General features: G+C 42.5%; 101 protein-coding genes, 2 pseudogenes and 1 riboswitch (1 of these 104 running past the window's edge). Of the genes and pseudogenes, 61 read left to right on the forward strand and 42 right to left on the reverse strand.

Annotated features, from left to right (window positions below; genetic code table 11):
• Positions 1-328: 328 nt before the first annotated feature.
• Entirely contained in the window at positions 329-1,054 is a 726-nt protein-coding gene (locus BLP92_RS12865; RefSeq protein ID WP_175444287.1) for a Crp/Fnr family transcriptional regulator, read from the forward strand.
• Between the two features lie 88 nt (positions 1,055-1,142).
• Here the strand turns inward: BLP92_RS12865 and BLP92_RS12870 are convergent, their stop codons facing one another.
• Positions 1,143-1,844 (reverse strand): Na-translocating system protein MpsC family protein, encoded by a 702-nt coding sequence (locus BLP92_RS12870; protein WP_175444288.1) that lies wholly within the window; start codon positions 1,842-1,844, stop codon positions 1,143-1,145.
• Positions 1,845-2,525: 681 nt separating this feature from the next.
• Here BLP92_RS12870 and BLP92_RS12875 point away from each other — a divergent pair.
• The 3 genes from BLP92_RS12875 to BLP92_RS12885 all read left to right on the forward strand — a co-directional run bounded on the left by BLP92_RS12875 (position 2,526) and on the right by BLP92_RS12885 (position 5,551).
• Positions 2,526-3,545 (forward strand): STAS domain-containing protein, encoded by a 1,020-nt coding sequence (locus BLP92_RS12875; protein ID WP_090843373.1) that lies wholly within the window; start codon positions 2,526-2,528, stop codon positions 3,543-3,545.
• Between the two features lie 224 nt (positions 3,546-3,769).
• Positions 3,770-4,402 carry a uracil-DNA glycosylase gene (locus BLP92_RS12880; RefSeq protein ID WP_090843374.1) on the forward strand — a complete coding sequence of 211 codons (633 nt, stop codon included), beginning with the start codon at positions 3,770-3,772 and terminating at the stop codon, positions 4,400-4,402.
• Between the two features lie 75 nt (positions 4,403-4,477).
• Entirely contained in the window at positions 4,478-5,551 is a 1,074-nt protein-coding gene (locus tag BLP92_RS12885) for an SDR family oxidoreductase (RefSeq protein ID WP_090843375.1), read from the forward strand.
• Between the two features lie 284 nt (positions 5,552-5,835).
• On the opposite strand, the gene BLP92_RS12890 is transcribed toward BLP92_RS12885, so the two are convergent.
• A complete protein-coding gene (locus tag BLP92_RS12890; protein WP_090843376.1) occupies positions 5,836-7,047 on the reverse strand; it encodes an NAD(P)/FAD-dependent oxidoreductase in 1,212 nt (403 codons plus the stop codon).
• Positions 7,048-7,923: 876 nt separating this feature from the next.
• A complete protein-coding gene (locus BLP92_RS12900; RefSeq protein WP_090843378.1) occupies positions 7,924-9,000 on the reverse strand; it encodes an acetamidase/formamidase family protein in 1,077 nt (358 codons plus the stop codon).
• A 442-nt stretch (positions 9,001-9,442) separates the two neighbouring features.
• Between BLP92_RS12900 and BLP92_RS12905 the strand changes: the two genes are divergently transcribed.
• From BLP92_RS12905 to BLP92_RS12940, 7 genes are all read left to right on the forward strand, one after another.
• A complete protein-coding gene (locus tag BLP92_RS12905) occupies positions 9,443-10,189 on the forward strand; it encodes a YusW family protein (RefSeq protein WP_090843379.1) in 747 nt (248 codons plus the stop codon).
• Between the two features lie 364 nt (positions 10,190-10,553).
• Complete coding sequence (locus BLP92_RS12910; protein ID WP_090843380.1) at positions 10,554-12,773, forward strand: EAL domain-containing protein; 2,220 nt, start codon at positions 10,554-10,556, stop codon at positions 12,771-12,773.
• A gap of 466 nt (positions 12,774-13,239) precedes the next feature.
• Positions 13,240-14,766: an NAD(P)H-hydrate dehydratase gene (locus BLP92_RS12915; protein ID WP_090843381.1), complete on the forward strand. Its 1,527-nt coding sequence runs from the start codon at positions 13,240-13,242 to the stop codon at positions 14,764-14,766.
• A gap of 49 nt (positions 14,767-14,815) precedes the next feature.
• Entirely contained in the window at positions 14,816-15,490 is a 675-nt protein-coding gene (locus tag BLP92_RS12920) for an SOS response-associated peptidase (protein WP_342028394.1), read from the forward strand.
• Positions 15,491-16,115: 625 nt separating this feature from the next.
• Entirely contained in the window at positions 16,116-16,631 is a 516-nt protein-coding gene (locus BLP92_RS12930) for a DinB family protein (RefSeq protein WP_090843383.1), read from the forward strand.
• Between the two features lie 73 nt (positions 16,632-16,704).
• On the forward strand, positions 16,705-17,661 hold the full coding sequence (locus tag BLP92_RS12935) for a dimethylarginine dimethylaminohydrolase family protein (RefSeq protein WP_244516846.1): 957 nt from the start codon (positions 16,705-16,707) through the stop codon (positions 17,659-17,661).
• A gap of 48 nt (positions 17,662-17,709) precedes the next feature.
• Positions 17,710-18,612 (forward strand): macrolide 2'-phosphotransferase, encoded by a 903-nt coding sequence (locus BLP92_RS12940; protein WP_090843384.1) that lies wholly within the window; start codon positions 17,710-17,712, stop codon positions 18,610-18,612.
• Between the two features lie 369 nt (positions 18,613-18,981).
• Here the strand turns inward: BLP92_RS12940 and BLP92_RS12945 are convergent, their stop codons facing one another.
• The 5 genes from BLP92_RS12945 to BLP92_RS12970 form a co-directional block, all read right to left on the reverse strand.
• Entirely contained in the window at positions 18,982-19,902 is a 921-nt protein-coding gene (locus BLP92_RS12945) for an ABC transporter ATP-binding protein (protein ID WP_090843385.1), read from the reverse strand.
• On the reverse strand, positions 19,902-20,585 hold the full coding sequence (locus tag BLP92_RS12950) for an ABC transporter permease (RefSeq protein ID WP_090843386.1): 684 nt from the start codon (positions 20,583-20,585) through the stop codon (positions 19,902-19,904). The genes BLP92_RS12945 and BLP92_RS12950 overlap by 1 nt, the downstream gene beginning before the upstream one ends.
• A 508-nt stretch (positions 20,586-21,093) precedes the next feature.
• Positions 21,094-21,630, reverse strand: a complete 537-nt coding sequence (locus BLP92_RS12960; RefSeq protein WP_090843388.1) for a flavin reductase family protein — start codon at positions 21,628-21,630, stop codon at positions 21,094-21,096.
• A 123-nt stretch (positions 21,631-21,753) separates the two neighbouring features.
• Positions 21,754-22,254, reverse strand: coding sequence for a YflT domain-containing protein (locus tag BLP92_RS12965; protein WP_175444289.1), 501 nt, complete (start codon positions 22,252-22,254; stop codon positions 21,754-21,756).
• A 122-nt stretch (positions 22,255-22,376) separates the two neighbouring features.
• Positions 22,377-22,775, reverse strand: coding sequence for a YflT domain-containing protein (locus BLP92_RS12970; protein WP_090843390.1), 399 nt, complete (start codon positions 22,773-22,775; stop codon positions 22,377-22,379).
• Positions 22,776-23,148: 373 nt separating this feature from the next.
• On the opposite strand from BLP92_RS12970, the gene BLP92_RS12975 reads away from it, so the two are divergent.
• Together BLP92_RS12975 and BLP92_RS12980 are read left to right on the forward strand one after the other, a co-directional pair.
• Positions 23,149-25,671 (forward strand): penicillin acylase family protein, encoded by a 2,523-nt coding sequence (locus BLP92_RS12975; protein ID WP_090843391.1) that lies wholly within the window; start codon positions 23,149-23,151, stop codon positions 25,669-25,671.
• Positions 25,672-26,337, forward strand: a complete 666-nt coding sequence (locus tag BLP92_RS12980; RefSeq protein WP_090843392.1) for a pyridoxamine 5'-phosphate oxidase family protein — start codon at positions 25,672-25,674, stop codon at positions 26,335-26,337.
• 138 nt (positions 26,338-26,475) lie between these two features.
• On the opposite strand, the gene BLP92_RS12985 is transcribed toward BLP92_RS12980, so the two are convergent.
• The gene (locus tag BLP92_RS12985) at positions 26,476-26,820 is read right to left on the reverse strand and encodes a YflT domain-containing protein (protein ID WP_090843393.1); all 345 of its coding nucleotides are present in this window, start codon (positions 26,818-26,820) and stop codon (positions 26,476-26,478) included.
• Positions 26,821-27,007: 187 nt separating this feature from the next.
• Here BLP92_RS12985 and BLP92_RS12990 point away from each other — a divergent pair, with 187 nt between their 5' ends.
• Positions 27,008-27,754, forward strand: a complete 747-nt coding sequence (locus BLP92_RS12990) for an SDR family oxidoreductase (protein ID WP_090843394.1) — start codon at positions 27,008-27,010, stop codon at positions 27,752-27,754.
• A 62-nt stretch (positions 27,755-27,816) separates the two neighbouring features.
• On the opposite strand, the gene hpt is transcribed toward BLP92_RS12990, so the two are convergent.
• Positions 27,817-28,353 (reverse strand): hypoxanthine phosphoribosyltransferase, encoded by a 537-nt coding sequence (hpt, locus tag BLP92_RS12995; protein ID WP_090843395.1) that lies wholly within the window; start codon positions 28,351-28,353, stop codon positions 27,817-27,819.
• Positions 28,354-28,481: 128 nt separating this feature from the next.
• Between hpt and BLP92_RS13000 the strand changes: the two genes are divergently transcribed.
• The 9 genes and pseudogenes from BLP92_RS13000 to BLP92_RS13035 all read left to right on the forward strand — a co-directional run.
• Positions 28,482-28,850 (forward strand): nuclear transport factor 2 family protein, encoded by a 369-nt coding sequence (locus BLP92_RS13000; RefSeq protein ID WP_090843396.1) that lies wholly within the window; start codon positions 28,482-28,484, stop codon positions 28,848-28,850.
• A gap of 135 nt (positions 28,851-28,985) precedes the next feature.
• Positions 28,986-29,294, forward strand: a complete 309-nt coding sequence (locus tag BLP92_RS13005) for an ArsR/SmtB family transcription factor (RefSeq protein WP_090843397.1) — start codon at positions 28,986-28,988, stop codon at positions 29,292-29,294.
• A 78-nt stretch (positions 29,295-29,372) separates the two neighbouring features.
• Entirely contained in the window at positions 29,373-30,248 is an 876-nt protein-coding gene (locus tag BLP92_RS13010) for a permease (protein WP_090843398.1), read from the forward strand.
• Between the two features lie 367 nt (positions 30,249-30,615).
• Positions 30,616-31,401 carry an SDR family oxidoreductase gene (locus BLP92_RS13020; protein ID WP_090843400.1) on the forward strand — a complete coding sequence of 262 codons (786 nt, stop codon included), beginning with the start codon at positions 30,616-30,618 and terminating at the stop codon, positions 31,399-31,401.
• 106 nt (positions 31,402-31,507) lie between these two features.
• Entirely contained in the window at positions 31,508-32,107 is a 600-nt protein-coding gene (locus BLP92_RS13025; protein WP_090843401.1) for an NUDIX hydrolase, read from the forward strand.
• Between the two features lie 25 nt (positions 32,108-32,132).
• Positions 32,133-32,261: a hypothetical protein gene (locus tag BLP92_RS18285; protein WP_280138094.1), complete on the forward strand. Its 129-nt coding sequence runs from the start codon at positions 32,133-32,135 to the stop codon at positions 32,259-32,261.
• A complete protein-coding gene (locus BLP92_RS13030) occupies positions 32,258-32,827 on the forward strand; it encodes a GNAT family N-acetyltransferase (protein ID WP_090843402.1) in 570 nt (189 codons plus the stop codon). Before BLP92_RS18285 ends, BLP92_RS13030 begins: the two co-directional genes overlap by 4 nt.
• Positions 32,828-32,980: 153 nt before the next feature.
• On the forward strand, positions 32,981-33,118 hold the full coding sequence (locus BLP92_RS18305; protein WP_342028395.1) for a hypothetical protein: 138 nt from the start codon (positions 32,981-32,983) through the stop codon (positions 33,116-33,118).
• Positions 33,119-33,130: 12 nt separating this feature from the next.
• Positions 33,131-33,487: pseudogene (locus tag BLP92_RS13035) on the forward strand (redoxin domain-containing protein); the annotation flags it as partial.
• 42 nt (positions 33,488-33,529) lie between these two features.
• Here the strand turns inward: BLP92_RS13035 and BLP92_RS13040 are convergent.
• Positions 33,530-34,663 carry a S8 family peptidase gene (locus tag BLP92_RS13040; protein ID WP_090843404.1) on the reverse strand — a complete coding sequence of 378 codons (1,134 nt, stop codon included), beginning with the start codon at positions 34,661-34,663 and terminating at the stop codon, positions 33,530-33,532.
• Between the two features lie 24 nt (positions 34,664-34,687).
• On the reverse strand, positions 34,688-34,834 hold the full coding sequence (locus BLP92_RS18055; protein WP_175444290.1) for a hypothetical protein: 147 nt from the start codon (positions 34,832-34,834) through the stop codon (positions 34,688-34,690).
• A 71-nt stretch (positions 34,835-34,905) separates the two neighbouring features.
• Here BLP92_RS18055 and BLP92_RS13045 point away from each other — a divergent pair, with 71 nt between their 5' ends.
• Positions 34,906-35,799, forward strand: coding sequence for a helix-turn-helix transcriptional regulator (locus BLP92_RS13045; RefSeq protein WP_090843405.1), 894 nt, complete (start codon positions 34,906-34,908; stop codon positions 35,797-35,799).
• Positions 35,800-35,943: 144 nt separating this feature from the next.
• Positions 35,944-36,783 (forward strand): aminoglycoside 6-adenylyltransferase, encoded by an 840-nt coding sequence (locus BLP92_RS13050; RefSeq protein WP_175444291.1) that lies wholly within the window; start codon positions 35,944-35,946, stop codon positions 36,781-36,783.
• A gap of 68 nt (positions 36,784-36,851) precedes the next feature.
• Here the strand turns inward: BLP92_RS13050 and BLP92_RS13055 are convergent, their stop codons facing one another.
• From BLP92_RS13055 to BLP92_RS13070, 4 genes are all read right to left on the reverse strand, one after another.
• Positions 36,852-37,862, reverse strand: coding sequence for a FecCD family ABC transporter permease (locus tag BLP92_RS13055; protein ID WP_090843407.1), 1,011 nt, complete (start codon positions 37,860-37,862; stop codon positions 36,852-36,854).
• A complete protein-coding gene (locus tag BLP92_RS13060; protein ID WP_090843408.1) occupies positions 37,859-38,866 on the reverse strand; it encodes a FecCD family ABC transporter permease in 1,008 nt (335 codons plus the stop codon). The genes BLP92_RS13055 and BLP92_RS13060 overlap by 4 nt, the downstream gene beginning before the upstream one ends.
• Before the next feature lie 111 nt (positions 38,867-38,977).
• Positions 38,978-39,994, reverse strand: coding sequence for an iron-hydroxamate ABC transporter substrate-binding protein (locus tag BLP92_RS13065; protein WP_244516848.1), 1,017 nt, complete (start codon positions 39,992-39,994; stop codon positions 38,978-38,980).
• A complete protein-coding gene (locus BLP92_RS13070) occupies positions 39,948-40,790 on the reverse strand; it encodes an ABC transporter ATP-binding protein (protein WP_090843409.1) in 843 nt (280 codons plus the stop codon). The genes BLP92_RS13065 and BLP92_RS13070 overlap by 47 nt, the downstream gene beginning before the upstream one ends.
• Before the next feature lie 217 nt (positions 40,791-41,007).
• On the opposite strand from BLP92_RS13070, the gene BLP92_RS13075 reads away from it, so the two are divergent.
• Positions 41,008-42,051 carry an NAD(P)/FAD-dependent oxidoreductase gene (locus BLP92_RS13075; RefSeq protein WP_090843410.1) on the forward strand — a complete coding sequence of 348 codons (1,044 nt, stop codon included), beginning with the start codon at positions 41,008-41,010 and terminating at the stop codon, positions 42,049-42,051.
• 6 nt (positions 42,052-42,057) lie between these two features.
• On the opposite strand, the gene BLP92_RS13080 is transcribed toward BLP92_RS13075, so the two are convergent.
• A complete protein-coding gene (locus BLP92_RS13080; RefSeq protein ID WP_090843411.1) occupies positions 42,058-43,251 on the reverse strand; it encodes a cation:proton antiporter in 1,194 nt (397 codons plus the stop codon).
• Between the two features lie 261 nt (positions 43,252-43,512).
• Here BLP92_RS13080 and BLP92_RS13085 point away from each other — a divergent pair, with 261 nt between their 5' ends.
• Positions 43,513-45,468, forward strand: a complete 1,956-nt coding sequence (locus tag BLP92_RS13085) for an aconitate hydratase (RefSeq protein ID WP_090843412.1) — start codon at positions 43,513-43,515, stop codon at positions 45,466-45,468.
• 695 nt (positions 45,469-46,163) lie between these two features.
• Here the strand turns inward: BLP92_RS13085 and BLP92_RS13090 are convergent.
• Complete coding sequence (locus BLP92_RS13090; RefSeq protein ID WP_090843413.1) at positions 46,164-47,570, reverse strand: sodium/glutamate symporter; 1,407 nt, start codon at positions 47,568-47,570, stop codon at positions 46,164-46,166.
• Positions 47,571-48,082: 512 nt separating this feature from the next.
• Between BLP92_RS13090 and BLP92_RS13095 the strand changes: the two genes are divergently transcribed.
• Positions 48,083-48,364: a hypothetical protein gene (locus BLP92_RS13095; RefSeq protein WP_090843414.1), complete on the forward strand. Its 282-nt coding sequence runs from the start codon at positions 48,083-48,085 to the stop codon at positions 48,362-48,364.
• Positions 48,365-48,644: 280 nt separating this feature from the next.
• Entirely contained in the window at positions 48,645-49,376 is a 732-nt protein-coding gene (locus tag BLP92_RS13100; protein ID WP_090843415.1) for a hypothetical protein, read from the forward strand.
• 86 nt (positions 49,377-49,462) lie between these two features.
• Here the strand turns inward: BLP92_RS13100 and BLP92_RS13105 are convergent, their stop codons facing one another.
• Complete coding sequence (locus BLP92_RS13105) at positions 49,463-49,858, reverse strand: thioredoxin domain-containing protein (protein ID WP_090843416.1); 396 nt, start codon at positions 49,856-49,858, stop codon at positions 49,463-49,465.
• A 246-nt stretch (positions 49,859-50,104) separates the two neighbouring features.
• On the opposite strand from BLP92_RS13105, the gene BLP92_RS13110 reads away from it, so the two are divergent.
• The 3 genes from BLP92_RS13110 to BLP92_RS13120 all read left to right on the forward strand — a co-directional run bounded on the left by BLP92_RS13110 (position 50,105) and on the right by BLP92_RS13120 (position 53,475).
• Positions 50,105-50,764: a lytic transglycosylase domain-containing protein gene (locus BLP92_RS13110; protein WP_090843417.1), complete on the forward strand. Its 660-nt coding sequence runs from the start codon at positions 50,105-50,107 to the stop codon at positions 50,762-50,764.
• Between the two features lie 188 nt (positions 50,765-50,952).
• Entirely contained in the window at positions 50,953-52,755 is a 1,803-nt protein-coding gene (gene pepF, locus BLP92_RS13115; RefSeq protein ID WP_090843418.1) for an oligoendopeptidase F, read from the forward strand.
• Between the two features lie 384 nt (positions 52,756-53,139).
• Positions 53,140-53,475: a hypothetical protein gene (locus BLP92_RS13120; protein WP_090843419.1), complete on the forward strand. Its 336-nt coding sequence runs from the start codon at positions 53,140-53,142 to the stop codon at positions 53,473-53,475.
• Between the two features lie 272 nt (positions 53,476-53,747).
• Here the strand turns inward: BLP92_RS13120 and BLP92_RS13125 are convergent, their stop codons facing one another.
• Genes BLP92_RS13125 through BLP92_RS13135 form a run of 3 tightly spaced genes read right to left on the reverse strand, consistent with a single transcriptional unit; the run spans position 53,748 to position 55,699 of the window.
• The gene (locus BLP92_RS13125) at positions 53,748-54,452 is read right to left on the reverse strand and encodes a hypothetical protein (RefSeq protein ID WP_090843420.1); all 705 of its coding nucleotides are present in this window, start codon (positions 54,450-54,452) and stop codon (positions 53,748-53,750) included.
• Positions 54,445-55,326 (reverse strand): ATP-binding cassette domain-containing protein, encoded by an 882-nt coding sequence (locus BLP92_RS13130; protein ID WP_090843421.1) that lies wholly within the window; start codon positions 55,324-55,326, stop codon positions 54,445-54,447. The genes BLP92_RS13125 and BLP92_RS13130 overlap by 8 nt, the downstream gene beginning before the upstream one ends.
• Positions 55,310-55,699, reverse strand: a complete 390-nt coding sequence (locus BLP92_RS13135; RefSeq protein WP_090843422.1) for a GntR family transcriptional regulator — start codon at positions 55,697-55,699, stop codon at positions 55,310-55,312. The genes BLP92_RS13130 and BLP92_RS13135 overlap by 17 nt, the downstream gene beginning before the upstream one ends.
• A gap of 229 nt (positions 55,700-55,928) precedes the next feature.
• Between BLP92_RS13135 and BLP92_RS13140 the strand changes: the two genes are divergently transcribed.
• Positions 55,929-57,410 carry a methyl-accepting chemotaxis protein gene (locus BLP92_RS13140; protein ID WP_139148956.1) on the forward strand — a complete coding sequence of 494 codons (1,482 nt, stop codon included), beginning with the start codon at positions 55,929-55,931 and terminating at the stop codon, positions 57,408-57,410.
• 301 nt (positions 57,411-57,711) lie between these two features.
• Positions 57,712-58,938 carry an arginine deiminase gene (arcA, locus tag BLP92_RS13145; protein ID WP_090843424.1) on the forward strand — a complete coding sequence of 409 codons (1,227 nt, stop codon included), beginning with the start codon at positions 57,712-57,714 and terminating at the stop codon, positions 58,936-58,938.
• 376 nt (positions 58,939-59,314) lie between these two features.
• Here arcA and BLP92_RS13150 read toward each other — a convergent pair whose 3' ends face one another.
• Positions 59,315-60,028: a 3-ketoacyl-ACP reductase gene (locus BLP92_RS13150; protein WP_090843425.1), complete on the reverse strand. Its 714-nt coding sequence runs from the start codon at positions 60,026-60,028 to the stop codon at positions 59,315-59,317.
• Between the two features lie 6 nt (positions 60,029-60,034).
• Entirely contained in the window at positions 60,035-61,303 is a 1,269-nt protein-coding gene (locus BLP92_RS13155) for a hemolysin family protein (protein ID WP_090843426.1), read from the reverse strand.
• Between the two features lie 770 nt (positions 61,304-62,073).
• Here BLP92_RS13155 and BLP92_RS13160 point away from each other — a divergent pair.
• Both BLP92_RS13160 and htpX read left to right on the forward strand, forming a co-directional pair.
• Positions 62,074-63,057, forward strand: coding sequence for a ring-cleaving dioxygenase (locus BLP92_RS13160; protein ID WP_090843427.1), 984 nt, complete (start codon positions 62,074-62,076; stop codon positions 63,055-63,057).
• A 188-nt stretch (positions 63,058-63,245) separates the two neighbouring features.
• A complete protein-coding gene (gene htpX, locus BLP92_RS13165; RefSeq protein ID WP_090843428.1) occupies positions 63,246-64,157 on the forward strand; it encodes a protease HtpX in 912 nt (303 codons plus the stop codon).
• A gap of 179 nt (positions 64,158-64,336) precedes the next feature.
• On the opposite strand, the gene BLP92_RS13170 is transcribed toward htpX, so the two are convergent.
• The 3 genes from BLP92_RS13170 to BLP92_RS13180 all read right to left on the reverse strand — a co-directional run bounded on the left by BLP92_RS13170 (position 64,337) and on the right by BLP92_RS13180 (position 68,686).
• Complete coding sequence (locus BLP92_RS13170; protein ID WP_244516850.1) at positions 64,337-64,738, reverse strand: carboxymuconolactone decarboxylase family protein; 402 nt, start codon at positions 64,736-64,738, stop codon at positions 64,337-64,339.
• Between the two features lie 68 nt (positions 64,739-64,806).
• Positions 64,807-66,426 (reverse strand): thiamine pyrophosphate-binding protein, encoded by a 1,620-nt coding sequence (locus tag BLP92_RS13175; protein WP_090843429.1) that lies wholly within the window; start codon positions 66,424-66,426, stop codon positions 64,807-64,809.
• 16 nt (positions 66,427-66,442) lie between these two features.
• Positions 66,443-68,686 carry an EAL domain-containing protein gene (locus BLP92_RS13180; protein ID WP_090843430.1) on the reverse strand — a complete coding sequence of 748 codons (2,244 nt, stop codon included), beginning with the start codon at positions 68,684-68,686 and terminating at the stop codon, positions 66,443-66,445.
• Positions 68,687-68,861: 175 nt separating this feature from the next.
• Between BLP92_RS13180 and BLP92_RS13185 the strand changes: the two genes are divergently transcribed.
• Positions 68,862-69,290 carry a hypothetical protein gene (locus BLP92_RS13185; protein ID WP_090843431.1) on the forward strand — a complete coding sequence of 143 codons (429 nt, stop codon included), beginning with the start codon at positions 68,862-68,864 and terminating at the stop codon, positions 69,288-69,290.
• Between the two features lie 86 nt (positions 69,291-69,376).
• Here the strand turns inward: BLP92_RS13185 and BLP92_RS13190 are convergent, their stop codons facing one another.
• On the reverse strand, positions 69,377-69,826 hold the full coding sequence (locus tag BLP92_RS13190) for a hypothetical protein (protein WP_090843432.1): 450 nt from the start codon (positions 69,824-69,826) through the stop codon (positions 69,377-69,379).
• Positions 69,827-70,794: 968 nt separating this feature from the next.
• On the opposite strand from BLP92_RS13190, the gene BLP92_RS13195 reads away from it, so the two are divergent.
• The 3 genes from BLP92_RS13195 (at position 70,795) to BLP92_RS13205 (ending at position 73,166) form a co-directional block, all read left to right on the forward strand.
• Positions 70,795-71,688: an ADP-ribosylglycohydrolase family protein gene (locus tag BLP92_RS13195; protein WP_090843433.1), complete on the forward strand. Its 894-nt coding sequence runs from the start codon at positions 70,795-70,797 to the stop codon at positions 71,686-71,688.
• A 55-nt stretch (positions 71,689-71,743) separates the two neighbouring features.
• On the forward strand, positions 71,744-72,397 hold the full coding sequence (locus BLP92_RS13200; protein WP_090843434.1) for a haloacid dehalogenase type II: 654 nt from the start codon (positions 71,744-71,746) through the stop codon (positions 72,395-72,397).
• A gap of 247 nt (positions 72,398-72,644) precedes the next feature.
• Positions 72,645-73,166, forward strand: coding sequence for a DoxX family membrane protein (locus BLP92_RS13205; protein ID WP_090843435.1), 522 nt, complete (start codon positions 72,645-72,647; stop codon positions 73,164-73,166).
• 757 nt (positions 73,167-73,923) lie between these two features.
• Here BLP92_RS13205 and BLP92_RS13210 read toward each other — a convergent pair.
• The 8 genes from BLP92_RS13210 to BLP92_RS13245 form a co-directional block, all read right to left on the reverse strand.
• The gene (locus tag BLP92_RS13210) at positions 73,924-74,571 is read right to left on the reverse strand and encodes a YesL family protein (RefSeq protein ID WP_090843436.1); all 648 of its coding nucleotides are present in this window, start codon (positions 74,569-74,571) and stop codon (positions 73,924-73,926) included.
• Positions 74,572-74,573: 2 nt separating this feature from the next.
• Complete coding sequence (locus BLP92_RS13215) at positions 74,574-76,157, reverse strand: glycoside hydrolase family 43 protein (RefSeq protein WP_090843437.1); 1,584 nt, start codon at positions 76,155-76,157, stop codon at positions 74,574-74,576.
• Positions 76,158-76,192: 35 nt separating this feature from the next.
• Entirely contained in the window at positions 76,193-77,074 is an 882-nt protein-coding gene (locus BLP92_RS13220) for a carbohydrate ABC transporter permease (protein ID WP_090843438.1), read from the reverse strand.
• A 15-nt stretch (positions 77,075-77,089) separates the two neighbouring features.
• A complete protein-coding gene (locus BLP92_RS13225; RefSeq protein WP_090843439.1) occupies positions 77,090-77,968 on the reverse strand; it encodes a carbohydrate ABC transporter permease in 879 nt (292 codons plus the stop codon).
• 90 nt (positions 77,969-78,058) lie between these two features.
• Positions 78,059-79,441, reverse strand: a complete 1,383-nt coding sequence (locus tag BLP92_RS13230; RefSeq protein ID WP_090843440.1) for an extracellular solute-binding protein — start codon at positions 79,439-79,441, stop codon at positions 78,059-78,061.
• Positions 79,442-80,120: 679 nt separating this feature from the next.
• A complete protein-coding gene (locus BLP92_RS13235) occupies positions 80,121-80,891 on the reverse strand; it encodes a response regulator transcription factor (RefSeq protein WP_090843441.1) in 771 nt (256 codons plus the stop codon).
• A complete protein-coding gene (locus BLP92_RS13240; RefSeq protein ID WP_090843442.1) occupies positions 80,860-82,641 on the reverse strand; it encodes a cache domain-containing sensor histidine kinase in 1,782 nt (593 codons plus the stop codon). The genes BLP92_RS13235 and BLP92_RS13240 overlap by 32 nt, the downstream gene beginning before the upstream one ends.
• 47 nt (positions 82,642-82,688) lie before the next feature.
• Positions 82,689-83,858, reverse strand: coding sequence for an ROK family transcriptional regulator (locus BLP92_RS13245; RefSeq protein ID WP_090843443.1), 1,170 nt, complete (start codon positions 83,856-83,858; stop codon positions 82,689-82,691).
• A gap of 417 nt (positions 83,859-84,275) precedes the next feature.
• On the opposite strand from BLP92_RS13245, the gene xylA reads away from it, so the two are divergent.
• From xylA to BLP92_RS13285, 8 genes and pseudogenes are all read left to right on the forward strand, one after another.
• Positions 84,276-85,613: a xylose isomerase gene (xylA, locus tag BLP92_RS13250; RefSeq protein WP_090843444.1), complete on the forward strand. Its 1,338-nt coding sequence runs from the start codon at positions 84,276-84,278 to the stop codon at positions 85,611-85,613.
• An 81-nt stretch (positions 85,614-85,694) separates the two neighbouring features.
• Positions 85,695-87,185, forward strand: a complete 1,491-nt coding sequence (xylB, locus tag BLP92_RS13255) for a xylulokinase (RefSeq protein WP_090843445.1) — start codon at positions 85,695-85,697, stop codon at positions 87,183-87,185.
• A 580-nt stretch (positions 87,186-87,765) separates the two neighbouring features.
• A complete protein-coding gene (locus BLP92_RS13260; RefSeq protein WP_175444292.1) occupies positions 87,766-89,517 on the forward strand; it encodes a DUF2334 domain-containing protein in 1,752 nt (583 codons plus the stop codon).
• Positions 89,517-90,770: pseudogene (locus BLP92_RS13265) on the forward strand (glycosyltransferase family 2 protein); the annotation flags it as partial. The gene BLP92_RS13260 and the pseudogene BLP92_RS13265, both read left to right, overlap by 1 nt.
• 119 nt (positions 90,771-90,889) lie before the next feature.
• Complete coding sequence (wecB, locus tag BLP92_RS13270) at positions 90,890-92,038, forward strand: non-hydrolyzing UDP-N-acetylglucosamine 2-epimerase (RefSeq protein ID WP_090843448.1); 1,149 nt, start codon at positions 90,890-90,892, stop codon at positions 92,036-92,038.
• A gap of 16 nt (positions 92,039-92,054) precedes the next feature.
• Positions 92,055-93,161: a glycosyl hydrolase family 8 gene (locus BLP92_RS13275; RefSeq protein WP_139148957.1), complete on the forward strand. Its 1,107-nt coding sequence runs from the start codon at positions 92,055-92,057 to the stop codon at positions 93,159-93,161.
• Positions 93,162-93,489: 328 nt separating this feature from the next.
• Positions 93,490-94,017 carry a GrpB family protein gene (locus BLP92_RS13280; protein ID WP_090843450.1) on the forward strand — a complete coding sequence of 176 codons (528 nt, stop codon included), beginning with the start codon at positions 93,490-93,492 and terminating at the stop codon, positions 94,015-94,017.
• Between the two features lie 19 nt (positions 94,018-94,036).
• Positions 94,037-94,681, forward strand: coding sequence for an SDR family oxidoreductase (locus tag BLP92_RS13285; RefSeq protein WP_090843451.1), 645 nt, complete (start codon positions 94,037-94,039; stop codon positions 94,679-94,681).
• A 22-nt stretch (positions 94,682-94,703) separates the two neighbouring features.
• Here the strand turns inward: BLP92_RS13285 and BLP92_RS13290 are convergent, their stop codons facing one another.
• Positions 94,704-96,011: a Na+/H+ antiporter NhaC family protein gene (locus tag BLP92_RS13290; protein WP_090843452.1), complete on the reverse strand. Its 1,308-nt coding sequence runs from the start codon at positions 96,009-96,011 to the stop codon at positions 94,704-94,706.
• 330 nt (positions 96,012-96,341) lie between these two features.
• On the opposite strand from BLP92_RS13290, the gene abc-f reads away from it, so the two are divergent.
• From abc-f to BLP92_RS13305, 3 genes are all read left to right on the forward strand, one after another.
• A complete protein-coding gene (abc-f, locus tag BLP92_RS13295; RefSeq protein ID WP_090843506.1) occupies positions 96,342-97,865 on the forward strand; it encodes a ribosomal protection-like ABC-F family protein in 1,524 nt (507 codons plus the stop codon).
• Between the two features lie 138 nt (positions 97,866-98,003).
• Positions 98,004-98,678 carry an AIM24 family protein gene (locus tag BLP92_RS13300; protein WP_090843453.1) on the forward strand — a complete coding sequence of 225 codons (675 nt, stop codon included), beginning with the start codon at positions 98,004-98,006 and terminating at the stop codon, positions 98,676-98,678.
• 131 nt (positions 98,679-98,809) lie between these two features.
• Complete coding sequence (locus tag BLP92_RS13305; RefSeq protein ID WP_139148958.1) at positions 98,810-99,121, forward strand: hypothetical protein; 312 nt, start codon at positions 98,810-98,812, stop codon at positions 99,119-99,121.
• An 86-nt stretch (positions 99,122-99,207) separates the two neighbouring features.
• On the opposite strand, the gene BLP92_RS13310 is transcribed toward BLP92_RS13305, so the two are convergent.
• Complete coding sequence (locus BLP92_RS13310; RefSeq protein ID WP_090843455.1) at positions 99,208-99,654, reverse strand: DUF4385 domain-containing protein; 447 nt, start codon at positions 99,652-99,654, stop codon at positions 99,208-99,210.
• Between the two features lie 139 nt (positions 99,655-99,793).
• Here BLP92_RS13310 and BLP92_RS13315 point away from each other — a divergent pair, with 139 nt between their 5' ends.
• The gene (locus tag BLP92_RS13315) at positions 99,794-100,624 is read left to right on the forward strand and encodes a methyltransferase domain-containing protein (RefSeq protein ID WP_090843456.1); all 831 of its coding nucleotides are present in this window, start codon (positions 99,794-99,796) and stop codon (positions 100,622-100,624) included.
• 626 nt (positions 100,625-101,250) lie between these two features.
• On the opposite strand, the gene BLP92_RS13320 is transcribed toward BLP92_RS13315, so the two are convergent.
• Together BLP92_RS13320 and hmpA are read right to left on the reverse strand one after the other, a co-directional pair.
• The gene (locus BLP92_RS13320) at positions 101,251-101,733 is read right to left on the reverse strand and encodes a glutathione peroxidase (protein ID WP_090843457.1); all 483 of its coding nucleotides are present in this window, start codon (positions 101,731-101,733) and stop codon (positions 101,251-101,253) included.
• 162 nt (positions 101,734-101,895) lie between these two features.
• Positions 101,896-103,071 carry an NO-inducible flavohemoprotein gene (gene hmpA / locus BLP92_RS13325; protein WP_090843458.1) on the reverse strand — a complete coding sequence of 392 codons (1,176 nt, stop codon included), beginning with the start codon at positions 103,069-103,071 and terminating at the stop codon, positions 101,896-101,898.
• Positions 103,072-103,224: 153 nt separating this feature from the next.
• On the opposite strand from hmpA, the gene BLP92_RS13330 reads away from it, so the two are divergent.
• The 5 genes from BLP92_RS13330 (at position 103,225) to cobT (ending at position 108,681) form a co-directional block, all read left to right on the forward strand.
• On the forward strand, positions 103,225-103,656 hold the full coding sequence (locus BLP92_RS13330) for an RrF2 family transcriptional regulator (protein WP_090843459.1): 432 nt from the start codon (positions 103,225-103,227) through the stop codon (positions 103,654-103,656).
• Between the two features lie 246 nt (positions 103,657-103,902).
• Positions 103,903-105,369 carry a potassium/proton antiporter gene (locus BLP92_RS13335; RefSeq protein ID WP_090843507.1) on the forward strand — a complete coding sequence of 489 codons (1,467 nt, stop codon included), beginning with the start codon at positions 103,903-103,905 and terminating at the stop codon, positions 105,367-105,369.
• 251 nt (positions 105,370-105,620) lie between these two features.
• Positions 105,621-106,160, forward strand: a complete 540-nt coding sequence (locus BLP92_RS13340) for a cob(I)yrinic acid a,c-diamide adenosyltransferase (RefSeq protein ID WP_090843460.1) — start codon at positions 105,621-105,623, stop codon at positions 106,158-106,160.
• Complete coding sequence (locus tag BLP92_RS13345; RefSeq protein WP_244516852.1) at positions 106,160-107,656, forward strand: cobyric acid synthase; 1,497 nt, start codon at positions 106,160-106,162, stop codon at positions 107,654-107,656. The genes BLP92_RS13340 and BLP92_RS13345 overlap by 1 nt, the downstream gene beginning before the upstream one ends.
• A complete protein-coding gene (gene cobT, locus BLP92_RS13350) occupies positions 107,656-108,681 on the forward strand; it encodes a nicotinate-nucleotide--dimethylbenzimidazole phosphoribosyltransferase (RefSeq protein WP_090843461.1) in 1,026 nt (341 codons plus the stop codon). Before BLP92_RS13345 ends, cobT begins: the two co-directional genes overlap by 1 nt.
• Positions 108,682-108,753: 72 nt before the next feature.
• On the opposite strand, the gene paiA is transcribed toward cobT, so the two are convergent.
• Both paiA and BLP92_RS13365 read right to left on the reverse strand, forming a co-directional pair.
• Positions 108,754-109,272 carry a spermidine/spermine N(1)-acetyltransferase gene (gene paiA / locus BLP92_RS13355; RefSeq protein ID WP_090843462.1) on the reverse strand — a complete coding sequence of 173 codons (519 nt, stop codon included), beginning with the start codon at positions 109,270-109,272 and terminating at the stop codon, positions 108,754-108,756.
• A gap of 621 nt (positions 109,273-109,893) precedes the next feature.
• Positions 109,894-110,346 carry a MarR family winged helix-turn-helix transcriptional regulator gene (locus BLP92_RS13365; RefSeq protein ID WP_090843464.1) on the reverse strand — a complete coding sequence of 151 codons (453 nt, stop codon included), beginning with the start codon at positions 110,344-110,346 and terminating at the stop codon, positions 109,894-109,896.
• Positions 110,347-110,595: 249 nt separating this feature from the next.
• Positions 110,596-110,789: riboswitch (cobalamin riboswitch) on the forward strand.
• A gap of 150 nt (positions 110,790-110,939) precedes the next feature.
• Between BLP92_RS13365 and BLP92_RS13370 the strand changes: the two genes are divergently transcribed.
• The 4 genes in view from BLP92_RS13370 to cbiB are tightly spaced (each overlapping or abutting the next) and all read left to right on the forward strand, a layout consistent with a single transcriptional unit that may run on beyond the window.
• Positions 110,940-112,049 carry an ABC transporter substrate-binding protein gene (locus BLP92_RS13370; RefSeq protein ID WP_090843465.1) on the forward strand — a complete coding sequence of 370 codons (1,110 nt, stop codon included), beginning with the start codon at positions 110,940-110,942 and terminating at the stop codon, positions 112,047-112,049.
• Positions 112,036-113,082 carry a FecCD family ABC transporter permease gene (locus tag BLP92_RS13375; RefSeq protein ID WP_090843466.1) on the forward strand — a complete coding sequence of 349 codons (1,047 nt, stop codon included), beginning with the start codon at positions 112,036-112,038 and terminating at the stop codon, positions 113,080-113,082. Before BLP92_RS13370 ends, BLP92_RS13375 begins: the two co-directional genes overlap by 14 nt.
• Entirely contained in the window at positions 113,079-114,551 is a 1,473-nt protein-coding gene (locus BLP92_RS13380) for an adenosylcobinamide amidohydrolase (protein WP_090843467.1), read from the forward strand. Before BLP92_RS13375 ends, BLP92_RS13380 begins: the two co-directional genes overlap by 4 nt.
• Positions 114,548-115,343, forward strand: the 5' portion of a protein-coding gene (cbiB, locus tag BLP92_RS13385) for an adenosylcobinamide-phosphate synthase CbiB (RefSeq protein ID WP_210184571.1). Its footprint extends 170 nt past the window's final position; 796 of the gene's 966 nt are visible here — the first part of the coding sequence; it begins with the start codon at positions 114,548-114,550; its stop codon lies beyond the right edge, outside the window. Before BLP92_RS13380 ends, cbiB begins: the two co-directional genes overlap by 4 nt.

Raw genomic sequence — 115,343 nt, forward strand, 5'->3', positions numbered from 1 at the left:
GCAAATGCTTCCGGCGGTGAACGTTCATACCGCCTGTGGAAGAAGGAGGTCGGAAGATCCCGGAAGACGTTAGTCTACCCGGAGATCTCCTCCACGGCAGGTCAGTTGCAGCGAATTCTTCTATTATTATCAACACTGAACATTAACAGAGCTAAATAAATAAAAGGTTTTCTGCAGGCGTTAAAAACCTTTCTATGTTTAGTAGGAAGCATCACGGTCTGCCATAAAGAACATTTCATATAATAATTTACTGCTGGTGATTTTTGTCACATCCAATAGATTCAGGATGAAATACAATAGGTGTAACATTAAGTACGGAGGGATTTTCATGGGAAAAGAAGCAATGCTTGAAGTGCCAAAAAAACCATGTCAGAATACATTTCATTTTTCAGGGGAAAGTATGCAGGAGCTGCATCAGCTGATGTCAATTCAAACTTTCACTGCAGGAGGTATGCTGTTTAACAGAGAAGATACCGCAGGCTATTTGTTTTATATTATGGATGGAGAAGTGAAAATTTATAAAGAAACAGCGGATGATAAAGAATATGTACTGAGCTTTATGAGTACGGGAGATATATTTGGAGAATTAAACAGCTTTACGCAGCACCGGTATCATTTTAATGCCGTTGCAGAAATTGAAAGTAAAATAGGCGTTATTTGCAATAAAAGACTGGAAGAGAGAATGGAACAAAATCCCAGGCTTTCCGGAGAATTTTTAAAATGGAGTTCTATGATGGAACAAATCGCGAGAGCAAAGCTGCAGGATTTAACGTTTTACGGAAAAAAAGGAGCTGTTTGTTCCACTTTAATCCGTTTAGTGAATTCCTATGGAAGACAGGAAGGATCTGTGGTGAAAATCAAAAAGAAACTAAAAAATGGAGAACTGGGAAGCTACATCGGTTCCTCCCGGGAAAACGTAAACAGAATACTCGCTTCCCTGAAAAAGGAAGGAGTTATTTCCCAGGAGGAAGGCTGTTTAGTAATCAATGATCTGGAATACTTAAAACAGGCATCTCACTGTGAAAACTGTCTTCCAAGTATCTGCAGAATGTAAAAGATACTGATGACGGCAGATTCATTACTGAGCGTAGTAACTCCTGAAAGTATAAGAAGCGTGCCTGGAATTCTCCAAGGCACGCTTCTTATACTTTGCTGCTTGACTGCAGGGCGAGAATAATAAAACCAATGTCATTTTTAAAGTCCCAGTCCATAAAAGTTTCTACAATCGGCTTGTTAATAATTTTCTCCAGTCCTGCCTGGTAGAGCAGTTTCTTTTCTAATGGTCTTTTCACCAGTTTCAATTCATCGGTAAAACCAGCTTTAATAAATTCCTTCTCAATCTGCACAAACACCCCGGATTTTCGTACTACGATAATTTGATCGTTAATCCAGTAGGATTTCGTGGAAGCAGGAGTTTTCTGTCCCCATTCACTCATTTCAATAATCGTTTGATTGAATTTTTTCTGATCAACAGAAGCGGGCCATGCAGGCTGAGTTATTTTATCTTCCGAGGATAAAATCCCTAAAATCATTCCGGTCTGCCGATGAATATTCCAGTCAAAATACATGTCCTGCAGATCAATATCTGCGATTGTTTGTAAGTTGTCGTGAATTTCAGGCATCAATTCCTGCATAAGAACATCTCTCGTTTCCTCTACGCGCTTCGTTTCCCGCTGCTTTACCAGTATTTTCTCCATAGGCGCCAGAAACCCTCGAAGGTGTATAACAAGAAAGGGTGAATAAAGGGCCACAAACACAGAAGTTGGTCCCTTGCCAAAATTATCACGAAGCATCTTTCCCATGTAGCTTGCAATTTCTGTTTGTATATTTTTTTTATCTATCATTTTCTTCTCCTTTAAATGAACATCGCTGCTGAAATGGATTTTCGATATTAATATTTCCCGGTATGGCGGGGGTTTAAACATCTCGAAAGCGAGATAATTTTTCAATTGTTTTTCCATATAAAAAAGCTGCAAAGAAATTTTCTTTGCAGCTTATCAATGAGCACTAACGTCTCTTGATTTCCACTTTGCTGTTCGCAGGGGATTATTATAATAATTGTAATTGTGTATGAATTATTTCTCTTATCCAATAACTTATTTCCAGCTCTATCGTCTGTAAATACCGCTGCGGATAAAAGCTCAGGCTGTATATTTTTCTAAGTATGCCAAACTAATATAATATACTCGTATTTTTTAGGTTAAACTCTTTTATCATAATTTGCTTAAATAGAACAGTGGATTTTACGGATACCTCAGGCTCTTACAAAAATCCTGTCCATTACCTGCAAGCTTTTAAAACAAGAATAATTCGCAGGGAGCAATTAATTGCACAATTAACTATATCGAAATTTAATATTTTTTGCAAGAGTCCTGCTGGGAATGCATAAAATATTTATTGATTAAAAAGAGGAGGATTGTTTATATAATAGTCGCTTTCCTTCCTGTATACTAGAAGTATCTGTAATATTGAATTTAATGTTCTATAAATTCCACAGACGATATTACGAAGAGGGAGCTTCCAACATGACAAAAAATGAAACTATTAATATAGACGGTCTGCAATTCGGCTGGGAAACTCAAGAAGGTTTGTTTACCTATGAAGGAGAAGATGCGGTACTTTTCTGGGTTACTACCGTAATGAGAGAATTTTTTGATGCTTTAGAAGAAGTGTCAGGGGAAGAAGCTGCAAGAGTTGTACTGGAAACCACGGGCTTTCGTCAAGGTGTGGTGGTCGGAGAATATTTTTCCAATATGAAAAATGTGAATGTAGAGGAAGCGGCAGCATTAATCACAGCAACTTATGCCTCTGCAGGCTGGGGGCTGGCTGAAATTCATAAGCTGGATATTGAAAATAAAACACTGGAAGTATATTTAAAAAACAGCTGGGAACATAAGGTTAACGTGGCACAAAAGAAAGAGCGGGGAGGAGATTTTCTGCCTGCCCATTATGCGGGTATTTTTACACAGATGTTCGGCCAGAATATTTGGTATGAAGTAATTCACTATCAGCTGGAAGGATATGATGAAACTGTTATCCACTATTTTCCTTCGGAGGAAAGTGTAGAAAAAAATATTCACAGACTTGTCCGGCAGAAAGAAGCAGAGCAGATTGAACGACTGGAAGCTCTGGTAAAAGAAAAAACTGAAGATTTAAACCAGCTTATTAAGGAAATTTCTTCTCCTATTATTCCTGTGTTAGAGGAAATAGTAGTTATACCTCTTCTTGGTACCTATGATGAAGACCGGACAGGAGAATTACTGGAAAAAACCCTGGAGCAGCTTCCAAAATACAGAGCTGAATACATGGTGCTGGATTTAACAGGCTTAAATGATAACTTCACAGAGCACGCTGCCAGTCTGATTGAAAAATTAGGTGCAGCAGCTTCTTTGATCGGAACTGAAACAATTATTGTGGGGATTTCCCCGCAAGTCAGCATGACGATACAGGAGAATGCAGTAGACCTGAAGAAATTCAATTGCTTTCATTCCCTGCAGCACGGAATTCATTATGCGCTTGCACAAAAAGGACGAAGCATCCTATAAATCTTAGAAGAGGAATAAGCAGAACTGTTTATAAAGCACCGGAGTCTGACAGGGTTTTACCTGCAGCTCTGGTGCTTTATTTTATCCTTTATTACATTAAAATATGAGTATTACAGAGAATGCCGGACTTTCCCCCATTTAAAACGGATCTACAAATAAAACGCAGGAATAATACTTTATGGAGGAGGGAAAAGAAAATTATTCAGGAGAAGGAGGGAATCATAATGAAAATTCCAGAATCACTTGCGAAAGAAGGAAGAAAAAAACTTGCTGATTATCCGGTGGAAGGGTTTGTATATGGAAGCGGCCCGCAAAATCCAGCGATGATGCTCGTAGGAGAAGCACCTGGAGAAACAGAAATACATAACGGCATTCCCTTCAGCGGAAGAGCAGGGAAAGAGCTGATGAAATTTTTAGAAAAGCTGGGGCTTCAAAGAGAAGAAGTGTACATTACCGCTTCTGTCCGAAGCCGTCCCTACCGATGGGGGGAAAAGAAAGAGAGGGACGGCACTACTACCAAGCGAAAGTACAACCGGCCGCCTACAGCGAAAGAAATCTATGCCCATGCGCCACTGCTTGATTATGAAATTGATCACGTAAATGCTCCAGTCATTGTGACGCTTGGAAATATCGGTTTACGACGCCTGAAAGGAAAAGATTATAAAATCACTGAAAGTCACGGGCAGTTGATTCAGGGACCCGTCCTTCGTGCTGACCCGGATGGATACAGCTGGACGGAAAAGGAATACCGGGTTTTCCCTACCTTTCATCCAGCTTCGGTTTTTTATAATCGGTCGCTGCAGGACAAAATAAATGAAGATGTTGAAACACTGAGAAACATACTGGCAGAAACGTGAACCTCTGCAGTGGAAGAAAAGTTATCACTTCTTATAGAGGGGGTAAAGAAAAGAAAAACTAAAGGAGCTGTAGAAATGGCACAAAATCAGCTGGCTGAATATCAGAGCAGACAGGAAAAAAGGCAGTCCCGCCATAAAAAAATCCCACTTAAAAAAGTTGCAAATCAGGTAATAGTTATTACCGGAGCTACAAGCGGGATTGGTTTGTCTACTGCCAGAATGGCGGCTGCCAAAGGGGCCGCTGTCGTACTTGCTGCAAGAAATGAAGAAGCGCTGCAGGAGATAACGAATGAGCTGAGGGAACAAGGTGCATCAGCAGTCTGGGTTAAGGCAGATGTAAGCAGGGAGGAAGAAGTAAAACAAATTCTCGCAACCGCACTGGAGCAGTTTGGCCGTGTAGATACATGGGTGAATAATGCAGGTATCGCAATGTTCGGAGAGGCAGATGAAGTCAGTATCGAAGACCTTCGCAGCTTATTTGAAACGAACTTCTGGGGAGCTGTGTATGGCTCCAGAACTGCTTTGCAATATTTTAAAGAGCAGAGAAGTGCAGGCGCGTTAATTAATATGGGGAGCGCCTATGGAGACATGGGTGTGGTGCTGCAATCCGGGTATTCCGCTGCAAAGCATGCCCTGCATGGCTGGACAAAAAGTCTGCGGACAGAAATGGAAGCGAAAGGTCTTCCTGTTTCAGTAACGTTAATTAATCCGGGAAAAATAGATACGCCGGTGAACGAACATGCCGCCAGCTATATGAAGCACCAGCCCGCACACCGAGAATTAACTTATCCGCCAAAAACAGCAGCCGAGGCAGTACTGCACGCAGCAGAGCATCCGAAAAAAATAATCTATGTTGGCTCTCAGGCGCGTCTGGTCGGGCTTTTGGAAAACGGAGCTCCAAACCTGTCTGATAAGCTGATCGCGTTGCTGATGTCCAGAACACAGCATGCAGATAAACCTTCACAGGCAAAAGAAAATAATGCTTTATACAGGGCAGGGACAGGACAGAAAGAGCATGGGGAGCATCCCGGCTTGAAAAGGTCCACCAGCTGGTATACGAAAGCTTCAAAGCACCCAGTACTTACTTACCTTGCTTTCGCAGGTGCAGTGTGCGGGGCACTATGGACATTTCTTTCAAAAAAGCGTTAAAAACAACTAAGCAGAATGCAAGCGCCCGCAGGAGAAAAAACACTTCTGCTGCGGGCGTTTTGTATATAAAGTTAAAAAACGGAAATTATTAGCGGAAATCCCGTTTGTTTTCACGGCTGCGTGCTGCTATTGCATAAAACAAAAGTGAAGTAAGCGTTAGCAGCAGTATAAGAAGTGTGTTCTTCATTTCTCATATCCTCCTATTCCTATAGTAACGATTAAAAATAATACTCAAAATGCTTTCCGGGTTTCGAGGTCAAAGATGGAGGGTAGTTTACTTCAGTTTAAAACATTGTGAACTTTCCCTTTTTAAGCACCAGCGCCGGCCCTCCGAGCATCAATAAATATCTGTTATCAATCACGTTTTTCATCGCACGGGCTGTTTTGCCATATAATTTTGTGTTTGAAAAGATAGTGCCGCAAGCGTCACCACCGCCAAGGGATACGACTACTCCCTTATCGGAAAAGTTAAACTCTTTCAGCCGTGTCTCGCCGCGGATAAGAAATTTTAAATTCTCAGCACAGGTTTCAGCTTCCTGTGTGGCAATCTGTGCAGTAGGTGGGTATGGTTTATTCAGCTCTTTGTTTGTAACCCAGGCACAGTCTCCCAATACAAATATATTTTCATCTTCTGGCATCCGCAGATCATCATTTACGTTTACTTTTCCTTTAAAAACATTGAAATTTGAAGCAGTCAGTACAGAACTTCCCTGGACGCCTCCTGTCCATACAATCGTCCCTGCTTTAATTTCCTGATTACCGGCAATTTTAATACCGTCAGAAGAACATTCTTCTATTTTTGTATTTGTTAAAAATTCGATTCCTCTTATTTTAAGGTTATTTTTTGTATAATCGATAAGCTCTTCGTCAAATCCTGGAAGAATTGTGGGAGCCATTTCTACATTGATTATTCTTACTTTTCTACGGTCTATGTCGAATTTTTTGCAAAGCTTGGGGATGGAATCTGCGAGTTCTCCAAGAAACTCGATTCCAGTAAAGCCGCTGCCTCCGACAATAATATTTAATTTGCCGCTGTTTTCGTTTTCGCTTCGGTAGGTAGCAAATTGATATTCAATATGATGATAAATCTCCCTGCTGGAGTCAATGGAGCTGATAGAAAAAGAATGCTCGTCAAGACCAGGGATTCCAAAGGTGGCTTTTTCAAAGCCGAGTGCAAATACTAGGTAATCGTATTCCAATACACCGTTATCTAAAATTACCTGTTTTTCTTCTTTATTTACTTTTTGAACGGTGTCATATACAAGACTTACACGCTTTTCACTAATAATATCACTTATCATTATTCGTGCCTGATTTTGGCTCATCGTTCCTGCCGCAACTTCATGCAGCCAAGTGGTAATATGATGATAATTATGTTTGTTTACAAGTGTGATTTCTGCTTCTTCCGGACCCAGTTTCTTCACGAGCCGCCTGGTTGTAATCATTCCTGCGTAACCAGCACCGAGTACAACTATTTTAGGTTTATGGTTTTGCAAAATTTACCCGCCTCTCTATAGTTTATTTTTTCCTCCCGTAACTTATTTCAGGTGAATTAAGTATGAGATTTGTTTCATATCACAAGGGAGATGTTCTATTTCTTTACCCTATAATAAGGAGAGTAGTACAAATTTCCGTGAGAAAATTTTACAAGCTTCAAATTCGTGAGACTTGAGTCATTTTCTAATGCAGATTACTACAACAAAGAACTAATCATGGAAGGATCCTCCATCACAGACGGCCTGCTCTCATTCCGCTGCAGCCGCCCTTTTTATTACCGCTGGTGAGACTAGGTGATGACTATGAAAAAGAGCCTCACTTTATGAAAAGTGAGGCTCTACAGAGTGTTTATAAAGTAAGGAAGCTTGTATTTTAATAATTTTTTATGCATAAGGTTCTCCACCGCTTACCTGCGGAACCTTGCCGACCGGTCTTCAGCTGTTTCTCCTGCCCTTGGGGCAGAAAAAAGGATCTTCAGACTGCGCTTCAATCCCGCTGTCACCACCGGACGCTATGGAGAATAAGTTTTTATAGAAAAAGCTGCGCTTGTACCGGAGACGCTCTATAAAATCTAATCCTCTTTTTTCTCAGCTGCAGTCGCAGAAGGTCGACTCCTGGAGGATTTATAACGATTCTTATATCTTCCCAGGCGTTTTTACTGGAAAGATATAGTAAGCATGCGCGAAACCAGCCAATGATCTTGAAATCACTGGAAAGAGCTCTTTCCAGTGATTTGGCTGCGTGAAGCCATGCTCCTCTTTTAAGAAGGCAGGTTCGCGGAGAGAGTTCCTTCCGGAAAGCGTACCTTCAAAGGCAAAGCATAAAATTGCATAATTATACAGAAAAAACACTTTTTCAACAGTCTGATAGCGAATTTAATCCGGAAGGAAAGCTTCCTTTGGAATAGTAACGTGTATTCCTTTATTTTCATTTACCACCTGCGTAATGTGAAAGTCTGCTGCCACTGCGAGAAAAGAATAAGCTTCTTCTTTCGACAAATAATAAAACTCACAAAGAAATTGAATGGCTTTGAAGGAAGCTATCCGCGCAGCTTCATCCAGGTCGGGGTCAAATGCGTGGATCATCCATTCTTCATTTGTTTCCAGTATCGGCAACGGAAAAGAAAAGTCTTTTCTTACTTTTATCCGCAGTAAGCAGTTTACGGAAGCTTCTACACCTGTTCCGTTTAATTCACTGTCCCCTTGTGCAAGATGAGCATCGCCAAGCGAAAGGAGTGCTCCCTGATTCTGCACAGGATAATACATAGTAGTGTCTGCACCAATTCTCCAATTATCAATATTCCCACCGAAGTTGGAGGGAGGAATTGTGCTGACTGGACCGTCCTCAGCCGGAGCAACGCCCATCGTTCCCATGTGAATTCTTGCAGGAACCTGCATCCCTTTTAATGTTTCCATACGCTCTACGTCATTCTTATGCAGAATTTTTCCATTCACATCATAAGGGCCGGGATAATCATAAGCGAAATGCGGCGTGAGCCACTGCCCTTTATCATCGATTTTATAAACTGTCACTCTCTCTTTATTATGGAATTCTTCTTCTTCAAATAGGAATCCCCAGGGAGCTGATAAATTAGATCCGTAGGGTAGACGAGGTTCCAGGTCTAAAATCTGCACTTCAAGCATATCACCAGGCGCTGCATCTTCTACATAGATAGGCCCTGTAAGAAGATGGGGGCCGGGCTTGCGGTCTTCTTCCGGAATTGCAGCATAAATCGCCTGAATTCCATCGTCCATCATCTTATCCGGGGCGTCCCCTGCATGATGGGTGACAGTTTCAGCGTAAACAAAGTCGCCTGACTTTATTTTCAGGGCAGGGGTAAGGGAGTTATCAAATTTTCCCCAGTGAACTGTGTCTTTAGTTGCTTCTAAATAATGTACCTTGGCTTCTTTCATCTTATGTGACAGGGAAGATTTCAACGGTGAAAAGCGCATCAAGCAGACCTCCTTGTAATTTTACGTAATATTATAGGTTTTCCCACAAAAAGGATCCTGAAAACACAGGTATCCAGTTGCGCAGTTATTTTTTTCTGAATATCAGCATTGAATAATTTAAAGAATCTTATAAAGCTACCAAGAAAGACAAAATTTTCTCACCACCGATGAAAGCTGATACTGCAGACATACGCGGGACATATCTCCGTGAAACAGCGTGGAATCGTACAGTATAAAATGTACCTGTACGCAAGCAGATTACCGTGGTTTATGCCTAGAGAAAAATTGTGCATAAAGAATTAGTAAGCGATCTCACAAAAAATAATATGTAAATCCTAAGTAATGAAAATAGACATAGGAGTTTAGTAAACGATAAATCGGGAAATCGTTAGAATAGTCAGCTTAAGACTTAACAAAATTTATTGAAAAGAGGGATGACATCATGAAGAAATTTGCTATGAGTATCGGAGCCTTGGCAGTTGTAGCTGCAGGGTGCGGAAATGATGGAGGAAACAATGAGACAGACACTGGAAACAATACAAACAACCAGAACGAAGAAGTAACAGAAGAGCCGGAAGCGAACCTGGCTGATAATGAAGAGAACAATGAAGGAAATAATATGAATAATGCGGAAGATAATACCGGATTAAATAATGAAAATAACGATGCCTTAAATGATGAAGGCAACATGGAAGATGAAGAAGAAGCGGAAGCAGTTATGGATCAGGATTTTAACAATTTTGAACTGAACGTAACGCTCGTAGATGATTCTCAGTGGGATTTCTCTTATACACCTGCTGAAGAAGAAGGTGAAGAGCCGGATGCAACAGTTTCCGGAGATGACCTTGAGCTGGAAGGCGAAAATGCAGTAGAGGAAATGGAAGCATATCTTTCCGAATTTAACGTAGATGCTGCAACGGACCAGGAAGATATTACTTCTGAAATTGCTGATACTTTTGACTTTAATGAGGATGACTTCCAGGAGTACAATCTGACAATCGACTTCGCTGAACAGGAAAACGAAACAGAGTGGAGCTGGAGTCAGGACGACGAAAACGGTGAAGATAATAACGCAGGAAATGCAGAAGAAACAAACAACACAGAAGATAATGCAGCAGACGATACAGAAACAAATGATACAAATGCAGGAAACGATAACTTAGGAAATGACAATGCAGCTAACAACTAATATTTTATGAAGCAGTTTTAAAGCCTGAAGCCTGAAGTTTATCAGCTTCAGGCTTTTTCTGTGGTTGAATTTTAGATAAAACGAAAAAAGTGCCAGTGGAAGAAAGCATTGAGCAGGTATTTATTGAATTTTCTCTATCAACTGCAGCGTGTGATACAAAATAAAGTAAATAGATTAATGCTTTTGTATTTCTTGGGGGATAGGACTATAGAAATAGAATGGTATAATATAGTAAACTATTTAAAAAGAAGCTTTTAATAAATATCCATAACATTGTATAGAAAAGGCAGACAATAAATTATAGAAATTAATTTATATTATGCAGCATGCTGCATAATATACGTTACAGGAGGTGGAGCAGACAATGCATACACAATTACAGGCGGATCCTCATTATTTGTTTCAATTTTTCTCCAGACTGTATAAAATGGTATTTTTAATGAAGGTGACGGAAAAAGGCTATACATATGAAAAAGTGAGTGAAGAAGCGGCGATTCTGGCTTCCCTCCCTGAAGATTCTTTCGGAAAAACAATGGACGAAATCTATCCGAAACATATTTCAGCACCGCTGATTCGCCAGTATGACAGGGCTTATCAGGAAAAAGAGCCTGTATTCTATGCGGATAAAATGAATAAAGCAAATAATGCTGCAGCCTATGCTTCTTCTATTTTACTCCCCATTCAGGATAATGAAGGAGAAGTCCGTTATATTATCAGTATGACTGCGGATTTAGCTGATCAGGCAGAAGCACAGTTAATTACCTCTATGGAAAATATAGATTATTTGACGAAGCTGCCGAACCTTGTAAGAGTAAAGTCGGAAATTAATGTATTATTGCACAAAGATACTCCACCGAAAATAGATGTTCTCTATTTAAATATTGATCGTTTTCGTCTTTTAAATGAACTGCTTGGGATTGAAGAAGGCAACTTTATGCTGCAGAAAGTTGCAGTAGAAGTAGGCGCTCTTCTGCCGGAAGATACAATTTTTGGCCGGGTGGATGGAGATGAGTTTGTCATTGTACTACTCGAACAAAATAAAGAAGATGTAATGAATATTGCATCCCAGGTACTGAATAAAATCAATTCTTTCAGCTATGTTGTAAAGGAAGTAGAGATACATTTATCTGCTTGCGTCGGAATCAGCTGTAACGCTGATAATGCCAATATGTTTATCTCAAACGCGTGTACTGCCATGCTTGAAGCAAAACAGGAAGGCAAGAATGAAATTAAGATTTTCAGAGAAAACGATGCCGGAAAAAAATATATGGATGAATTGCTGCTGGAAGTAGAACTGATGAAAGCGCTGGACAACAAAGAATTAACAGTGCACTATCAGCCGAAACTTCATATTGAAAGCGGAAAAGTAAACTATGAAGCTTTAGTAAGGTGGTTTTCTCCCCGGCTTGGCACGGTTTCACCAGGAGAATTTATTCCTATAGCAGAAAAGTCTCCACTTATTGAAAGAGTCACTGCTTATGTGATGGAAATTGTCTGCCACGATATTTCTTCCCAGCCGGAAATATTTGAAGAAACAAAAGTATCGGTGAATCTTTCCGCTAATTTATTTGATGAAGCAATAATCCAGCGGACTCTGCTGACTTCTATTAAAAAATGCAAGCTTTCTCCCAAATTATTTGAACTGGAAATTACCGAGCGGATGCTTGTAAAAAATCCAACGCAGGGGAAAGCAATTATAGATCATCTGCGGAACCTTGGATTCAGTGTGGTGATTGATGACTTTGGAGTAAGTTATTCTTCATTAAATTATCTGAAAATGTTTACCCTGGATGGAATTAAAATTGATCAGGCTTTCGTACAGGATATCGATGAAAATATCGAAAAGAAAGAGTACGAAATAGTAGCCTTTATTATGCAGCTTGCAAAAAAACTGGAATTGTTTGTAACAGCTGAAGGGGTGGAGACCCAGTCACAGTTGCATGTATTAAAGGATCTTGGCTGCGATGAAGTACAGGGGTATTATTTGAGCAGACCGCAGCCGATTGAAAAACTTTATGCCTCAAAAACTGAAGCTGTATTAAAAGTGAAAACTGAAGCTGCATTGCTTTATTCGGTGGAAGCTGCCGCAACATCAGATAAAGGAAGCACCAGGTCGATAGCTGAGGCGCTGAAAGAATTAAATATTTCAGCGGAAGAAAATGAAGCGGGGTATGACCGGATTACTAGAGCAGTGCGGGCATCTTTTCAAATGCCTATAAGTTTTATCTCTTTTCTAACGGAAGAAAGTCAATGGCTGAAATCTGTGTCGGGACTGCCTGCACAAGCTCTTGAAACACGGGAGTTTCCGCTGGAAATGGGAATATGCCAGGCTATTGTATCGTCTGAAGAGGCCCTGGTTGTGCCGGATGTGCATGAGGATGATCGTTTTAAAAATAATCAGCTTGCCCATCAGTATGGTATACGTTTCTACGCAGGAGTGCCGTTAAGAACAAAGAAAGGCCTTATAGGAACGCTTTGCTTGATGGATATGTATCCCCGTACTTTTACGGAAGAAGAAAAATCTCGGCTGAATGATTTCAGCCACTGGGTTATTGCAGAGATGGCACAAGGTGGAAATAAATAGGGAGTCTAGTCTGAAAATAGTTTCCTGGTATAAGCATACAATTCTATGCCCTATCTGCAACGGCATGGTGACAAGCATGGCAGATAAGCCAGGAAGGAAATACTCGAAAATTATTACATTATAAACTTTTTTGAAAAACCGCTGAGTTTTCCAGCGGTTTTTTCAGTGTGTTTATAAAGTAAGGAATTTTGTATATTTATGATTTGGTGTGTGTGGGTTCTCCTCCGCTTTCCGGTGAAAGCAGAGTATCTTACCGCATTTCAGATAAGAAGCTCCTTCATTCGTTTTTAACCAGGAAACAAGAGTGGCTATTTGGATGATATTGGTAAAAGGCAGAAACGCTCCTATATAAGTTAATTGCTGGGCCAGCAAATTAAGAAAACAACTGAAATGCAGAGGTATTTTTTGTTAGGTGTCGAAAATACTAGGGAATAGAAGAACTGTACTTTTAGAAAGGAGCTTCTTCATGTACGCAGTTACAAGAAAAGAAATGCGCAAAATGGATCAGTATGCCATAAAGCAAATTGGAATGCCAAGTATGGTACTGATGGAAAATGCGGGGAGAAATGCAGCGAAGGAGATTGCTTCTTTTGCTGGAGATAGACTGAAGAAATGGGCGGTGCTGATCGGAAAAGGAAATAACGGCGGAGATGGGATCGTGACTGCTAGGCACCTGCAGGAATGGGGGTTTGAGCCAACGCTGATTTATGCAGAAGATCCGTCAGCATGTAAAGGAGAGGCCGCGCAGCAGCGCGACATTGCTTCAGCGTTTAATCTTCCGTCGGTTATTTATAAAAAGGAGCAGATAGCCTGGGAAGCATTTGATGGAATTATAGATGCATTATTAGGTACGGGAAGCAGCGGGGCACCAAAAGAAGTTTATGCTTCACTGATTGAAGAAGCAAATACAAGTGAATTACCGATCGCAGCGATGGATATTCCGAGCGGACTGGACGCTGACACGGGAGCCGTACAAACACCATGTATACAAGCAGCTCTTACGACAACTTTTGCTTATACTAAACGTGGTCTCGAACAGTATCCTGGAAAAGAAGCAGCTGGAATAGTGAGCACTTGCCCGATTGGACTGCCTGCTGATTTTGCAGCAGCTTTTCAGGTGCAGACATTTCTTGCAGATGCAGAAAGTATTCAACAAAGATTTCACATGAATCTGCTTTCTCCAGTCAGGCCGGCAGATTCCAATAAAGGCACCTTCGGTCACGTACTCGTCGCGGCCGGAACCCGGCAGATGGCAGGCGCTGGATTAATGAGCGCGGCTGCAGCACTAAAAACAGGGGCAGGACTTGTCAGCTGGGCAATGCCTGAGCGAGTACTGGAAGCGATGCTAGGGAAACAGCCGGAAATAATGCTGCAGGGGGTAGCGGATAAAGATAAAGGGGACTGGTCCGCAACTTCTGCAAAAGATATAGCAGCACTGCTCGATGGAAAACAAGCAGGCGTAATCGGTCCAGGGATGGGTAGATGGAAAGGGGACACAGACTGGCTGAAGCATATATGGAGGCAGACAGCATGTGCGCTTATATTAGACGCTGATGCATTAAATATTCTTGCAGAAGCAGGCATCGAAAGCTTTCCGGAACGAGAAGGTCCAGTGCTGTTAACTCCTCATCCAGGCGAAATGGCGCGGCTTACAGGAAAATCAGTCAAAGAAGTCCAGGCAGACAGAATTGAAATTGCCAGAGAGTTTGCTGTGAAGCATGGAGTTACACTGGTGTTAAAAGGAGCCCGTACTCTTACAGCAGCTCCCAATGGAAATGTCACCATTAACACTACAGGAAATCCTAAGATGGCAACAGGAGGCACCGGCGACGTACTGGCAGGGGTGATCGGAAGTCTGACAGCGCAGGGGATGCATGCAGAGCAGGCAGCAGTATGCGGCGTGTATCTCCATGGAAGAGCAGGCGATACCGTTGCCGGGAAACGTCCGGAGTCCCGCTCGTTAACGGCCTGGGATATTATCGAAACTTTATAAATGAAAAACTTGCATCTTGCATAAGAGCAGAAAATTCTAAAGAAAGCAGGTGGACATTATCTGCGGAAGATTTACTTTTATAACCGATATTGAGACCCTTGGATTAAGGTATGATCTGGGCAATGCTGAAAAGATTGAAACGGCGCCAAGATACAATGTAGCTCCTACGCAGTCTATTGTAACTATTGTGCATGACGGAAAGCATCATAAAGCAGGGAAACTGAGATGGGGGTTAATACCAAGTTTTGCAAAAGACACAAAGATGAGCGCGAAAATGATCAATGCAAGAGCAGAGACACTTGATGAAAAACCTTCCTTCAAAAAACTTCTGTCCAGACGGCGCTGCGTTATCGTTGCAGACAGTTTCTATGAGTGGAAAAAGATAGAAGGTAAGAAGCAGCCCTACCGTATTCAAGTGAAAGACCAGCCGATTTTCGCGATGGCAGGACTGTGGGACCGCTGGCAATCGGAAAATGGAGAAGAAATAAACTCCTGTACGATTATTACAACTGAAGCAAATGATTTCATGCAGGACCTCCACCACCGGATGCCGGTCATTCTTTCGAAGGAAGCAGAAAGTATCTGGCTGGACCGCAGTGTAACAGAAGCGGAAAAGCTGAAGCCGCTGCTTCAGCCATTCGCAGGAGAGATGACTGCCTATGAAGTTCCTGTCACTGTAAACTCACCACAAAATGACGATCCTTCTGTTATTGAAGCTGTTTAAATTAAAGGCTGCCTTGAAAATAATAACTTTGTTTGAAAGAAGTAATACCGCTGCTGCACTTTCGGAGAGGCTTACCCAAGGGCTTGTTCTCGACTAATTTCTCTCACAGGGCACGGCTTCCATCGATCCACAGACAGCAGGGCAGAGACCGCCATGCTGTCTTGAAGAACCAGGATCGATTCCGCTCGTGCTTCGTGACCATGCCACTTGGATTCTCCAACTGCGCTCGTGCTTCCTCTCCTTCGTTACACAGCAGTATTAATTTTCATACTTCATGGTGCAGATTTTCTGCATGAAGGTTTCTGTTATTGTTCGTTCTTCCCTTTGTAAAACCGAAGCAGAGAAATGCTTCTATTTCAAATTCTTTAACAACAAAAGCGCAGGTAAGGCAGTTTTTCAAAACGCCTGCGGGAAAAGAAAGCGAGAAGGTCGATGGTTCGTCTCGAACTGTAAACGAACTCGGGAAGCAGGTGGGAAGGAAGCTGGGAAGGAAAGTCGGTCATTGTCTTTCTTGGATTGGCTGCGTGGAATCCTGCTTGTGGGGCAGCGGAAGGATTCCTCCGAGTCAGACATAGAGTCCCAGGCTTTAACAGAGCTAACTGTAAAGAGAAAAGGAGGCTGTGATATGGAATTTTCAATTAAACAGAAAAAAGGCTTTCCGGAAAAAATAGGAGAATTGGCAGCGATGATGGAGATAACAAGAGATCTGACATTGTTTGAGGTAGCAGAATTTACGGAAGCTGAACTGGATATGATAGACGATAAAGGGTCAAACTCTATAGGTGCGCTGTTAATGCATATTGCTGCAATAGAATTTGTTCATCAAGTGATTACTTTTGAAAACAGAGATTTAAATGAGGAAGAACAAAAGAAGTGGGGAGCTGCACTTGAATTAGGAGAAAGAGGAAGAAAAGCATACTATGGCCAGCCGCTTGATTACTATACAGATATCCTTGCAGAAGTGCGAAAAAACACGCTGCAGCAGATGAAAAAACAGCAGGATAGCTGGCTGTATGAAGAGGGTGAATGGGATAACGGGATAAAGCACAACAATTATTATCTATGGTTTCATGTAATAGAGGACGAAATCAGCCATCGTGGCCAGATTCGGATGATGAGAAGATTATTTGACCATGCATGAAATAAAAAGTGATGGAATAACGGAGGTAAAGGTCACAGTGAGGAAGCGCTGTAATACCGGGGAGGAAGAAAAAATGGAAAATAAGTCACTGAAGCAGGTGAAAGTACAGGGGGAGCGCTGGTTCCCAGCAGAAACAACATTCGCGGAAGAAATGAAAGAACTTTGGGGAGACTGGTACTGTGATTCAGAAGTAACAAAGCTTCGGTCTGTGCTGCTGCACAGACCTGGAAAAGAGTTAGAAGGAATTACTGAAGAGAATTTTTCGGAGTACCGGTTCAGGGGAGCGATAGATGCAGAAAAGGCGAGAAAAGAGCAGGACGCGCTTGCTGATATATACCGTGAGCACAATGTAGAAGTACATTATGTAAAAGGGCAGCGCGAAGACAAGCCTAACGCCATGTTTCTTCGTGATTTAGTTTTTATGACTCCGGAAGGAGCGATTATCTGCCGCCCGGCAATTCCTGCAAGGCGGGGAGAAGAGAAAGCAGTGGCACAGACGCTTGCATCTCTTGGTGTTCCTATCATAAAAACTATAAATGGAGAAGGTTTCTTTGAAGGAGCCTGTGCGATGTGGGTAAATCGGGAAACAGTGGTAATAGGAACGGGAAGCAGAGCAAATGAAGCCGGTGCTTCCCAGGTTGAGGCGGAGCTTCGCAACATTGGGGTAAAGAAAATTATTAAAACACAAATTCCCTATGGCTCCATTCATTTAGATGGATATATGAATATGGCTGATACAAACAAGCTGGCAGTCTTTCCATGGCATCTTGCCTATGACTGCGCAAAAGCTCTTATGGATGCAGGAATAGAACTGATAGAGGTTACGGATATCCAGGAACTTAAAGAAGGAATGGCGCTAAACTTTGTCACGCTGGAACCTGGGAAAGTAGTAATGCCGTCAGGAAATCCGAATACAAAAAAGCTACTGGAGGCTCATGGGATTGAAGTACTGGAAACAGAACTTGGAGAACTCATGAACGGCTGGGGCTCTATGCATTGTATGTCTTTATTTTTAAAGCGGGACGCCTGAGCTGTACTATTGAAAAACAAAACGATCATTAAAGAGAGGATTCACTTTATGAGACCGGAAGAAATAAAAGATTTAGCAAAAAAACATGGAATTGAGATAAAACTGGAGACGCTTCAAATCAATGATTCTGGACTTGATTTCATTGTGGGCTTAGGAACAGATACGATGGGGATGGCCTGGATATTAAGGGTTCCAAGAAGAAAAGATGCAGTCAAGGCTGCAGAAGTGGAAAAAAGACTTCTGGAAGCAGTAAAATCAGAGGTGCTAGCAGAAGTTCCGGTATGGATTATATTTCATGAAGAATTAATAGCTTACCCACAGCTGACAGGGAAACCTGCAGGAACAATTGATCCCAAAACACAGTCCTATCAGTGGGAGATAGATGTGGAAAATGTACCTGAGTCATTTCATCGTACGCTGGCACGTGCAATGGTATCACTGCATCAGATAAATGATTCAGCACGATGGAAAGAAGCTGGAATTACTGTGGAACAAGTCGTCGAGCTCAGCAGCAGTATGCGCAGGAGGATGGAAAAAGTGAAGCAGGAATATGAGATACACCCTGAACGATGGGACCGCTGGCAGCAATGGCTGAATACGGAAGAGATGTGGCCTCCTTTTACCGGCCTGGTGCATGGAGATCTTCATGCAGGACACATCATGGTCGATAAAGACGCCAATGTGACAGGGTTTATTGACTGGACAGAGGCAAAAATTACTGACACCAGCATCGATTTCACTGCTCACTATATGACATTTGGTGAAAGCGGCCTGGACAAGCTCCTCACCTGCTATGAAGAATTTGGCGGGAAAACTTGGACTCGCATGAAGGATCACATTCTCATGCGTGCGGATGCTTTTTCAATAGATGTAGCTGAATTTGCCGCCCGTTCAAGTTTAAAAGAATACAAAGAAATGGCAGAGAAAGAGTTGAAGTCCCCTCCTGCATAAATAAAAAACAGAAGAAGCCCCGGGCACAGATCAGGTTTGATATGCTCGGGGCTTCTTTTATTTTCGGTATTTTTCACGCGGAGGATCAGTACGCTTACTGCCAGCCTTAGCGATCAATAACTGGCCGACCGTAACAGCAAGTGCTAATAAAAGGATCAAATCAACAATCGTCTGTCCGGTGCCGCCAAAAGGTAAAGTTTCATGATATGCATCGCCTTTCTATTAGACATTTGTACTCGTCTGACAGATAGAGGATTGATGAACGAGCATGCTGATGCTATTATTCCATACCCATTTTAAGGGAATTTATGCAGAAGCTGAAATTTTTAAGTATAAAGTCTTAATTGTTAACATTCAGATGAAAATAAGTTAAATGTGGTCCGGCTCTTCTAAAAAGATTTCTTCTAAAGACGGCTGATCCACTTCTGCTTCATAAATATCTACTTCCAGCATCATAATTCTTTTCAGCAAAGAAGGGATAGCTTCTTCAGAAGAAACCTCGACAAATAAATAATTTTTATCCCAGGAGTGGGAAAGCTTTGCTTCATCCAGAGAACTTTTCAGCCTTTTTTTATCCACTTCTTCCAGCTCGGAGGAGGTTTTCAGCCGGACAGTAAAAGTCGCAGAAAATTTCCGCTGTAATTCATAAAGAGACCCCTGCAGGGAAATTTCTCCTTCTTTCATAATCGCAATCTGTGTGCAGATTTTTTCTACTTCATCCAGATTGTGCGAAGTCATAAAAATAGTTTTTCCCTGCTCATGCAGTTGAATAATCAATTTCTGCATGTGAATTACCGATTCTGCATCAAGTCCGGAAGTCGGCTCATCAAGAATCAGCAGTTCCGGATCGTGAATCAATGCCTGCGCTACACCCAGCTTTTTTTTCATCCCAAAAGAATAGGTGTGAAGTTTTTTCTTTCTATCTTCCCAGAGACCAACTGTTTCCAGTGTTTCTTCAATTTTTAATCTGCTGGCTTTATTTCCTGAAAGGCGGCTGAAATAAGAAAGGTGCTGTACAGCGGACATATCATCATAAAAGGAAGAATAATCCGGAAGAACCCCAATACGGTACTTATTTGCATCGATTCCTAAATTTTCTTCAAATAAATATACTTCTCCGGAAGTCGGCTTCATAATATCCGTCAGCATATTAATAAAAGTGGATTTTCCGGCTCCATTGCGTCCAAGAAACCCGAAAATTTCTCCCTGTGCTACTTCCAGGGTAATCTTATTTACGACAACTTCTCCTCTGAATGCTTTCGTTAAGTTTTCTGTGCGGATTACTCTCATTAGAAATCCCTCCCCTGAAATATTTTCGTTGAGAGAGCAAGCAATAATAAGCCGATTAGAAATGGAATTGCCATATAGATAAAATCAAACTGGAAGTAATAATATGGCGTAAAGAACTTGAACCAGTTAATGTATATATTTTCAGAGAGTACCGCCCAAACTGATAAAACAGGAATGGTAAAAGCTAAGATAATTCCGAGAAACATAGACAGACTGGAGCTTCTTATCACTACAGAGAGAAACAGCGTGAGAGAAATGCAGTAAAAAATAAATATAAGAAATTCAAGAAAAGCAGTAAAGAAAAACCTTTCTGAAAAATAGCTGATGATAAGAGTGGTTATTAACAGAAGAATAAACCAGTAGGCCAGAATGCCGAATAATTTTCCCATAATGATATCACCGCGGGAAGCCTTCGTAACAAGAAACCTGATCGTACTGGATTCTACTTCTTTATTTACCGAATTATGAGAAAGAGTTAATACAAAAAGCAGGCCGAATGACAAGATGGATGCAGAAAGTCCAGCTGCATAGGGTGCGTTTGTAGAAAGACCTTCAAACCCTTCAGGGATAAGTTCTGCTCCCTGTGCAATTAAATAAGCAGTAGCAGTAAGTACGGCAATCAGAAAGTAAGGGCGGACTCCTTTAAATAAATCCCTAAATTCTCTATAGCCAATCGTCCACATACATTTCCCTCCTTAAAGTTACTTGTGCTGGTATTACTTATGATGATAGCAGAACCTTGTGGATTTTGCTTCTTAAATAAGGGGCCGCCGGTTTACGCTTTGTTCTTACAGCTGTCAAACAAAAGAAAGTCTGCTTCTATCACGAACAGTGCTGTCAGAAAAGGCACGCAGGCGTACCTTTCTTATATTAACACCGGTCTTAAACCAAGCCTAAAAGAAAAAGTTTTTCCGCATTTTATTGAGGGAATGATTCAAACAGCAATGGTGCTTTACGGAATATGTTAGGAGGTTCAAAGAGCCGGGAAGTGGGAATAGATTATTAGAAATTGAAGAATAGGGAGGAAACGAAATGAAGTACACGAAAAACGAAATCTACCTAATGCTGGAACACCTTGATGAAGAAGAACTAAGACTTGTATACCGATTTATTAACGAACTAAAAGGCAGAGAAGAAAAATAACAATATAAAATAAGAATAACAGCGTCCCAATAAGAAGGGACGCTGTTATTACAGGTTAAATCCTTTAAAAGGCAGTGTAAGAGGACCGGTCATATAATCCTCTTCTCTTTCAGCAGATAAATATTCGACATTCAGATTTTTTTTGTCAGGATGAAGTGCCTTTGCATCGACAATATCACCAACTGCGATGACAAAATCTCCATTATCGATAAGAGAGTGAACCTTGCAGTCAAAGTAAGCGACAGCGTCTTTTAAAATAGGCGTACCCGTTTCTGCATAAATAAAATGTTCTTCCCCGATTTCTTGAATCGACTGATTGCCGGAAAAGAACTTATCATGAAATTCTTCCTGATCCGCTGCCGCCAGACTGAGGGCCCACCTTCCAGAATTTTTTACAATCTCTGTTCCTTCAAACTCTTTCGGAAAACAGGTCAGCATTCGCGGCGGGTGATGGGAGCACTGGGTAGTCCAGCAGCCAAAGTGGAAGTGGGCACGCTTGTCATCAGAAGTAGATACAAAAAAGACGCCCCGGGAGCGGAGCCCGTAAATCTGGCTGTATTTATCTCTGCTTTGATTAGAATCCATGTGTTACTCCTCCAGTAGCAGGCTTCTTGAAAATTCAGTAGAAGAGCCGCATATTTTTTATAAAAAAAACTCGTTCCTGCATTCAGGTTTTCTGCTGAAGGAACGAGAAAGATTTTATTTACGTCAGCGATCATTTTCTTTCGTGTCAGGATGATTGCTGTTCTTTTTTTCGTTCTCATCCTGGGAAAAGTTTTCTTCGGTGGAAGGAACGACTCTGCCGTCAGGAACTTCCACTCCCTTTGGAGTTTCTTCTGCGAGCACGACAATTTTGCCGCTGTTTACTTCAGCTTCGTACTGCTCTGCCTCTGTGTCTGTGAGTCCAAATGCTGTAAACACCTGCGGACCCGTAGCTTCTGCAGCTTCTTTTTCCCCTTTATTATCGGCCTCTCCTTTAAATGTTTTTTTCACTTTCTCCCAGAAGGAAGGATCTTCAGCGTCTTTTTCAGATCTGCCTTCGGTTGTTTCTACGTTGACATCCATATCTTCTTCCAGCCAGGAAGTGTGCTCGTTTTTATTGGCAATAATGTTGATTGTATGCGGCTGATGTCCATCGAACTTTAAGTCATTTACTGTTTTTAAAACTTCCTCTTTTGTTTGATATACGCCGACAACTCTTTTACCCACGTTCATACCTCCTTCATTTATTACGTGCCGATTCCTTAGCAGAAGAGCAGGAGAGATATCCGCTCCTGTAAATCTGCCGTGATAAAAAATTAACTATTAAATTAAAAATCTTTTACTTCTGCTTAAATGCGCGCAGAACCGGAAGAACTGTCAGGAACGAGCAGCAGAAATCTGCCATTGCTGACGTCTGCTTCATACTCCTGGGCAGCTGCTTCGTTTAATCCATACTTTGTTAAGTCCATTTCGCCGGCTTTCTGCCCCTCGCCGGAAAAATCCGTTTGTCCCTGAAATACAGCTTTTACCTTATCCCAGAAAGAAGTTTCCGGACCTTCAACTGCATCAGGTTTATTCTCCATCGTTTTTACGTCAGCGCCCGTTTTATCTTTCAGCCAGGAAATAGAAGCATTTTCATTAGCTACAAGAAAAAGTTCTTCTGGGGCGTACCCTTCCTGCTGAAGATCTTCGGCAGCTGCTTTCACTTCTGCTTCTGAATCATATACGCCAATTACTTTTCTGCTCATTCAAGACATCCTCCTTATACGCTTTTTAAATGATCGGTATATTTGTTGATATAGAAACTATTCCCATAACGAATCATCTGAAACTTCGTTCTATTATTTTCCCTGCTTGCCAGGCTGCAAAATAATATACACATTCAAAACATAAAGGATTTCAATCATGCAGGACCTTCAATTAACGGTGACGAATATAAAAGTAAAGTAATAAAGTCACAGTGTTACAATACATAGAGTTTTGCATTATAAGGTGCAGTTGAAAAGGAGAAAGAAGATAGTGATTCCAGATTTTTGTTGCTAAGAAGGGAGCTTTCCAGGGAGGGATTCAGCTAGTCATTGTAAAGATTCTTCAAAAAATAAAAAAGTCAGGGGGAGGCAAATGAGAAATGTATCTACATATAATCGAGAGTACAAATCTTTTTTTCAACGAAGATGGGTAAAGGCTCTGTTATGGATAGGGGCGGTAATAGCAGTATTGATCATTCTTGGGCTGTTTGCAGCAAACTGGTTTGTGGGGAAAAGCCACCCGGAACTGGACGGAGCAGTTTTGGAAGCTCCAGTTTCTTCAGAAGTAGAAGTAGTGCGTGATGACCGCGGCGTCGCGAAAATTATTTCTTCAGATATAGAAGATTTATTTTTTGCGCAGGGATATGTAATGGCGCAGGATCGATTATTTCAGATGGATATGACAAGGCGTCTGGCAGGGGGGAAACTCTCGGAGGTTGTAGGGGAAGCGGCACTGGAAAGTGACAAATACTTTCGTACATATGGGATGCACCGTGCAACTGAAGCATTAACTGAGGAATTTGACCAGGAAACAAGGGAGATAGTAGAGGCTTTTGCAGCTGGTGTCACTGCGTATATTGATACAGCTTTTGCAGAAGGAGAGCAGCCGCTGGAATTTCGTATCCTCGGTTACGAGCCTGAGCCATGGACGATAGAAGATACTGCAATTGCAGTGAAATATATGGGATATACTCTCACAGGGAACTTTGAAGATGAATTAAAGAATTATGAACTCCTGCGAATGCTCGGACCGGAAGCGGCGCAATTATTTCCTGACTATCACCGGCATGAAAATTTCCCTGTAATCGGCCAGGAAGCTGCTCCACATAATGATGAAAGCACAGAGATTGAATTCTTTGAAGAGAACGGATTCGCACAGGCGCTTTATTTAGAAGAGGTAGAAGAGCTGCTTAATTTTGTACCTGATACCTGGAATGGAAGTAATAATTGGGCAGTAAGCGGAGAATACACGGAGAGCGGGATGCCGATGCTCGGAGATGACCCGCACCTGGGGCTTGCCGTTCCAAGTGTTTGGTATCAGACACATCTGGAGCTGGAAGATGATTTTCATTCCATCGGGGTGACAGTGCCGGGTATACCGGGCGTCGTTTTGGGGCATAATGGCAAAGTCAGCTGGGGAGTAACATCTATGTCAGCTGATTATGAGGATGTTTTTCTGGAGCAGGTGAACCCGGAAGCACCGAATGAATTTTTATTTGATGGAGAATGGGAGGAAGCGGAATTAATTGATGAAGAAATCTATATAGAAGGAGAAGAGGAGCCCTATATTCACCGGGTGGAAATCACGAGAAACGGACCGGTCATGAATAAAATAATGGAAGAAGGACCATACCAGGCGTTTTCTCTCAGATGGAGCGGATTGGAAGCTGGAGAGGAGCTGAATGGAATTCTCCGTTTAAACCGTGCTGAAAACGCGGAGGAGTTCGCAGCCGGGCTGGAAGGATTCGTCACGCCGGGGCTGAGCTGGGTATTCGCTGATACAGAAGGAAATATCGGCTACCGCGGCCAGGCATTGCTGCCAGTGAGAAATGAGTCAGATGGAAGGCTGCCGGTCCCCGGCTGGGAGCCGGAATATCAGTGGGATGGTTTTGTCCCGGCAGAGGATCTTCCTGCGGTGATGAATCCGGACAGCGGCTATATTATGACAGCGAATCACAGCCCGATAGATGAAACTTACGAGTATGAAATCGGGCGCAGCTATTTTCCTTACCGAGGTCTGCGGTTAGAAGAAATGATAGCGGAGAAAATTACAGCAGAGAAGCCCTTTACGCTGGATACAATGAAAGAAATGCAGCTGGATGTAACCAATACACAGGCGCGTATGCTCGTGCCGCTGATGACAGAAGCTGTAGCAAGGTGGGACAGTGACACAGAAGAAGCGAGCAGTATGGACGGAGAGGAACTGGACGAACTGTCCGCACTGGAACAGGAAGCGCTCGATCTGTTGCAGGAGTGGGACTATACAGAGAATGCAGACAGTGCAGAAGCACTAATATGGCAGATCTGGTATGAAACACTGCCGGAAGCAATGTTTGAACGGTACCTGCATGTAGAAGTGACAAACCATTTATCACGGCATTTTGCACTGGAAGAAGCTGCGGATCATCCGGAAGGAATATTATTTGGATTTTTGGATGAAAGGTGGCACGTATCTTTCGCACAGGCAGCAAGGGAAACTTTTTATGAAGCAGTTACCCGGGCAGAGGAAATGCAGGGGGGAGATACGGACAGCTGGGCGTGGGGCGACTGGCATGCCGTGAAGATTGAACATCCTCTGGGAGCAGTCTGGCCTTTAAATCACCTGCTGAATGTGGAAGGAGAGGGAATCGGGGGAAGCGGCTTTACTCCTGGCGCAGCAAGCTATGATATAGAAACAGGTGCTGCAAACCACGGTGCAGGCTGGAGGTTTATTGCTGATCTTGCTTCTCCGGACACGCATTATGATGTGAACATTCCAGGACAGTCCGGGCAGTGGCGGTCTCCGTATTATGACGACCAGCTGGAAGATTGGACAGCAGGAGAATATGAACAAATGATTTATGATAAAGAAGAACAGGAAGATATGGACCGGGTAAGGTTCATTCCGTCAGAATAAATGCCAGAGAAAATAATCTCTGCAAAAGGAGAGTCATCTGTAGTGTGGAAAAATATTATACAATCAAAAGCAGAGCTGCGTGAATTGCTGGGAGAACCAAGTGAACTGGCGCAAAATAAGGTGATTGACCGCTTGGATGAGCACTGCAGAAACTTTATCGCGCAATCCCCGTTTGTTCTGCTGGGGACCTCCGGCATCAGCGGCAGAGGTGACGTGTCCCCGCGTGGTGACGCGCCGGGTTTTGTGAAGGTAGTAAATGAAAAGCACCTGGTGATTCCCGAACGTCCGGGAAATAAAAGGGTGGATTCACTGCAGAATATACTGGAAAACCCTCAGGTAGGGCTGCTGTTCTTTATACCGGGTCTGGGGGAAACACTTCGCATTAATGGAAAAGCAGTGATTCTTAAAGATCCTGAGTTGCTGGAGACTATGGCAGTGAATAAAAAAGTGCCACTTCTAGGAATAGGAGTAGAAGCAGAAGAATGCTTTATTCACTGTGCCAAAGCGTTTAAAAGATCGCAGCTTTGGGAGCCGGAAAGCTGGCCGGAGAAAGCAGCGCTTCCTTCTGCAGCCAGAATGATAAAAGCACATGCAGACCTGGAGAAAATGACGGAAGCAGAGTTAGAAGACCGGCTTCAGAAAGGTTATGAACAGAAGCTTTACTGACATTGAGTCATTTTCTCAAAGGCATCATCTTCCCATCACAAAATAAAAGGACACAGCCGGACACGCTGAAAAACCTTTCTCTAAAAAAGAGAAAGGTTTTTCAGGAGGGCCATAGAATATTTTTCCCGTGTGAAGCAATTAAAAGTCGACTTCATCCTGATTTGTAACAACGAGCAGCGTTTTTCCTTTATCAAGCTCTTCTTCAAGCTCGTCTGCTTTGTCGGAAGATAGACCAATTTCTTTCATCTTCGTACGAAGTTTGTCTCCTTTATTGCGGAAAACATTCTTCAGCGTTGTGCCTACACCGATTTCACTAACCCCGATTTTATTTGCATCAGTATTTTTACGGTTTCTGCGTTCATGACTGTTATCATGGCTCAGTATATAAATATCATCGTCAGAGACACCGCTTTCCCGTAAATTGTTAATAGATTCATTTAGTGTTTCGTCATTGTGAAACAGTTTCCATTTTGGACTGCTCATATTATTGCCTCCTTTAGTTAATTAAGTAAAGACTGGACAGGACTGCCACTACTATCTGCTTACCCTTTCCTGCGAAAAATAAATCTAAAGAAATTCTTAATGGCTCTTTTTCAGCAAGTTTCCTTTAGCGCAGAACTGGGTAGAAGAGAGACATGCAGGATAAACTTTTAAAGGTGGTTTTCATATAATGGACTGGAATAATAAAACGATAGTAATTACAGGAGCAAGCAGCGGTATTGGAGAGGCAACCGCAGCCCGTTTCGCGAAGGAAGGAGCAAATGTTGTACTGGCAGCCAGACGGGAAGAACGCTTGGAAGAAATAAAGCAGCGATTTATCGATTCTCCGGGAACGGTGGATTATAAACCGACAGATGTGACTTCCCAGCAGCAGATGGAAGAGCTGATATCATTTGCAATAGACAGATTCGGCCAGGTGGATGTCTTATTTAATAACGCGGGACTAATGCCTCTCAGCTTTTTGGAAAAGAAAAAAGTAGATGAGTGGGATAAAATGATCGATGTGAATATTAAGGGAGTATTATATGGAATCGGTGCAGTGCTGCCGCATATGAAAGAGCGGAACAGCGGACATATTCTTACTACTTCTTCTATTGCAGGGCACGAAGTAATGCCCGCAGGCGCAGTTTACTGCGGTACAAAATTTGCTGCACGAGTGATTATGGAGGGACTTGGCAAAGAATTAGCGAGTACTGATATTCGCACCACTTCCATTTCACCTGGAGTAGTGGATACAGAATTAATGGATTCCATCTCTGATGATGATGCACTTAACATGATGAAGGAAGGCCTTGCGAAAAGTGAAATGACTCCTCTTAAAGGAGAGGATATTGCAGAAGCAGTATTCTATACAGTAAATCAGCCTTCACATGTAGATGTAAATGAAATTATTATCCGGCCGACGAAGCAGGGATAATCAGTGAAGATAGAAAAAGAGCCCGTTCTCCGGCAAATAACTGGAGGCGGGCTTTTTTCAATTTATGCATCTTCCGTTTTTTTCACGCTTGCAATATAAGGAAGCTGGCGGTACTGCTGTGCGTAGTCGATTCCGTAACCGACAATAAATTCATCAGGAATAACAAAACCTACATAATCAATCGGAAGATCTACTTTACGGCGCTCCGGTTTATCAAGCAGTGTGCATATCGCCATTTTTTTCGGCTTGTGCATCTTCAAGTGATCCATCAGGAAATGGAGCGTTAATCCACTGTCGACTATATCTTCTACCACCACTACATTTTCACCGGTAATATTACTGTCAAGGTCTTTCAAAAGCCTAACTTTTCCTGTCGTGTGTGTTTGATTTCCGTAACTTGATACAGAAATAAAATCCACCTGTACATTATTTTTAAACTCACGCATCAAATCTGCAGCGAACACAAAAGATCCTTTTAATACAGCGATAATTACTACTGGTTCATTGTTAAAGTCTTTCTCAATTTCTGCAGCAAGTTCTTTTACACGCTGTTTAATCTGCTGCTCAGACAACATCGTATCGTTAATTTCGTAACCCATAGCTCGTACCCTCTTTCCTATGTAGAATCACTTAGTATTCTACTGCCTCCTGAGGAGAATGTAAAATTTTCTTTCAATAGATCCGGAAATTCGATAAGCTTGGATTATAAAGATGGAGGGATTAAATCATGAAAACGAAAAACCATATTTTTTTAGAGGAATTTAATGAGGCATTCGCAAAAAATGATATAGCGCACATATTGGAAAGCATTACAGATGATATTACCTGGAAAATGGCTGGAGATATCACGCTTCATGGCAAAGAAGAAGTAGAAAAAGCGCTGCGCGCTATGGAAAATCCTCCACAGGTGGAACTTGCACTGGATCGTTTATTTATTCATGGGAGAGATGCGGCAGCGAACGGTATTATTACGATGACCAAGGAGGATGGCACGGTAAAAAAATATGAATTTTGTGATGTCTATGCCTTTCATCAGTATAAAGGTGGCAAAATACGTAAACTGACTTCGTACGTGGTAGAAGCGAAAGAAGAATAGGAGTTTGAGAAAAGTGCTTCAGAGAATTGAAGCACTTTCTATATATCAAAAATATTTGATTTAATACTTGTATTTTTAAGTAAGGCAGTTTATATTTATATTAATCAAAAAAAATTGATGTAAGGAGAGCTGATTATGCGATTTGAAATTCCATTGCAGCAAACAGACTTTAAAGCCTATGAAAAGAAATTCAAAGCTTTGGCTGATGAAAAAAGACTGCATCTCTTGTCTATTCTCTGCCAGGAAGGTCCGGCCTGTGTATGCGATCTGACTGAAAAACTGGAACTGCCGCAGTCAAAACTGTCCTACCACTTAAAAATACTTATGGATGCAGAGATGCTTGTCCGGGAAAAGCGGGGGACTTGGAATTACTATTCTATTAACAGCGAAGTGATTGACCACCTCTTATCAGAGCAACTCTGCTGCGTTTTCCGCCCGGCTTAAGCCGGGTGCTTTCAAGGATTAAACATCAAAATAATTTGATGTAATCAATATATCAAAAATAATTGATGAAATGAGGTAATGGAAATGGAAGTACTGCAGAGCTTTTTTGCAATCATGGTGAAGTTAACAGTTTTATTCGTTGGAATTTCTTTTGTACTGCACTTGTTTCAAGTATTTATTCCTTATGAAAAAATGGAAAAGTGGCTGCGGCAATCGAACCCGGTAACGGGAGGAGTGGTTGCCCTGACTTTTGCTTTTTTCACACCTTTTTGTTCCTGCTCTACCATCCCTGTAATTGTCAATCTGCTGAAAAACAATGTACGGTTTGGAACAGTGATGGTATTTTTATTTGCGTCTCCGGTGCTGGATCCCACGATACTCACGATTATGGGTGTCATTATGGGATGGGAAACTGCTGTTATGTATACGATACTTACTTCTCTTATTGCTTTGACAATTGGACTGGTGCTGGAAGCTTTCGGCTTTGAAAAATCTCTGAAGCCGGTAGTAATGAGAGAACCAAACAGGAAGAAAACCAGCTTTTCCCCAAAACGGGCCTGGCTGGAAACTTGGAAAACGATGAAAACGGTCTATCCCTACTTGCTTATCGGTGCTGCAGTTGGAGCAGTTATCCACGGCGTCGTCCCTGCGGAATTTATCAGCACCTATTTCGGCGGAGATGCATGGTGGCTGATCCCGGTGGCAGCCGTGGCAGGAATTCCGCTTTACATCCGGCTTTCCAGTATGATTCCTATTTCGCAGGTGCTGATCGTGAACGGGATGGCGCTTGGTCCCGTCATGGCAATGATGATCAGTTCGGCCGGGGCAAGCCTGCCGGAATTAGTGCTCTTAAAGTCTATTTTTAAAAGGGAACTGATAGCTGTATTTGTAGTATCTGTAGTGGCAATGTCTACAATTTCAGGCTTTCTGTTTTATTGGACGCAGTGGCTGTAATTATCGTTTGGGAAATCCCCTTCTTTCTGCGTAAGAAACGCAGAGGAAGCAGACCTGCATCGGCGTGCCGGTTTCATCTTCGTATTTTTGCGTTTCATTTGATGGACGCTTACAAAAGTAACATGTCTTTTTCACGAAGACGCCCTGAATTTTTTGTTTTAATCTGGTGAAAGTACCCATCGGCAATATCTTCCTTTCAAATATGCTGAGCTCTATTTTATCATCTTTGAGGAAGCTCCTCTTTCTTTTTGCTTAGGCTCTCTTCAAGCTTAGTTGAAGGGAGAGCATTAGACGAGATGATGTTTATACGTAAATGTGAGGGGAATAAGACACTTATCACAATTACCGTAAACAGGAGGCATATAGCATGAGTAAAACAATATTTTTTACAGGTGCCGGAACAGGCCTGGCAAAAGGAGCAGCAATAGGGTTAGCCAAGGAAGGGCACAAAATCATTGCATCAGTTGAAAATCATCCGCAGATTACCTCTTTAAGAGAAGCGGCAGATAGAGAAGGCGTAGAAATGGAAATCTTTAAGATGGATATTACTAATCCAGCAGACCGAGCACGGATGGACCGCTATGATTACGATATTTTCGTAGCAAATGCAGCTGTGAACGAAGGCGGACCGCTGGGAGAAGTGCCGATGTCTGCATTCCGCAATTTGTTTGAAGTGAACGTGTTCAGTACGCTCGAGACTGCCAGGATCGCCGCAGCACATTTTGTGGAAAAACGCAGCGGTAAGATTATTTTTATGTCCTCGATGGCCGGACTGATGTCTTCTGGCTATGTTGGACTCTACGCAGCATCCAAACATGCGGTGGAAGCAATCGCCAAGGCCATGTACGATGAAATGCAGGAATTTAACGTACAGGTGGCGACCATCAATCCAGGGCCGTTTGCCACTGGATTTAATGACCGGGCAGTAGAAGAAAAATGGGAATGGTATGATGAAGATGTGCACTACTCGCCGAAAGATAAAATGAAAGAAAAGGATAAAGGCACCGAAAACCAGTTTGACCCGGAAGATATGATTGCAAAAATGGTAGAAATTATTCCTAAAGACTCTCATAAATTCCGTACTGCCTATCCAGAGGAAACAGCAGAATCAATGCGCGAAGAGGAAAAGGAAAACTGGGAAAAAGAAATCTAAAATCAAGTGGAAAATCCGGAGGTGTAACAGCCTGCGGATTTTTTACTGTGAAATGAGAGGCTGTGGTAAAATGAGGAAAATACTTTTGGAGAGGAAATTGTGAAACATGGAAACACTGCGTATTTTCAATGAAAACTATCAGCAAATTGGGGAAATGAGCAGAGAAGAAGTCCACTGGACCGGAACATGGCACGAGACATTTCATTTGTGGATTCTTACAGTCGAAGAAGACAAAGAATATATTCATTTTCAAGTGCGAAGCCAGTCAAAAAAAGATTTCCCTGGGCTGCTTGATATAACTTCGGCAGGTCATCTGCTTGCATCTGAAAAAAAGGAAGACGGTCTGAGAGAAGTAAGAGAAGAAATAGGACTCTTACTGGAACTGCAGGAACTGGATTACATAGGACTGCTGAATGATGAACTTTTACTGGAAGATTTTCAAGATAGAGAAATGTGTCATACATATTTTTATAGAGCTGCTGCAGAAATATGGGTTTCTTACCGATTTAATGAAGAGGTCCAGGGGATGGTTAAAATAGAAAAGAAAGCATTCCGTCAATTATGGCAAGGGGAGATAAATAAAATAGAAGGGACCAGCTTATCCCACAAAGGCGATGAGTCTGACGGTAAATCAGTCTCATTAACAAAAAGAGATTTCGTTCCACATTCGGATTCCTATATGAGAAGAGTTTTAAACGCAATATAATAACTTCAACAGATGATGGAAGGGAATGAATGAAATGGAATTTTTCATATTTTCACTTGCCGCAGCAGGATTTGCGCTGCCTGCCTTAACTTCTCACAAAGTAGAAAAACTGGAAAAACAAATCGAGCAGCTGGAAGAGAGGTACAGAAAATGAAACCGATTCTCTTTGATTTTCCAAACCAGTTTGAAACAGAAAATTTATTCATCAGACTGCCGCTTCCCGGCGATGGGGAAGCAGTATATGAAGCAAAAAAAGCATCAGCTGAACAATTGAATTTATGGCTGCCGTTTATCCCGACAGATGAAGAGCCGGAGAAAACCGAAGCGAATATCCGGGATGCTTATGCGAAATTTATGATGCGCGAAGATCTGCGGTTACATATATTTTTAAAACAGTCGCATCAATTTATTGGCTGTACAGGACTTCACCGCATTGACTGGAGCATTCCAAAATTCGAGATCGGATATTGGATGGATATACGCTGGAGCGGAAGAGGCTACATGACGGAAGCTGTCGAGGGAGTAACGAAGTTTGCAGCTGAAACCCTGCGGGCGAAACGCGTGGAGATCCGGTGCGATACACTTAATACGAAAAGCAAAGCGATCCCGGAAAGATTAGGATTTGAGCTGGAAGCTGTATTGAAAAACGATAAAAGAGATCCAGCGGGAGACCTGAGGGATACTTGTGTATTCGTTAAAATATGGGAGGATGAAAATTGACTGAATAAAGATTCTGTTATAGATAATGAAGGCATACCGTAAAACTGCATCCTGAGCGAATCATCGAAAGCCTTAATTTTCAGAAAGTAAACATCATTTCCCTTAAACAAGGGTAATATTAAATGAACTTACTTTTAAGAAAGAGGTGGTTTCATGTCAGAATTTAAGCTGGGACAGCAGGTGCCGGAAATTTCCCTGCCGGCAGCTTCCGGAGAAACCTATCACTTATCAGAAGATCAAAAGAAAAGAGAAGGCTGGAGATTTATTGTCTATTTCAGAGGCTCCTGGTGACCAGCATGCAAACAGGATCTGGAAGATCTTGCAGCGAACAAGAGTTACTTTGATAAACACAACATTCACTTCACAGCTGTTTCTACAGATTCAGAAGAAAATCTGAAACAGTGGCAGGAGGAAAATAACTTTCCATTCCCATTACTCGCTGACGAAAATTTTGCGCTGCTCCATGATTATGGAGTGTATCTGCACGATGATGAAGAAGCACCGTATAAGGATGAGGGAAAACATGGGGAACCAGCTGTGTTTCTGCTCGATGAAGAAGGGAAACTCCTTTATCAGCAGAAGCAGACGAGTCCTTTTGGAAGACCTGACGCAAAAGAATTACGGAAAATAGCAGCTTATATTAAGAAGAATTTAAAATAAAAATGTCCGGGTACCTCATAAAAAGAGATACCCGGACTTTGTTTAATTATTGACAGCATCCGCTGCCTGAATGAGGCCATTTCCGTAATCACGCGCGGAGCCTAATGGCAAGGCAGTACTATTAAGAAGCTCCCGAAGCTCTGAATTAGAAAGCTCAGGACGGGCCTGCCATACCTGTGCAGCGACACCTGCGACATGTGGAGCCGCCATAGAGGTGCCGTTGAAAGACTGATAGTTGTTTCCCGGCGTAGTGCTGCGTATGTCCACTCCAGGTGCAGATATTTCTACTGCAGGTCCGGCACTGGAGAAAGAAGCAGTATTGTTATTCGCATCTACTGCCGCAACAGCTATCGCTGAATCATACTGTGCAGGATATCCTACTGTATTAAAAAAGCCTAATCCTTTCCCGCTGTTTCCGGCAGCAGCGACTACAAGTGACCCTTCCTGATAGGCAAGATCAGTGAATTCTTCCAGGATGGAAGACCCTTGGGAACCACCGAGGCTCATATTAATAATGTCTATGTCATTTGCGATCGACCATTCAATTCCCTCTGCGATTCCAGCAAGAGAACCGCTGCCCTCGTTACTAAGTACTTTTACTGCATAAAGGTCAGCTTCCGGCGCTGCACCAAGGACGCCGATATCATTGTCCAACGCTGCAACAGTTCCGGCAACATGAGTTCCATGTCCGTTTTCGTCATAAAACGGATTTGAATTTGCGGAATCTGTAAATACAGAATAGCCTCCCTGAATGTTATCGTATAAGTCCTGATGATTGATATCGATTCCCGTGTCAAGGACAGCTACGCTCATTCCTTGCCCGCGAAAGCCAAGGCCCTGTACATCCAGAGACTGTACCTGCTCAATTCCATAAGGAATATCCTGCAGTGTGTGAACTTCGGCATTTTCATCTAATGCTGCTACATGTGGGTGTTTTTCCATTGCTTCTGCCTGTTCTTCTGTTAACTCCACCAGGTGCACCGGAAGGTAATTGTATTCATGCAGAATGTCTTCGTTATCTACACCGAAGGCATTAAGCAGGCCGGCTTCTGCCGGTCCGTCGAACTGGATTAAGTACTCCTCCTTATCATTTCCGTTGTCTTGGGGTGCAGCACTGACATGAAAAGGCGCAGCAACGAGAGCTGCAGTAAAAGTTCCGAGAATAAGCTTTTTCATCCAATCATCCTTTGCTGTAAGATATTAGTCTTCATATGGTAAATCCATTGGCTCAAAAACATCTTCGTACGGCAGATCGGCAGGCTCAATAACACTGTTTCCTGAGGCTGCATTTACGGTTCCTGCGCAAATAAAAGAAAATAATAAAGTGAAAATAAAAAATCGCTTCATGGTATTTCACCTCCTTTTAAAAGTAAGATATAGTAAAAGAAAAGTTCTTTTTAGAGAAATGGGTGGTACATATGAACAGTGAGGAGCTCGGCCGGACAATTGCGAAAGTGCGGAAGCAGAAATCAATGTCTCAAAAGCAGCTTGCCGAAGGAATCTGCACGCAGGGTGCAATTTCTCAAATTGAAAAAGGAACAATGGTGCCAAAAGTAGATACGCTTTATTTTCTGGCACTTCGTCTTGATGCACCGCTGAATTATTTTATTGAGGTGTTCATAGAACCTGATTATGAAGAAAGGGATAAGCTGGCAGGTGAAATCGAATCTGCCGCGAGAGAACGTCAGCATGAGCATATTTATCAGCGGATCACAGAGCTTTATCAGACACAGGACAAGTTTGAAATTTCTCTCTCTTATTATTTGCGCTGGTTTTATACAGTAAGTAAATTTCATACAAGTCGAATTTCCGCTGAAGAAGCGATTGAAAAACTTCGTCTCCTGCTGCAGGAAGGGGACGATACCAATATCCGCCGGCACCACCTTCACCTGAGAATTATGAATACACTTGCTTATCTCTATGCACTGGAAGGGAGTACAAAGCAGAGTTTGTACTACCAGGATAAAATCCTGCAGACCCAGGTGATAACTTCCTCCGCAGCAAATGAACTCGATTATGATGTTTTTCTCATCCGGGTCATGTACAATAAAGCAAAAATGCTGTATGACACGAATCAGATCAGTAAATCTCTGGAAGTTATTGAGCAGGGAGTCGCAAGCTCAATTGAAAAGGAAAATATGTCACTGCTCGGCCAGCTGTATTATTACCGGGGCCAATGTCTGGAAAAGGATGATGGAGACGAAGAAGAAATAAAAGAATCTTATCAAAGAGCACTGCTTTTCTTTGAAATTTTAAATAAAAGAGCTTACTCGAAACTTGTCTGGGAACATAAAGAAGCTTTTCTGGTCTAAATGAAATTTAGCTGGAAAGCTTTTTGTTATATTCAGAATAGTGCCAATAGGTAAAATAAACAATAATTGAAGCAGTATTAAATATTAGTTTACTAATAAATGAAAATTTTCATGAGCAGAAATGTGATGGAAAGGAGGATTTCTGTGCGTACAGAGAAGGAAATGATGGCAATAATTCTTGGAGCAGCGGAGCAGGAGGAAAAAATAAGAACAGCAGTATTGAATGGTTCACGGGTGAATAATTTGGCAAAGAAAGACCACTGGCAGGACTACGATATTGCTTATATCGTAACCGATATAGAAGATTTGCTGTTAAGGGAGAACTGGCTGGAGCAATTTGGAGAAATACTGATTATGCAGAGGGCGGATGATTTCTCACTCTCATCAACAGCAAAAAAGAAGAGTTATACTTTTCTTATGCAGTTCACAGATGGGAACAGAATTGATCTCACACTTGTTCCGCTTGAGGAAAAAGAAAGTTTTTTGAAAAGGGATTCCCTCACAAAAATCCTGCTGGAAAAAGATCAAGCGCATCCTCTCCCGCCCCCGGATGACAGCTTCTATTGGATAGAGCAGCCATCAATAAGCAAATACCGTGACTGCTGCAATGAATTCTGGTGGGTCTCTTTATATGTGATAAAAGGATTGGAGAGAGGAGAACTGCTGTATTCAATGGAACATTTGAATATTATGCGGGAAATGCTGCTGCAAATGCTTGATTGGAATATTGGAAGTAAATATGATTTTAAAGTCAGTACGGGAAAAAATCATAAATTCATACAGCAATTTTTGACACAGTCCCAATGGAAAAGCTTGCTGCAGACATACCCGCAGGCACTGCCGGATGCTCAGCTGAAAGCTTTTTGGAAGATGGTTCATTTATTCGAGGAAGCAGCCGACGAAGCAGCTGCACAATTCCAGTATCCCTATAATTCTGCAGAGGCAGAAAATATAAAGGATTTTATTCGGAAATCTTTCCTATGAACGAAGTTCCTCACTCTATTTTTCATAAAAAACCTGTCTTCCTCCATTACTCGGAGGAAGACAGGTTATTAAGAAGATTTCCGGAGCAGAAGGTAAATAAAATAAGGTGCTCCGAGAAGAGAAACGACAATACCTGCAGGAAGTCCATCCGGATCCACAATATTTCTTCCCACGGTATCAGCTAGAACTAATAACCACGCACCGACAATCATCGCCACAGGTATGAGCCTGCGGTGATCTGACCCAGTTAAAGAGCGTGCGATGTGAGGAGCCATAAGCCCGACAAAAGCAATGCCGCCGGTGACAGAGACAGCAGAGGCTGCAAGAGCGACAGCAGCAGCCAGCAGGCTGATCTGCGTCCGCTTCATTGAGACACCGGCTCCCGTAGCAACTGCGTTGCCGAGCCCAATAAGATTCAAGGCTCTTGCCTGGTAGAAGACAAACGGTATGAGCAGCAGCAGCCAGGGAAGCAGCGCAAGCACAAACGGCCAGTCCGTTCCCCAGATATTTCCCGCAAGCCATTTGGCAATGAATTCCACCTTTACTCTTTCAGCCCCGGAGATAAGCACAATCATTGCACCGGATAAGGCAAGAGAAAAACCTACCCCAATCAGAATAAATCTTGTAGGATGAAGTCCAATATTTTTTTCATATGCGAATAAGTAGATTAAGCCCGCTGTTAAAAAGGCGCCGAGAAAAGCAACTAACGGAAGTACATAAATAAATGAACCTGCTGATACGGGGAAAAACAAGAAAAATACAGCTACTGCCACTCCTGCACCTGCATTTATTCCTACGATCCCGGGATCAGCCAGGTCGTTTCTCGTAAGCCCCTGCAGAATCATCCCTGATAAAGCAAGTGCTGCCCCGGCAAGCAGAGTAATAAATATTCTCGGCAGACGCACGGAAAACAAAACAAAAGACTCTGCAAAAGTGCCGTCTCCAAGCAGTACTGGAAGTATTCGTGAATAAGGCAAAGTAGCATATCCAACCCCTGTACTTACAACCATCGTAAGGAGCAGGAGGGCAAATCCTCCGAAAAGTAAAATAGTAAAGGGAATTCTCTTTACACTGTTCATAGATTTTTTCCTCCTTTCTTCACAATCCAAAGAAAGAAAGGAAGGCCGAGAATAGCTACAAGCGCTGCTACCGGTGTTTCATATGGAGCATTGATTGTACGGCCGGCAGTATCAGCAAATAACAGGAATGCCGCGCCAACAATAGCAGACATCGGAATAATCATCCGGTAGTCAGTGCCGACGATGCTGCGTACAATGTGAGGGATCATCAGTCCGATAAATGCCATGTTTCCAACAAGTGCTACGGCTGTCCCGGCAAGCAGAATGACAAGAACGAACAGCAGCGCTTTAATAAGCTCCGTCCGCTGGCCGAGCCCGGTAGCTACATCTTCATTCAGGTTAAGTATCGTCAGCTGTCTGCTGAGAAGGATGGCTGCCAGCAGGCCGACAAGAATAATAGGAGAAATCAGCTGCAGCTGGCTCCAGCTTGTACCGATTAAGCCGCCGGCGGTCCACATTGATACGTCTTTTGAAATTCCAAAAAGAAGCCCCAGCCCTTCTGCCATTGCGTGAAAAAATGCAGTTACGGCAGCACCTGCAAGAACAATGCGAAAAGGGGAAACCGGACCGCGGGCTGCTTTATTCACGCCGAAAACGATCGCGGCCGCGATCGTTGCTCCTGCCATACATGCAAGCATTAATCCAAAGTAATTAGATCCCGGGAAAAATGCAAGCATGACGGCAAGCGCTAAATTTGCCCCTGCGGTAAGCCCGAGAAGTCCAGGCTCTGCAAGCGGATTTCTTGTCATGCCCTGCATAATTGCTCCCGAAACCGCAAGTGCTGCCCCGGTAACTGCTGCTCCAACCTCACGAGGAAGCCGTATATCACGGATAATTGCGTAAGTCTCTCCACTTTCCCTCGTAAAAACAGCCCTCCATACATCGGTTCTGCTGATATCTGCAGCTCCCAGAATAAGGGAAAGATAAAACATCACCAGAAGCAGCAGGACGGCTGCTGGAAAATAAATTGTCATTGAAGCAGTGCGGCGGGATAAACCAAACATTGGGAAGCTCCTTCGCATTTCTTTAAAAATAAGTAAGTATAAGTTGTCGAAAAGCTGTCCAGCTTCTCTGTCGAGGAGAAAGCAGACAGCTTTTCGTATTTAAAACAGAATTTATTTTAGGAATTCTTCTTCAAAAACATCCAGCTGATACTCAAGTGTCACAGGGTCATTGAAGTAAAAGGACATGGCATCTACTTCAATTACATTTCCTTCAGCTACCGCAGGAATATTTTGATATGTTTCTGTTTCCTGGAAAGAATTATCCGTATCTGCTACTTTACTGAACACCATGTAGTCTCCCGCAAATTCAGGAAGTACTTCTGCAGATAGTGCATAGTAACCTTCTTCCAAAGCCATTTCTTCTACCTTCTCCGGCATGCCAATTTCCATTTCCTGATAAAGAATTTCTGTGCCGCGTCCCCAGTTATCGCCGAAAACATACAGCTGCTTATCGAAGTTTTCAAATACAGAAATCGTTGCATCTTCGCCGATTTCCGCTTTAATTTCTTCACCTAAAGCAGACGCTTCTTCGCGGAAATCGTTTACCCAAGCAGAGGCTTCTTCTTCTTTGTTCAGGACTTTTCCTATTTCAATATGCTGCTCCAGATAATCAACGGCACCGTATTCAAAAGTAACTACCGGTGCAATTTCTTCCAGCTGTTCAACATTATTAATATTATTCAGGCCGAGAATAAGGTCGGGCTCAAGTTCGATTAATTTTTCAAGGCTTTCATCCGTTACTTCTTCTACACCTTCGAGCTGTTCTTCAAATTGCGGGTTATTCATGCTCCATGAGTCTACACCGACGAGTGGTACATCAAGCGCCATCACGTTCCCTGCAAAAGTTGATAATACAGCTACGCGCTGAGGATCAGCAGGAACTTCTACCGGGCCATTTTCAGATTCATAAACAATGGTATCAGAGCTGCTTTCATTTTCTTCGGCATTAGCATCTTCATTATTGGACGCAGCTTCTTCATTCGTATTTTCATCGGCTGCATTGTTTACGTTTACGCTGTTATTGTCTGCAGTTCCATTATTATCTGCAGCATTGCTGCCGGAATCGCCGCATGCTGTCATGCTAAGCGCGAGCAGCGATAGAGTAGTAACCATGATCGTACGTTTCATTTTCATTCTCCTCTTTAAGTAAGTGATATGTCATGCACATTGGGCACCCTGTGCGCGGGTCTTTTCCTATAAGTGCTTCTATATTAAAAACATGGCGCAGAACATCTGCTTCTATCACAGTGTCACTTGTTCCTGTTTTTACTACTTTTCCTTTTTTCATTGCGATCAGAAAATCTGAGAATCGTGCAGCCTGGTTTAGGTCGTGGAGCACCATAACAATCGTACGGTTTTCTTCTTTATTAAGTTTCTCCAGAAGTTCCAGTACTTCAAGCTGGTGAGCCATATCTAAGTAAGTAGTAGGTTCATCAAGAAAAATTAATTCTGTATCCTGTGCAAGCGCCATAGCAATCCATACACGCTGCCGCTGGCCTCCGGACAAGCCATCAACCAATTGGTCTTTAAATTCGCTCGTTCCAGTCACTTCCATGGCCCAGTCTATTCTTTCCCGGTCCAATCTGGAAAGACGCCCAAAAGCACGCTGATGCGGAAATCTGCCGTAGGAAACAAGCTCGTAAGCAGTTAACCCATTTGCCCCCTGCTGTGTTTGTGGAAGAATTGCCATCTGCCTGGCTAATTCTTTGGAAGGCATCTCATGGACAGCTCTGCCGTCAATTGTAATGCTTCCTTTATGAACGGGCAGAAGCCGGGTGCAGGCTTTCAGTAAAGTAGACTTGCCACAGCCATTCGGTCCGATGATGGTAGTGATCTGCCCATCTGGTATCTGTACAGAAAGATTTTCTATGATAGGGGTATCCCCGTAGCTTACGTCAATAGAAGCTGCTTGAATTCTGCTCATTTTCCTACCGCCTTTCAAATTAATTGAAAAAACAATTGATAATGATTCTCAGTTTCAGTTACAATGAATATCATAAGACGAATGAGAACGGTTGTCAACTGGATTTCGGGAAAAACATTCTTTTAAATATGAAGGAATTATACCTGACGAATTGAGAATTAACGGCACTGTCAAGAGTGTCCCAGTATAATCTGAAGCAATGAAGGGATGATTGGAAATGACAATAAAAGACGTAACCGTAATTGGTGGAGGCCCGGCTGGTCTATATGCTGCATTTTACAGCGGTGTAAGAGGGCTGCAGACAAGAATCGTTGAATCACAGGCAGAACTCGGCGGTAAAGTTCGTCTTTACCCTGAAAAGATGATATGGGATGTCGGAGGGGTGCCGCCGGTTACTGGAGAAGGATTCAGAAAAAATTTAATTGCCCAGGGCCTTACCTTCGATCCTGAAGTAATGCTTCAAACGACTGTGGAAGATATTAAAAAAAGAGAAGATGGCATATTTGAAGTGATTACGGCAGAAGGAGAAAGCCTGCTGTCACGCAGCGTGGTAATCGCAGCAGGGGGAGGAATTATTACTCCGCAGCGGCTGGAAGTGGAGGGAGCCGAACGTTTTGAAATTACGAACCTTCACTACACTGTGCAGTCTTTAAAGACATTTAAAGATAAAACAGTTCTTATCTCCGGTGGAGGGAACGCAGCAATCGACTGGGCAAACGAACTGGAAGGTATTGCGAAAAATGTTATTCTCAGCTGCCGGAATGAAACACTGAAGGCGCATGAATCTGAAGTGGAAAAATTAATGTGCTCCACGATAGACTGTCAATTTCTTACCTCTATTCAGAGACTGATTGCAGATGAGGAAGGAACGCTGATAAAGCAGGTAGAATTAAAGTGCGGAGAGGAAGCAGGCAAGATAATGGAAGTGGATCACGTACTCGTTAACCACGGATATGAACGGGAACTTGCATTTCTTAAGGAAAGTTCTCTCGGCCTGGAAATGTCGGAGCATCAGAGAATTACTGCCGATGCAAATGGTAAAACGAATATACCGGGTATTTTCACTGCGGGGGATGTGATGGACCATGAGGGTAAATTAAATCTGCTTGCCGGCGCGTTTCAGGATGCAGCAAACGCTGTAAATGCAGTGAAAACATATCTCGAACCGGATGCAAATGCAAAAGCTATGGTATCCTCTCATAATGAGATTTTTGCAGCGAGAAATAAGCAGCTGAAAAAGCAGGCTGCTCTCTCTCACTGAGAATAATCATTTTCTCTCCATATATTTTGCGACCGGATGGATGGCAAAACTTTGCACCAGGAGAGAAAGAATAATGATACTGAAACTGATTGCTACTATTACTTCACTTGCGGATCCGCCAGCTTCCTGTACTTTTAAGATGAGGTAGACGGAAATAGCTCCCTTCACACCGGAAATACTTATAAGAAATCGTTCTTTGCGGGAAGAGGAGTGCTTGGAAGGTGCAAGCATAAGGACTCCTTCTACAGTAGCCCACCGCAGCACCACCATATAGATAAACAGGATTCCTGCAAGTACCCAGTAGCTGTGAAGTAAAGACGGAGCAGCAAGAATACCGATAAAGAGAAAAAGAAGTGACAGAATCGACAGCTCCAGGATTTCCCAGAATCCATCCAGGGCCTCTCGAAAATGCGCTTCTTTTTTACTTTGATAAAAAGTGTGTGAAAGCACCAGGCCGGCTGTCACTACAGCCAGGACTCCTGAGACGTGCACAGCCTCCGCCAGGAGAAACACAGCATAGGCCAGGACAATGCTCAGCATAATTTGATAGCTCTGTTCATGGGTGAAATGAACTGCCTGGCTAAAAAGCCACCCGCCTATGAACCCGATTGCAACACCGCCGAGAGAGACGAAGAGCAGTTCCGTCCCTGCTTCGAGAAACCCGGGAGGCTGCTGCTGGGTATACCAGCTGAGAATAAGTGTAAAAGCAACGATGCTCGTCCCATCATTTATCATAGACTCCCCCTCTACCACAGAGGTGACGAGCTCATCATTTAAATCAGCGGAAAGAATATTCACTACAGAAACAGGGTCTGTGGGAGTAAGAATTGCCGCAATTAAAATGGCCGCCGCAAAACTTAGGGAAATAAAAAATCCTGCAGTGGCATAAATAGCGATGCCAGTCAGCAGTATTGCAGCTGCAATACCGAAAGTGCTGAGACAAATAATCATACTTTTATACCGATTCAGCATGGAAGTTGGAAATTGATAGGCACTTACAAATAATAATGCAGGCAGCATCACATGATATATAAATTCTTCAGAAATCGCGAGCTGAGAAAATACCGGTATCACCGATAAAGCCAGGCCAATAAGTACGAGAACTGGAGGAGCAGGAAATGCTTCTTTTTTTTGATCGAGTGTATAAACTAAGTAGCCGATGAATAATAAAATGAGATATGGATATACTTCCTGCAGCATAGAAATCCTCCTTTGAAAAGATATCACTTACATAGTAATACCTTTTATAGAAAAAAATAAAGCAAGAGAAATTTCCCTGGATCATGCACGCTGAATTTTCAAGTTTATTATAATTTACCAGCTGCAGCTGATGAAACCTGTTTTGTCACTGCTTATCTGAACGGATCTTTATAAAGAAGAAACAGACTTAATTTCGCATGTTTTGACTTTACTTTTCTAAGGAATAGTAAAAGACAATAACTTTTGAAGGAGGCCGAAAAGATGGGATTAAACGTAACACAAAAAATTATTAAAGATCATCTGGTCACTGGCGAAATGAATCCTGGAGAAGAAATCGGGCTAAAGATTGATCAAACACTGACGCAGGATGCTACTGGGACGATGGTAATGCTTGAACTGGAAGCGATGGGTGTCGAACGTGCGCAGACAGAGGCATCCGCACAGTATGTGGATCATAATATGATCCAGGCAGACAGCAGAAACCCGGACGATCACTTGTTTCTGGAGAGCGCGGCGAAGAAATTCGGGCTGCACTTCAGTGCTGCCGGCAACGGCGTCAGTCATCCTGTTCATATGCAGCGCCTGGCTAAGCCCGGGCAGACATTATTAGGTTCAGACAGCCATACATGTGCAAATGGATGTATGGGCATGCTTGCGATGGGAGCAGGAGGCATTGATGTAGCACAGGCGATTGCAGGGGAACCCTTTAATGTAAAGATGCCGAAAGTATGGGGGATTTACTTAACTGGAAATTTACCTGACTGGGTAAGTGCAAAAGATGTCATCCTGGAACTGCTGCGCCGGCATGATGTTAAAGGCGGTGTAGGAACGGTAATGGAATACTATGGTCCAGGCCTTGAAAATCTCAGTGCAATGGACCGGCACGTGATCGCAAATATGGGAGCAGAGCTTGGTGCTACAGGAACCGTTTTTCCATCTGATGAAGAAATTAAACGGTTTCTGAAAAGTCAAAAGCGCGAAGAAGACTGGATTGAACTGAAAGCGGATGAAGATGCAGTTTATGATTTCGAAGAAACTGTGAATCTCTCTGAATTGGAGCCTTTAATCGCAAAACCTTCCAGTCCCGGCAACGTAGTGCCTGTGACAGAAGTGGAAGGAGAGGAAATATATCAATCTTATATTGGTTCCTCAGCGAATCCGGGGTATCGTGACTTTGCAGTAGCAGCAGAAATTGTAAAAGGGAAAGCAATTGCTGCCGGTACTTCATTTGATATTAACCCAACCTCAAGACAGATGCTTGCAGATCTAGTGGCAGATGGACATGTAGCCAGTCTGCTCGCTGCTGGAGGAAGACTGCACCAGGCAGGCTGTAACGGCTGTATTGGTATGGGGCAGGCGCCTGCTACCGGAAGGAACAGCCTTCGTACGACGCCGCGTAACTTTCCCGGCAGGTCCGGAACGAAAGAAGACAGTGTTTTCCTGTGCAGTCCTGAAACTGCAGCAGCTTCTGCGTTAACAGGAAAAATTACAGATCCGCGTACTTTGGAAATGCCTTATCCGAAAGTGAAAGATCCTGATGAGCCAAAGCTGGACTTTAAGCTTCTTACAGATCCTCTGCCACTCGAAGAAGCTAAAAAGATAGAACTGCAGCGCGGACCAAATATTGCAGCGATTCCAGAAATGGAAAAGCTGCCTGATGAATTAAAAGTTCCGGTAATCTTAAAGCTGGGAGATAATGTGTCTACTGATGACATTCTTGCCGGCGGATCCCGTGTACTTCCTTTCCGCAGTAATCTGCCGGAAATCAGTAAGTTTTCTTTTGAAATGCTGGATGAAACATATTATGACCGGACAAAAGAAATGGAATATGAGCAGGGGCATGCAATTATCGGCGGGGTAAACTATGGCCAGGGTTCCAGCCGGGAACATGCAGCACTTGCTCCGAGGTTTCTGGGGCTGCGTATAGTCATCGTTAAGGACTTCGCAAGGATTCATTGGCAGAACCTTGTAAACTTTGGTGTTTTACCTCTTACTTTTAAAAATGAAGCAGACTACGATGATTTACAGCTGGGTGATGTTATCGAAGTAACAGATATCAGAAATTCACTCGAAAAAGGAAATGATATTCCAGCTTATATTGCAAAGAAAGATAAAAAGATGGAACTGGAACACGCTTTATCGAAACGCCAGGTGGAAGTTCTCGTTGAAGGGGGACTCATCAACTGGATTAAAGAAGGAAAGAAAAAATTACAGTAAATAGTCTATTGAATAAAGAAAGCAGAGAGCAAAAGGCTCTCTGCTTTTCAGGCTGTGGAATAAGTTTTTTTCTGTATAAATATGTGCTGCTATGCTTTTGTCTCCGAAGGTTCGCTTTCCGAAGGGAACCCTCTCCGCGAACCTGCCTTCTTAAAAGAGGAGTATGGCTTCACGCAGCCAAATTACTGAAAAGCAAAGAGCTCTTTCCAGTAATATCAAGATCATTGGCTGGTTTCGCGCATGCTTACTATATCTTCCTAGTAAGAAGACCTGGGAAGATATAAGAATCGTTCAAATCCTCCAGGTATCGACTCTTCTGCCACTGCAGTATGATTAAGGGAGGCAATGGTTTTATACGAAACCGCAGAGCTACGAACACTTTTTCTTCGGAAATAACTTTTCTCCATAGCGCCCGGCGGTGACGCCAGTGGGATTAAGCGCAGTCTGAAGATCCTTTGTAATGCCGGCAGGCATTGCAAATAGCTGAAGACTAGCCCCACGGCAAGCTTCCGCCGGAAAGCGGAGGAGAACCTATACACAGCAAATCATAAAAATACAAAAGTTCTTACTTTATAAACACGCTGGAAAGCAGAGAGCAAGAGGCTCTCTGCTTTTTGTCTACTTTTATTTTAATGATATGGCCCTGCCTATTATCCGGGCAGGAGCTTTAAACAAAACAGCGCACAGCAGCTTGTTTACTTTTTCCCGAAATAGAAGATACCGAAGATCAGCCAGAAAAGCGTCATCAGTACAGATCCAATTAAGAAAGGTACCGCACCAAACTGAAAGATTAAGGGCATTGCCGCAGCTGTAACCAGGCCACCGCCCACGAAAGGCTCAAACAAAATTTGTTTATATCCGAAACCTTCCATCGCTGGAGATTCGTTGTTCGGGTCTGCTACTTTCATCAGCAATAAACCGGTTGCCGCAATACCTGTTGCCTGCCCAAAGTCACCTAAGCCCCTTTCAAACCAATAGGTGGGTATCATTTTGGGAGCCAGGATAAGAAAAGCAAAAACGTTCCATACAATACCTACCGCTGCCAGCAGTAAGAATGCAGCCAGATTATCTCCGATAACTGCAATGGAAATGGTAGCCAGCGCACTGACAATCAAAATATCCAGCGATAAGCCGCCAATACGGTTAATAGTTTTCCGGTCAATTACTTTAAACCGGTCATACCGGTCAGAAAACAGCTGCACGATAATCCCCCCGATCATAGCAAGCGGAAACAGCGGAACATATTCGAATAGATAAACATCGGTTGCTGCACCGTAGGTTACTTCTTCCAGCCATACGAGCGCTTCCAGCAGCAAGAAACCTATCCCTATCGCAAGTCCAACGTAAGCCAGATGGAGAGAAAATGGATCTACAGACTCCGGCCGGGTAGTCATATCAGCACTCGCATCTCTGTTATGCAGCTCAACAATACCGCTTCTCCCCTGATCAGATAAAGAAGCTTTACCCCCGACGAATTTTGCAGTGCCCCTGCGTGCCCCTATGTTAATTAAAATAATACCGATAATAACACCGCTTAAAATACCAATCGTAGCAAGCCCCACGGAAAGATCATAGCCTTCTGCAAAACCGAGATCATTAAAAGTGTCTCCTAATCCGGCTGCAGTACCGTGTCCCCCGACAAAACTTATTTCAATAAGCGCCCCTGCCAATGGATTAGTACCGAAAAAGGGAGTAAGTATGAGAATAACAAGCAGCAGCCCAAAGACATACTGCCCAAAGGAAACCATCTGCCCCATAGCAAGCTGCGGTCCTCCAATAATCCACACTTTTTTTAAGCTGGGAAGAGTAGTTCCCAGAAATAAAGAAGCGAATACGATATTAATAAATAATCCAGGGAGAGCTGCCCATACCTCTATAATAAAATCAGGCAGCAGCCCCTGTGCCAATGGATGATCTGGTGCAAAAGCAGCAACAATACTGCCAAGTACTTCCGGTCCTACCAATAAAGCAATCATTCCTGCAATAATTGAAGAAGGTAAAAATAATTTCTGCAGCAATCTGGAGTAAACACGAATCCATTTTCCGATGATGATAAATACACCTAAAATAACAAATGCCAGGCCTACTTCATTAGGGCTCATAAGATTGTTTCTCCTCTCTTAGAAAGTAAATACTGTTAATATCAACCAAATACCCTTTCCTTCAAGAAATTCTCCCAAAATATACTATAATAATGTGTAAAAAATTAGTGGGGTTGAGGCAATTTCATAATAAAAAATCAGATAATTTAAAACGAACAATAGAGGGTCCCTTCGTTATAGACGGATGCTTTCCCGAGGGCTTGTCTTCAGCTAAATAGGACGATAAAAACCTTCGTCCTATTGGATCTTCAGACAGCGCTGATCCTCCGGGAGTCACCGTCTGTTACTACGGAATACCTATTAAAAACGAACATTAAATGTTTATTGTCAATGAACGTTCGTCAATTCTCCTTGAAAATGTAATTATGAAATTGGCTCGGGTTATATAAACAAAGTCCTCCTGCCAATTGCGCCGCAAAATAAAGTCTGGCAGAGGAAGCAAGGCTGTTAAAAAAGTGATTAGCACTCGGCAGAGTCGAAGCCTTAACTGATGCCACGATGAAGTACAATCAATGACGAACGCTGCTGCAGAAGCACACTCACGTGTGATAGAAGTAAAGAAGGGGAACATACTTAAGAAAAGCGCAGAAATTATAGACGGGGGGATTTCGAAAATGAATTATTTCCGCTGGCTTTGGATGATATCAGGAGTGCTGACACTTGGAGCAGGAATAGCCGCTGTGATAAATGAGGATGCTTTTTTTGGCACTCTCGTAGTAATTGGAGTTTTATGCACAGCAATTTCCTTTTATTTAGATCGGAGTATTACTAAAGGAAAAGAAACAAATAAATGATTATTCAACTTTGAAAGTGGGCTGCAGGAATTTATCAAGCTGTCTACAAAGAGGGATGTACAGCGACATACAGTAAGATAATGGGAATAAAATTATTTTAGAAACAGTAGGAATTCTCATAGATTTTCAGCAAAAATTTATATGGAATTAACAAACCTTAGTAACTGTATATATTGCATTTCATACTTTTTTACATTTTTTTAGATTTTAAATGGATTTTTTCACCCAATTTTATGTCTATAATTATAGTGGAAAAATAATTCAGAAAAGGGTGTATTAAATGAAAAAATCAGCTTTAACAATTGCAGCACTGGCTGTCGTGCCAATGGCGCTGGCAGCCTGCTCTCCCGAAAATGAAGAAAATAACAATACCGGAGAAAACGTCAACGAGCAGAACGAAAACGCTGCTGAAGAAAATGCAGCTAACACAGAAGATACGAACGCTGAGAATGAGAACAGCAATGAGGAAGAAGCGGGGGGAGAAGCAGAAGACCTGGCTGCTGAATACGATCTTGAACTCACAACCGAAGAGGGAGATGGAAGTGCTCCGGAAATTTCCCAGGAAGAATTGGAAGAAGTATTCATGATGATATCCAATCTGCAGGAAGGGGCAGTCCTCCCGTTTGAAGAATCTCCACAGGCAGGTGAAATTGAAGAATCAGGGGAAGCAGAGGGGCATTATCTTATTCCCGGAACAGAAGAAAGCAGTGCTGATCCAAGGATGACGGTAAGTTTCTCTTATGAAATGGGAGGAGATCTGGAAGACGAATCCCGTGTACCGTCCTTTGAAGGAGTAGACAATGCAGAAACGAATTTTGAAGGTCCGGACTATCTGACCTGGAATGAATCCAGTGTAGAAACTGAAATCACACGAGCAGACACAGCAGTTGAATTTACTGCAGCAGGTGAATGGATGCTGGAAGCAGAATATGAAGGTGAAACTATCACACTGAATGAGCCGAGCGAATGGATCGCTGAGTACGGAGCAAGCACACTTGCCGGGATAGAATAAATGATAATAAGGAGAGTCAGAAGATAATTCTTCTGTCTCTCCTTATTTTTTGGGGGAAGCTCTGTATATGAAGTCTTTAGGCGCAGTTATACACCGGTATCGCTCGCCTGACGGGTGAACCTCATTAAATTCCCCTGCAGCATTTGCAGCAGTTCGCTGGTATCATTGACATCATCAATATGCATCACTACTTCTCCAGCTTCAAATAAAATAAGGCATGGGAGTGACTCAGCTTCAAAATGTAACGGGACCTCCGGATGGTCTGAAGCTGCAACTACATGCGTTTTCAGCAGCTTGGAGGAGCTGATATCAATAAGCGCATTGAAATATGGATGGTTGTTTTCGTCTTCAGTTTCTTCTATAAGTACAATAGCATGAAGTGAATCTTCATTTGTAAGTTCTGGAATAATTTCATATATATCTGCTGACTTACAGCCGAAGGAAACAGCTGCTAAAAAAATTAGAAGTATTAAAATTCTCATGTGTCTCAACCTTTCCACGTTCTCTCTAATGTCTATCATAAGATGAAAAAGATAAAAATATGCAAAAGTTACCTAATAATAATATAATTGTCATATTTCTGATAAATACAAAGATTTCTTTCATCAGTATGTAACATGATAACCGTCTTTAACGTATAAGTTATCGTACAGCAATTCATTTGTTAATATGGAAAAGAACTATAAATCCAACACTTTAAAAATAAGCAGACAAAAAGAGGGGAATTAATGAAAAAGTTAATATACATGAGCAGTGGCGTAACCTTCGTACTTGCAATCGCAGCAATTTTTTTCGTGCTGCTGTATGCAATGTCCGTATACACTTCTGATAATGAAGTAGAAGAAGAGCTCCCTGTAGAGGAGGAAAGAGAAATATATATTGCACAGGAGGAGGTGCCGCAGGAATTTATTGATGTATACCAGGAAGCGGAAGCAGAATATGATGTTCCCTGGGAGCTCCTTGCTGCCCTTCACCGGGTGGAAACAATATTTTCTACCATGGATCCCCTTATAAGTCCGGCAGGTGCGGAGGGACATCTCCAGTTTATGCCCTGCACCTGGACTGGATGGGGGCATCCGACCTGTGGAGAGTTAGGATTGGGAGACATTCCGGAAGAAGAAAAAACAGACCCGGAAGCAATTGAGCGATACGGCGGATACGGTGTGGATGCTTCGGGAAGCGGAGAAGCAGATCCTTTTGATATAGAAGATGCTGTTTTCAGTGCGGCAAATTATCTTGCACTTGCCGGTGCAGCTGATGGAGATCTCGAAGGGGCTGTCTATGATTACAATCGAGCAGACTGGTATGTGGAAGATGTGCTCGCTTATATGAGAGCTTACGAAGCTGGGTATGAATTATTTGATCTGGAAGAAAGACAGGAAGGATAAAAGATAGCTCAGCCTGCCTAAAGAAATTCTTTCGGGAAAGACCATAAATTATTAAAATAAAGGCTCTGTTAACGATCCGTGTTAATAGGTGGAGCCTTCGCTTTTCATGAGTACAAAATTGCTTTATACTGATAAATAGTTTCGTAAGTCGAAATATTCGAAATTATTTTAAAGGAGGAAGGCAGCACATGGTAAAAGAAACCTTACATCGGAATCAAATTCCTGAAGAAGAAACCTGGAACTTAAAGGATTTATTTGAAAGTGAGGCAATATGGAAAAGTGAAGTGGAAGCAGTGCCGAAAGCACTTGAAAAAGTCACTGTTTATAAGAATAGAGTGGGTGAAAGTGCAACTGACCTGCTGAACTGCCTGGAAGCATGGGATTCTCTTTATACACAGCTTGTACGTGTAGCAACCTATGCAAGCTTAAAAGAATCATCCGATGGCGGAGATCCGGAAAATCAGTCCAATTCATCAAAAATAAACAGTCTGGCTGCCGAGGTAAAAGCGAAAACCTCCTTTATAAAATCAGAAATTTTAGCATTAGATGAAAGCACCCTCCAATCCTTCCTGAACGAAGAACCTGCATTGGAAGATTTTCATAAAACACTGGCAGATTTGTTTGAACAAAAGCCGTATCAACTTTCTGCAGAGGCGGAAAATATTCTTGCTTCGTTCAGTGAAATTCATGAGGCCCCATTTATGATCTATGAACGCAGTAAAACTTCGGATATGCGTTTTCCTTCCTTTACTACCAGTGACGGAAAAACACATCCGCTGACGTTTAACACTTTTGATAAATATGAGGGAGATACAAGCGCAGAGGTTCGCCGCGAAGCATATAAAACTTTCACGGAGACTCTTCGTTCCTACCAAAGTACATATGCTGCAACTTATGCGACAGAAGTAAGAAAGCAGGTAATCGAGTCACGTCTGAGAGGTTACGGTTCTGTCACCGAAATGCTGCTGCTTGAGCAGCAGGTTTCAGAAGATATGTATCACCGCCAGCTTGACACTATCCAGGAAGAGCTTGCCCCTCATATGCGTCGCTTTGCTGCGCTGAAGCAGCGGGTATTAGGTCTGGAGCAGATGACGTATGCAGATTTAAAAGCACCGTTAGATCCTGATTTTGATCCGGAAATGACTTACGAAGAAGCAGGAGAGCTTGTACTGGAGTCCCTGCAGGTAATGGGACCGGAATATATGGATTTTATGAAAAAAGCACTTGATGAACGCTGGGTGGACCGTGCAAACAATCATGGGAAACGCTCGGGAGCTTTTTGTTCAAGCCCTTACGGTGTGCATCCCTACATTCTGCTTACCTGGAATAATTCCATGCGGGATGCGTTTACCCTCGCGCATGAATTAGGACATGCCGGCCACTTTAGCCTTGCAGGACGCTATCAGCGCATTTCCAATACACGCCCTTCACTGTACTTTATTGAAGCGCCGTCAACGATGAATGAAATGCTCCTCAGCCAGCATATTCTAAAAAAATCGAATGATGTTCGTATGAGGCGCTGGGTTATTTTACAGTCCCTCGGCACTTATTATCACAATTTTGTCACCCACATACTCGAAGGGGAACTCCAGCGTCGTGTGTATAAGCATGCGGATCAGGATACACCGATCACAGCCAGCTTATTGAATAAGGAGAAGCATGATGTAATTTCATCGTTCTGGGGAGATGCGGTAGAAGTAGATGAAGGTGCAGGACTTACCTGGATGAAGCAGCCGCATTATTATATGGGATTATACCCTTATACTTATTCTGCAGGTCTTACAGCTTCCACAGCAGCCGCCCAGATTTTTCAGGAAAAAGGACAGCCTGCAGTGGAGAATTGGATCGCCGCATTAAAAGCGGGAGGTACGAAAAAACCGCTTGAGTTAATGCAGCTGGCAGGGGTCGATATGACAACGAAAGAACCAATACAGAAAGCAGTCGCATATGTGGGATCTTTAGTTGACGAACTAGAAAAAAGCTTCCGCTGAAAATAAAATTACTGCCCCTTCATGAGATGAAAATTTATTGGAGGGGCTTTTTATAATTTAAGGCTGCCTTGAAAACAGCTTTTTATTAGAAGGTATGTCAAGATGCTCCCCTCCCGGCAAGCCCTTGGGGAAGCCTCTCCGAAAGTGAAGCAGTATTATTACTTCTTTTCAGCAAAATTTTATTTTCAAGGCAGCCATTAAAGAAAAAGTACCATAGAATTATTTTTTTATGGGAATTCACAGGCGAAACCAGGGAAAATAGGAGGAAAATGGATCTTTGAAATAGAAGGAAGTAATGAGCTCTGCAGGCAGAAGAAGTGCTTGCACCAGGAGAAATGCGTTTGGATGAATTAAAAACAGACATTTAAACTAGGAGGAAATATAATGAATAAGATATTGGGAGCCGTGGGCGCAGGTGCAGCAATTATTGGCATTATTGGAGCTGCAGCTTACTATTTGAACAGTATGGAAGTATTCGTGATTACAAGCTTAATAGTAATTGCTCTTCTTTTTATCCCCTTGTTAGTTCAATTGATGAAAATAAAAGGAGGAAGTAAACCTACACTGTTCGGAGCCTCAAAACCGGGTTCTTTCTCTACGATAAGCCATGCTCAGGAAAAGGGAGAAACAAGAGTGCCGGAAAAAGTTTATATTGCAGCTATCGCCGGACTTGCGGCGCTTCTTATCTTCCTGCTCGCAGCAGCCATACAGCTCCTTTAAAGAAAGGGTGATTCTTTGGCATCTCTAAAAAAGAAAAAATACCAGACTTAGTCAAGGAAACTTTTGCTCTTGCTGCTTACATTATTTTATACTGCAGTCTGCACTTTTCTTTATAAAGAAATTACCGCAGAGGAGAAAGAGAAGAACAAATGGCAGGGCAGGAGTAATTTCCGGCTGGAAGTATACCTGTGAAAAGCGCTAATATTAATATCTTTTAATACCTGAAAGAACTGTTCTGGTAAGCAATCAGAACAGTTCTTTTTAGTGGGCTATTATTTTAATTTCACAGGTGTCTTTTTAATTATCTGGAGTACAGCCGCACTCGTCAGAGCAGTAAGGCCGAGAGTGAGAAGTAAAGCCAGGGGAATTGGTACATCAAATTGATGTAAACCGGTGCCGAAAAAAGCAAATTCCGTCTCCCAGATAATGCTCTCCAGCAGGAGAATAAATAAACCTGCTGCTACAAAACCAAGTCCTCTCAGCCAGCCAAAACGATAAAACCCTGAAGTAATTATCATGCCGAGAGCATAGTAGAGCATGAGCGTGAAAGAGTAAGTGAAAAAAGCGGAAATACTGTAAGTCAGCATGGTTGTTTCATTGATCGCTGAAACGGCAGGGAGACCCGGGCGAATCAGATGTTCCAGGCCGCTGATAAGAAAAACAAGTACTGTAAGAGTAAGAGCTACAAGAACAAACGCTGTGATAGAAGATTGAAAAAACAATTTTCTCGTCTTTCCGTATTCTATAAACATTCCGAGAAACACATATACAGACATAAGACCAGCCACAAGCATGAAAATTTTATTGGATTGATAAGCAAATTCAACAAATGAAGTAAGAGGGGTTTCTGTCTCTGGAAAATAAATTTCTATAAAGTACATGCCGATCCGAATCAGTGCTATTATCCCGACAAACCAGTACAGCCATTTCAGCTGCTGAAAATATAAGTTGCCGGTGTTTCTTTTTATTTCATTCATCTGATTCCGCTCCTTTCGTTAAATTCGTAAATACATCCTGTACAGTCACATTGCCAATTTTGAGCCCCTCATTTTCTATTTCCTGTATTAATGCGTCGTTAAGTTCTTCAAAAACAATAACTGATTTGGTCCCTCCAAGCTGCTGTTCTTTTAATACCTTCATATTGGCTGAGAGACGATCTACTCTTGATGCTTCGCCGGTGATGGAAGCTCCTTGTGACAGTAGCTCTTCATAGCCTTTATGAAGCAGGAGTTTTCCTTTGTGTAAGATAATAACTTCATCAAACAAATGCTCCATCTCTGAAATTAAATGTGTGGACAACAGAATGATGCGCGGATCCTTCAGTTGCTCCTCAAGAATTATTTCATAGAAAAGCTCCCTTGCAGGGGCGTCCATCCCGGTATAGGCTTCATCGAAAATAGTAATGGGAGCTTTCGTGGCCATTCCTTTAATCACCTGAAAAATCGAAGCCATCCCTGTGGAATGTTTATGCATCGGTTTCTTCAGGTCAAGCTGGAATCGATCAGCTAAAGAGAAGGCGAAATCAAGATCAAAGTTCGGCATAAACTTCGACGCCTCATTTAATATATCTTTTCCTTTCTCATATTCATCTTCAAATTTTCTCTGGAAAGTAAAGTGCACGTGCTGTGTCTGCTGCACATTTTCAAATAATGTTTCATCATTCAGCGTAAGTGAACCGCTCGTTGGCATTTTATAGTTAGCGAGGAGCGAAAGGAGAGAAGTTTTTCCCGCCCCATTTCTGCCGAGTAATCCATAAATTCCCGGCTGATGAATACTGAAAGAAATATCAGTTAAAGCCGTCTGCCTGCCGTAAATAAGATTTACATGGTCCAGCTCAATTTTCATAGTCATTGTAAAGTCTCCCTTTCTTTTCACGGATTAAAGAAATTAACTCTTCCTCAGATATATGAAGCTTCTCTGCTTCTCTTAAAAACTCAGTAATGTGCTCTTCTGCAAACACTCTGCGGCGTTTAGCAATAAGTTTTTCTTTTGCTTTTTCCGATACAAACATACCGACACCTCTTTTTTTAAATAATATTTCTTCCTCTACGAGTTCGGTAACGCCTTTCGCGATGGTAAGGTGATTAACTTTATAAAAAGCTACGAGCTCATTTGTGGAAGGGGCTTTATCCCCTTCCTGCAGCCGATCATCCAGTATCTGGTCTTCAATTTCTTCTTTGATCTGTTTAAAAATAGGCTTTTTAGAATGAAAATCTCTGCTCATTCAATATCACCACCTTTAGTTATAAGGTTATATAGTTATGTATATAAGTATATATCAAAATAAAATTATGTCAATTATTTCATTCTATATTTGAAATAACTATTCAATACGAGATGAAAAATTAATTCAAATAATTTAAAAAACTCTTTTCATTTATACATTTATTTCATATGATAAGAAGAGTATCATTTATCATAATTCAAATTACCTAATAGGGGGCGTGTTTTTGGTGAGAAGTGTATCAGAATTGAAGTTGATTGATTTGAAGACGAAAAATTTAATTGCGGTCTGCCTTTTTAGCCTGGCTCTTGTAGCAGGGTCTTTACTTAATTTATTTACACAGCAGTGGGTCACAATGGTTATTTACCTGGGGTTATTGTTCACTATCGTCATCATTTACTGTCTTTTTACCTATTTACTGCATAAGCCTTCCTATTTTCCTATATTTCTAGTAATTATTGCTTATAGTTTTGCAACAGCAGCGATTTTTATTATGGGTGGCGGCTTCGGCGTAGGAACAATTTATTTTGCGCTGCTTTTCTTGTCGACGGTTCATTTATACCGCTATGTATTTTTCATTGGCTTTATTGCAGGAGCTGCGGGACATATTATTAATGCTTATTTCAGTACAGTGAACGCTGCTGAACTGCAGGCAAACCTTCCGACAATTTTTATCTCTTATATGCTTGCCGGAATACTTGCCTATGCGATTCTCAGTCTTAGTCTGAAACAAACAAAACAGCTTGATCTTTATTTGCAGCAAAGTGAAAAAGACGCAGCTGAGAAAGAAGCAGAACGCCATGAATTGCAGGAACAGGTGAATCATCTTGTAAATGAAATCTCAGAAATGAGCAGCAGAATTCAGGATAATATATCTGCACAGTCAGAAATGGCGATTGCAGTAAATGAAATCGCTGTAGGGACGACTTCGCAGAGTGAGCAGATCCAGTCAATTTCCACAGACTCATCTAATATGACTGACAGTATGCAGCACATTCGTTCAGAAGCTGACAAGCTTGCAGCAGTATCTATCTCTGCAGAAAAAGGTACGAAAGAAGCAGTAGAGCGTTCCAGAGAATTAAATCAGGAAATGGAAGCCTATGAAAAAGAACTGTATGAATTAAATTCGAATTTCCAGCGGCTTACCGAAAAAATTCAGGAAACAAATCTTTTATCTGAGGATATTATTCAAGTGAGCGTGCAAACGAATTTACTCGCTTTAAATGCTTCTATAGAGGCAGCAAGAGCAGGAGAAGCAGGGAAGGGATTTGCTGTGGTGGCGGACGAAATCCGTAAGCTTGCAGAAACCTCCAACACTGCAGCAGAAAAAATCACTGCAAATCTGCGGGAAGTTAACAGTACGAATGAAGAAGCCCTTGTGCAAATGAAGAAAAGCAGCCAGACAGTTACTTCTCAAAAAGAACGAACCACTTCCGTGGGAACGGCACTGCAGGAGCTGGAAAGTGTGATGAGTGAGATCCAGCAGACATTAAAATTCTTTAGCCAGCGGGCTGCTTCTACAGAAGAAACCTCAAAGAAAATTGATGCTACTACTTCAGATTTTGCTTCTGTCATAGAAGAAGCTTCTGCTGGAGCAGAAGAGGTAAGTGCAACAATTGAAAATTTAAATGAGCAGAATTCATGGATCGGCGCACAGATGAAAGAAACAGAAGCAAGAGTGAAAAGTCTGGCGCGTACGGAAACAAATTAAATGCTGTATTTGCAGAAAATATTATAATTAGTGCTGAACAGCCGTGCCTGAAAAGTAAAAGGGCACGGCTGTTTTTTATGTCTTTATAAAAAGTGCATGGTAAATTTCGTGAAATATATCGAAAGGAAAGAGTTTTTAACAGTAGAAGAAAGGGAAAATACAAAGATATTCTGTTTTGTATGCTTATTCTTTTAGGTTCTTTTATCAGAAGCATAGAATAAGAAAGATAACCTGACAGAAGAATGTAATTAATCTCGTATAAAAGATAAGCTGTAAGAAATGAGTATCAGGAGGAGACCGTATGAAACAGCCAATTCAAATTAACTCTGAAATAGGAAAACTGACTTCTGTTCTGCTGCACCGACCGGGAAAAGAAATTGAAAACTTAACACCCGACTCGATGGAGCAGCTTTTATTTGATGATATTCCTTATCTTCCCGCAATGCAGAAAGAGCATGATTTTTTTGCAGATGCATTGCGGCAGAGAGATATTGAAGTTCTTTATATTGACCAATTAATGATCGACACTTTTGAGACAGAAGAAGTAAAAAGATTGTTTGTAGACCGAATGCTGCAGGAATCCCGTTTAACAGCGAATGGATCATCTGAAGCACTGAAAAATTATTTGCTGGAAATGGATTCAAAGCAGCTGATTGACAGTATGATCGCAGGTGTATTAAAAGAGGACCTGAAGGAACAAAAGAAACAGCATTTATATGAAATGATGTCCCGTCACTATCCATTTTATCTGGATCCTATGCCGAATCTTTACTTTACCAGGGATCCCGCTGCAGGAATCGGTTCCGGCATTTCCATTAATCCGATGAGCCAGCATGCAAGGCAGCGTGAATCTCTGTTTGTAGAGCATATCATTCATCATCACCCTCGTTTTGCTTCTGCGGACACTCCTGTCTGGATGGATCGAAACTTTGACTTTCCTATTGAAGGGGGAGATGAACTCGTATTGAGTGAATCGGTCCTGGCAATTGGGGTGAGTGAAAGAACTTCCGCAAGAGCTGTAGAGCATATTGCGAAAAACCTGTTCAATGGAAACAGCAAAGTGGAAAAAGTTGTAGCAGTGGAAATTCCTAAAAAACGCGCTTCTATGCACTTAGACACTGTATTTACAATGGTTGATTATGATCAGTTTACTACGCACGCCCAGGTGGTGGATAAGGATGGACATATGAATATCTTTATTCTGGAAAGAGGGGACCCGCTGCGCATTTCAAAAAGAACCAATTTAAAAGAAACGCTGAAGGAAGTATTAAAGCTTTCAGAAGTGAATTTAATTCCTTGCGGGGGAGAAGATAAAATAGCCTCTGCGAGAGAGCAGTGGAACGATGGCTCCAACACACTCGCAATAGCTCCAGGAAGCGTAGTAACTTACGAAAGAAATTACGTCTCTAACGATCTGTTAAGGGAAAACGGAATAGAGGTAATCGAAGTGCAGAGTTCTGAACTTGTACGAGGAAGAGGAGGACCGCGCTGTATGAGCATGCCGCTTACAAGAGAGCCTTTAAAATAAATGAGTGAATAACATATAAAAAAGAAGCCTGGGGAAGGCTTCTTTTTTGTGAACTGCAGAGTATTCCCAGAACTTTTTCAAAGGTAAGAAGGTAGCCGGCGGGGCAGGGCCGGTCAATTTATTCTCTAAACAAGCCGGGCTGGGCAGTTTAGAGTTTCATGGCGTTTTCCTTCGATAATTTACTAAGGGGAAAAGAGTGTCCTGTAATATTTCTGCAGTTCCAACCAAAATGAGATTTGATATAAGCGTAACGCTAAAAAAAGAGAGATTCAAGAATCACTAGAAATATAAATATTAGTTTACTAATATTTAAACGGAGAAAAGAGAAAAACTTCCACATTCTCTTTCCATAGCAGCTTTTTTTCAGAGAAACATATTAAAAAGGATTCGTCCCCCACATTGCAGCGGTTTTAATGAAGGTACGCTGTTCCAATTTCAACTGGGAGACCATGTATTCTGCTAAGTCTTCGGCCTGCATGAACTTATCAGGATTTCTTTCCCCATCCCCTCTGGTTAAGTCTGTTTCTACCAGGCTGGGTGTTAAAGCGCTGACTCGTATGTTATAGTGGCGCACTTCCTGCATTAAAGATTCACTGAGACCAAGAACAGCGAATTTTGAAGCACTGTAGGCGCTGGATCCTTTTGTTCCTTTTAACCCGGACATGGAAGAGATATTAATAATGTCCCCTTTATTTTTTTTCATCATACCCGGCAGCGCAGCTTTCGTAATATGCACCGTTCCCATTACATTTACCTGAAATACTTTTTCCCACTCTTCTGTGGAAATATCCAAAAAATCACCTTTTGTTCCGATACCGGCATTATTAATAATGATATCAAAAGCGCCAAGCTCATCTTCCAGCTGCTTAACGGCTTGTTGTACTTCTTCCTCTTTTGAAATATCTACTCCTGCAGAAGCAAAACTGATATCCGCATCTGAGAGCTCTTCTATGATTTCCTGGAGACTTTTTTGAGAGGTAGCGATCAGTCCAAGATGAACACCTTCTTTTGCCAGCGCTCTCGCTGCAGCCTTTCCAATTCCTCTGCTTGCGCCAGTGATAAGTGCGGTTTTTCCTTTTAATGACTGCATTTTTTATTATTCTCCTTCCGGAATATCTTCCTTTGTAACTTTTGAGACCTGGACCCGGTAAACTCTCCGGTCATCAGATTCCAAAATTTTAAATTTGGTGTCCTGATAATACAAAGTCTCTTCTGTTTCTGGAATACGTTCATACTGTTCAGATATCCATCCGCCAAGGGAATGGTAACTGGAATCCGGAACTTCTGAATTCAACAAATCCATTGTTTCATCCAGTGGATAATCACCATGGACGCTGTATGAATTTATTCCGGTTTTCACTACCAGAGGTTCTGCAGCATCGTGTTCATCGTAAATTTCTCCCACGAGCTCCTCCAGAATATCTTCCAGTGTAATTAAACCTGCAGTACCGCCGTATTCATCAATTACAATTGCAATGTGAGATTTTTCCCGCTGCAGTTTCGGCAGAAGTTTGTGTATTTTCATCGATTCTACCACAAGAATAGGAGGCTTAATCAACGATCTTATATCCACAGAACCTTCAATAAAAGCCGTGAAAAACTCTCGTTCATATAAAATTCCTACAATATTATCTATACTTTCTTCATATACAGGGATACGGGAAAAGCGCTGCTCGATAAATATATTTTTTATCTCTTCTGCGTTCTCATTTATGTCAATCGTAATCATATCTGTCCGAGGACGAAACACTTCAGAAATTGTTATCTCGTTAAAATCGAATGAACGATGTACAAGTTCCCTTTCTGTATGATCAATTACGCCTTCTTCTTCACTGATGTTCACCATCATTTTAAGTTCTTCTTCCGTAACAGAAGGGTCTGTCCGCTGACTTCCAATCAACTTGTATACAAATTGTTTTAAGAGCAGTAACAGCTTGTTAAAAGGAGCAGCCAGAATCATTAAGAACAAGATAATAGGTGCAATCTTCGCAGAGAAAGTTTCTGCATATTCTTTCGCAAGAGATTTCGGCATAATTTCTCCAAAGATTAAAACGAGAAGCGTTACAACAAACGTACTGATAAAAACACCAAGGTTCGGTCCGAAAAGCATTGTGGAAACCTGCGCAGAGATTGTAGCAGCAGCAATGTTCACAAGATTATTTCCTATCAATATAGTAGAAAGAGCTTCGTCGAAAGAATTAATAATTTTTAATGCTTTGTCTGCTCCTTTACTTCCATTGTCCACCATAGACTGTAAACGAATTTTATTCGCGCTCGAAAGTGCCGTCTCCGAGGACGAAAAGAAAGCGGATAAAAAAAGCAGAGAAAAAAACAAAACAATTAACGGTATTGGAACATCTTCCAACGATAGTCACTCCCAGTACAAAATTTGGTTTTAAAGCTACCTTTATATTACAACACTTCTAAATAATAAGCAGATAAAATAATCAATTTTACAAATTTATACTTAAGAACATGTGAACGAACTTTCAGAATTCCAATGTACAAATAATTAACGAAGATGTATGCAGATAAATATTTCAGTTAATATACAGTTCTGTTAATGCTAATTGTTGGCATAAGAAAACTTTGCTGCCACTGGCCTGCCGTGGATGAGCGCCTCCAGTTCCTCGTTTGACTGCGGGATCTTCCCAGCTCGTTCTTCCACAGGCTGTGTGCACTTTCACCGCGCACTGGCGCAACCGGCCAAATGATCTTAAAGTCATCTTCACACTCTTAGTGAAGATGGCTGCTGCGGATAAATCCTTCAGCTGGCCGCCTCTTTCATCCCCAGAATTTATTGTATGAAACTGGCATCAGTAAATAAACTTAAAAGTGACAATTACAGCTGCCAGACTTAGGTTCATAATGTAAAATCGTCTTAGTTGACAGAGGGAAACGAGTAAGATATATTATAAATATCTCGAATTCGAGATAAATTTCTATTTTTTTGGCTTTACTAAAATTCAGTTTTGTTTTTATATGGTTCCGCAGGTGGTTTCATCTGTATAGAGCTGTTAGGAAATAAAGCCATGAAAAGTTATCAAATCCCTGCATTGCTATTTAAAAGTAATTTACTCAGGGAAAAGGATAGATATAAATACAATTTACTTTCACTTACAGGAGGCTACAATAATGAAAGGATTAAAAGGACTTCACCATGTGACGGCAATTACAAGCAGCGCGGAAAAAAATTATGAGTTTTTCACATATGTGCTGGGCATGAGGCTTGTAAAGAAAACAGTAAACCAGGATGACATTCAGACGTATCATTTATTTTTTGCGGATGACAAAGGCAGTGCGGGAACTGACATGACATTTTTTGATTTTCCAGGCATCCCCAAAGGAAGCCATGGCACAAATGAATTGTATAAAACCGGATTCCGGGTTCCGAATGATGCCGCGCTGGATTATTGGGAGAAGAGATTTGACCGCCTTAATATTAAGCACCGCGGCATAAAAAAATTATTCGGCAAACAGACATTATCATTCAGTGACTTCGATGATCAGCAGTATATGCTTATATCGGACGAAAATAATTCCGGTGTTGCAGCGGGGGTTCCATGGAAGGAAGGACCAGTCCCTGCAGAATATGCTATTACCGGGCTCGGCCCGATGCATATACGCATCGAACCATTTGAAGGATTTAAAGAAGTGCTTGAAAAAGCATTTGAATTTAAAGAAATCGACAGCGATGGATCTCTGCATTTATTTGAAGTGGGTGAAGGCGGGAATGGGGCTTCACTGATTGTAGAAAAAAACGTAGTGCTTCCCGCTGCACAGCAGGGATACGGGACTGTTCATCACATTGCCTTCCGTGTCGCTGACAGTGATGTCCTTCACCAGTGGATTGACCGGCTCCATGGCTTCGGGTTTCAAACATCCGGCTACGTAGACAGGTTCTATTTTGAATCGTTATATACAAGAGTAGCACCGCAGATCTTATTTGAACTGGCAACAGACGGCCCTGGATTCATGGATGATGAACCTTATGAGACATTAGGTGAAAAACTTGCGCTGCCTCCAAAATTAGAGCCGAAAAGAGAAGAAATCGAAAATTATGTCCGGCATATTGATACAGTGCGCAGCACAAAAACATTTGAAAAAGAATATGAATAAAGACGGCCTGAGCAGAAAAAACAGCCTCTGCACAGGCTGTTTTTTCTGTTTTCAGCTTTCTTGTTCTTCTTCGGTAAATGATTTAACAAAATCGACACAAATTTATTTTGATTAATGAAACTTTCTAGAAGGTGGAGCGTAGATCATGTATAATACGTAAAGATAGATTGTTTAGGGGAGGCAGTATAATGGGCAAGAGAGTCATGCTATTTATTTTAACAAACATACTCGTTTTAACGACGATTGTGATTGTCTGGTCTTTAATTGTTTCTTTCACTGATATTAGTGGAAACATTACAGGCGCAGGCGGAGAAATTGATTTAATTTCTATTGGTATCTTTAGTTTACTTATAGGTTTCGCGGGTTCCTTCATCTCGCTCGCCATGTCGAGATGGGTAGCCAAGAAAATGATGAAAGTGAAAGTGCTCGATCCTGATGGAAATCTCACACGCCAGGAAAGAGATGTTGTAGATAAAGTACACAAATTTTCGCGTGCGGCAGGCTTAATGCATATGCCGGAAGTTGGGATATATCAATCACCGGAAGTAAATGCTTTTGCTACAGGTCCTTCAAAAAAACGTTCACTGGTCGCTGTATCCCAGGGGCTGCTGCAGTCTATGGATGACGACGCAGTAGAAGGTGTTATCGCGCACGAAGTAGCACACGTAGCTAACGGAGATATGGTAACAATGACGCTGCTTCAAGGGGTAGTAAATACATTTGTAGTATTCTTTTCCCGTATTGCCGCAATTCTTGTTTCCCGTCTTGTACGTGCTGAAATGCAGTTTATTGTACGGTTTGCAGCGATTATTATTTTCCAGATTCTCTTTTCGATTCTTGGAAGCATGGTCGTTATGGCATTCTCCAGGTATCGTGAATTCCACGCTGACCGCGGAGGTGCGGATCTTGCAGGCAAAGACAAGATGGCACACGCACTTCGTTCTTTGAAAGCACATGTAGAGCGAGCACAAATTAAAAACGACCGCACTGACGATTCTGCAATTCAAACAATGAAAATCAACGGCAGAGGCGGCATTTCCAAATTGTTTTCTTCCCACCCGGATCTTGATGAGCGAATTGCACGTCTTGAACAGCGTTAAGTAATAGAGTTAAACGATCTTTAAAAGGGCTGCAGACATAACTTGTCTGCAGCCCTTTTTCAATTATTCATAGTTTCCTTTGGCTTTCGGCAGGCAAAGCAGCTTCCTGTATGCATCCGCCTGCTGCGGCAAAGAAGCAAAAGAAGCGGACTTTAGCTAGTCAGCTTCTTTTTAAACAACTATTCTGCTGCCTGATCCACTTCTATTCCAAGCTCTTCAAAAATTTCTTTTGTAATCCGCATGGCAGAAGCTGCTTTTGGGAAACCTGCATAAGCTGCGCAGTGAAGAATAATATGAATAATTTCTTCAGGCCTAAGACCAACGCGCAGTCCCGCACGGACGTGGAAAGGAAGCTGCTCAAAAGCTCCCTGTGAGATTAGCGAAGTAATCGTAATCATCGTATGCTGTTTTAGTTCAAGCACCTTCATTGAATACACTTCTCCGAAACCAAAAGAAACCATCATATCAACAAATTCAGGAGAAATATCATTATAGCCTTTAATCATTTCTACTCCTTTTTCATCTGTTAACTGGTGCAGGACGTGCATTCCGTGTTCGTAGTTTTCTTTCTTGCTGTTCAATAGTAATGCCTCCCAGTCGTAACTTATTAATGTGAATCAAATTTAATTAAAGAATAATAGCAGCTCCCTCAGCCTCTTCTCATTGTCGGCGGTATTTCATCCGGGTCTACGAGCATTTCTACCACAAGCGGCTTTGTTAAAGGAAATATATCCTGAAGTGCGTTTTGCAGCTCCTCGAGAGTGCTGACAGTTAGAGCATCTGCTCCCAGCGACGCTGCAAATGCAGCTGCTTGAAGCGGCACATTATATTTTGTGCCGACTGCTCTGCCGATATTCACCTTCATCCCTTTATCCACCATATCCAGTGCCTGATTATTTAAAACAAGAAACAGTACGGCGGCTCCCGCTTCTACTGCAGTAGCGACTTCGCTTCCATGCATAAACATACACCCATCACCAGTCAAGCATACGATAGTTTCCTCGGGAGAGGCAAGTTTAGCTCCGACGGCATAACCAATTCCATGCCCCATCGCACCAAATACGTCATCAAAATAAAATCCGCCGTACCTTTTCGTCTGATAATATTTTATTGCATAAAATGTGTGACTTCCATCATCACCAAATAAAATAGTTTCCGGGGGAAGGGAAGTATTTATCACTTTCATTGCAGCAGCCGCAGACATATATTTTGAATTTGCAGCCGCAGGCTTTTCAAAAAGATCAATGGAGATTTCTTTTCTTTCTTTTTCAGATCCGCCCATTTTCAATAATTCCCGTAAATTCGCCCTTAAATCTCCAAGAACCGGAAGTACTGGTACATTCATCGATTTCCCGATAAAAGTAATGTCGGCATCGAAATGAATAATTTGTTCCGGAAAATGCTCCGGTTTCCATCCGGCAGTACTCATATCACTCAGCTTTGAGCCGAATACAATTAACGTATCTACTCCTTCTTCCACATATGTATGAGCTGTATCTGTGCCGCCTAATCCGTATGCACCGAGAGAGAGAGGATGGCTCGACATGAAGGTGCCCTTTCCTCCGGGAGTTGTAGCTGCTGGTATATTCCAGATTTCGGCAAAGGCTGTTATTTCTTCATAAGCATGGGCAGAGTGAACACCTTTTCCTAACAGAAGCATGGGGCGCCGTGCCTCTTTGAGAAGAGAATACACTTTTTTCAGATTCGGAGAAAGAAGGGCTTCCACTTCAGGAAGCGCAAGCTGAAAAGGCCGTGCTTCCTCCATAAGAACATCTGCAGGAATAGACAAGTGTACAGGACCCTTTACATCTGAAAAAGCGGTGCGTACAGCGTGGGCTAATATACTTTCTACATTGTCAGCACGATCTATACGGGTGCTGAACTTTGTGACGCTGGAAAACATGGCCGCCGTATCTGTGCCAAAGGAGGTGGAATCTTGTCCTAATGGCTTTCCCAGGGCTGTGATGGACGGATGTCCAGTGATAAAAAGAACAGGCAGATGGGAAGCTTTTGCCTGGGCGGCAGCGGTCAGCAGATTCGTCGCTCCGGGTCCTGAGGTGCCGACAGCTACACTGATGTTTCTCGAAAGCATTGCATAACCAGCTGCTTCATAGCCAGCCCCGCCTTCATGTTTGCTTAATACAAACGAGATCCCCTGATCTTCTGCCGCAAGAATAAGAGGTACGACCGGCTTGCCGGGAATTCCAAAAATATGGTTTACACCCCAATGCGAAAGCTGTTTAGCTAAAAGTACTGCTATTTTTTCCATGAAAAAATCTCCTTTTTTATCTTTTAGCGGCAAATTCTGTTTTCAGGGTGTTAAAGTTCTCAGTGATGTAGTCTGCCGGTACTGCTTTTGAAAAATAATATCCTTGTATCAACTGACAGCCGAGAGACTGAAGCTCCTGCAGCTGTGCTTTCGTTTCCACTCCTTCAGCAACTACTTTCAGCTGCATAGCGTCTGCCATAGCAATAATGGTGCTTACTAAGACAGATCCATAAGTTCCTTCCAGCAGATCATCTACAAAATACTTGTCAATTTTCAAAGTATCAATATTCAACTGCTTTAAATAAAGGAGGGAGCTGTATCCGGTTCCAAAATCATCCATACTTATCTGCACTCCCAGAGATTTGAGTTCTTCCAACACTTTTAAAGCATAGGAAAAGTCCATTGCCATAGATTCTGTGATTTCAAACTCAAGATACGCAGGATTCATAGAATACGTGCTCATAATTTCTTCTACATTTTTGGTGAAATCCTGCTTCAGGAACTGATGCGCAGATAAGTTCACACTTATTTTAAGAGGCGCCAGCCCTGCCTTCATCCATGAGCTGTGCTGACGGCAAGCTGTATGAATTACCCATTGCCCGATCGGGAGAATTAATCCAGTTTTTTCTGCAAGCGGAATAAATTTGTCAGGAGACAACAAGCCATGAACAGGATGATTCCAGCGGATCAATGCTTCAAATCCAGCGATTTCCCCTGAAAAGGCATCTACCTGCGGCTGGTAATGAAGCAGAAGCTCTTCTTTCTTGATAGCTTCGCGAAGATCATTTTCAAGAAGTAGTTCTTCACTTGAATTTATATACATCTCCGGAGAAAACATGCGGTAATCATTCTTCCCCTGAGATTTCGCTTTATACATAGCTGCATCCACATGCACCATGTATTCTTCGAGGCTCGGCGGGGTATTATGATAAATAGCAGCCCCGATACTGGCAGTAGTATAAAAGGTACGATTTTCTATTAAAAATGGCCGCTGGAACTGGCACAGGAGCTGCTGTGCGATAAGGTGGAGTTCAGCTTCTTCTTCAAGTGCAGGAATCAGCACCATAAATTCATCTCCGCTGATCCTTGCAAGCAGCCCTTTCGTTTGGATGCTCTGCTGCAGTCTTTCTGCTACAGACTGGAGCAGTTTATCTCCATTACTGTGACCGAATGTATCGTTAATGTTTTTAAATCCATCTAAATCTATGAGAAGCAGAGCAGTGGATTTTTTTTCCTCAAGAAACAGCTGTTCCAGTTCTTTCTGAAAATATCTGCGATTCGGAAGTTTTGTTAGTTCATCATGATAGGCAAGATAATTGTATTCTTTTTGAAGGTGATACCTTTCGGTAATATCTCTCAGCTGTGCAAAGGCCCCGATCATTTTCGAATTTTTAGTATCGTAAATAGGCTGGGCATCAAAAAGGCATATTTTCTCCTCATTATTGTTGTTCATAAACTTCATTTCCACATTCGTAAAACTCCGCTCTTCGTGAAGCACCTGATAAAAATAATCACCGGTAATCGCAGATTTAAATATGTCACGGCCGATAATATCTTCAGAAGTAAATCCTGATAAAATTTCCGCAAAATCATTATATTGAGTAACAGTACCTTCCTGATTGGTTACGATAATAGCGTTCTGCGTCCGGCGCAGCATTATTTGATTTAATACGTCGAGCTCTCTATTCTGCCTGCGGAGAAGCAGTTCCCGTTCAATAGAGTCAACAACATTCGCCAGCATATTTAAAAAAAGGCTGTTTTGAAGCTGCACCGATGTCATTATGGAGATGCTTCCTAAGAGATTACCTACATCACTATAATGAAAGGGAGCGCTGTAACAGGCAGTATCATGCAAAAAGTGAAAAAAGTGATCATCCCCGATAAGAGCGACCGGACAAGATTCCTGCAATGCGAGGGAAATTACGTTAGTTCCTAAATCTTCTTGTGTAAAGCGGACGCCGGGCTCAATCCCTAGCTGCTGAATCGTACTTCGAATCGTCTCATCTCCATCCATTTCAAGAAGGTAGCCCTTTTCATCAGAAATAACGACCAGAATCGGAGTGCCGGCTAAAGATTCAAGTACTTTCCGCGAAAAAAAACTGACTACCTGTAAAATTTCGTCGTAGTCTTTACGCTTGGAAATCAGTTCTTTTTCCGACATCCTTTCCGCAGGCCTGCGAATTTCAAAAGGATCCATTCCAGCTTCCACACACTGGATTCTCGATTTAACAATAAAGTGATCATCTTCGTATTCTTTCATCCGACAGCCTCCTTTCCTATTATTATAGCTTGTTCAAGACGGATATAGAAATGGTATACTGTTATAAATATACGGGAAAAAAAGTAATTGGTGAATAGTCACATATTTTGATTATGCCGAAACTGCAAAAGAGGTATATACGTATGTACTACAGCAGGAAAGGAGTGGGTCGATAGTGTTCTGGATCTTTATGATGCTCGGTGCTACTTTTACATTTATCATTGCTATTACAGCAATAAATGCAGATGCTAAACAGAAAATGAATAAGTCAGAGCTGGGAAAAGAAGCCGCGAAGAAAAATGGGGTGAAAACAAAGCACGGGAAGTATGATATTAAAATTTGGAAAGTGTCTAATCCGTATCCGGATCTTTGTTTCCGCACAGAGTTTTCCCAGAAAGGAAAGCTGGTGCATAAAGATATTGCCTACTTTGATAATGAAGAAAGTTATACAGACGTGATGAAGTATTTTGTAAAAGAGTTTGATAAGAAGAAAAAAGAAGAATCAAGTATGGAGGACCGGGCATCTTTAAACCAGTTTGAGCTGGAGGCATGGGATGGCGATGTCTATGAAGAAGATACTGTGGAGCTTCCAAAGCAGAAATAATAATGAGAAACCTTAAAACGAGCCTGCAGAGATCTGCGGGCTCGTTTTTTGCTTCCAGTAAAATGCAGGGATGAAATATAAAACATCTATGCTTGCTTTTCTTCCTCCAGCTGCTGGTATTTCTTTTCATTCTGTTTTACCACAGAGCTTCCCATGTATCCTGAAAGCAGTATCAGCACTGCCGTGTAGAGAAGAAGATCCCCTATTTGTGCTTCTCTTATAAGCATCGCCGGGGGGGTTCCGTTTGCGAACAGCCTGCCTAACAGGAGCATAGTAGTAATGAAAAATAAATATAACACTACAGACCGGGCAAGCTGATAATGATGCGGCCAGTTTCTTATTTTGCTCCACCGGTAATAAAACCGCTCTTCCAGTTTTTTATGAAAGACAGCTTCCCCAAGCAGCCATATTGTAATAACTGCGACTGCAGAAACATAAATGGGAAGATAATAAATATGGGTGAAAAACGGAATAGCACATAGGAGAAGAACAGCAATACATCCCGCTGCATATTTTTTCTTTTGACGAATTGGCATGACAAATACTCCTTTCCACGCATAATTTTACAAGAAGAAAGTCGAATTGCCTACTAATAAATGATAAAGTAGCCCCTTTTCTTATAGAATGATGGAGTATAGGTTGATAGATATATATGTATGTTAGAATGAAACTATATTAATGAACGGATACCAGAGTTAATAGCAGACGCTTCAGAAAATTCACAGCGATACAGTAGCCTCAGCCTTATTATCGGCACAGTTTTATAATGCAGGACATAAAAGCTTATAAAACTTTATATGAAATGATGCTATAAACTTTCGTAAATTACAAGAATAACTGAAAAGAAGGCGCTCGAAGGGGGCAGCGCAGTCTGAAGAACCAAGCGGCTTTCTGGAAGGCCGTGAAGCACGAGCGGAATCGATAAAGGCTTTTAAAGACAGCACGGCTATCTTTTTCCTGCCATCTGCAGGGGCGGTGGAAGTTGTGCAAAGCTTCAGAGAAATAAGCCCGCCAGTAAAACTTTACTAGGAGCGGAACGGCAAATAGAACAATCATTTTTCACAGAGCAACTATTATTTTGATGGAAGTTGTCCAAGCAAAATGAATTGCTGCTCCATTGAAAAACTTTACTTTACTGCTGAGAAACACAGGCGAGGACGTGCGGAGGATCAATGCAATTTGGGAATACATAAAATGAAGCTGAGCTCCATTCCTATTAGTCGAGCATAAGCTCTCCGGGAAATCTTCGCTGCAAGTGAAGCCCTATTACATTCAAAGAAAGAATTTTGTTTTCACTGGCAGACCTTGCATGAGAACTCCTTTGAAATGTATCAGGAAAACTTGTAATATTCATTCACTCGTAATGTAAAACAGCGGCTGCAGAAAAATTCAAGTTGAAAAAAGCGACCCTTTAGAAATCAAATGTATAAGAAGGATGACCTTCTATTATATAAAATTTTTCAGTAGGAAGCATAAACATTGAAGAAGAGAAAGGGATGGACACATGACACTTGATCGGATTAAGGGAGCATTGTTTGGCCATGCAATTGGGGATGCATTGGGCGGCACAACAGAATTTATGACAGAAAAAGAAGTACAGGAAAAATTCGGCAGGGTAAGTACTTTTTTAGGAGGCGGAAAATGGCGCCTGAAACCTGGAGAAACAACGGATGATACGGCTATGACGCTGGCGTTGGCAAGAGGGATTATTTCTAATCCGGAGGATCCTGTACAGGAAATTGCTGATCAGTTTATCAACTGGCTGAATTCAGAACCGAAAGATATAGGGATGAGGATACATTATGCATTGTCTTACTTAAAAAATGGAGAAAAAATAGAAAATGCTGCAGAATTTGCACAGCATGATCTAGGAGGAAGCGGTGAAGGAAACGGATCTTTAATGCGGTGTCTGCCCATATCTTTATATTGTATTGAAGAAGAGAAAGTAGCAGCTATTTCCGAGGCGCAGTCACAGATTACCCATGCAAGCGATGTCGCGTCAGAAGCGTGTGTACTTTACAATCTGGTGGGTTACGACATAATGTGTAAAGGCATCCCGCTGAAGGAAGCGCTTACTGAAAGGATTACAGGAACCCGCTATGAGCAGTCCCTGTATAAAGTTCCTGATGTATATCCTACAAAAAACGTTGTGCATACATTTTCCTGGGTTATTTACGTACTAATGCAATCGGATAGTTATTTAGAAGTTGTGCAGACTTTAGCCAATAAAGGGAATGATGCAGATACTACGGCAGCGATAGCAGGTGGACTAAGCGGACTTGATGCTGGATATCGAAAACTTCCTCAATCGATGGCAGAGCAGCTGCTTAAGCGGGAAGAAATTAATATAATAGCAGGAGAACTGCTTAAAATAAGAACAGCTTCTGAAACAGCTTAAGAGAAGCATCAGGAAAATAAAACACAAATTTTTCTTTTAGCCAGGAGGAGAATCCATGAGCAAAATAATTATATATGATGCCTATGGTACATTATTTGATGTGACGTCTGTTGATAAAGCTATTGCTGAATATTACCCGGAGCAGGCGAAAAGCATAGGGGCCCTATGGAGAAAAAAGCAGATTGAGTATGCTTTTATCAAGCAGATGACCGGCAATTACGAGCCTTTTTCAGAAGTGACAAGACAAGCACTCCGCTATGCGTTATCGATAGAGACAGGGGCAGAAGTGAAAGACGTAGTGGACCGGTGTATGCAGGCTTATGAGAAGCTGGATTTATTTCCCGAGTCACTCGAAGTGCTGAAACAACAGCAGGGGGTTACTAACGTTATTTTATCCAACGGATCGCGTGACATGCTGGAGCCGCTGATTGAGAATTCAAGTATCAGCGGATATATTGATAAAGTGATCAGTATCGATGACATAAAGCAATATAAACCTTCTCAGGCAGCCTATCAATATGGACTTCGGCAATTTGATACTTCACGTGACAAAATTTTATTTATCTCTTCGAACACATGGGACATTGTTGGTGCGAAAACTTTTGGATACAAAACTTTTTGGATTAATCGGGGAGACACTGATTTTGAAAAAGGGCGCATTCAGCCTGATGAAGAAGCAGCGGATTTAAAAGGAATACTGAATAACTAAAGCTGGGGAAGAAATTCCTTCAGCTTTTTCTATCGAGCCAATAACTTAATATAAATCGAAGGCACTATAAAAACTATTTGTGAAATATTTCACAAATAGTTCACATGTTATATGCTCATCAATTCACAAACGATGATATAGTAAAACTATAGAAAAGTTGCTCATGCAATTTAAAACCTTAAGAAATCATAAGACACAAAACATGAGCAGCGTTCATCCAAAAAATATATTTAGGGAGGAACTACTCATGTTTATGAATTTCTTGAGAAACAACAAAATTGCGGCTGGAATACTTACTTTTATTCGTCTTTATGTAGGGTATGCCTGGTTAACAGCCGGATGGGGAAAAGTAATGGGGGGCTTTGATGCAGGTGGTTACCTCCAGGGCGTAGTCGCTAATGAAGCAGTAATGACACAGTACCCAACGTATCATGCATTTATTGAAAATGTTGCAGTTCCGAATGCAGGCTTGTTCAGTTTCATGGTAGCCTGGGGAGAACTGCTCGTAGGACTCGGTTTGATTCTAGGTGTCTTTACTACCGCAGCCGCATTTTTCGGGATCATGATGAATTTCGCGTTTATGTTCGCCGGAACCATCAGCAGCAATCCCTGGCTCGTATTGTTCACAATTTTCCTTCTCGCTGCAGGAGCAAATGCCGGCAGATTCGGCGGAGACCGCTGGGTGATTCCTTATCTTCGCACAAACATATTAGGCCGGGACTGGTTGCAGAAGCGTATCCCGCAAGGGCGTCGCCCGAAAGCTGCGTAACAATTAAATCTCATTAAAAAGCCCATGCTGATTATTACAGCATGGGCTTCTCAAAGTGTTTATAAAGTAAGAAATTTTATATATTTATGATTTGCTGTGTATAGGTTCTCCTCCGCTTTCCGGCGGAAGCTTGCCGTGGGGCTAGTCTTCAGCTATTTGCAATGCCTGCCGGATAGAACAAAATAAGAAGAGCATGGGTCCGCGCAGCCACATCCATCTCGGAAAAAGCATACGAGATGGATGTAAAACCCTGGCTGGCTTCCCTCATGCTTGGAGAAAATGTCCAAAAAAATCGTTTGGACATTCTCTCACAGACTGCGCTTTAATCCCACTGGCGTCACCGCCGGGCGCTATGGAGAAAAGTTATTTCCGAAGAAAAAGTGTTCGTAGCTCTGCGGTTTCGTATAAAAACCATTGCCTCCCTTAATTATGCTGCAGTCGCAAAAGAGTCGATACCTGGAGGATTTGAACGATTCTTATATCTTCCTAGGCGTTCTTACTGGGAAGATATAGTAAGCATGTGCGAAACCAGCCAATGATCTTTAAATCACTGGAAAGAGCTCTTTACTTTCCAGTGATTTGGCTGCGTGAAGCCATGCTCCTCTTTTAAGAAGGCAGGTTAGCGGAGAGAGTTCCCTCCGGAAAGCGACCCTTCGGAGACAAAAGCATAAAATCGTATACTTATACAAAAAAAGTACTTTTTCAACAGCCTGAGAAGCCCATGCTGATTATTACAGCATGGGCTTCTATAAAATATTTACGAAGAGAAGGCTTCCTGATTAGTAAGCACTGCCGAATTTTTTGTTTCCAGCCTTTTCTGTACTACGTACATAAAGAGCACAGCAAAGGCAGATACTCCCCAAAAGCTCAGGAGTATAGGGAAGAAGTAAAAAGCGGCAAGTAATGCAGTGAAGCCGAGCAGGCTGACAGCTGCAGTTTTCAGATGGCTGAAAGGTAAGAATACAGCAACTAAAAATATTTTCGCGAATGGCATCTCCGGCATTGTTACATAAGCCGGGAAAAAGAATGCTAAAGTGATGCTGAATAAAAACATCGTGAAAATGAGTCCTGACATCATCGCAATCAGCATAGTCCCTTCAAACTGCGGCAGAAGCCATGTATTTAAAGCAATCAGGCTTCCTCCTGTCCAGAAGAAGATACCAAATTTATTCGCCTTGAGAAACTCCTGTTTATAGGTCGTTGCATAAAGTGCAAAAATTTCATTCAGTGTATCTCCGCGGACAAGCTTCCTGAGTATAGTGTATAAGGCGACGGTGGAAGGGAAGATCCCTAAAACTATCCCGCCGGCAAGTGTAAAGATGACCCATAAAAAATTTGCATAAGCCAGTTTCACAAACCAATCGCTGACGACGTATAAGGGGTTTGACATCCACCGTACCATCATAACTATCTCTCCTTCGTTTCGTAAATAAAGTAATCAAAATCAGCAGGCTTTTTCGTGCCGCTGTAATCCTGCGTTGCCATACCGATAAAAGTACCGGTAAAGCGGACGTCAGGAGCTGAGTCATCTGACATGTGCGTAGTATCAAGCACCGGGCCTATCTTTTTCCAGTCCTGCATCTCCTCATCCTGATAAAACAGCTGGAGCTTATCTTCGTTGATTTCTCCACGAAGTTTCACGCTGCCCGTCTGCGCAATTCTTACGGGAGGGAGAAGAACTTCTTCATACTCACCGCTTACCGTGCGCAGAATCTGCAGTACACGTCCTTTGTCTTCCTGGTGGGTGATATGAAGATATACATGATCTTCAGTATCGTAATAAACAACCAGCCCTGCTTTATGCTGGTAATATTCCGGATCATAATCAAGCTTTGTCTCAAACGTGCTGTAGAAAGATGTCTGTCTGCGGGCTACCAGACTCTGGTGATGGACCGACGAAAGTGATTCGCGGCCAAAGAGACGCAGATAGCCAGGACGTTCTTTTAAAGAAACCCAGGAGTCATCCATCGGCACACGCAGAGAATTCCAGGCACCGTTTAATTCTTCAGTATCAAAGTCATCTTTTGGATCTTCCGGTTCAAATGGATGCTCGGGAAGATCGGGTGCTTCTGTCTCTGTGCGCGGGAAATGATCACCATGTGCCAGGCGAACCCAGCCATCTTCCGTCCATTCAACTTTCTGGATAGAAGTTTCTCTGCCGAGCGTACAGTATTTTTCTTTTAATGGACGTCCGCAGAGATGAACAAAGTACCATTCACCGTTTGGTGTATCTACAAGGCTGCCGTGTCCAGCTTTCTGGATTTCCAGCTCAGGATTTCCTCTGGAGCTGATAAGCGGATAATTCGGGTCTGTTTCATAAGGGCCGTCAATCGATTTCGAACGTGCTACCGTTTCCGCATGTTCATATTCTGTGCCGCCTTCTGCAACAAACAGGTAATACCAGCCGTCCTTTTTATAGATATGCGGCCCTTCTGTCAGCTTTATGTCTGTCCCAGTATAAATGGTTTTAATTGGACCGACCAGCTTTTCTTCTTTTTCGGAATATTCCTGAAGAATAATGCCGGCAAATGGGTGATTTCCGGAGCGGTAATCCCAGATCATATTTACATACCACTTGCGGCCGTCATCGTCATGATATAAGGAAGGATCGAATCCGCTGCTGTTCAGGTAAATTGGTTCTGACCAGGGGCCTTCAATAGAATCAGCGGTTACGAGATAGTTGTGCGCATCCTTATATGCACCGTGCCATTGTTTAACATCTGTATAAATTAAATAAAATTTTCCATCGTGATGGGAAAGGCATGGCGCCCAGACGCCGCCGGAATTCATATTGCCTTTCATATCAAGCTGGGACTTCCGCGTAAGAGGGCTTCCTGCAAAGCGCCAGTTCTTTAAGTCTTTGGAGTGGTGTATTCGTACGCCCGGGAACCATTCAAATGTAGATGTAGCAATATAAAAGTCATCGCCAACCCTTAATATAGAAGGGTCGGCATGGAATCCTGGTAAAATTGGGTTCTGAATTTTTGACATAAAACAGTACAACTCCTTGGATAAAGTAATAAAATTTAACCTTTTACAGAACCGGCAGTCATTCCTTCTACGATACGGTTACTTAGGATAAAGAAGGCAATGAGGATCGGAAGCATACTGATTACAAGCGTTGCACCGATCGCACCCCAGTCAGTAGAATACTGTCCGATAAAGTTTTGAATACCGACTGTCAGTGTTTTTAAGCTGTCAGAGCTGATAAAAGTGTTTACAAAAACGAATTCATTCCAGTTGTAGATCATGTTGATGATTGCTGTTGTTGCTACTACTGGAGCAGTAATCGGCAGAATGATTCTGAAGAACATCCGATGCACCGAGCATCCGTCCATAATAGCTGCTTCCTCCAGTTCCCTTGGCAGCGTGTAGTAGAAACCGAGAAGAATCATCATTGTCAGCGGCAGGTTAAACGCTGTATAAGTCAGGATAATGGAAAGGTGATGGTCCATTAATCCTACGTTCATAAAGAAACTGAAGAGCGGGATCAGGGTGGAGTGTACAGGAATCATTAATCCTACCATAAATAAGCCGAGTACAAGTTTATTTAATTTCCACTGCATTCTTGTAATAGCGAATGTTACAAAGCTTGCCAGTAAAATTGTGAGAATTACTGAAGATCCTGTAACAATTACACTGTTAAAGAAATAGAGCCCGATATTTCCATCTGTCCATACTCTGGCATAGTTGCCCCATTGAGGATCTGATGGAAGCGCAAATGGTGCCAGATTAAATACTTCCTGATTATCTTTTAAAGAGAAGAGCAGAAGCCAGACCAGCGGTAAGAGCTGTACCAGCGCTACAATTCCTAAAATAACATAGAGAAGGAGGTGGGTGATTTTCAAACGAAAAGACCCGATTTTCACCCCTTCTGATGATTCTACTGCTGTTGAATTTGAAGACATGAGCTTTCCCTCCTTTTAATACTGTACTTCATCTTTCGTTGCTGTTGCTCTACGGATAAGATAAGTAACAATTAAAATCATTACAAGCATGAAGAAACCTATTGCACTCCCGTAACCGAAATCATTGGTACGGAAAGCAAGTTTGTACATATAAGAAGCCATTACTTCACTGGCGCCGTTCGGGCCGCCGTCAGTCATTACGTATATCAAATCAAAATATTTTAAGGACCCGATCACTGCAAGTACAATGGTAACTTTAATAATACCGGAAATGAGCGGAAGCTTAATTTTGTAAGCGATCTGGAAAGGACTTGCTCCATCAATTTTTGCTGCTTCTTCCAGTTCTTTTGGAATATTTTTCAAAGCTGCATAATAAATGATGATATAGAATCCGGCATACTGCCAGATAATCGGAATAAAGATCGCGAATAATACGATACTTGTATCAGAAAGCCATAATGGCGGGTTTTCAATTCCAATAGAGGTTAAAAAGCGGTTCATAACACCGTTGGTAGGGTGATAGACACGCATCCAAAGCTGGGCAATAGCTACGCTGGAAAGCAGCATAGGGATTAAGTAAATTTTCCTGAAAAGGTCTGCACCTTTAACATTTCCAGCAAGCACAAGGGAAACTCCTAAGTATAAAACAAGACTCCCCACAGAAAATAAAGCAAGCAGAAATGAATGCCAGGCACTGCTCCAGAAAGCACCGTCTGTCATAACAGCAGCATAGTTTTCCAAACCAATAAACGTCATAGCGCCGATACCATCCCAATCCATAAGACCATAATATCCGGTCATAACAATCGGAACATAAATTAATGTAAGAATAAGCAGTAGAGCAGGCAGTGTATACATGGCAATGATCCGCTTATCCGACATGATTTTATTCATGACAAGTGTCTCCTTTCGATAACAATTCATTTAAAAATAAAACTCGTCCCATATCTCCTTGAGGAAATTATGGGACGAGTAGAGAGGAGCTTATTCGTCTTCCTGTAATGCTTCCTCATGTGTTTCTGCAAATTCTTCAGGTGTTGTTTCGCCACCGAATAGTGACTGAATCATGTTCAAGTGTGTTTCAGCAACGCTGGAGCTCATCTGTACATCAGCAAAGAGTGTAATATCATTTGCATTGTTCAGGTCGTCAAGTACATCGACAAACAGGTCAGGAAGGTCTACTTCCTCAGTGTTTACCTGTGTACCAGGGATTACACCAGCTTCTTCTACAGAACGCTTGCCCCACTCCTGTGCGAAGTGCTTAACAAATGCTTTTGACTCTTCCTGCACATCAGACTCTTCAGATACGAACAGTCCAACACCTGGTCCACCTACCCAGTTGTCTACATTACCGTCGCCGCCGTCAACTTCCGGGAACTTAAAGAAGTCAATGCTGTCACGGAATTCCTGTGGAACTTCTTCGTTTGTAGTGTAGTTAGGAAGATCCCATGAACCGATAAGGTACATTGCTGCACTTCCGTTCATGAATTCTGCTTTTGCTTCCTGGTCGGAAAGACCGTTAAATCCAGAGATAAATGCATCGTGATCTACCATTTCCTGAATCTTTTCAGCAGCTTCTACAAGGCGCTCGTCTTCGAAAGAACCACTTCGGTCAATCGCGGAGTTTAAAGCCTCAGATCCGCCGATACGGTCAGCAAGATACATATACCAGAGAGAGCCAGTCCAGCGGTCACGGTTACCAAGAGCAATCGGTGGCATTCCTGCTTCTGCAAGAGTATCAATTACTTCAAGGAACTCATCGTAAGTTTCAGGTACTTCTACACCGTGCTCTTCAAAAATTGCTTTGTTATAGAAAACAGGTGCAATGTTCAGCTCAAGTGGAAGGGCATAAGATTCGCCGTCAACTTCATAAGCTTCGAGAGTACCAGCTACGAACTCATCACGCAGTCCGTCTTCTTCAAGGATGTCATCAAGCGGAGTAAACATGTCACCGTTTACATAAGGCTCAAGGAATCCAGCAGGCCAAGTCATACCTACGTCAGGAAGCTGGTTGGAGGAAGATACAACCTGAAGCTTGTTTTTATACTGCTCGTTCTCCAATACTTCCAGCTCCACTGTTACGTGTGGATGCTCTGCTTCAAAGTCTGCAATAATATCAGAAACGATTCTGTGATGGTCAGGAGAACTTCCCTGTGGCCATAGGTGCATAAAATCGATTGTTACTTCTTCCTGATCTTCCGCTGCGTTATTTGCAGCTTCGTTATTAGCATTAGCGTTTGTATTGTTACTGTTGTTCTCGTCAGCGCTTGCAGTTTCATTCGCGTCGTTTCCTCCGCCTCCGCAGGCAGCTAACATTAAAGCAGCAGTGGTAAGTGTCATGAATGGGACAAAAGCTTTCTTTTTCATTATTTTGTTTCCCCCTTATTAATTTGGTGTAAGCTCAGTATAACAGCGCTGAAAGCGCTTTATAAGGTAACGTTGATTAGCTAAAATACCAATATAATTCGTTGGTTAAACTAAGTATTTTAGTACTTTTTATATAAAATATCTTTCTGCAGAAATGTAAAAAGGCTTATTAAGCGAGGTTTCTATCCAGATAATATTTTTAAACCGAGTTAAAAAATTCTATTATTTTCAGATTTTTATTCTTTCTGATTTCTTTTTATTAGGCTGCTTTAAAAATATAAACTGCGTTAATTAAGAAGTAATAAGGATGCTGCACTTTCGGAGAGGGGCATGTGCCAGAAAAAATTGAGCAGACAAGGCGGTATTCAAGACGCCCATGGAAAAAGAAAGATTTGCTTCAGCTGGGTTTAACGGAGAGAATGAATTCGGCTGGACGCTTTTCGCAATATATTGGCTTCCTTTTCCTATGAGGCTGTATTATAGAGCGCTTGTTCACCATCGGCAGTTTTCTTTTCGAACGACTTAAGTGGAAAGGGTGGCGGTTATCATTCACAATAGAAAATCAAGAAAAATCCCCGATGAAAAAAACTCCATCGGGGATTTCTGCTTGCAGTTATTATAGTAGAAAGTAGAAATCTGTTTGAGAAATCAGAAGGCAGGCAGCTTTTTATTCGTATTTTTAATCCTCTCTGGCTTCTTTACGGTATTTACTTGGTGTTTTTCCTTCGTATTCTTTAAAGATCTGGATAAAATACTTGGCTGTCTGATATCCTGTTCTTTCCGCAATTTCTCCCACAGGAAGGTCGCTTGTAAGCAAAATCCGCTTTGCCTGCTGCAGCCGTTTTCGCGTAAGGAACTCGCTGAACGTAATGCCCATCTGTTCTTTGAAAAGCACGCTGAAATAACTGGGATTCAAGTGGACGTGTGCAGCTACATCTTTTAAGCTGAATTTTTCTCCTAAGTGCTCCTCAATAAACTGAGCAGCTTCCTGCAGCGGCTCAGGAAGACTTTCAATCTGCTCGAGTGCAGGATCTTCCATCGCTTTCTCTACCATTGCATAACGATCTTTTTTCTCTCTTGCGGCTAAAGCGGAACTCACTGCTTCAATAAAGGCTTCTTTTTTCACAGGCTTCAGTAAATAGTTTACTACTCCCATTTTCAGGGCACGCTGTGCATATTCAAATTCGGAATACGCAGAAATGACGATAAACACTGGTTCCTGATTTAACTTTTTTGTTTTTTCAATGAGTTCGAGTCCAGTCATTTCAGGCATGCGAATATCGGTAATAAGAAGATCCACTTCGTGTTCCTGCATAAATTCCAGTGCTTCAAAAGCAGTACCGGCAGTATGAATATCTGCCAGCTGCTCATTCCATGCATCCAGTCGACGCTTCAGCCCCTGTCGGGATTTTGGTTCATCATCTACGATCAAAATGAGAGGATTGCGCATCTTTTTGCTCTCCTTTCATAGGAAGTATAAAGGTTATTTCCGTGCCGGCTTCTGGTTCGCTTTCAATATATAATCCTGCATGATTGTAGTCCTGATAGGCTAATTCAATGCGCTGATATAAATTCTTCATCGCAATACCGGTCCCCCTTGACTCAGGCACCAGCTTTGTGTCCATCGAATTACGTATTTTCTGCAGGACAGCCGGAGTCATTCCACGGCCGTTATCTTTTACGGTTATTTCTAAATAAGAAGGTATTTTTGCTTTTTTAATAAAAATTTCTACCAGTCCATCAGAAGATTTTTCACCGATCCCATGAATTAAGGCATTTTCTATGACTGGCTGTACCAGGAGCTTTGGCAGTTCATAACTACTGAGTTCGTCATCCATGTGAACTTCCCACTGCAGCCTTTCCCCGAAGCGCAGTTTCATAATGTGAAGGTAGCGCTCTACCTGCATCAGTTCTTCACAGATGGTTACCCAATCATCCTCCTGGACGTCAGAAATTGTGTATCGAAACAAATCAGATAGAGAAATAATCATTTCCGCCATTTCTTCATCGTGTTCATCCAGCGTCCAATAAATTGCCTCCAGCGTATTAAATAAAAAATGAGGATTTATCTGTGCCTGCAGCGCCTTGAGTTCAGCTTGCGTTTTCAATAATTCTTTTTCATAAACAGCTTTAATCAGATGGTTCGTAGTTTCCACCATTTTATTATAGGTATCATTTAACTCAGTAATTTCTCTGGTAGAGGAGATACGCTGACTTTTTCGCAGTGCTCCGAGCGTACCAAATCTCATGGCGTGGGTCAGCTGGCGTATTGGTCTGGAAAGATAATTTGAAACAATCCAGGAAGCAATAATAAAAATGATCAGTCCTACGCCTCCTGCAATTAAAATTGCTGTTCCTATTCCTTCGATCCCTTCGAGGAGACTGCTTACCGGAGTGAAAATTATTAACGTCCAGCCGGTATAGTCGGAAGTTGTTTCCACCCGGACGAATTCTTCTCCATTAACATCCACGACTTCCTCTTGTGAAAATAAAGTATTGGAAGAAAGATCGGCAGGGAGATTTCCGGTAACCTCCTGATTATTCTGGTCTAAAACAACTGCGTACTCATTTTGGATGTCCAATGTGTCTGCAGCCCCGGAAAAATTAAAATATCCTTCGTTTACTTTCGTTACTAAATAACCGCCCCGTTGAAAATCTTCATCTATGAGATTAATCTGCTTTATTGCAACAAATGAATTTGCATCCAGCGGATCTCTTCCAGCCCAGACAAGCTGTCCGCGGGCTTCCTGTGCTGCGCTGAACCAGACAGGATGAATCCGGGAAGTCAACGGAAGTTCATTCAGAGGGAAGAGACGGCGCTGATCCAGGAAATATAGTTCCAGTGAGGTGAGCCCTGTAGTATAGGACTGATAGCTGTTAATTATTTCGTTCATTGACTGACGTTCAGCAAAGGTAGTCTGAACTCCATATAATTCGCGCTGGAGCAGTTCCTGAACAGCCGGATCTGTTGCCACCTGACTTGTGATCATTTCGATAGTTTCAAACTGGGTATCTACTCTTCCTAGAGCCTGATCCGCTGTCTGCTCAATCTGGCCTTCTGCATTTCCCTTAATAATTTCGGAAACAAGATTGTAAGTTAAAATTCCTACAAAAGTTAATACCAGGATCATTACAAAAGCAAAGATCGATAATATCTGATTTCTCAACGTATTTTTCGGACGGACGATAGAGAGCAGCATGCGGTGTCCTCCCTTATGATGAAATTAATTTATCTGACACGGGAAGTTTACACGCTTACCTGCTCATCTGATTGAAACTGCTTGCTTAAAAATGTCTCTATACTGAATGCAGCAAGCCCTAATACTGTTGAATACTGATAGTTCTGGCTGAAGCTTATTTCAGTTTCATGAAGTAAAACAGGGAGCGTTTTTTCTTCTATTACTTGCGTAGCTTTGGAAAGTAAATACTTCTGTGCCTTAGCGAGACGGTTTCCAATTACAATTTTCTGCGGGTTGAAGGTATGAATTATATTTGTTAATCCGACTCCAAGGTAATAGCCAATTTCATCGAAAACCTGACGGACTGCTTCTTCTTTGTCCGCTCTCTCCAACAGTAATTCCATATCCAATGGCTCCCCGTTTTCACTGAATGCAGTAAGCAGCGCCATTTCTGAAGCGTACATCTCCCAGCATCCCCGGTTCCCGCATCGGCAGGAAAGACCGCCATCTACAATTGTAGTGTGACCCATTTCTCCCATAAATCCATGAGCGCCGCGCATCAGGTTTCCATCGAGAACAATTCCTACTCCAATACCAATGCCGGCACTCACGTAAATAAAGTCATTTTTATATTGTGCCGCACCGAACATTTTTTCCCCGTAGGCACCTGCGTTTGCTTCATTTTCAATAATTACAGGCACCTGATACTGATCCTGAAAAATTTCTTTTATATTCGACTGCACCCAGTCCAGGTTAGGGGTACTCAGAATTTTTCCTTCCTTATTAACAAGTCCGGGAACACCAAAACCTATTCCTACTACAGCGAACGGGGAGGAATTTGTTTCTTTTATGCAGTCATCTATCATGGATTTTACTTCCATTACCGTTCTCGTAAAATCATTTGTATTAAAAGGACGGTATAATTCATGCAGAATAGAACCTCTTAAATCAGTCAGAACCACTAAAATATAATTTACGCCGATATCACAGCTGATTGTATAGCCTGCTTTTTCATTAAACTGCAGCATTAAAGGACGCCGGCCCCCGCTCGATTTACCGAGCCCGGTCTGATAACAATATTCTTCATTAATTAACTCCTCTACAAGAGAAGAAACAGTTGCTTTGGTTAATCCCAGCTTTTGTGAAAGTTCAGCTCTTGAAATAGGTTCCTCTTCTCTGATTGCCTGCAGTACGACAGATTTATTAGATAACTTTACTGCTTTTTGATAATTCGCCATGTCCTTCGCTCCTTCAGTGTGGATAATGTAAAGAAATAAAAAATAATACTCATTTTATAAGGTATAGAAAAAAACTTAGTTTAATCAAAATTAATTTTACTAATTAACTGCATTAGCACTATCATACACGAAGGTATTATAAAGAAGCGAATAGAAAATTAATAAAAGGCTGGGTGACATTAATGTGCGTATTAATTAAATTATTCTTCTGTACAAACTGTCGTTTTTACCAGCAGCCATAGCTGTCTTCACTAAAAGGCTGAAACGGGAAGAGAATCAGCATACCTCCTTTAATGAAATAATTGTCACCTAAAAAAAGTTCTATAAATTTATTAGTTAATTCAATGGACAAACTAAGTTTACCCTGCTACAATAAATTTATCAAGTATTCTTTACACCATATGGAGGGATTTTAGAATGGCTAATAACTCAAATTCTTATTTTAACCAGGTTCCACAGATTCAATTCGAAGGTTCTGCTTCAACGAACCCTTACGCTTTTAAATATTATAATCCGGAAGAAAAAATAGGCGGAAAGACGATGGAAGAGCAGCTTCGCTTTTCTGTAGCTTACTGGCATACATTAACGCAGGATGCATCTGACCCATTCGGTGCAGGAACTGCACAGCGTCCCTGGGATCACTTCAGCGGCATGGACTTAGCGAAAGCACGTGTAGAAGCAGCATTTGAATTTATTGAAAAAGTACAATCTCCATTCTTCTGCTTCCATGATATCGACATAGCGCCGGAAGGAAGCAATTTAAAAGAAACAAACCAAAACATTGATACGATTGTAGCAATGATCAAAGATTACATGAAAACTTCTGACGTGAAACTACTTTGGAATACAGCAAATATGTTTACGCATCAGCGTTTCGTTTCTGGAGCAGGTACTTCCAGCAACGCGCACACTTATGCGCATGCAGCAGCAAAAGTAAAGAAAGGCCTCGAAGTAGGTAAAGAACTCGGCGCAGAAAACTATGTGTTCTGGGGCGGGCGTGAAGGCTATGAGTCTTTATTAAACACGGATATGAAGCTTGAATTTGATAACCTTGGCCGTTTTTATCATATGGCACTTGATTATGCAAAAGAAATTAACTTTGATACGCAGTTCCTGATTGAGCCAAAGCCGAAAGAGCCAACTACGCATCAGTATGACTTTGACGTAGCTACAGCAACTTCTTTCTTATATCAATATGGACTGCAGGATCACTTCAAGTTTAATATTGAAGCGAACCACGCAACACTTGCAGGGCATACGTTTGAGCACGAACTCCGTACAGCAAGAATCAGCGGTATGCTTGGTTCTGTAGATGCTAACCAGGGTGACCCGCTGCTTGGTTGGGACACGGATGAATTCCCGACAGACCTTTATTCGGCAACACTTGCAATGTACGAAATTCTGAAAAACGGCGGACTGGGACGAGGCGGACTGAACTTCGATGCGAAAATCCGCAGAGGTTCTTTCAAGCCGGAAGATCTGTTCCACGCGCATATTGCAGGAATGGACAGCTTTGCAGTAGGATTGAAAGTAGCAAACAAAATGATCGAAGACAAGTTCTTTGAGAATATTGTGGAAGAACGCTACAAAACATTCAATGACGAAATCGGCAAAAAGATCGTAGAGGGTACTACAAACTTCCACGAGCTTGAAAAGCATGCGATGGAGCACGGAGAAATCGATCACGCTTCAGGTCACCTGGAGAAAATCAAAGCAGGCATTAACCAGTACCTGCTGCGTGTGAACGAACTGTAATTTAAACACTTTAAAAATAAGCCCGTTAGCGTAAGAGAGCTGACGGGCTTTATTAAAAGAAAAATAGAAAGGATGAAGAAAATGAGCTACGTATTAGGTGTAGATTTAGGAACAAGTGCAGTGAAAGTCCTATTAGTTGATAAAAAAGGAACTGTACACCAGTCTGTCAGCAGAGATTATCCTCTGTACCATGAAAAAGCAGGATGGAGCGAACAGGACCCGGAGGACTGGGTAAAGGCAACAATTGAAGCCGTGAAAGAAATTGCAGAAAGTGTTGAAAGCGCTTCAGACATCGAGGGCATGAGCTTTTCCGGACAGATGCATGGACTTGTGCTGCTGGATAAAGACAATGCTCCTCTCAGAAGAGCAATTTTGTGGAATGATACGAGAACGACAGCGCAGTGCCGTGAAATAGAAGAAAAGCTTGGTCTTGAAAAACTGCACCGCATCACAAAAAATCCTGCACTTGAAGGCTTTACGCTGCCAAAAATTTTGTGGGTAAAAGAAAATGAACCGGAATTGTTTAACCAGGCAGAAACTTTTGTTCTGCCGAAAGATTACGTAAGGTATGCGCTTACCGGCAATGTACATATGGATTATTCCGACGCTGCAGGAACATTGTTGTTAGACGTAGCAGAACAGGAGTGGAGTGAGGAAGTCTGCACAGCAGTGGGGATCTCTCCAAGCCTGTGTCCTCCGCTGACAGCTTCCCATGCTGATACAGGAGCTTTAAAAGAAGAAATAAAACAGCAGACCGGCTTAAACGATGTCCGCGTGTTCGCGGGCGGCGCAGATAATGCCTGCGGCGCGATTGGTACGGGAATTCTGGAAGAAGGAGCAGTGCTCAGCAGTACCGGAACTTCCGGAGTTGTGCTTGCATACGAAAATGAGGGAACGAAAGATTTTGGAGGAAAGGTGCATTACTTTAATCACGGAGAAGAAAATTCCTTTTATACAATGGGTGTGACGCTGGCTGCAGGCCATAGTTTTACCTGGTTTAAAGAAACTTTTGCTCCTGAAAAATCTTTTGAAGAGCTGCTGGAGCTCGCAGCAAAATCTCCAGCAGGCGCGCAAGGCCTATTATTTACTCCGTACATTTCTGGAGAACGGACCCCTCATCCTGATGCTGAAGTGAGAGGAAGCTTTATTGGAATGCATGCTTCCCACACGCTCGGCGACTTTACACGAGCAGTAATTGAAGGAATTACGTTTTCTCTGCAGGAAACAATGGTTATGTTTAAGGAGCAGGGAAAAACAATTGACAGAGTAGTTGCTACAGGAGGCGGAGCAAAAAGTGATCTATGGCTGCAGATTCAGGCAGACATTTACAATGCACCAATTGTAAAACTGAAAAGTGAACAGGGTCCTGGCCTGGGAGCAGCGATGCTTGCAGCTTATGGCTCAGGCTGGTTCGGTTCCCTGAAAGAAGCCGCCGATATTTTTGTAGAAGAAAAAGAACGTTTTCAGCCTGATACGAAACAGGTCGAAATTTATAAAAAACTGTTTCCTCTATATCAGCAGATTTACAGCGCTACAAGCAGCTTGAGTGCTGAGCTGAAAGATTACAGATAATCTATATTGCTTTTGTGCTGCTGAACATATTTTGTGTTTAGTAGCACGAGGCTGTTGAAAAAATACTTCTCCTGTATAATTATACGCTTTTGTGCTTTGTCTTTGAAAGACACCCAGTGATGAGGATCCAATACATAGATAGGCATAAATATACAATTTCTTTCACTTTATAAACACTCTGAAAACCATTGAAGATTAATTTCTTCAATGGTTTTTTAGTCTGGTAAAAACCATATCTTTTCTTACAAATGTACAGTGAACTGCTTTCTGTTTAAGGTTCTTGCACTGCTTATCAACGATACTCCATAATGAAGAACTATAAAATTAACAAAAAAGTACACTATTTCCCATAAAGACGTAATTGCACTGTTAATTCTTAATAAAGAATGTAAAATCCCTTTATTTACATGTCATTAATAGATATAGAGAGGTATTTATAGATATAAAGAGTATTTTAATGCTTTATAACGAACAAAACCTAATTTTACCTAAATATGAACTTTGCGTTCTTTATTTAACAATGATAGATTCGTTATTAAGAACAAAATTCTTATTTTTGGAAGAAAGTAGGCGAATAAAAATGTCATTCGGAAAAAAGTTGAGAAGAAATATTGGGTCGTTTTTCCTGGGATATATATTGATAATTAGTTTGATCATGGAGCTGCCTGAAGCTTCTGCAATAGAACATACTGATTCCAATGCTTCGGTGCTCGTAGTATATTCTTCCGAAAAGAATGAAATAGATTTTGAGCAAAGAGTACTGGATATGGCACTGGGACACTTTTCAGAAGATATAGCTTATATTAATACATCTGAACTTAGTGAAAAAGATTTAGCGGGGGTAACGCATTTATTTTATTACGGCCTTATGGAAGAAAAAATTCCTGAAAAAGCTGCAGAGATAATTACATTATTTGATGGTCCTACAGTGGCAATCGGAAAGAATGTTGAAAATCTCGGAAAGAAGTTTGATTTTATAGAAATGGGCGAGGAAGAAACTATAACTGAAATAAACATACTTAATGAAACAAATAAAAAGAGAATCATCGAACCGAATACAATTTTAGGAATCGATATCAATAAGGAAGCAGAAGTTTTAGTAGAAGGTAAAGGGAAAACAGGCACGTATCCATTCATTACTCAACTCCACGACAGCTATTATATAGCCTCCGACAAGCTCATCCCACCTTATTCTGTGTATTTTTCCCAAATACTTAATCAGGTCTTTAATGCAGAAACGAGTAAGGAAACTCCCGCGTATCTTCGTCTGGAAGATGTGCACCCGCTCGCAGATGCCGAAGGATTAATGGAAATAGCAGAGTATCTTAAAGAAAAAAACATTCCTTACATGATTGCAGCGATCCCGGTTTATACGCACCCGGAAACAGGCAGAGAATATCATTTTCATGATGCCCCTGAAGTATTAAAGGCTTTACAGTACATGCAGGAGAATGGAGGAAGTGTAATACTGCACGGCTATACCCATCAATTCAGAGAGGATGAAACAGGAGAAGGCTTTGAGTTTTGGGACGTGGAACATGATATGCCCGTATACCATGGGCCGGATGAAGAGCCACGCGATAAAAAAGAAAGTGATTTTGAAAAGGAAGCAGATTATTTAGCTTACCAAGAAGAAAACATTCAGTACGAAACGGAGTATGTGCGAAATCGATTAACGAGAGGCGTGCAGGAATTAACCAATTATGGACTGTACCCTCTCGCATTTGAGGCCCCGCATTATACGATGTCTCAAAATGGCTACAAAGTAGTATCTGAACATTTTTCCACTTATGTAGGGCAGCTGCAGCTGAGTGATGAAGACTGGGAAACGATGGAAAGCACTCCCTATGCTGGTAAACCAAGTATATTGCACGGAATGACACTTCTGCCGGAAACAATCGGCTATGTGCAGCCGGATGATAGCAATGCAGTGGAAAAAATGATGGAAAAAGCAGAGGAGCATCAGATCACTGAAGGAGGAATGATTGGAGGATTTTATCACCCTTATCTTGGGATCGATGGTTTAAAAGAGGTAGTCCAGGAAATGGAAAACATTCCGAATATCGACTGGATCGATTTAAAGGAGCTCGGTACAGAAGTAAACGTAGAAAATGTTTCTATTAAAGGTAAAAACGGAAGTATTCAGGTGGAAGTAGATCAGATAGGTTTAATGACAACTTCTAAAGATTTTCCAGTATATCACATAAAACAGTTGATTGAAAAAGTTACCTGGGGAATTGCTGGAATTGGAGGTTCAGCAGTAATAATGTTTATCGGATACACTATTTTCCAGCGTCCGAGAAGGAGATTTTTAACAGGGAGGGTTAAATAGTGGCTGAGTTATTATTGTACACTTCATTATTTTTAATCTGGTTTATGCTTTTCTATCATATGTTTCTAATGCAGGGAGGCTATCTTCATTTTCTGAAACATCCGGAAACAAAAAGAAAATGGGATCTTGAGCCCGGGGAGCTTCCAACATTTAGTATATTGATTCCTGCACATAATGAAGAAGTAGTCATCGAAAAAACGCTGCAAGCAATGACAGAACTGGATTACCCGAAAGAAAAGCTGGAAGTTATTTTAATAAATGATAACTCCAGTGATGCTACGGGGAAAATAGGAGAAGAATTTGCACGTGAATTTCCTTTTATAAAAGTACTTCATACAAAACCCCCGCATGCTGGAAAAGGGAAGTCCGGTGCATTGAATCAAGGTTTTAAAGTGTCTTCCGGGGAAATTATTGCTGTGTATGATGCTGATAATCTGCCAGAGCCTGAAGCGGCCTATAATTTGGCTCTTGGTTTGAATAAAGATGAAAAAGCCGGTGCGGTTGTAGGGAAGTTCCGGGTATTGAACGCCAGGAAAAATATTTTGACCCGCATGATTAACGTAGAGACCCTCACTTTTCAATGGCTCGCGCAGGCCGGCAGATGGTTCTGGTTTAAAATGTGTACGATTCCTGGTACAAACTTTGCCATCCGCCGTTCGATTCTGGAAGAACTGGGCGGGTGGGATGAAAAGGCTTTGTCTGAAGATACGGAGCTCAGCTTTCGCGTATACAACCTCGGTTACTATATCCGATTTTTTCCGGAAGCAGTGACCTGGGAACAGGAACCGGAAAATCTAAAAGTCTGGTGGAAGCAGAGAACCCGCTGGGCACGGGGAAATGAGTATGTTATTGCTAAATATTTAATAGGATTCTTTAAGCTGAAAAATAAAAAAATAGGACTTGATCTCGCGTACTTCCTGTTCACTTATCTTCTGTTCTTTGGAGGCATTCTTATCTCTCATGCAATTTTCGTGACAAACATTTTCGTAGATCTAAACTTGACGATCGGCACTGTTTCCTACGTGCTGCTTATTACAGGATTCCTGCTGTTCGTAACGGAAGTACTGCTCGCATTGAGTATGGAAAAAGGACAGTTGACGATGAAAAATGCTGCAGTAGTAGTGCTTATGTATTTCACGTATTCTCAGCTTTGGGTAATTTTAGTAATGTATGCAACTTTCCTGGAAGCAAAACGAATGATCTTCCGTCAGGAAGTAAAGTGGTACAAAACGCAGCGGTTTCAGCAGAATAAGCCGGAAGAAAACATTACAGGACCAGTTTTAGTACCGGATCCTCCTTCTTCTGAACCAGATACTAAACCGCGGCCGGTGTTAGTTACGAGAAAAAAGAAGATGAAGGAGAGAAAAATCAAATGAAGGTGATGACTATATTTGGAACGCGGCCGGAAGGAATCAAGATGGCACCGGTGATTCAAGCTTTAAACCGGGATCCATTCATTGAGAGTGTTGCATTAAATACCGGTCAGCATAAAGAAATGCTGGATCAGGTGCTGGAACTGTTTCAGCTTGTTCCTGACTATAATTTACACATAATGAAGAATGGGCAAACGGTTGAGGAATTAACGTCACGGCTCATTCAAACGGTAACGCCAATTATTCAAAAAGAAGCTCCTGACTTGGTACTCGTTCATGGAGACACGACTACTACCCTGGTAGGAGCGTATACAGCCTTTCTTCAAAAAATACCAGTAGGACATGTGGAAGCAGGGCTTCGTACAGACAATAAATATTCTCCGTTTCCAGAAGAAATAAATCGTCAGCTTGTCGACAGGCTCGCTTCCTACCACTTTGCGGCTACGCCATCCAATAAGCAAAATTTAATCGATGAAAAAATAAATGCAGACCACATCATCGTCACAGGAAATACGGTGATAGATGCCCTGCTGCAAATTACGGAGCAGCCGCATCTTTTTCCCGCAGCACTAAAGAAAATATTTAAAAGTGAAAAGAAAACAATACTGCTTACCACGCACAGAAGAGAGAATCTGAAGGACCTGCAATATGTTTATCGGGCAATTAACAGAATTGTAAAAGAAAATAAGGATGTACAAGTGGTGTTTCCAGTGCATAAAAATCCAAAAATCCGGGCAACTGTCCGCGCAGAAATTGGAGAGAATGAAAATATACATTTAATTGAACCGTTAGATTATCAGGATTTTGTACATGTTATGAAACAATCATATTTAGTGATTACTGATTCCGGCGGAATTCAGGAAGAGGCGCCGGGACTTGGCAAGCCGGTTCTTGTGGCTCGCAACACTACGGAGCGTCCAGAGGGAGTAGAAGCTGGAACATTAAAACTGGTAGGGACCTCCGAAGAAAAAATTTACACAGAATGTACACGCCTGCTGGTAAATGAAACAGCCTACAAAAGTATGGCTGCGATCAGCAATCCGTTTGGAAATGGAGAAGCAGCAGCGCATATAGTTTCCTGCATTAAAAATAATATTTTTGAAAATATTTCTGAGGGTATGCTCGAAGAAACACTGGAACGTATTTAGGGTGGTGAAAATTCCGATGAGTTATCTTTTGTTTGGGCTGCTTCTTCTGGCAGGGGTGCTTGTTATAATGTTTACACTGAATTCTCAGGCCTCTGAAGAAACTGCGCTGTCTACGCCGGCAACAGAAACTTTTATAAACACCTGGCTGAGAAATGATAATGATACACTTGCCACCTATATTAAACCAGGGGAAGAACTGGATGAAGATCTTGTAAAAGGAAGAGAAGCGCTGGCGGAAACTCTTGGATTATGGATGGAATATGCATTGGAAAAAGAAGATGAGACTATGTTTAAGGAAGCATACGACCAGCTGCATGAATATTTTTTGGAAAATGACGGTTTTATTAATTGGAAAATAACAGAAGAAGGAGAGAGCAGAATCTCTTCCAACGCCTTGATTGATGACATTCGTATAGCGGCTGCTTTAACTTATGCAGATGCAAAGTGGGTAGATGGTGCATACCTGCAGACAGCGGAAAAGATCAGTAATTATTTAAATCAGCATAATGTAAGAGAGGGTATATTTACAGACTTTTATGAACGGAAAGATAAGTACGCAAGCAGTGTGATCACTCTTTCTTATATTGATGAGACTTCTCTTAACCTTCTGGTCCAAAAAGCAGGATTAAATCACACTGCAGCGGAAAATACGATAAAAGTGCTGCGGGAAGCGCCGATAGAAAACAGTTTCTACCCTAAATCCTATAATGTGGAGGAAAAAGAGTACGTCTTTGATGATGAAATAAATATAGTTGATCAGGCAATTACCGCATACCATCAAGGTGCAGCAGGAGAGCGTTCTGACTCACTTTTATCATTTATTAAAGAGGAGATGGCGGAGCGCGGGGCAGTGCATGGCATCTACGAAAGAGAAACAGAAGCACCGCTTGTAGACTATGAATCTCCAGCGATTTACGCCTATCTTATTATGTACTCGCTTAGGATAGACGAAGAAGGATTGGCAGAAGAAATTTATCACAGAATGAAGGAATTTCAAGTGTCAAAACGCAGAAGTGATTATTATGGGGGATACGGAGTCACAGACCAGGACACGCATATATTTGATAATATCAATCCGCTGATTGCGGAAGAAAAAATGAACACTGTCTCTGCAGAGAAATAGAATATAAGTAAGTGGAGGGCTTTCCGAAAATTTTTTTGGGAGCCTTCATTTTCGTTGAATTCTCTTTTCCATCGACTGCCATGAAAATATAAACTACATTGGTGAGTTCTATATGCCGCTGCGCTTATGGCAGAGGCATACCGGAGAGCTCGCGCTCGTTCTATTCTGCTAAACTTTTATGTGCAAGATAGCCTTGTATAAAACGTCGGTGAGAAAGGAAAACTCTCTGCTGATATAGAAGTTAGATTATACAGAAACTGCATTCAGATAGAGAAGCAACAGAACTGATTTCTATCAAGTGATATTGGCTGCAGCAGGGAGGCAGAGAATGACAAGAAAAGTGGAAGTGGTGCCCTATAACTTGGGTTGGCCGAAAATATTTCAGGCAGAAGCGGCGGCGCTTTGGGAAGTTTTCGAAAGTGAAGCTGAAGAGATACATCATATTGGCAGTACAGCGGTCCCCGGTATCACAGCTAAACCAATCATTGATATCATGCCCGCTGTGCGTGACCTTGCTGAAGTAGATAAAATGGAAAAAGAAATGAAAATGCTGGGCTATCAAATCTATGGGGAATATGGGATCGAAGAAAGACGTTTTTTTACAAAAGATATTTCAGGAGTTCGAACTTTTCACGTACATGCTTTTTTGAAAGACAGTCTCCACTATCACCCGCACCTTGCTGTACGTGACTATTTAATTGCACATGAAGAAGCAAGACGCACCTATGGAAGTTTAAAAAGATCATTGGCATGGGAATACCCTAATAATGTGAACGCTTATGCAGAAGGAAAACACGCCTTTGTAAAAGAACTTGAAGACAGAGCAGTGCACTGGTACAGAAAACAGAGGAAATAACAGAGAGGGTGAAAACGACATGCGTGTATTCGTAGTAGGAGCAAATGGACAAATAGGCAGGCATCTGGTAAAAATGCTGAAAGAAAGTGATCAGCACGATGTCCGCGCAATGGTAAGGAAAGAGGAACAGGCAGATGAATTTAAAGCAGATGGGATTGAAGCAGTGGTAGCCGACCTTGAAGGAGCAGTGAGTGATATTGCTGCCGCTGCCGACGGCTGTGATGCAATTGTATTTACTGCAGGATCAGGCGGAAGTACAGGACTCGATAAAACACTGCTGATTGACTTGGATGGAGCCGTAAAAACGATGGAAGCAGCTGAAGAAGCAGGGATTGCCCGGTTTGTAATGATCAGCGCCATTCAGGCAAATAACCGGGAAAACTGGAGCGAAAAAATCCGGCCTTATTTTGCAGCGAAGCATTATGCGGACCGGGAGCTGATGAACAGCAGTTTAACCTACACGATCATCCGCCCGGGCGGTCTGCTGAATGAGCCGGGCACCGGCAAAGTGAAAGCGGAGGCAAACCTGGAAAGAGACTCTATTCCACGGGAGGACGTCGCTGCTACAATTATGGCAGCATTGGATGAAGAAGCGACTTATAACAAAGGATTCGATCTTGTGTCCGGAGATGATACTCCTTCAGAAGCATTAAGTAAATTATAAGAAAAAACTCCGATGCGGGGAATTACTCCTCCTGCCTCGGAGTTTTTTTACGGAAGCTGCAGCCAAGAGTGATTATTGGCATGATCCAGAGAAATACAGCAAATGGAAGGTAATACAGCACCGGCACGCCGACGATCGTGCTGCACAAAATTGCAAGCAGGCTCCATGGCACCAATCCGGCAAACATAACGGTGGAATCCGCGAGTATTCTGGAAAGATATTTTTGATGAAAATGTTTTTTCCAATGCGGCAGCAGAGAGCGTCCCATTAACAGAATGGGAAAAGACTGATTGGGAGAAACGAGAGACACTCCTGCTGCAACCCCGATTGTCTGCGCTGTGTTTACGGCAAGAGACGTGGTATTAGTGAAGACGCGTTCCAGCAATGGCTGCAGCATTTCCGTCTCTTCGATAATCTGGCAGTAGGCCCCTACGAGCAGAATGAACAGCACGAAAGGGAGCATATCAACGAGGCCGTTGAGCGTTCCGACTCCGCTGAAAGCTCCTGCAGCCCATGCCCCTGGGGAAACCCCGCGAAAAAGAAGTATAACTCCTGCAGCTGCAATCGCAGAAGAAAAACATACTTTCATGTCCTTTCCGAGAGAAATTAGACCGAGTAGCAGCAGCGGCGGAATAAAAGAAAATGCCAGAGAAGACCAGATAACTTCTTCTCCGCCATTGACCTGTCCTGCATCAGGACGAATAGTGAGATCTATGCACAAGAAGATCAGCGTAACAGCAGCCATCCCTGCCAAAAGCGTAGGAATTATAGTCCGCAGGTGGTTTTGTATACTCAGTTCTGCAGAAAAAGCAAGCAGCTGAAAAGAGCTTGAAAGCGGGGAAGAGCGATCTCCGACAAACGCACCGGATACCAAAGCTCCCGCAACGACGGCTTCAGGAAGCTGCAGCGTTATACCTGCACTCATTAATGGAATTCCTACGATACTAAGCGCTCCGACAGCGCTTCCTACTGTGATCGACATCACTGCTGTAATGAGAAAAGCTGCCGTTAAAAAGAATTCAGGGGAAATAAAGTTTAAAAATAAGTTATTTAAATCATCTATTGTTCCTGCAAGTGCCCAGGTAGGAAGGAGAAGGCCGATGAATACAAGCAGCCATGCAACGTTGCGGTTCCGGTAAATCCCCTTTTTCACAGCGGCGATCAACTCAGTCCAGCGCACGTTCTTTCCAAGGGTAATCGTGATTAATGCACCAGTGCCGGGCAGCATTGCTGCTGCCAGCGGAAATCCTCCAGCGACCGCGCCCATTAATGGAAGCAGGGTCAGCAGAAAAATAAGCAGAATTTCTATGTAAGTAAATGTTCTTCGCATCAGGCATCACTCCGGAAGTATTGTAGCATAGAGCGCGAAAGATGCCTACTGCAGGCCGGCTTGACAAAATTTGAAAAATTGGATATGTTAGCGTTACCAATTAGAGAAAGGGTGAATGTGGGCCGATGAAGTACTAATCCTGTTATCGCACTGAACGAGAAAAGGAAGCAGACAAAGGTTTATTCAGTCTGCCTAAAACCGTTCAGAACAGGATCATCGGCACACGCATCTTTTTACGGATTATGGGGCTAGGCCCCAGTGTGTCTTCTTGTTCTGAATGATCAGAGCCAGGGAGACTTTTTTGTGCTCCTGGAAAAAGGAGAGATAGATATGATGCTTGAAGCAAGTGGATTAAAGCAGGAAGTGAAGGGTAAAAAGCTGTTTTCGATTGAAAGGCTGGAAATTCATGAAGGAGACAGAATCGGCCTGATTGGAGAAAACGGAAGTGGAAAAACAACTTTGATGCAGCTGCTGTCAGGGGAAAAAGATGTGGAAGAGGGGAGCATTCACCGATACAGCTCCCACGGTTATCTGCCGCAGCTGAAAGAAACAGACAGTACGAAGAGCGGCGGAGAAATAACGCAGAAATATATTCAGGAAGCACTGCAGGTGGAAGCGGGAATATTATTTGCGGATGAGCCTACGACGAATCTGGACACAGCGCATATCAAATGGCTGGAAGAAAAACTGCAAAACTGGAAGGGTGCGCTCGTGCTGATTTCTCATGACAGAGCTTTTTTACATCATTTGTGCAGTAAAATATGGGCGCTGGAAGATGGCCGGCTGCATATTCATCCAGGAAGCTACAAGGATTATGAAGCATTTAAAAAGCAGAAAATGCAGGCACAGGAAAGAGATTACGAAAAATACAGAAGAGAGAAAAGACACCTCGAGCAGGCACTTCTGCAAAAGCAGGAGAGAGCAGCAAAGGTGACAAGCACGAAAAACGTAAGCCGCTCTGAAGCGAAAATTACCGGGGCAAAACCTTATTTCGCAAAGAAACAGAAAAAAATGCAGCAGGTAGGAAAATCCATTGCTTCACGGATGGAGAAACTTCCGAAAGCCGAGAAACCGTGGCGGAAAAAAGAGTTGATAATGAGTGTCCCCGAAGCAGAAGGAAAACAGGGAAAACCTGCAGTAATTGTAGAAAAGAGCACCGCTGCAGCTGGAGCTAGACAGCTTTGGGAAAGCCGGCCGTTCGTTTTGAAATATGGAGACCATGCAGCTTTAAACGGAGAAAATGGCAGCGGAAAAACGACTTTTGTCCGCAGGTTGCTGAAAAAAGAAGGTATCCGCATACCTGCCTGGGTGAAAATAGGCTGCTTTCATCAAAATCTGGAGAATCTGCATTTGCATAAAACGATTCTGGAAAATGTGAATGAGTATGCAATACAGTCGGAAACAACAATTCGTATTGTTTTAGCAAGGTTAGGTTTTCAAGGGGAGAAGGTTCATACGAAGGCCGGAGTGCTGAGCGGCGGGGAACGGGTGAAGCTGTCTTTTGCGAAAATTTTCACCTCTGATATAAATATGCTTGTGCTGGATGAGCCGACAAACTATCTGGATATCGAAGCAATGGAAGCACTGGAAAGCCTGCTTCAGGAGTACGAAGGCACTGTCCTGGTTATTTCCCACGACAGAAGTTTTATTGAGCAGGTGACGGATATTTCCATTGAAATTGCTGATGGGATACTAAGGCTGAAGGAAGCAGAAGCGGTGGAAAGGAACGCGGAGAAGGAAGAAGCGATGGTGCTGGAAACAAAAATCAGCGAGGTGCTCAGCAGACTTAGTATTGAGCCCACACCGGAGCTGGAAAAAGAATTTCAGGAGCTGTTAAAAAAGAAAAATTCCTGAATTTCCTAATGGAACTTTTTTCAAACAAGTTCGTAAAGGAAAGCAGAGAAGCAGCACGAGAGAGTCAAACACCTTCTGATACTATTTAATAAAAATACAATGAAACAATGGTGCACACAGAGAAGGAGGATGACGCAGATGAGCGATTATTCAATCCAGGAATTTCTTGAGAAAACACAGCGGAAAGCAGCGGGCGGAAGTTTCAGCCTGCAGTCTAGCAGAATACTCGAAATAAATCTGGCTGGGCAGATCTGGGCTAAGATGGGGTCCATGATTTCTTATACCGGGGAAATAAAGTTTGAGAGAGAGCGTGCTTTTGAGCATGGGGTCGAAAGAATGTTCAAGAAAACGTTCACCAGTGAAGGTGGAGAATTAATGAAAGCGAACGGCAGGGGAAAGCTGTTTATGGCAGATCAGGGTAAGCAGATTACCATTCTCGATCTCGATCACCGGAAAATTACTGTAAATGGAAATGACCTGCTTGCTTTTGAACCGACGATTAATTGGGATATTCAAATGATGCGGAAAGTAGCGGGAATGATGTCCGGAGGCTTATTTAATATTACGCTGGAAGGAGAAGGGAAGGTGGCCATCACTACTTATTTTGAGCCGCTCACCCTTCTTGTGAAACCGGGGGACCCAGTATACACGGACCCTTCTGCAACGGTCGCATGGTCAGGGCATCTTACGCCGGAATTTCACACAGATATAAACTACCGCACCTTTCTTGGACGCGGCAGCGGCGAATCTATCCAGATGAAATTTGAAGGAGACGGGTTCGTTATTGTTCAGCCGGGGTTTGAAACAGAGTAATGAAACACTTTTCCATCAAAAAATTCTGTATCCTTTTGAGCAGCTCCCTGCTGATATTTGGGGTAAGCTGGTTTTTATTTCTCCATAGGAACCTGCATCCCTACAATGTAGAAATCACAGAACACAGTGAGGTGATGAAAGCAGAGGGGCCGGTGATCTCCGGAGAAATAAGTACAGATCAGACGGAGGCAGAAAACTTGCATCAGCTCGCGGTTGTAGATATGGAAAAGTTTAACTTGGAGCTTCATTTACTATTTTCAGTTATAACACTTTCACTGTTTCTCACTTCCTTATTCCAGTGGAGGGCCTGCAAAAAAATGAAGGAAAATGACAAGAGAAATAAACGAGTGAAACGAATGACAGTGGGTTTACTGTTCTCGTTCTTAATGGCGGTGCTGCAGTACGTCATTGCAGGACACGCACTGAATGGGGTATTTTCCTGAAATTTCTTAGATGAATGTAAGGGGTTGCCTGTGAGGTTTCGAAGTCAGCGCAGTCTGAAATTTATCCATGTAAAAGAACACCAGAATCAGCCGTACTTTTTCTGGTGTTCTTTTTTTAATTTCAAGTAATCTTCATCTTCCCGGATAGTAATCCATTTCTCTTCGAAAATTCTTGCTGACTCTGCTTTTTCTTCGTTTATTTGGCGTTCCTTTATTTCCCCGTTCTTATCGTATTTTTTCCCGCCTTTATAATTTGCATAGCGTCTGGAACGGGTGTAGCCCATCTGGATAAACTTTCTCGCCATATCCATTCCGACAAAATCATTATTTTTCTTATATTCCTGATACAATTCAAAAATTTTATTAGAGGATTCTTCTGCAATATCCGGAGTTTTAAACCGCCAGTGGGGAAGAATTTCACTTTTATAAGGCTCTACCATCAGCACCCCCTGCTCTCCGCGGCCCACTCTGTATTTGTGGGGTTCCTCCCGGAAATCTGTGTTTTCAAAGTCTTCATCGTAATTGAACGGCATATGCGGCCACCTCCTTACCTGCTCAACTATACCCTGCTGAATAAAGGGAAAAACATCCAGATGCAGCTTTAGAAAATGTAGCAATATCCAGCGCTCGCATGAGATAATATTGTTCAGAAGTAAAGGAGAGATATAACCAATGTTGTCCAAACGTGAAAAAAGAGCAGCTTTATTAAAAGATTTAGAATCGTCTTTCCACTGCCCTCAATGTGGAAGCTCACTGGTTTTATTTGAAGCAAAGAGTCTTCGCTGCACCAGGGGACACAGTTTTGACTTAGCGAAGCAGGGACATGTCTATCTGCTGAAAAAGCATAATGTTTCCAACTATACAAAGGACCTGTTTGCTGCCAGATCCAACGTGATTAACAGCGGTATATACGACAATATGCATAATGCAATCGCAGAAGAACTGCCTGATTCTTCTCTCCGTCTACTAGATGCCGGATGTGGAGAGGGATCGCATTTAATTGCTTTAAGGAAAAAAATAAAGTTCAGCGGCATTGGAGCGGATACGGCAAAAGCAGGAATTGAACTCGCTGCAAAGCAGGACGATCAGCTTCTCTGGCTTGTCGCTGATTTAGCCGATAGTCCTTTTCAAGAGCACAGTTTTGACGTTATTCTCAATTTATTTTCTCCGGCAAACTATGAGGAATTTAAAAGAATCAGCAGAAACGGCGGTAAAATTATTAAGGCAGTCCCAGGAAAAGATTATTTGAAGGAAATACGAGAGCTGACAGGGGAAAAAGCTTATGATAATGCAGAAGTGACAGCAGGATTTACACGGGCATTTTCGAATCCCGGCCGTAAAAAACTGACTTACAGCTTTTCTGTGCCGAAAGAGCTGCGCAGAGAAATCCTCCTCATGACGCCGTTATCATGGAAATATAAAGAGAGCGAAGAAATAATGAAAAAAGCGGAGAATCTCAAAGCTATCACGATCGACGTGGAAATTCTTACTGCAGAACTATAAAGCGTCTTTCCATAATAAAGTAAAGAAGTTTGTATATTTATTATCTTTTTATGTATGAGTTCTCCTTCGCCTGCCATGGGGCTCGTCTTCAACTAATTCTTCCAGCGGCAGGCGCGAACGGATTTTCAGATTTCGGTTAAATCCTGATGTCCCTGCCGTACGCTTCGGAGAAAAGACAGGTTTTTATCAGAAAGGCCGTCCGGTTGGCACTTTTTTTCGCTGCTGTAGCCGCAGCGGGCGACTCCTGGGCAAATCAGGACGAGGAAAAGATCCATTTCTTCCGACAGAAGTAGGAAGAAATTAGCGGAGACCGGCCCGCACGGAAAGCGTCCCGGCGAAGGAGAAAGCAGTCTGCTATATATTTATTAATGAAAAACTAGTTTTTCAACAGTCTGTAAAGACATGAGGAGTTCACTATGTGTAAATTAGTTTTTCGTGCTGTTACACTCTTGGTGAATGTTTACTTGTCTCCTGCTAATTTCTATAAAACAGGGCGCGGCTTCCATCGTGCTGCAGCATAGGGAGCTTTTATTGTTTGTCTGTGAAAGACAGACAGCAAAGCAGCCCGCTGTTAATCGTAATTTGCACTTTGAACTTATAATATACAGTTGGTTTGCATATGAATATTATTTGGATAAAAGTTCGTCTAAATCTGCTCGGATTTTGTCCGGAGAAGTCTGCGGAGAATATCTTTTCACCACTTCTCCATTCTGGTCGATGAGAAATTTTGTGAAGTTCCACTTAATATTTGCGCCGATTGTACCTTTTTTCGCAGACTTCAAATGCTGATAAAGAGGATGAGCCTCGGAACCATTCACTTTGATTTTTTTCATTAACGGAAATGTGACGCCAAAGTTCATTTCGCAGGTGGAAGTCATTTCCTCATCTGCTACAGGCTCCTGATTCATAAACTGATTGCTTGGAAATCCAAGCACTTCCAAGCCATCATCTTTATAATCCTGATATAAATTTTCCAGCGCTTTGAACTGAGGAGCTAAACCGCATTTCGTCGCAGTGTTTACGATGATCATCGGCTTTCCCTCATATTTTTGTAAAGGAAGTTCTTCTCCTGCAGCAGTAGTTACCGTATAGTCATGTACATTTGTCATTATGATTGCCCCCTTTAGTATTTATACAGATTATATCTCTATTCGCGAAAACTATCTAAAAATATGATCCAAGCTACGGAAGAGGGGAAAAGAGAGAAAAGAGAAGAAAAACTAAAAAAGACTTTTCCGGGAAGTACTCTTCCCGAAAAAGTCTATCTGCTTTTAGCTTTCAGCGAGTGTCATTGTCGGACCAAAAAATTCATACGAAATATTATCTGCAGGAATGCCAAGTTCCTGTAATTCATTATACATGGCACGCATAAATGCTTCTGGGCCGCAGAGGTAATATTCTCCTTCATCCGGAAGGAAGGCAGCAAGCGTTTCTTTCGTAAGCAGGCCGTGCAGGTCTCCCGCATTAATGTCTTCAGGCTTTTCATAGCTTACGATATGCTTAATGTGATCATCCTGCTGCAGCTGCTGGATTTCCTCTTTCATCCCGTGTACATTTTCATTTCTTACCGCCTGAATAAATGTAATCGGACGGTCCGGCTGTACTTCACGGGCCCGCTTATACATACTGAGCAGCGGTGTAAGACCGACCCCTCCGCTGAGAAGTACGAGCGGTTTGTCCGTTTCCGTAATGGTGAAATCACCAGCCGGCGCGCTCATTGGAATGACATCTCCAACTTCCACCTGATTGTGCAGGTAATTCGATACAATGCCTTGCGGGCTTTCTTCCCGTTTAACGCTGATGCGATAATGCGGCATTCCTGGTGCATCTGAAAGAGAATACTGCCGGATATGCTTATACTTTTCACCGGGAATGGAAGCTTCCACACTTATATACTGCCCGGACTTAAAGCCAGGAAGCTTGGAACCATCTTCCGGGACAAAATAAAATGAAGTAATCTCATCGCTTTCCCGCACTTTTTTATCAACTCTCATATTTTTAAAGCCTTCCCAAGGTGCTTCTTCGTACATTTCTTTTTCTACTTGAATAAATACATCAGCAACAATTTCATATGTTGCGCCCCAGGCTTCAATGATCGGGTCATCCGCTGAAAGATCAAGCTTTTCCTGCATTGCCTTCAGGAGGTATTCACCGACGATAGGATAATGCTCTTCTTTTACACCAATACTGCGGTGCTTGTGCGCAATTTGATGCACTACCGGCAGGATTGCTTCCAGGCGGTCAATATGTACGGCTGCCTGGTAAAGGGAGTAGGCAAGAGCTTTAGGCTGTGCTCCCGTATCCTGGTTTACATGGTTAAATAAATTTAAAAGCTGTGGGTAGTCCTCAAACAAAGTCTTGTAAAAATGAGTTGTTACAGTAACACCGTGTTCTTCAAGTACTGGAATGGTTGCTTTAATAGTACTGATCTGATCTTGAGTAAGCATATTTATTCCCTCCTTATCTCGTTACTTTTATTCAACCATGGAGAAAAATTAAAAGCAATATTTAAAATACATCTTTTAATGAACATAGTGTGAAATGTTACGGGTTTAAAGCGGCATGTGATAAAATAGATGTACAATTTGGAGGGGATGAAGATGCATTTAACTCATTATACGGATTATTCCCTGCGTGTTCTTATGTATATCGCTGTAAAGCCTAAGGAAGAGCTCACACAGATTAAGGAAATATCAGAGGCCTATGACATTTCTAAAAACCATCTGATGAAAGTGGTCTATCAATTAGGAAAATTAGGATATATTGAAACAGTACGGGGAAGAAGCGGCGGGATGCGCCTGCTGAAAAATCCGGATGATATTAATATTGGACAGCTTGTAAGGCAGACAGAAGATAACTTTCATCTGGTAGAGTGTTTTCAAAACCACAATACGTGTCCAATCGCAGGAGCCTGTCGTCTGCAGGGGGTGCTTGGAGAAGCGCTGCGGGCGTATTTAGCTGTTCTGGACCGCTATACACTGTCTGACATGACAGAGAACAGGGAAACTTTGGGCCGGCTGCTGCAAATTTAGCTTTTTAAGAAGACGTCCCCTTCAGTAACTGAAGGGGCTTTTTACTGCTGCGTGTTTTCACTGGTTACTGCAGTCAGTATTCCTGGTTAAAATTGTATAATTCCTGACTTAATAAAGAATTACACTTGATTTGTTCAAAATATATATAAACAGAGAGCCTTGTGAAGCAGGGTCTTTAGAGGACGAATAAAGAAAAACCATGTATAATTATTAATATACTTATGCAGAAAGTAGGAATCATTCTTGATCGATACTTCGCAGATAGACTCGTTTTTATTACTTAGCGCTTTAATCCTGATCAGTGGAGTACTTGCAGCAAAATTTTCCAACAGAATTGGCCTGCCTTCTCTCGTCTTGTTTATTCTCGTAGGAATGATCATCGGGAGCGACGGTTTCGGTGTAATTTATTTTAATGATCCTTCACAGGCACAGATGGTTGGTATATTTGCGCTCGTGATCATTTTATTTGAAGGCGGCCTTCAGACAAAGTTTTCTACCGTGCGGTCTGTAGCACTGCCCTCTCTTTCACTTGCAACATTAGGAGTTCTTCTTACTTCCGGTATTGTCGGGGCAGCAGCTTTTCTTATTTTTGATATTACCTGGATGCAGGCACTGCTTCTCGGGGCCATTGTCGGCTCCACAGATGCAGCAGCAGTTTTTGCCGCGCTCAAAGAACGGAATATTAAAGCGAAAATGGGAGCGACTCTGGAAGCAGAATCGGGTACCAACGACCCGATGGCGGTTTTTTTAACAATCAGCTTTATTGAAATAATCCTTATTCCGGAAACCAGCATATTTTCACTTTTTCCTTCTTTTATATGGCAGATGGGAATGGGGCTCATAATAGGAGTACTTATCGGGAAATTTTCATCCATAGCTATTAATCGGATCAAACTGGATTCAAGTGGTTTATATCCCATATTTTCAGTAGCATTTGCTCTTCTGGCGTACGGAGCTGCCTCTATGATTGGTGCAAGCGGATTTTTAGCAGTGTACGTAGCCGCGCTCGTTATCGGAAACTCCGAACTTACCTATCGATATTCTATTTTTCAGTTCAATGAAGGGTTTGCATGGATGGCCCAGATTTTCATGTTTATCCTGCTCGGGCTGCTTGTCTTTCCTGCAGAATTATTTACATGGAATGTGATGTTCGGCGGTTTCCTTCTCTCCGCAGTGCTGATTTTAGTGGCAAGGCCGATCGCTGTTCTTTTGTCGACGCTTGGGATGGGCTATAAATGGAATGAAAAGCTATTTATTTCCTGGGCGGGCCTCCGCGGCGCCGTGCCGATTATTCTAGCAACATTTCCTATTGTAGCTGGGGTGGAGGATGGTGAGTTTTTCTTTAATGTAGTCTTCTTTATCGTATTAACTTCTGCTTTAGTACAGGGTACGACAATTTCCAAGCTGGCCAAAACGCTTAACTTAATGGGACCGAAAAAAGATACTCCGCATCATTCCATCGAATTGATTTCCATGGGAAAAGCAAACGCAGAAATGGTGCAGTTCCAGGTCGACAGTGATGCAGCAATTGCAGGGCAGAAATTAAAAGATGTTGCTTTTCCGCAGAAAGCAAGCATCAGCGCAATCGTAAGGAATGAAAATTTAATTACTCCTTATGGAGAAACAGAAATTAAGTCGGGAGATTTTCTTTATATTCTTGTTTCTTCAAAATATGAAAAAGAATTGAAAAAGGCACTGGAAGCAAAGCGGTAATTCAGTGCAAAAGCAAATAAAAACTGTTTTATCAGAGGCTGCGGAAAAGGGGGATACTTACTTTTTCCGCAGTCTTTTCTTAACAGCTTTTGTCCTCAGAAGAATGAATACTAAGTGTCGGAGCTACAAAGAATTACTGGAAAGATAAAGAAAATACAAGGAAGAAGGGGAATAGGGAGGAGGCGTTTACTTCATCTCTTTCCTGGATTATACTCAGTTCGGATACCAATATAATTTAGGGAGTGAATTACATGGGAGAATCTCGTGGAATGGTACTGGTACATACAGGGCATGGAAAAGGGAAAACTACTTCTGCACTAGGAACAGCACTGCGAAGTGTAGGCAGAGGCATGAGTGTACATATACTGCAGTTTATTAAATCCCCCGAAAGAACTTACGGAGAGCAGCTGGCATTAAAAAAACTGGGAGTGGAAATGGAGCAGCTTGGAATCGGCTTTACGTGGACAAAAACTCCGGAAGAACACAGAGAAGCTCTGAGGATCGGCTGGCCGAAAGCGAAAGAGGCACTGCTCAGTGGAAAATATGATGTCGTTATCTGGGATGAGCTGAATAATGCACTCTCGATTGATAAGTTCCCAATTGATGACGTTCTGCCGTTAAAGGATGTGGTAGAAACGATTCAAAATAAGCCAAAGCATGTGCATCTTCTTATTACAGGCAGAGATGCCCCGAAAGAAATTAAGGAAGCAGCAGATCTGGTATCTGTCGTAGATGTGGAAAAACATTATTATGATGAAGGCATTCCCGCAATTAAAGGAATTGAATTTTAATGCGTGCGCTCCCTATGATGATTCAAGGGACACAGTCAGATGCCGGAAAAAGTACGATTGCGGCTGCGCTGTGCCGGATATTTTCAGAAGATGGCTGGAAGACAACGCCGTTTAAATCACAGAACATGGCAAATAACTCTTATATCACGCGGGATGGGAAAGAAATTGGACGTGCGCAGGGCGTACAGGCAGAGGCAGCGGGAATAGATGCAGATACAGATATGAATCCTATTCTGATCAAGCCTTCCGGAGAGGCACGTGCGCAGATTGTGGTGCACGGAAAGCCGCTTCGCACGATGGAGGCAGGAGAATACAGGCAGGATTATTATGAAACAGGACTGCAGGTGATTGAAGCTGCCTACCGCCGTCTGGAAAGTACATATGAACGGATTGTGATTGAAGGGGCGGGAAGTCCTGCGGAAATCAATTTAAATGACCGGGAACTTGTAAATATGAAGGTGGCGGAAATCGCCGATGCTCCGGTAATACTGACGGCGGACATTGACCGTGGCGGTGTGTTTGCCAATATCGTAGGGACACTGCAGCTGCTGAATGAAAAAGAGCGCACCCGGATTGTGGGAATCATCATCAATAAATTCCGCGGTGATATTTCTCTCCTGCAGCCTGGGCTGGACTGGCTGGAGGAATACACAGGAAAGCCCGTACTTGGGGTGCTGCCTTTTATCGAGGATCTCGCAATTGAAGAAGAGGATTCCCTGGGGATTGATCGTGTACGCCAGAAAAAAAGCGGCGCAGTCATTGAGATTGCGGTAATCGCTTATCCAAGAGTTTCAAATTATACAGATATAGATCCGTTTTTATACGAACCCGATTGTAACGTAAGGTTTGTCAAAGAGAGAAAAGAATTAGGAAAACCTGACATTATTATCCTTCCAGGCAGTAAATCGACCATCAGCGACTTAATGTATTTAAAGAAAAAAGGATTCGATACAGCGCTTCGTGAAGCAGCGGACGCCAGTTTTATTTTTGGAGTGTGCGGGGGATATCAGATGCTGGGAAAAAAAGTGACGGATCCCGGGCAGGTGGAGTCTTCCGTAAAAGAAATAGAAGGATTAGGGTTCTTTCCAACAATGCAGACAGAAGTAGAAAAAGAAAAAAACACTATCCGCACCTCTGGCTGGTTACAGTGGCAGGGACGTATGCAGGAAGTTTCCGGTTATGAAATACATATGGGGACGACAAAGCATGCAGAGGCCAGCTGGATGAAAAAAGAGAATGGAGAAGCAGAAGGTGCATTGAATCAGAAGGCAGCAGGCACATATATGCATGATGTGTTTCATAATGATAAGTTCCGGCACGCGCTGTTAAATGAGCTGCGCGATATAAAAGGGGTTCCTCCGATTGAAAGGCCCTTTTTTCATGAATTGAGAGAAGCTTCTTTTTCAAAGCTTGCAGATAATTTCCGGGAGCATATTGATATGGAGGCACTGGAAGCTTCCATAACGAATTTCAGACAAAAAGGAGTTGATCTATAATGTGGCAGGAGACAGTTAACCAGATTACTTCAAAAAATGAGCAGGCGGAAAAAGAGATGGGACAATATTTAAATACACTCACGAAACCCCTGGGCAGTTTAGGGAGGCTGGAAAAATTAGCAGTCCAGTTAGCCGGTATCCAAAGTGATATTGATGTTTCATCACCAGCAGTGCTTGTGTTTGCCGGAGATCATAAAGTGACAGATGAAGGGGTTTCCTTATACGGTTCGGAAGTAACGCAGTTAATGGTACATAATTTCGTGAAAGAAGGAGCCGCAATTAATGTACTTGCCCGGCAGATCGGCGCTTCGGTTACAGTGGTCGATGTTGGAGTGGACAGTGAAGCGCTCGAAGGTGCAGTTGCCAGGAAAATAAAACGGGGCAGCGGGAATATTGCGATAGAAAGTGCCATGACGCTAGCCGCAGCGGAAGAAGCAATAGCAACTGGAATTGAAATGGCGCAGGAAGCAGTCAGCAAAGGTGCAAAAATTATTATCCCGGGAGAAATGGGGATTGGAAACACTACACCGAGCAGCGCGCTCCTTGCAAAGTGGACAGGAGAGCTTCCGGAAGCAGTGACAGGCAGCGGCACAGGAGTGGAAGGAGAACAGCTCCTGCTGAAAGCGGAGGTAATAAGAAAGGCAGTAAATCGTTCCGAAGCAGTGAGTCCCCTGGAAGTGCTTGCCGACATCGGGGGACTGGAAATTGCCGCATTGACCGGCGCAATGCTCGGAGCTGCGGAAAAGAAAACACCCGTACTCATTGACGGGTTTATCGCAACAGTAGCGGCGCTGGGAGCTGTGAAACTAGCACCTGCTGCAGGAGATTATTTTATTTTTGGCCACCGTTCTGCGGAAGCAGGACATGAAATTGCGCTGCGGGCGTTAAAAGCAGATCCGCTGCTCGATCTTCAGATGCGTCTCGGCGAAGGAACCGGTGCGGCGGCAGCTTATCCGCTGGTCGCAATGGCGGCCGGTATCGTAAAAGAAATGGCTACCTTTGCAGATTTGGGGATGGACGTGTAATAACAGCTGTTTCAGGACCGGCAGTTAGCAGCATGTAAGGCATGGCTCATACAGCATGCCTTTTTCTTATATTTAAGAAAGTACTTTTGTCATAATGATGTCTGTCTGCTCATCGTCCCCCATATAGAAAGAATGCGCTCCTGTCTGTACAAACCCCATTCTTTCATAGAACGCGATCGCATTTTCATTATTTTCCCATACACCGAGCCAGATTTTTCTTTTATTTTGCGCAGAAGCCATATCTATTGATTGCTGTAATAAATATTTCCCCAGGCCTTTTCTTAAAAATTTAGTCCGGATATAAATTCTTTCAATTTCAAAAGCGTCTTTTCCCATTTCCTCTGATTGGGCTTCTTCCGTATTAATCTTTAAATATCCCGCTGTTTCATTATTGTAATAAACAAAATAGAAGGAAGAGAATTCATTTGCCATTTCACTTTCAAGCTGCTTCAGATTATAAGCTTTTTCCAGGTAAGCCCGCATGTTTTCAGGCGAATTCTGCGCTTCAAAAGTATCTTTAAAAGTTTCAATGCTTATTTCCTGTAATGTTTTAAGATCTTCCTCCGTGCATTTCTTAAATTCTGTCTCCATAAGTCGGCTCCTTTTAATGATTGGTTCTGTTAAAGTTTGATGTTGATATAAGAAAAGTACGCCTGCGGCTCCTTTTTCTGCGCTTGCCGCGGAGAAATCCTTCCGCTATCCCTTCGAAATAAGCAGGGTTCCGCGCAGCCAATCCAAGCAAGACTAAACCGTCTTTCTTGGATTCAAGAGCCCGGCTGGCTTCCCACCTGCTTTACGAGTTCGTCTGCAGTGCGAGACGAACCTTCGATCTTCAAGCTTTCTTTTACCGCAGGCGTCTTGAAAATCGCCTTAGCTCCGTTTTGTTGATAGAAAAGCTTGTAATAGAAACAATCTTTTTCTTTTGTTTCGCAAAGGTAAAAACGAAGCGGAAACCGCGGACGCCTTTTTTAGAGGGAGCATTGCTTTGCTCGACCAACAGTCATCTGCACAAAGAGCATGAAGATGATTTCAAGAGCATTTGGCCGGCTGCGCAGATGCTTCCGGCTGAGAAAGTGCACAAAACCTCTGGAAGAACGAGCTCGGAAGATCCCGCAGCGAAGTGAGGAAGCTGAGGAGCTCGTCCAGGGCAAGCAAGCCGAATGGCAGCGAAGTTTTCTCTTATCAACAATGAGCATTAACAGAGCTTAATGATTAATAGTTTCTTTTATTTCCTTTTTTGACGTACTCCCAGTCTTTTTCAATATTTTTCCGCACCCGTTCCATCAGTTTAAACAGCGTGTCTTTCTCCTCCTCAGTGAAGCCCTGTAACGCAGTTTCGTTCGAATAAAGATTTTCTCGCTTGATCACAGGATAAACGGATTTTCCTTTTTCTGAAGGGAAAAGTTTCTTGATTTTTTTATTGTCCGGAGCATCTCTTTTTTCGATGAATCCGTTCATCTCCAGCTTTTTCACAGCCCGGGCGGCAGTAGTGCGGTCGACTTTAATCATTTCTGCTAACTTTTCCTGAATAATTCCCGGATTTTCGCAAATGCGGACGAGGTATAAGTACTGTCCTTTTGTGAGCTCATACTCCTTGAATTCGATATTGCTGATAGAATCCAATGCCCGGGCAGCCATCCCAAGTTCACGAAGAATTTCTTTCATACCGCCCCTCCTTTTGATGTAAATACAATAAAAATCGTATGTGTATTAATATATTTTATTTTTGTTGTAAATGCAATAAAAAACGGTGTGCTGATTCAAATACTCATAAAAGCCAGGAACTTCTTCTTTTTAAAATTGGAGCAGAAGCACTGAAAATAGCAGAAGAAAACACAATTCATTTCAGCTTCCTTCGGGCAAAGCTTTCTTTTAAGGTGTCAGTGTAATATAATGAAGCTAACAAAAAAACGAAACACTCGTCAGCAGCTAGGTGTCGTTCATTTTATAGATGAGCGATGAAAAGGGAAGCCGGTGAAATTCCGGCACGGGCCCGCCACTGTAAACGCGGAGACGGCACTGAAAGAACCACTGTGATTTTTCACGGGAAGGAAAGTGCCGTTGTGCGATGCGTAAGTCAGGAGACCTGCCTAACTGTTTTTAAACACCTTCGGGAGAAAGGGTTGTTTAAAGTGCAATTACAGGTTTAAAGAGCGAATCCAAAGTTTTCTCGCCTTCCTATGCATTTTAAATCCAACGTGATCCTTTACGAAGGGTGACGTTTTTTTGTGTTTACTTACTCAGGAGGGGCAGAAATCATGAAAAAATATCAAGGACTTATCGTACTATCAACCGCAGTATTGCTTGCTGCATGCGGCAACACAGCAGACAACAATGAAAATAACGCCGGCAATGCAGAAAACAATACGGAAGTAACAGAGAACAATAATGCGGAGGTAAATGAAGAAGAAACGAATGAAGCAGCAGACGAAACAAATGAAGAGATGGAAAACAATGAGGGAGACAACGAAAATAATGAGAGCAATACAGAAGAAAATGCGGGCAATGAAGAAGTGGATGCGGGAGAGTATCCAATTACCGTCACCGATCACGCCGGAAATGAAGTAACAATTGAAGAAGAGCCGGAGTCTATCGTAACAATGCAGCCAAGTGACACAGAAATCTTGTTCGAGCTTGGTGCTGGAGACCGAATCGTAGGCGTTTCAGATTTTGCCAACTATCCGGAAGAAGCTTTGGAAATTGAACAGGTGGGCGGACAGGATATGGACGCTGAAATGATTCTTTCTCTGGAGCCGGACCTTGCGCTTGTTTCGGACTATCACCATAACAATCACGGAGAGATTCTCGATCAGTACCGGGATGCAGGAATCGAAGTGTTTGTAATTGAAAATCCAGCATCCTTCGATGGTGCATTTGAACATATTGAAATGCTTGGAGAAATCACAGGAACAGAAGAGCAGGCAGAGGAAATTGTGTCGGGAATGCAGGCGGAGCTGGATGAATTGAGAGAGCAGTCAGAAGAGATTGATGAAGAAGACCGTAAAACTGTATGGATCGAAGTAGCTCCTTCTCCGGATATTTTTACTACGGGCCAGGGAACTTTCATGCATGAAATGCTTGAAGTAATCGGCGCAGAGAATGCTGCTGCTGATCACGAAGGCTGGGTGAACCTGACAGAAGAAGAAATTGTCACACTGGAGCCTGATACAATTATTACCACGTATGGTTTCTATGTGGATGATCCGGTAGCTGAAGTAACGGAAAGAGAAGGCTGGTCAGATGTACCGGCAGTGGAAAATGAAGATATTCATGATGTTGATAGTGATATGGTTTCCCGCTCCGGTCCAAGACTGGTGGACGGTACGAGATTAATTGCTGAGGCTGTTTATCCGGATGTCTTCCAATAAAATTTGGATATATTATGTAATCAGCCTTTCGCTGTTAATCGGGACAGTGACATTTGGATTGTTTTATTCCAGTGTCACTGTCCCTATTAGCCATATTATTCATATTGTGCTGGAAAGAAGCTTTAATATCACCACGGCGGCAGAGGTGCCTAATAATGAATTTTCTATTATCTGGGAAATCAGGCTGCCGCGGGTACTGCTGGGCCTATGTGTAGGTGCTTCGCTTGCTCTTGCAGGCGCCGCCTTTCAGGGACTGCTGCGCAACCCGCTGGCTGATCCTTACACCATTGGTGTTTCTTCCGGTGCAGCATTAGGGGCTGTATTCGTTATTTTCTTTCAAATTACCATTGCAGGTCTTGGGGCGTTCACGCTTCCAGCGGTTTCCATCATCTGTGGATTTATTACTTTAATGATCGTCTTTGGCCTGGTGAGAATAAGCAGCCGCAGCATGGCCATTGAAACGATTATACTTGCTGGAATTATTGTCAGTGCCTTTATTGGTTCTATTATTTCTTTAATCATTTCGCTCGGAGATCAAAATGAAATGACGCAGATTATTTACTGGCTGTACGGCAGTGTAGGTATGAGGGGCTGGAGCTATGTGCAGCTGATTATTCCATTTATGTTGATCGGTGCTGTACTTCTCGTTACACGCTACAGAGAACTGAATGCGCTGGCACTGGGAGAGGAAGCAGCCGGTCATATCGGTGTCAATGTGCAGCGCGGCAAGGTAATTATTTTGACCGGAGCATCCCTTCTGACTGGGGCTGCCGTTGCTGTCTCGGGTACAATTGGGTTCGTCGGCCTGGTAATACCGCACCTGGTGCGTATGGTTACAGGACCGGATCACAAGCATGTACTTCCATTATCGATGATTATCGGAGGTGCCTTCCTTATTTCTGCAGACATATTTGCCCGGACGATCATTGCACCGAAGGAACTGCCGATTGGTGTAATTACCGCGCTGATAGGAGCGCCTATTTTTGCAGTACTGCTAATACGAAATCGACTAGGAAAGGGGAAAGCGGTGTGATAGAAATCAAAGGCTTGAGCGGCGGCTATGAAAAACTGCCGGTGATCCAGCAACTGAATGTCAAGGTGAATACCGGAGAATTTTTTGGGCTGCTCGGACCGAACGGCAGTGGAAAAACGACGCTGTTCAAGCTGATGAGCGGAGTCCTCCCGGCGAAAGAAGGAACAGTCACACTTCATGGGAAATCCCTGCTGAATATGAATTCTTTTACTCGTGCCCGACATATAGCCGTGCTTGCCCAGGAAACAAACATCTCTTTTGATTTCACGGTAGAAGAGATTGTGCAGCTTGGAAGATACGCGTTTCAAAAAGGAATTTTTAAAACGCTGTCCAAGTATGATAAACAGCTGATGGAAGAAGTAATGGAGATCACAGATGTAGTAAAGTACCGCCATAAACCATTTTTAAATTTAAGCGGCGGGGAAAAGCAGAGGGTCCTGCTTGCGAAAGCGCTGGTACAGGAACCGGAAGTACTGCTGCTTGATGAACCTACCAATCATCTGGATATTAAGCATACGTTTGAAATTCTCGATCTGCTGAAGCGCTGGCAGGAAGAGCGGCAGCTGACTATTTTTGCGATACTCCATGATTTAAATATAGCTGCATTATATTGTGACCGGGTCGGTCTTCTGCATCAGGGAGCACTGGAGGAAGTAGGTACCGTGGATGTACTTCGCAAAAGAAAAAAACTCGCCGAAATTTACGGCGTGGAAACCTGGACACAGCCACATCCAACACTTGCCCGCCCGCAGCTCCTGATGAATCCTCATAAGAAGAAAGAACAGCCGGTTTCCCTGCTGGAGGCTTATCAGCTGAAGCAGAATGAAGAGGTGATCCGGCTTTCTTTCCCCAAGCCGCTGCGTACTATTTCCAATGGAGTGGCAGGCGAAGGAATCCAATGGATTAAGCATTTTGCCAATTTTCATGTAGACAAAAATTATGACTGTGAGACGCCGCAGCTGGATGTTGAAAGCTGGCTGCAGGCACTTGAACTTCCGGTAGAGCAATCGATCGGTATGATGACTGCAGTAAAGGTAGAGAACGCAGTTATTAAAAAAGAAGTACTGAATGGCATTGCGATTCTCGTGGTAGTTACAGCTGGCACAGGAAACGCGGTAGATATTACGCATAGAGAAACAGAGATAAGAAATGAAAAAATAGGCACCATTAATACATTGGTATTTGCAGATGTTCATTTAACAGACGGTGGGCTTGTAAACGCATGTATGTCGGCGACAGAAGCAAAGGTAAAGGCATTGCATGACAACGAAATTACAGATGGACTCAGCGGCACGCCTGCAACAAGTACTTCTACAGACAGCCTGGTGATCGCGGCGACACAGCAGGGGGAACGCACTCCCTATGCTGGATCAGGTACATTTATCGGCAGAGGAATTGGATATATGGTGTATGAGGCGACGTCAGAAGCACTGCAGATTGATAAGCGCTGGAAGGAAGCCCACTCGTGATAGTTATTTACACGACGGGCTTTTTGCTCGTTTCCTCGTTTATTGTTGATTGGCTGATTGGGGATCCTAAACGTCTTCCGCATCCAGTCGTCGGATTTGGAAGATTGATCACTTACTTTACGCGCAGATGGAATAAAGGATCTGCCTCGCAGAGAAAAGCCAGAGGGATTCTTCTTGTATTCACCATCGTGTTAACTGCCTGGATCATCACGTGGGGGATAATTGCTTTTCTTACCTGGATTCATCCGCTGGCAGGACTTGCAGCAAGTATCTGGCTGACTGCTTCAACGATTGCCTGCAAAGGTCTGAAAGAGGCTGCAGCAGCGGTTCTCCAACCTTTAAAAAGGGGAAATATAGTTGAAGCAAGAAGGGCGCTTTCCATGATAGTAGGGAGAGATACGGAAAAACTCGATGAATCAGAGATCGTTCGAGGCACTGTTGAGACGGTGGCAGAAAATACGGTGGATGGAGTTACTGCACCTCTCTTCTGGGCGCTGCTCGGCGGCGCACCGCTTGCCATGGCGTACCGTGCTGTAAATACACTCGACTCCATGGTAGGTTATAAAAATGCCGAATACAGTTCGTTCGGCTGGGCTTCAGCAAAATTCGATGATCTTGTAAACTGGCTTCCGGCGAGATTTACTTCCGTTACCATCTGGCTTGCTTCTTTATTTATACCTGGATCGAAAAGAAAAGAAGGAATAAAGGTTACACTCCGCGATGCAAAAAAGCACCCAAGCCCGAACAGCGGCTGGAGCGAAGCGCTTATCGCAGGGTTACTTGGAGTGAAGC

This window comes from Alkalicoccus daliensis (assembly GCF_900103955.1).
GTDB classification, from domain to species: Bacteria; Bacillota; Bacilli; order Bacillales; family Salisediminibacteriaceae; genus Alkalicoccus; species Alkalicoccus daliensis.

What these genes read in the sequence shown, in the direction of transcription:
- BLP92_RS12865 (WP_175444287.1), top strand. Translation starts at nt 329, where the DNA reads ATGGGAAAAGAAGCAATGCTTGAAGTGCCAAAAAAACCATGTCAGAAT.
- BLP92_RS12900 (WP_090843378.1), bottom strand. Translation starts at nt 9,000, where the DNA reads ATGCGCTTTTCACCGTTGAAATCTTCCCTGTCACATAAGATGAAAGAA.
- BLP92_RS13195 (WP_090843433.1), top strand. Translation starts at nt 70,795, where the DNA reads ATGACACTTGATCGGATTAAGGGAGCATTGTTTGGCCATGCAATTGGG.
- BLP92_RS13030 (WP_090843402.1), top strand. Translation starts at nt 32,258, where the DNA reads ATGAAACCGATTCTCTTTGATTTTCCAAACCAGTTTGAAACAGAAAAT.
- BLP92_RS12935 (WP_244516846.1), top strand. Translation starts at nt 16,705, where the DNA reads ATGGAAAATAAGTCACTGAAGCAGGTGAAAGTACAGGGGGAGCGCTGG.
- BLP92_RS13075 (WP_090843410.1), top strand. Translation starts at nt 41,008, where the DNA reads ATGACAATAAAAGACGTAACCGTAATTGGTGGAGGCCCGGCTGGTCTA.
- BLP92_RS13190 (WP_090843432.1), bottom strand. Translation starts at nt 69,826, where the DNA reads ATGCCAATTCGTCAAAAGAAAAAATATGCAGCGGGATGTATTGCTGTT.
- BLP92_RS13215 (WP_090843437.1), bottom strand. Translation starts at nt 76,157, where the DNA reads ATGTCAAAAATTCAGAACCCAATTTTACCAGGATTCCATGCCGACCCT.
- BLP92_RS12930 (WP_090843383.1), top strand. Translation starts at nt 16,116, where the DNA reads ATGGAATTTTCAATTAAACAGAAAAAAGGCTTTCCGGAAAAAATAGGA.
- BLP92_RS12940 (WP_090843384.1), top strand. Translation starts at nt 17,710, where the DNA reads ATGAGACCGGAAGAAATAAAAGATTTAGCAAAAAAACATGGAATTGAG.
- BLP92_RS13225 (WP_090843439.1), bottom strand. Translation starts at nt 77,968, where the DNA reads ATGAATAAAATCATGTCGGATAAGCGGATCATTGCCATGTATACACTG.
- BLP92_RS13125 (WP_090843420.1), bottom strand. Translation starts at nt 54,452, where the DNA reads ATGAATGAAATAAAAAGAAACACCGGCAACTTATATTTTCAGCAGCTG.
- BLP92_RS13060 (WP_090843408.1), bottom strand. Translation starts at nt 38,866, where the DNA reads ATGTTTGGTTTATCCCGCCGCACTGCTTCAATGACAATTTATTTTCCA.
- BLP92_RS13090 (WP_090843413.1), bottom strand. Translation starts at nt 47,570, where the DNA reads ATGAGCCCTAATGAAGTAGGCCTGGCATTTGTTATTTTAGGTGTATTT.
- BLP92_RS13085 (WP_090843412.1), top strand. Translation starts at nt 43,513, where the DNA reads ATGGGATTAAACGTAACACAAAAAATTATTAAAGATCATCTGGTCACT.
- BLP92_RS13230 (WP_090843440.1), bottom strand. Translation starts at nt 79,441, where the DNA reads ATGAAAAAGAAAGCTTTTGTCCCATTCATGACACTTACCACTGCTGCT.
- BLP92_RS13025 (WP_090843401.1), top strand. Translation starts at nt 31,508, where the DNA reads ATGGAAACACTGCGTATTTTCAATGAAAACTATCAGCAAATTGGGGAA.
- BLP92_RS13135 (WP_090843422.1), bottom strand. Translation starts at nt 55,699, where the DNA reads ATGAGCAGAGATTTTCATTCTAAAAAGCCTATTTTTAAACAGATCAAA.
- BLP92_RS12950 (WP_090843386.1), bottom strand. Translation starts at nt 20,585, where the DNA reads ATGTGGACGATTGGCTATAGAGAATTTAGGGATTTATTTAAAGGAGTC.
- cobT (WP_090843461.1), top strand. Translation starts at nt 107,656, where the DNA reads ATGTGGCAGGAGACAGTTAACCAGATTACTTCAAAAAATGAGCAGGCG.
- BLP92_RS13220 (WP_090843438.1), bottom strand. Translation starts at nt 77,074, where the DNA reads ATGTCTTCAAATTCAACAGCAGTAGAATCATCAGAAGGGGTGAAAATC.
- BLP92_RS13130 (WP_090843421.1), bottom strand. Translation starts at nt 55,326, where the DNA reads ATGACTATGAAAATTGAGCTGGACCATGTAAATCTTATTTACGGCAGG.
- BLP92_RS12875 (WP_090843373.1), top strand. Translation starts at nt 2,526, where the DNA reads ATGACAAAAAATGAAACTATTAATATAGACGGTCTGCAATTCGGCTGG.
- BLP92_RS13365 (WP_090843464.1), bottom strand. Translation starts at nt 110,346, where the DNA reads ATGAAAGAAATTCTTCGTGAACTTGGGATGGCTGCCCGGGCATTGGAT.
- BLP92_RS13100 (WP_090843415.1), top strand. Translation starts at nt 48,645, where the DNA reads ATGAAAAAATCAGCTTTAACAATTGCAGCACTGGCTGTCGTGCCAATG.
- BLP92_RS13300 (WP_090843453.1), top strand. Translation starts at nt 98,004, where the DNA reads ATGAGCGATTATTCAATCCAGGAATTTCTTGAGAAAACACAGCGGAAA.
- arcA (WP_090843424.1), top strand. Translation starts at nt 57,712, where the DNA reads ATGAAACAGCCAATTCAAATTAACTCTGAAATAGGAAAACTGACTTCT.
- BLP92_RS18285 (WP_280138094.1), top strand. Translation starts at nt 32,133, where the DNA reads ATGAATGAAATGGAATTTTTCATATTTTCACTTGCCGCAGCAGGATTT.
- BLP92_RS13375 (WP_090843466.1), top strand. Translation starts at nt 112,036, where the DNA reads ATGTCTTCCAATAAAATTTGGATATATTATGTAATCAGCCTTTCGCTG.
- abc-f (WP_090843506.1), top strand. Translation starts at nt 96,342, where the DNA reads ATGATGCTTGAAGCAAGTGGATTAAAGCAGGAAGTGAAGGGTAAAAAG.
- BLP92_RS13200 (WP_090843434.1), top strand. Translation starts at nt 71,744, where the DNA reads ATGAGCAAAATAATTATATATGATGCCTATGGTACATTATTTGATGTG.
- BLP92_RS13095 (WP_090843414.1), top strand. Translation starts at nt 48,083, where the DNA reads ATGACGAACGCTGCTGCAGAAGCACACTCACGTGTGATAGAAGTAAAG.
- htpX (WP_090843428.1), top strand. Translation starts at nt 63,246, where the DNA reads ATGGGCAAGAGAGTCATGCTATTTATTTTAACAAACATACTCGTTTTA.
- BLP92_RS13160 (WP_090843427.1), top strand. Translation starts at nt 62,074, where the DNA reads ATGAAAGGATTAAAAGGACTTCACCATGTGACGGCAATTACAAGCAGC.
- wecB (WP_090843448.1), top strand. Translation starts at nt 90,890, where the DNA reads ATGAAGGTGATGACTATATTTGGAACGCGGCCGGAAGGAATCAAGATG.
- BLP92_RS13340 (WP_090843460.1), top strand. Translation starts at nt 105,621, where the DNA reads ATGGGAGAATCTCGTGGAATGGTACTGGTACATACAGGGCATGGAAAA.
- BLP92_RS12970 (WP_090843390.1), bottom strand. Translation starts at nt 22,775, where the DNA reads ATGAGCAGAAAAGTAATTGGCGTATATGATTCAGAAGCAGAAGTGAAA.
- BLP92_RS12870 (WP_175444288.1), bottom strand. Translation starts at nt 1,844, where the DNA reads ATGATAGATAAAAAAAATATACAAACAGAAATTGCAAGCTACATGGGA.
- BLP92_RS12985 (WP_090843393.1), bottom strand. Translation starts at nt 26,820, where the DNA reads ATGAGCAGTCCAAAATGGAAACTGTTTCACAATGACGAAACACTAAAT.
- BLP92_RS12980 (WP_090843392.1), top strand. Translation starts at nt 25,672, where the DNA reads ATGCCAGAGAAAATAATCTCTGCAAAAGGAGAGTCATCTGTAGTGTGG.
- BLP92_RS13370 (WP_090843465.1), top strand. Translation starts at nt 110,940, where the DNA reads ATGAAAAAATATCAAGGACTTATCGTACTATCAACCGCAGTATTGCTT.
- BLP92_RS13310 (WP_090843455.1), bottom strand. Translation starts at nt 99,654, where the DNA reads ATGCCGTTCAATTACGATGAAGACTTTGAAAACACAGATTTCCGGGAG.
- hpt (WP_090843395.1), bottom strand. Translation starts at nt 28,353, where the DNA reads ATGGGTTACGAAATTAACGATACGATGTTGTCTGAGCAGCAGATTAAA.
- BLP92_RS12910 (WP_090843380.1), top strand. Translation starts at nt 10,554, where the DNA reads ATGCATACACAATTACAGGCGGATCCTCATTATTTGTTTCAATTTTTC.
- BLP92_RS13320 (WP_090843457.1), bottom strand. Translation starts at nt 101,733, where the DNA reads ATGACAAATGTACATGACTATACGGTAACTACTGCTGCAGGAGAAGAA.
- BLP92_RS13005 (WP_090843397.1), top strand. Translation starts at nt 28,986, where the DNA reads ATGCGATTTGAAATTCCATTGCAGCAAACAGACTTTAAAGCCTATGAA.
- BLP92_RS12975 (WP_090843391.1), top strand. Translation starts at nt 23,149, where the DNA reads ATGAGAAATGTATCTACATATAATCGAGAGTACAAATCTTTTTTTCAA.
- BLP92_RS13240 (WP_090843442.1), bottom strand. Translation starts at nt 82,641, where the DNA reads ATGCTGCTCTCTATCGTCCGTCCGAAAAATACGTTGAGAAATCAGATA.
- BLP92_RS12905 (WP_090843379.1), top strand. Translation starts at nt 9,443, where the DNA reads ATGAAGAAATTTGCTATGAGTATCGGAGCCTTGGCAGTTGTAGCTGCA.
- BLP92_RS13205 (WP_090843435.1), top strand. Translation starts at nt 72,645, where the DNA reads ATGTTTATGAATTTCTTGAGAAACAACAAAATTGCGGCTGGAATACTT.
- hmpA (WP_090843458.1), bottom strand. Translation starts at nt 103,071, where the DNA reads ATGCTTACTCAAGATCAGATCAGTACTATTAAAGCAACCATTCCAGTA.
- BLP92_RS12945 (WP_090843385.1), bottom strand. Translation starts at nt 19,902, where the DNA reads ATGAGAGTAATCCGCACAGAAAACTTAACGAAAGCATTCAGAGGAGAA.
- BLP92_RS13045 (WP_090843405.1), top strand. Translation starts at nt 34,906, where the DNA reads ATGAACAGTGAGGAGCTCGGCCGGACAATTGCGAAAGTGCGGAAGCAG.
- BLP92_RS18305 (WP_342028395.1), top strand. Translation starts at nt 32,981, where the DNA reads ATGTCAGAATTTAAGCTGGGACAGCAGGTGCCGGAAATTTCCCTGCCG.
- BLP92_RS13110 (WP_090843417.1), top strand. Translation starts at nt 50,105, where the DNA reads ATGAAAAAGTTAATATACATGAGCAGTGGCGTAACCTTCGTACTTGCA.
- BLP92_RS13285 (WP_090843451.1), top strand. Translation starts at nt 94,037, where the DNA reads ATGCGTGTATTCGTAGTAGGAGCAAATGGACAAATAGGCAGGCATCTG.
- BLP92_RS12885 (WP_090843375.1), top strand. Translation starts at nt 4,478, where the DNA reads ATGGCACAAAATCAGCTGGCTGAATATCAGAGCAGACAGGAAAAAAGG.
- BLP92_RS13070 (WP_090843409.1), bottom strand. Translation starts at nt 40,790, where the DNA reads ATGAGCAGAATTCAAGCAGCTTCTATTGACGTAAGCTACGGGGATACC.
- xylA (WP_090843444.1), top strand. Translation starts at nt 84,276, where the DNA reads ATGGCTAATAACTCAAATTCTTATTTTAACCAGGTTCCACAGATTCAA.
- BLP92_RS13210 (WP_090843436.1), bottom strand. Translation starts at nt 74,571, where the DNA reads ATGATGGTACGGTGGATGTCAAACCCCTTATACGTCGTCAGCGATTGG.
- BLP92_RS13150 (WP_090843425.1), bottom strand. Translation starts at nt 60,028, where the DNA reads ATGCAGTCATTAAAAGGAAAAACCGCACTTATCACTGGCGCAAGCAGA.
- xylB (WP_090843445.1), top strand. Translation starts at nt 85,695, where the DNA reads ATGAGCTACGTATTAGGTGTAGATTTAGGAACAAGTGCAGTGAAAGTC.
- BLP92_RS13080 (WP_090843411.1), bottom strand. Translation starts at nt 43,251, where the DNA reads ATGCTGCAGGAAGTATATCCATATCTCATTTTATTATTCATCGGCTAC.
- BLP92_RS13000 (WP_090843396.1), top strand. Translation starts at nt 28,482, where the DNA reads ATGAAAACGAAAAACCATATTTTTTTAGAGGAATTTAATGAGGCATTC.
- BLP92_RS13055 (WP_090843407.1), bottom strand. Translation starts at nt 37,862, where the DNA reads ATGAACAGTGTAAAGAGAATTCCCTTTACTATTTTACTTTTCGGAGGA.
- BLP92_RS12915 (WP_090843381.1), top strand. Translation starts at nt 13,240, where the DNA reads ATGTACGCAGTTACAAGAAAAGAAATGCGCAAAATGGATCAGTATGCC.
- BLP92_RS13280 (WP_090843450.1), top strand. Translation starts at nt 93,490, where the DNA reads ATGACAAGAAAAGTGGAAGTGGTGCCCTATAACTTGGGTTGGCCGAAA.
- BLP92_RS13290 (WP_090843452.1), bottom strand. Translation starts at nt 96,011, where the DNA reads ATGCGAAGAACATTTACTTACATAGAAATTCTGCTTATTTTTCTGCTG.
- pepF (WP_090843418.1), top strand. Translation starts at nt 50,953, where the DNA reads ATGGTAAAAGAAACCTTACATCGGAATCAAATTCCTGAAGAAGAAACC.
- BLP92_RS13235 (WP_090843441.1), bottom strand. Translation starts at nt 80,891, where the DNA reads ATGCGCAATCCTCTCATTTTGATCGTAGATGATGAACCAAAATCCCGA.
- BLP92_RS18055 (WP_175444290.1), bottom strand. Translation starts at nt 34,834, where the DNA reads ATGAAGCGATTTTTTATTTTCACTTTATTATTTTCTTTTATTTGCGCA.
- BLP92_RS13345 (WP_244516852.1), top strand. Translation starts at nt 106,160, where the DNA reads ATGCGTGCGCTCCCTATGATGATTCAAGGGACACAGTCAGATGCCGGA.
- BLP92_RS12880 (WP_090843374.1), top strand. Translation starts at nt 3,770, where the DNA reads ATGAAAATTCCAGAATCACTTGCGAAAGAAGGAAGAAAAAAACTTGCT.
- BLP92_RS13330 (WP_090843459.1), top strand. Translation starts at nt 103,225, where the DNA reads ATGCATTTAACTCATTATACGGATTATTCCCTGCGTGTTCTTATGTAT.
- BLP92_RS12990 (WP_090843394.1), top strand. Translation starts at nt 27,008, where the DNA reads ATGGACTGGAATAATAAAACGATAGTAATTACAGGAGCAAGCAGCGGT.
- BLP92_RS13010 (WP_090843398.1), top strand. Translation starts at nt 29,373, where the DNA reads ATGGAAATGGAAGTACTGCAGAGCTTTTTTGCAATCATGGTGAAGTTA.
- BLP92_RS13180 (WP_090843430.1), bottom strand. Translation starts at nt 68,686, where the DNA reads ATGAAAGAATACGAAGATGATCACTTTATTGTTAAATCGAGAATCCAG.
- BLP92_RS13175 (WP_090843429.1), bottom strand. Translation starts at nt 66,426, where the DNA reads ATGGAAAAAATAGCAGTACTTTTAGCTAAACAGCTTTCGCATTGGGGT.
- BLP92_RS13020 (WP_090843400.1), top strand. Translation starts at nt 30,616, where the DNA reads ATGAGTAAAACAATATTTTTTACAGGTGCCGGAACAGGCCTGGCAAAA.
- BLP92_RS13315 (WP_090843456.1), top strand. Translation starts at nt 99,794, where the DNA reads ATGTTGTCCAAACGTGAAAAAAGAGCAGCTTTATTAAAAGATTTAGAA.
- paiA (WP_090843462.1), bottom strand. Translation starts at nt 109,272, where the DNA reads ATGGAGACAGAATTTAAGAAATGCACGGAGGAAGATCTTAAAACATTA.
- BLP92_RS12960 (WP_090843388.1), bottom strand. Translation starts at nt 21,630, where the DNA reads ATGGATTCTAATCAAAGCAGAGATAAATACAGCCAGATTTACGGGCTC.
- BLP92_RS13065 (WP_244516848.1), bottom strand. Translation starts at nt 39,994, where the DNA reads ATGAAACGTACGATCATGGTTACTACTCTATCGCTGCTCGCGCTTAGC.
- BLP92_RS13040 (WP_090843404.1), bottom strand. Translation starts at nt 34,663, where the DNA reads ATGAAAAAGCTTATTCTCGGAACTTTTACTGCAGCTCTCGTTGCTGCG.
- BLP92_RS13260 (WP_175444292.1), top strand. Translation starts at nt 87,766, where the DNA reads ATGTCATTCGGAAAAAAGTTGAGAAGAAATATTGGGTCGTTTTTCCTG.
- BLP92_RS13120 (WP_090843419.1), top strand. Translation starts at nt 53,140, where the DNA reads ATGAATAAGATATTGGGAGCCGTGGGCGCAGGTGCAGCAATTATTGGC.
- BLP92_RS13105 (WP_090843416.1), bottom strand. Translation starts at nt 49,858, where the DNA reads ATGAGAATTTTAATACTTCTAATTTTTTTAGCAGCTGTTTCCTTCGGC.
- BLP92_RS13245 (WP_090843443.1), bottom strand. Translation starts at nt 83,858, where the DNA reads ATGGCGAATTATCAAAAAGCAGTAAAGTTATCTAATAAATCTGTCGTA.
- BLP92_RS13275 (WP_139148957.1), top strand. Translation starts at nt 92,055, where the DNA reads ATGAGTTATCTTTTGTTTGGGCTGCTTCTTCTGGCAGGGGTGCTTGTT.